The sequence below is a fragment of the Sphingomonas melonis DAPP-PG 224 genome, assembly GCF_000379045.1.
GTDB lineage: Bacteria > Pseudomonadota > Alphaproteobacteria > Sphingomonadales > Sphingomonadaceae > Sphingomonas > Sphingomonas aquatilis.
In genome coordinates this window covers 618,742-700,000 of sequence record NZ_KB900605.1, presented here as the reverse complement: position 1 = coordinate 700,000, position 81,259 = coordinate 618,742, and the positions used below count along the sequence as shown (strand labels likewise).

Sequence of the window (81,259 nt, the reverse complement as noted above, 5' to 3'; positions counted from 1 at the left end):
TAGCAAAAACACAGGGCTCTGCTAAGTCGGCTTCAAGACGACGTATAGGGCCTGACGCCTGCCCGGTGCCTGAAGGTTAAGTGGAGGGGTGCAAGCTCTGAAATGAAGCCCAGGTAAACGGCGGCCGTAACTATAACGGTCCTAAGGTAGCGAAATTCCTTGTCGGGTAAGTTCCGACCTGCACGAATGGCGTAACGACTTCCCCACTGTCTCCAGGACATGCTCAGCGAAATTGAATTCTCCGTGAAGATGCGGAGTACCCGCGGTTAGACGGAAAGACCCCGTGCACCTTTACTGCAGCTTCAGAGTGGCATTAGGAAAGAACTGTGTAGCATAGGTGGGAGGCTTTGAAGCATTGGCGCCAGCCGGTGTGGAGCCATAGGTGAAATACCACCCTGTTGTTTTCTGATGTCTAACCTCGCACCGTTAGCCGGTGCAGGGACCCTCTGTGGCGGGTAGTTTGACTGGGGCGGTCGCCTCCTAAAGAGTAACGGAGGCGCGCGATGGTGGGCTCAGGCCGGTTGGAAACCGGCTGTTAGAGTGCAATGGCATAAGCCCGCCTGACTGCGAGACTGACAAGTCGAGCAGAGACGAAAGTCGGTCATAGTGATCCGGTGGTCCCTCGTGGAAGGGCCATCGCTCAACGGATAAAAGGTACGCCGGGGATAACAGGCTGATAACCCCCAAGAGCTCATATCGACGGGGTTGTTTGGCACCTCGATGTCGGCTCATCACATCCTGGGGCTGGAGCAGGTCCCAAGGGTTTGGCTGTTCGCCAATTAAAGTGGTACGTGAGCTGGGTTCAGAACGTCGCGAGACAGTTTGGTCCCTATCTGCCGTGGGCGTCGAAATTTGAGAGGAGTTGACCCTAGTACGAGAGGACCGGGTTGAACGTACCTCTGGTGTACCTGTCGTCGTGCCAACGGCGCAGCAGGGTAGCTATGTACGGACGGGATAACCGCTGAAAGCATCTAAGCGGGAAGCCTCCCTCGAGATAAGATTTCATAGGACGGTCGGAGACCACGACCTTGATAGATCGGATGTGGAAGTGCGGTAACGCATGGAGCTAACCGATACTAATTGTCCTATTCGCGCTTGAGAGGACACACCATCAATGACAACCCTGGGTTGTCGACGATAGGCGTGGATGTCAGCGTCGAACGCCAGATACATATTCCAGTAACAGTGCACGCATCGATTTGAACCATAGCTAAGCCGCACGGCCAGCACGCATGAAGCGTGCCGACCGAGCGGCTCAGCTCTCCCGCACACGCTTCATTGCCTGGTGGCTATAGCGTCGGTGTCCCACCCGATCCCATCCCGAACTCGGCCGTGAAACCCGACTGCGCCAATGGTACTACTGCCTAAGCAGTGGAAGAGTAGGTCGTCGCCAGGCATTGAAGCCTGTGCGGGAAACAAGAACCCATTCATGATTTCGTCCCAACGGGACACGCAACCCTCGCCACAAGCGGGGGTTCTCGCGTCTCCAACGGACATTCCATCAAAGTCCACTTTGATGGTCCTTGGCGCGGGGTGGAGCAGCCCGGTAGCTCGTCAGGCTCATAACCTGAAGGTCACAGGTTCAAATCCTGTCCCCGCAACCAATCCTCACAAAAGCCCCTGACCACCCGGTCCGGGGCTTTCGTGCGTTTGGGCCCACACCCATCCCCAGCGCAACCGCACAACAGAACCGCTCGAACTTGCGCGGCAATGTCCGCGGAGCGGGCCTGCGGCCTTGCTGACGTTGCATATCCGCTCACGTCGCCTCAAGACGCTACGCCACCGAATGACGGCCAGCACCATCGCCGAACGTCACGGCCGACACCCAACGGCCGGTTGAAAACTAAAAGATCTGCTGATTTCGACTGCATATGGCTGGGCTGCGACGGCCTCGTCCAAGCATCTCAGCCCATTGGTCGCCACCAAGCCGTGCGCCCAGCAATTGGCGCAAATCGGGTGGAGCGAGGTGTCGGCCCTCATTCGCGCCATCCAGGGCTACGAGGGCGAAAAAGGCCCATCACCCGCTCCGTTTTGATCGTTGCGTGCGCTGACCCGGACCAACGCGCCGAGGCCGCCGCTGACGGGGGCAGGAGATCGATAGCGCAGAGTCGCTATGGCGCGGGCATGCTGTCCAGATCAGAACGAAGCTGGAGCGTTTCGTGCCGGTGTTCCCTCCAAGCACCCTAGGGTTGCAGAGGGGGCTATTGATAGGCGACGATAACCCCGCCGATCGAACCGGGCGATGGAACGCTGCCACAAGCATCGGCGCTGTAGCATGCGCTGAGAGGCGGTGCGGCGTCGACACATACGCATGCACGATCGAAGCTCCCTGCGCGCTGGCGGCCGCCTTAGATGCCGTTAAAGGCGGCATGTCCTTGTGCCGAAGGCCTATCCCCGAAGCCTAGCGTAACATCCCCGCAACACCGTCAAACAGGTCCTGACCGGCGGCCCCCGGCGCCGCCATCATCTGGCTTCGCCATCGGCGCATCGCTCCCTCGCCAGGCGAAGTACGTGGTTGCGTGGGTTTGATGGCTGAAAGGTCAGGCCCGCGCGCATCGCGACGGACAGGTCCTGCTGGGACTGGCGGGCTGTCCTCCGAACCTGAGCGCCTCGTGGGCAACGGATCGCCGTGGTTTGGGGAAAGACGACCTCGGACCGTCCGCAGCCGATCGACTGCGGATCGCCGTCGGGTGACATCCGAGTCGGCGTGATAATGCTGTTGCGCCTCCGGCAACCCGATACGCGGGCCATCGCCGGATGGCCTCAGAGGATTATAATGAAAGCGACACCGCCTGCCAATGTTCGACATCGGGTCAGCGCAACATGTGAAAACAAGCAAGAGCAGCCCAGCGGCATGCTCCTCGTCACATCTCGCTCTCAACTGCATATCGCAGGAGAAAATGGTGCCCAGAAGAGGACTCGAACCTCCACGACCTTGCGATCGCCAGCACCTGAAGCTGGTGCGTCTACCAATTCCGCCATCTGGGCACGGGGTAGGTGGCGGCCTTTAGGGGGCGGCCATGTGCCTTGTCAACACGCCTTTTGGGGGGCAAGGGGGCGATTGTCAGGACAGCGACGAAAAAAAGGCCCGAGGCGCATGCAGGACAAGCTGGTTACGATCTTCGGCGGCGGCGGTTTCGTCGGTCGCTATGTGGTGCAGGCGCTGTTGCGCGGCGGCGCCCGGGTGCGCATCGCCGAGCGGGATCCGCGTCATGCCTGGTTCCTGCGCCCCCTGGGTGGCCTTGGCCAGACGCAGTTCGTTGCGGCGGACGTGACCAAGCCGGACACGGTCGTGCGCGCCGTCGCGGGCGCGGACGCGGTCATCAACATGGTCGGCATCCTGTCCGGCAATTTCGAAGCGCTGCACGTCGGTGGCGCGCGCAACGTCGCCGAGGCGGCGACTGCGGCGGGCGTCGAGACCCTGGTCCATATGTCCGCGATCGGCGCCGACCCCGACGCGCCATCGGGCTATGGCAGCAGCAAGGGGCGCGGCGAGGCGGCGGTGCGCGCGGCCTTCCCGGGTGCGGCGATCATCCGCCCCTCGATCGTCTTCGGGCGCGAAGACCAGTTCATCAACCGCTTCGCCGGCATGGTCGCCAAGGCGCCGGTGGTGCCGGTGCTGCGTGCGCCGGTGAAGTTCCAGCCGGTCTTCGCCGCCGACGTCGGCGATGCGATGGCGAACGCGACCGGCGCGGCCTATGCGGGCCGCACGTTCGAGCTCGGCGGGCCGGACGTGATGACGATGGGCGAGATCATCCGCTGGATCGCCGCGACACTCGGCCGCAACCCCTCGATCGTCGAACTGCCCGACGCCGCGGGCGCCTTGCTCGCCGCGCTGCCGCTGGCGCCGATCACCAAGGATCAGTGGCTCATGCTCCAGCACGACAACGTCGTCGCAGCGGGGGCGGAGGGGCTGTCCGCGCTGGGCGTCGACCCGACGCCGCTGCAGGCGGTCGCGCCCGACTGGCTCGTCCGCTTCCGGCGCACCGGTCGCTTCGGTCGCCGCGCAGCCACCCTCGCCGCATAACGCGGACGGCCCGACCGCATCCCCGTTCGCCCCGAGCCGGTCGCCACCCCGCCCCACAGGCGCGCGGGTGGCATCGACCGGACCGGGTGAGCGGACATCCCATTACCGCCCCCCGCCTTAAGGACCGTGCATGGACCTCCTCACCGTCATCCTCCTCGGCATCGTCGAGGGGGTCACCGAATTCCTGCCCGTCTCCTCCACCGGGCATTTGATCCTCGCCGGCACGCTGCTCGGCGTTCAGGACAAGGCGACCGCGACCTTTGACATCGTCATCCAGCTCGGCGCGATCCTGGCGGTCGTCGTCCTCTACTGGCGGCGGTTCTGGGATGTCGCGGTCGGCCTGTTCGCGAAGAAGCCCGGCGCCTTCGCCTTCGTGCGCAACATCGTGCTCGGCTTCCTGCCGGCGATGGTCATCGGCCTCGTTGTCTACAAGGCGGTGAAGGCGCTGCTGGAAAGCCCGACGGTCGTCGCGGTCGCGCTGATCGTCGGCGGCATCGCGATCCTCGTCATCGAACGGCTGGTGAAGCAGGCGCGGATCGAATCGGTCGAGGCGATGCCCTGGTCGACCGCACTGGGCGTCGGCGTCGTCCAGTGTCTGGCGATGATCCCGGGCGTCAGCCGCTCGGGCGCGACGATCATGGGCGCGCTGAGCATGGGGGTCGATCGGCGCGCGGCGGCGGAATTTTCCTTCTTCCTCGCCATTCCGACGATGCTCGCCGCCTCCGCCTACGATCTGCTGAAGTCGGGCGCGACGTTGGGGCAGGGCGAGTGGCTGAGCATCGCGATCGGCTTCGTCGTGTCGTTCGTCGTCGCGATCGTGGTGATCCGCTGGTTCGTCGGCATCGTCAGCCGGCACGGCTTCGCCCCCTTCGCCTGGTATCGCATCATCGTCGGCGCGGTGGCGCTCGTCGCGCTCCAGTTACGTTAGGAGTTAAGGCGGACCTAATTTGGCGCGCTACGACCTTGATGAGAGTCAATCGCAAAGATAATTGCCGATATTAGGTCAGCAAATAAGCCATATCGGTCATTTTGCGCATGACATGGACCTCTTCGCTTCCTATTGCGGTCGTGAGGAGGCCTTATGGCGCACGATTCCATGCTGAAGTTCGTAGGCAGGCCGCAGGCCTATCCCGCCAAGCGCGACGCTGCCGCGCGGGCGGAGGATTTCGCCGAAATCGCCGCACGCTACGCGCCTCCGGCGGCGGAGGATCAGGCCGGGCGCTGCTCGCAATGCGGCGTGCCCTATTGCTCGGTCCATTGCCCGCTGCACAACCATATCCCTGACTGGCTGCGCCTGACCGCCGAGGGGCGGCTGCGCGAAGCCTATGAGCTCAGCAACTCCACCTCGACCATGCCCGAGATCTGCGGCCGCATCTGCCCGCAGGATCGGCTGTGCGAGGGCAATTGCGTCGTCGAATTCACCGGCCATGGCGCGGTGACGATCGGATCGGTCGAGAAGTTCATCACCGATACTGCGTGGGAAGAAGGCTGGGTCGAGCCGCTGGTGCCGGGGCCCGCGCGCGGCCAGTCGGTCGCAGTGATTGGCGCGGGGCCGGCGGGCCTGACGGCGGCGGAATCTCTGCGCGGCCATGGTTATGAGGTCCACGTCTACGACCGGCACGACCGCGCCGGCGGGCTGCTGACCTATGGCATCCCCGGCTTCAAGCTGGAAAAGCCCGTCGTCATGCGCCGCGTTGAGCGGCTGAAGGCAGGCGGCATCGTCTTCCACGAAGGCTTCCGCGTCGGCGAGGATGCGAGCCTGGACGCATTGCGCCAGCGTCACGACGCGGTGCTGATCGCGACCGGCGTCTACAAGGCCCGCGCGCTCGATGTCGCAGGCGGCGACGACAGCCGCGTCGTCGCGGCGCTCGACTATCTGATCGCGTCGAATCGCAAGGGCTTCGGCGATGCGGTGCCGGCGTTCGATGGCGGCGCGCTGAACGCCGAGGGCAAGCATGTCGTCGTGATCGGCGGCGGCGACACCGCGATGGACTGCGTGCGCACCGCGATCCGCCAGGGCGCGGCTAGCGTGAAGTGCCTCTATCGCCGCGATCGCACCAACATGCCTGGCAGCCAGCGCGAGGTCGCCAATGCCGAGGAGGAGGGCGCCGAATTCGTCTGGCTGTCTGCCCCCGCCGCCTTCGACGCCGACGGCACGGTCCGTGCGCGGAAAATGCGCCTGGGCGCCGCCGACGCCAGCGGCCGCCGCGCGCCCGAACCCGATCCCAGCGGAGACTTCACGCTGCAGGCCAATCTGGTCGTGAAGGCGTTGGGCTTCGATGCCGAAGACCTGCCGACGCTGTTCGGCGCGCCCGAACTGGGCGTCAGCCGTTGGGGCACGGTGCTGGTCGACGGCAAGTCGCTGATGACCAGCCTCGACGGCGTGTTCGCCGCCGGCGACATCGTCCGCGGTGCGAGCCTGGTCGTCTGGGCCATCCGCGACGGCCGCGACGTCGCCGCGACGATGCACAAGTGGCTGAAGGCCAAGGCGAAGGCCGGGAGGGTCGCGGCGTGAAGACCATGAGGATCGCGGCGGCGCTGTGCGCCCTGATGCCGGGCGTGGCACTGGCACAGACCGCGCCATCGGCGCCGGTCGTCGCCACCGAAACGGCCCCGCCTTCGCAAGAGGCGCTTGTCGAGGCGCGCAAGGTTGCCGCGCGATTGTTGCCACCGGGCGTCTACAAAACCGTCATGTCGGGGTCGATGCAGGCGATCACGGGCAGCATGGGCGACGCGCTGAAAGCGATGCCGCTCCGCCAGATCGCGGAACTGGGTGGCCTGACACCGGCAGAGGCCAAGGCGCTCGACAAGGTCAACATCGAAGAGGTGATGGCGATCTACGATCCGTATTGGCAGCGGCGTCAGCAATTGACGATGCAGGCCATGTTCGGCGCGATGGGCGATTTCTTCACGACGATGGAGCCGACGCTGCGGGAGGCGATGGCACACGCCTACGCCGATCACTTCACCGTTGCCGAACTGACCGACCTCGACCGGTACTTCTCGACCCCGACCGGCGCCAAATACGCCGCCCGCGCGACGACGATCATGACCGATCCAGCGGTGATGGCGTCGATGAAGGATCTCATGCCCAAGATGATGCAGCAGATGCCGCATTTCATCGAAGCGGCGCAGAAAGCCACCGCCGGCCTGCCGCCGGTTCGTAAACTCGACACCATGACCCCCGCCGAACGCGCCAAGCTTGCCAAGGCGCTGGGTGTCGATCCGAGCAAACTCCACGATCCCAAGGTGACGTCATGATGACCGACGCCATGAAGACCGACCCCATGAAGATCGATCAGCGCGCCTATCTCGCCGAGCACGGCATGTATCGTCCCGATACCGAAGGCGACGCCTGCGGCGTCGGCCTCGTCGCCGCGACCGATGGCCGCGCCTCGCGGCGCGTCGTGCAGTCGGCGGTCGATGCGCTGAAGGCGGTGTGGCATCGCGGCGCGGTGGACGCCGACGGCAAGACCGGCGACGGCGCGGGCATCCACATCGACCTGCCGCACCGCTTCTTCGACGATGCCGTCGTCGCCAGCGGCCACAAGGTGCTGCCCAACCGGCTGGCAGTCGGCATGATCTTCCTGCCGCGCACCGACCTTGGCGCGCAGGAGACGTGCCGCACGATCGTCGAGAGCGCGATCATCGAGGCCGGCTACACGATCTACGGCTGGCGCCAGGTGCCCGTCGACGTGTCGGTCATCGGCATGAAGGCGCAGGCGACGCGGCCCGAGATCGAGCAGATCATGATCGCCGGTCCGATGCCGGACGACGTCGATGCCGCCGAATTCGAAAAGAACCTGTATCTGGTCCGTCGCCGGATCGAAAAGCGCGTCATCGCCGCGCAGATCCAGGGCTTCTACATCTGTTCGCTGTCGTGCCGCTCGATCGTCTACAAGGGCCTGTTCCTCGCCGAGAGCCTGTCGGTCTTCTACCCCGATTTGCAGGACCAGCGGTTCGAATCGCGCGTCGCGATCTTCCACCAGCGCTATTCCACCAACACCTTCCCGCAATGGTGGCTGGCGCAGCCGTTCCGCTGCCTGGCGCATAACGGCGAGATCAACACGGTTCGCGGCAACAAGAACTGGATGCTCAGCCACGAAATCCGCATGGCGAGCCTGGCGTTCGGCGAGCATTCGGAAGACATCAAGCCGGTGATCCCGGCGGGCGCCAGCGACACCGCGGCGCTCGACGCGGTGTTCGAGACGATCTGCCGCTCCGGCCGCGACGCCCCGACCGCGAAGATCATGCTGGTGCCCGAAGCGTGGCAGAAGGACACCGACGTCCCCGCCGATCACGCCGCCATGTATCAGTATCTCGCGTCCGTCATGGAGCCGTGGGACGGCCCCGCTGCGCTGGCGATGACCGACGGCCGCTGGGCGGTGGCGGGCGTCGACCGCAACGCGCTGCGCCCGCTGCGGTATACGCGCACGTCGGACGGTCTGCTGATCGTCGGATCGGAAACCGGCATGGTCGTCGTCCCCGAATCGACGATCGTCGCCAAGGGCCGGCTGGGGCCGGGCCAGATGATCGCGGTCGACCTCGACGAAGGCCGGGTGATGAACGATCGCGAGGTCAAGGACCGCATCGCCGGCGAGCATGACTATGCCGCGATGATCGGCGAATTCCACACGCTCGACGATCTGCCCGACGTGCCCGACGCGCTGGTCCGCTACGATCGCGCGGGCCTCACGCGCCGCCAGGTCGCCGCCGGCCAGACGCTGGAGGATATGGAGCTGATCCTCGCGCCGATGGTCGAGACGGGCAAGGAAGCCGTCGGCTCGATGGGCGACGACACGCCGCTCGCCGTCATCAGCGACAAGCCGCGCCTGATCAGCCAGTTCTTCCGCCAGAACTTCAGCCAGGTGACGAACCCGCCGATCGATTCCTTGCGCGAACGCTATGTCATGTCGCTCAAGACGCGCTTCGGCAATCTCGCCAACATCCTCGATACCGAGGATCAGCGCGACCGCGTGCTCGTGCTCGATTCGCCGGTGCTGACCGGCCAGCATTGGGCGCGGCTGCGCGCGCATTTTGCACGCACTGCGACCGAAATCGACTGCACCTTCGACGCCGATGGCGGCCCCGAAAAGCTGCGCGCCGCGATCCAGCGCATCCGCAACGAAGCCGAACAGGCGGTGCGCCAGGGCAAGAGCGAGCTGTTCCTGACCGACGAGCACGTCTCCGAAGACCGGATCGCGATCGCCGGCGTGCTCGCGGCGGCGGCGGTGCACACGCATCTCGTTCGCCGGGGGCTGCGCTCCTACGCCTCGATCAACGTCCGCTCAGCCGAATGCCTCGACACGCATTATTATGCCGTGCTGATCGGCGTCGGCGCGACGACGGTGAACGCCTATCTCGCCGAAGCCGCGATCGTCGACCGCCACACCCGCGGCCTGTTCGGCGACCTGTCCTTGGACGAATGCCTCAAGCGCCACCGCACCGCGATCGAGGAGGGCCTGCTCAAGATCATGAGCAAGATGGGGATCGCGGTGATCTCCTCGTACCGCGGCGGCTATAATTTCGAAGCGGTCGGCCTCAGCCGCAGCCTGGTCAACGACCTGTTCCCCGGCATGCCGGCGAAGATTTCGGGCGAGGGTTATAACTCGCTGCACTACAGCGCGATCGTCCGCCACGAACAGGCGTGGGACGAAGGCGTCGCGAAGCTGCCGATCGGCGGCTTCTACCGTCAGCGTCACACCGGGGAGACGCACGCCTATTCGGCGCAGCTGATGCACCTGTTGCAGACCGCGGTGTCGACAGACAGCTACACGCAGTACCTGCAATTCAGCCGCGGCGTCGCCGATCTGCCGCCGGTCTATCTGCGTGACCTGCTCCAGTTCAACTTCCCCGCCGAAGGCGTGCCGGTCGATCAGGTCGAGGCGATCACGGAAATCCGCAAGCGCTTCGTCACCCCCGGCATGTCGCTGGGCGCGCTGTCGCCGGAGGCACACGAGACGCTGGCGATCGCCATGAACCGCATCGGCGCCAAGGCGGTGTCGGGCGAGGGCGGCGAGGACGTCAAGCGCTTCAGCCCGTACGAAAACGGCGACAATGCCAATTCGACGATCAAGCAGATCGCGTCGGGCCGCTTCGGCGTGACGGCGGAATATCTCAACGCCTGCGAAGAGATCGAGATCAAGGTCGCGCAAGGGGCGAAGCCCGGTGAGGGCGGGCAGCTGCCCGGCTTCAAGGTGACGGAGTTCATCGCCAAGCTGCGCCATGCGACGCCGGGCGTGACGCTGATCAGCCCGCCGCCGCACCACGACATCTATTCGATCGAAGACCTCGCGCAGCTGATCTACGACCTCAAGCAGATCAACCCGCGCGCGCGCGTCTGCGTGAAGCTGGTGAGTTCCTCGGGCATCGGCACCGTCGCGGCGGGCGTCGCCAAGGCACATGCCGACGTTATCCTCGTCGCCGGCCATGTCGGCGGCACGGGTGCGAGCCCGCAGACCAGCGTCAAATACGCCGGCACGCCATGGGAAATGGGCCTTTCCGAGGTCAACCAGGTCCTCACCCTCAACGGCCTGCGCGGCCGGGTGCGCCTGCGCACCGATGGCGGCCTCAAGACCGGTCGCGACATTGTCATCGCCGCGATCCTCGGCGCGGAAGAGTTCGGCATCGGAACGCTGTCGCTGGTCGCGATGGGCTGCATCATGGTGCGCCAGTGCCATTCGAACACCTGCCCGGTCGGCGTCTGTACGCAGGACGAAGCGCTGCGCAGCAAGTTCGTCGGTACGCCCGAAAAGGTCATCAACCTGATGACCTTCATCGCCGAAGAGGTGCGCGACATCCTCGCCCGCCTGGGCGTGCGCAGCCTCGACGAGGTGATCGGCCGCACCGAATTGCTCCGCCAGGTCAGCCGCGGCGCCGAGCATCTCGACGACCTCGATTTGAACCCGATCCTCGCCAAGGTCGATGCGAGCGACGCCGAGCGCCGCTTCAGCCTGTCGACCTTCCGCAACGATGTGCCCGACAGCCTCGATGCGCAGATCATCAAGGATGCCGCCGCCGTGTTCAGCCGCGGCGAGAAGATGCAGCTGACCTATTCGGTGCGCAACACGCATCGCGCGGTCGGCACGCGCCTGTCGAGCGAGATCACGCGCCGCTTCGGGATGAGCAAGCTCGCCGACGGCCACGTCACGATCCGGCTGCGCGGCTCCGCCGGCCAGTCGCTCGGCGCCTTCATGTGTAAGGGCATCACGCTGGAGGTGTTCGGCGACGCCAACGATTATGTCGGCAAGGGCCTGTCGGGCGGCACGATCATCCTGCGGCCGGCGGTGTCGTCACCGCTCGCCAGTCAGGACAATACGATCGCCGGCAATACCTGCCTCTATGGCGCGACGAGCGGCACGCTGCTTGCGGCGGGGCAGGCGGGCGAGCGCTTCGCGGTGCGCAATTCGGGCGCGACCGTGGTGGTCGAGGGCTGCGGCGCCAATGGCTGCGAATATATGACCGGCGGCGTCGCGGTGCTGCTGGGCACGGTCGGCCAGAATTTCGGCGCCGGCATGACCGGCGGCATGGCTTTCGTCTACGATCCGCACGCGACCTTCGAACGCCGCGCCAACCCCGACAGCATCGTCTGGCAGCGCCTCGCCTCGGCGCATTGGGAAGGCGTGCTCAAGGACTTGGTCGAACGCCACGCCAAGGCCACCGACAGCAAATGGTCGAAGAGCCTGCTCGCCGACTGGGACCGGATCGCCGGCGATTTCTGGCAGGTGATCCCGAAGGAAATGCTCTCCCGCCAGACGCACCCGCTCGACGACACGATCGAAGCGGTGGCGGCGGAATAGGGATAGACAACAGTTCGTCATCCCGGCGTACGCCGGGATCCATGGAAGGCAGTGCAGTCGCTGAAGCGCGTATCCTCAGCCGCGCACATCCATGGATTCCGGCGTGCGCCGGAATGACGAATAGGCGGGAAGCGTCCTTATTCCACCACCGTCGGCTGGCCCGGCATATCGAGTCCCTGCTCGGCCAAGGCGTTGCGCAGCACGATCCCCAACGCCTCCTCAACGGTGACCTGCCAACGCGCGGCCAATGCGCGTAGCCCAGCTTCGATCTCCGCATGGTCGATGTGGATTACGCCATCGATGATGCGAACCCCTTTATCTGGGGCCATCACTGCTTCCCTCCATCCGCCCATGCTTCTAACACCGCAGGCATGTGGCAGCTCTACCAATTCCCCCTGTGCCCGTTCAGCCGCAAGGTGCGGCTGCTGCTCGGTGAAAAGGGCATCGGCTATCAGCTGGTGCGCGAATCGCCGTGGGAGCGGCGCGACGAGTTCATGGACATGAACCCCGCGGGCGAAACGCCGGTGATGGTCGACGCCAGCCGCCCGGGCGCGCCGCTGATCGATTCGATGGCGATCTGCGAATATTTCGAGGAAACGGTCGACAAGGCGGCGACGATCAACGGCACCGCCGCCAACCGCGCCGAAATTCGCCGGCTGGTGACGTGGTTCGACACGCATTTCTATCGTGACGTCACCGGGCCGCTGCTCCACGAGCGCGTCGTCAAGCGCCTCGCCCACCGCGCCTCGCCCGATGCCAAGGGCCTACGCGAGGCGATGAAGGCGGCGGTCAGCCATCTCGATTACACCGATTACCTGCTCGATCACCGCAACTGGCTGGGCGGCGCGACGATGAGCCTCGCCGACCTTGCCGCCGCCGCGCAGATCTCGGTGGCGGACTATCTCGGCGGCATCGACTGGAAGGGGCATGATCAGACCGCGCGCTGGTATCGCGGCTTCAAGAGCCGCCCCAGCTTCCGCCCGTTGCTGTCCGAGCGGATGGAATTGATCGGCCCTCCGGCGCATTACGACAATGTCGACTTCTGAGCTCGCCGCCTCCGATCCCCTGACGTTCGACGAGTTCGAGCGCGTCGACATCCGAGTCGGCACGATCGTCGCCGCCGAACCCTTTCCCGAAGCGCGCAAGCCCGCGATCAAGCTGCGCATCGATTTCGGCGAGGGCATCGGCATCAAACGATCGTCGGCGCAGATCACCACGCACTACACGCCCGAAGATTTGGTCGGGCGTCAGGTCGCCGCGGTGGTCAACTTCCCGCCGCGCCAGATCGGGCCGGTCATGTCCGAAGTGCTGACGCTCGGCTTCCCCGATGCGGACGGGAAGGTGGTACTGATCGCCCCCGATCAGCCGGTGCCGAACGGCGGTCGCCTCTTCTAACATCGCGCCCCTTCAAGTCCTCCCCCGCCAGTGGGAGGTGGCATGCCGAAGGCATGACGGAGGGGGAGGTCAGGGTAAGGCTTCGTTGCTGGGAACGAGAATGCCCGCCCCGTCACCGCGTTAGATAGCACCCCGTATCGCGTCGCTCCGGCCAAGCCCTCACGTACCCGCCGTCACCCCAGCGCAGGCCGGGGTCTCCCGGTGAAGGCGTCCGCCAGAAGCCGCTACAGCCCCCCAGCCCGCGCCGCGGCGACGCATACGGGCAGGTCGCGTCGCCCGCCCGTGCCAACACAGGTGCCGCGGATCAGCTCCGCAGCACCGCACCCTGTTTCGCCGCCGCCGCGACGATCTTGTCGGCGATGGCCTTCAGCGCCTCATCGGTGAAACTCTTGTCGGCGGGTTGCAGCACCGCCTCCACCGCGACCGACTTGAACCCCTCGTCGACGCCGGCGCCGGTAAACACGTCGAACACGCGTGCCCCCGTGATCGCCGCCTTGTCCGCCGATCGCACCGCGCGCACCAGCGCGTCGGCGCTGACGCCCTGCGGCACCAGGAAGGCGAAGTCGCGGCGCACCGATTGCAGCGCCGGCGGCGCGAAGGCCGAGCGCATGAAGCCGCCGCTGCGCTTGGCGGGCAGCGCATCGAGATATACTTCCACCGCCGCGACCGTGCCGTCCAGGTCGAACGCCTTGAGCAGGCTGGGGTGCAGCATGCCGAAGCGCGCCAGTACCGTCTTCGGCCCCAGCCGCAGCGTGCCCGACTGGCCGGGGTGCCACGCGCCGCCTGCCTCGCCCATCACCTGCAGATTGTCGACCGGCGCCCCCGCCGCGGCGAGCAGCGCCAGCGCCTCCGCCTTGGCGTCATAGGCGTCGAAGCCCGCCGCCTTGCCTGCACGCCAGCCGCGCTCGCGCGCATGGCCCGCCAGCACGACACCGACGGTCGGATGCTCGCCACCGGCCAGGTAACGGCGGCCGATCTCGAACAGCCGCACGGTCGCGATGCCGCGCTTCAGGTTGCGCGCGCTCGCCGACAGCAGGCCGGGCAGCAGCGACGGCCGCATGACCTTCAGGTCTTCGCTGATCGGGTTGGCGAGGCTCCACGTGCCCCCGCCGAACGGCGCGGCTTGTGCTTCGCTGAGGAAGCTCCACGTCACCGCCTCGTCCAGCCCGCGCGCGGCGGCGGCGCGGCGGACGCGGCGTTCCAGCTTCTGTTCGGGCGTGGCGGTCGGGCGCGCGACGCCGGGCGTGCGCGGCAGCGCGACGGGCGCGACCTTATCGATCCCCTCGATGCGGATCACTTCCTCGACCAGATCGGCAGGGCCGTCGATATCCCGGCGCCACGTCGGCACGGTGACGGTCCAGTCGCCGTCGACCGTGAAGCCGAGCCGTTCGAGGATCGCGCGCTGCCGCTCCGGCGCCACGGCAAGGCCCCCCAACGTCTCGGCGCGTGCCGGATCGTAGCCAATCGTCCGCGGCGCCACCGGCGGTTCGCCCGCCCGCGTCACGGCACTCGCCGTGCCACCGCAATAGTGCTGGACGAGGAAGGTCGCGATGGCCAGGCCGTCGTCGAGGAACGCCGGGTCGACGCCGCGCTCGAACCGCTGGCGCGCATCGCTGGTGAGCGTGAGCGCCTGGCCCGTCCGCGCGATCGCGTCGGGCGCGAAATAGGCGCATTCGATGACGACGTCGGTCGTCTCGGCTGTGACGCTGGAATGCTCGCCGCCCATGATGCCGCCGATGTCGTGAACGCCCGTCTCGTCGGCGATGACGGTCATGCCCTCACGCAACGTATAGGTCTTGCCGTTCAGCGCCTCAATCGTCTCCCCGTCGCGGGCGGATCGCGCGACGAGGCCGCCGGTCAGCTTCGCGCGATCATAGACGTGTAGCGGGCGCCCGAGGTCGACAGTCATGTAATTGGTGATGTCGACCAAGGTCGAGATCGGCTTCTGCCCGATCGCGGTCAGCCGCTGGCGCATCCATTCCGGCGCCTCGCCATTGGTGAGGCCGGTGACCGCCTGTGCGTAAAAGGCCGGGCAGCCGGCGGCGTCCTCGATCGCCACGTCCGGACCGGGGCCTTGCGCATCGATCGCGGGCACGGTCGGCGGCACCAACGTGCCGAGGCCGGCGGCGGCGAGGTCGCGCGCGATGCCGTGCACGCCCATGCAATCCTGCCGGTTGGGCGTGATCGATACGTCGATGACCGGATCGTTCAGCCCGGCATAGTCGGGGTAGGGGGTGCCGACCGGCGCGTCCTCGGGCAGTTCGATGATGCCGTCATGGCCCTCGCCGATCTCCAGCTCGCGCGCCGAACACATCATGCCGTTCGATTCGACGCCGCGGATCGCCGCGACCTTCAGCGTCACGTCGAGGCCGGGAACATAGGCACCCGGCGCGCCGAACACGCCGACCAGGCCGGCGCGTGCGTTGGGCGCGCCGCAGACGACCTGCATCGGACCGTCACCGGCATCGACGCTCAGCACCTGCAGCTTGTCGGCCTGCGGGTGACGCTCGGCGGACAGGATACGCGCGACGCGGAACGCCTGCAGCGCCTCGCCGGGGTTGTGGACGCCCTCCACCTCCAGCCCGATGCGCGTCAGGCCGTCGACGATATCGTCGAGGCTCGCGTCGGTGGTCAGGTGGTCCTTGAGCCAGGAGAGGGTGAATTTCATCGGTCGTTCCGTTCTGATCGTCATCCCGGCGAAAGCCGGGATCCATGGACGCGGTCGGCCTTGGGGCGGGCGGGCCGTATCCTTATGTCCTGCGCCGTATCCATGGATCCCGGCGTGCGCCGGGATGACGGATACGAGCGCGGAGCTTTACGCCGCCCCGACGCCGCCCGACAGCGTCGGCACGTCCAGGCTCGAAAAGCCGTAATGCTTCAGCCAGCGGATATCGCCGTCGAAGAAGGGGCGAAGGTCGTCCATGCCGTATTTCAGCATGGCGAGCCGGTCGATCCCGCAGCCGAACGCAAAGCCCTGCCATTCGTTGGGGTCCAGCCCGCACGCTTCGATGACCTTGGGGTGGACCATGCCGCTGCCCAGCACCTCCATCCAGCCGCCGCCCGACCCACCGATCACGCGCTTGCCCTTCTCGATCGTATAGCCGACGTCGACTTCCGCCGACGGTTCGGTGAACGGGAAATAGCTCGGGCGCAGGCGCAGCACGATGTCGTCGCGCTCGAAGAACGCCTTCAGGAACGTCTCCAGCGTCCATTTCAGGTGGCCGAGCGTGATGCCCTTGTCGATCACCAGCCCTTCGACCTGATGGAACATCGGCGTGTGCGTCGCATCCGAATCAGAGCGATAGGTGCGGCCCGGCGCGATGATGCGGATCGGCGGCTGCTGGTCCAGCATCGTGCGGATCTGCACCGGCGACGTATGCGTGCGCAGCAGCGAGAAGGTTGTGCGCTCGTCGAAGCTGCCGTCCGCCTTCGCGTCGATCCCCTGTTGCAGGTAGAAGGTGTCGTGCATCGCGCGCGCCGGATGCGTCTCCGGAATGTTGAGCGCGCTGAAATTGTGCCAGTCGGTCTCGATCTCCGGCCCCGTCGCGACCGCGAATCCCAGGTCGGCGAAGATCTCGGCCAGTTCGTCCATCACCTGGCTGACCGGGTGGACGGTGCCGGCGAGCGGCGCCTCGGCGGGCAGCGTCATGTCGAGCGTTTCGCTCGCCAGCCGCGCATCCAGCGCCGCGCGCTCCAGCGCCTCTTTGCGCGTGGCGATGCCGGTCGCGACCGCCTCGCGCAAGCCGTTGATCCGCGGCCCTTCGACCTGGCGCTCCTCGGGGCTCATCTTGCCCAGCGTCTTCAGCAGTGTGGTGACGCTGCCCTGCTTGCCGAGCGCCTCGACCCGCACCGCCTCGAGCGCATCGAGGCTTGCGGCGGATTCGATCGCGGCGATCAGTTGGCCGCGCAGGGTGTCGAGGTCTTGCGTCACGTCATGCTCTCTTTCGTCGGGACCGGCGGCAGGGGGGCAAGCCCCAATCCGACGCCGAGATCGCCCCAGTCTTCGTTCTGCGCTTCGATCAGCTCGATCTTCCACGCGCGCCGCCATTCTTTCAGCCGCTTCTCGCGCACGATGGCGGCTTCCATCGTGGCGTGTACCTCATACCAGATGAGGACGTGGACGCCGTATGCCTTGGTGAAGCCGGGGATCAAGCCCTCGCGATGCTGGACGAGGCGTGCGAGCAGGTTTGAGGTGACGCCGATATAGAGCGTGCCATGTCGACGGCTGGCGAGAATGTAGACGCAAGGCTGGAAGACGTCGCGCATGAATGGGTTGCCCCTTCCCGCCCCCACCTTCGTCATCCCGACGAAAGTCGGGATCCATGGAGGGGGTGTGGCCGATGGTAGCATGCAAACGCCAGCGGCCCCAATCCATGGATCCCGGCGTGCGCCGGGATGACGAAAAGGGGGAGGCGGCCGCCGATCACCACCCCCAAACCAAAAAGGGCGCCGGTGTTGCCACCGACGCCCCTTCGCATTCCGTCCGTCAGGCGCGTTACGCGGCCTGGGGCAGAGCCGCCTTCGCCTGCGCGACGATCGCGGCAAAGGCCGCCGTCTCGTGCATCGCGATGTCGGCCAGGACCTTCCGGTCCAGGTCGATGTTGGCGAGCTTCAGGCCGTGCATGAACTGCGAATAGGTCAGGCCTTCCGCGCGGACGCCGGCGTTGATGCGCTGGATCCACAGACCACGGAAGGTCCGCTTCTTCACCTTGCGGTCGCGATACGCATACTGGCCGGCCTTTTCGACGGCCTGGCGAGCGATACGGATCGTGTTCTTGCGACGGCCGTAATAGCCCTTCGCCTGGGACAGGATGTTCTTGTGCTTGGCGCGAGTGGTTACGCCCCGCTTGACGCGTGCCATGTCCTGATCTCCTTACTTGAGGCCGTACGGCGCCCAGGCCTTCACCGTCGCGGTGTCGGCCTTCGACAGCACCTTGGTGCCGCGGTTCTGGCGGATGTACTTGCTGTTGTGCGAAATCAGGCGGTGGCGCTTGCCGGCGACGCCGTGCTTCAGCAGGCCGCTGGCGGTCAGCTTGAAGCGCTTCTTGACGCCGCTCTTGGTCTTGAGCTTGGGCATTTTGGTCCTTTCGCTATGAGCAGGCATGGACAGCCGCGGCAGCCCTTGATGGCCGGGCAGTCCTGTAGCGCCTCGCTCGGGAAGCGGGCCCCATACCGCCGCCGCACGCAAAACGCAAGGACGGGGGACCGATGCGGAACCGGAACGAGGGCGCACGCGCTTGGCCACTCGATGGAGACGCCCGCTTCCGCCCCGTCCCAGACGATCCTGCCCGCGCGCCGCCGCCGTGCGTGGCGAATCGCGCGCAACATCGTGCTCGCGGTCATCGCGCTGATCGTCGCGATCTGGCTGGTGCTCTATATCACCAAGGGCCGCTTCCTGCGCGCGCCCTTCGAACGATTCGTCGGCGGCCAGACGCATCGCGCAGTGCGGATCGACGGCGACTTCCAGCTCTATTTCGCGCCGTTCAAGATCAAGTTCGTCGCCGAGCGGATGACGATCGCCAACCCCGCCTGGGCCAGCCGCCCCTATCTGTTCGACGCGGCGCGGATCGACACGCGGATCGCGCCACTGTCGCTCCTGTGGGGCAAGCGCCGGCTCTATTGGCTCGATCTCGTCGACGGCAAGGTCGACCTCGAATGGAAGCCGGACCACAGCACCAACACCTGGACATTCAGCGACAAGAAGGGCGGCAAGCCGCTCGATTTCCCGCGCATCGATGTCGCCAACGTGCGCGGCACGACCGTGCGCTACGTCGACCCGCGCATGCAGGTGACGGCCGACCTCGCCATCGCCGACATCCGGTCGACCGATGCGCGCATCGGCAAGTCGGTCGGCGTCACCGGCACCGGCCGTATCCGCACCGCGCCCTTCACGCTGACCGCGCGGCTGCTCACCCCCGATGCGACGGTGAACCGCGGCCAGAACCAGCTCGTCGCGCGGATGCGTGCGGCGGGGAACGTCATCGACGTCGCGGGCACCTTGCCCTCGCTCGCCGAGATCGAGGGCGTGCCGCTGTCGGTCGCCGCGCGCGGGCGCAACATGGCCGATCTGCTCGGCATCATCGGCGTCGCCATCCCCAACACGCGCACCTATCGCGTCCGCGGCCAAATGGTGAAGGACGGCGCGGACTATCGCTTCACCCGCCTTACCGGCGTGGCGGGGGCGACCGACCTTGCCGGCACGCTCACCGTGACGACGGGCGAGCGGCTCCACCTCGACTCCACGCTCGCGACCAAGCGCCTCGACATCATCGATGCCGCGCCCTTCATCGGCTACAATCCCGATATCGTCGCAACCAAGGGCGCGGAGGCAGCGGCGGCGGCGGCCGGCGCGGCAAGCGGCCGGCTGCTGCCTGATGCGGCGCTGCCGATCGCGACGATGCAGCGCTTCGATGCCGACCTGAAGTGGACGGTCGGCGTCGTGCGATCGCGCAACGTACCGATCAGCAACGTCGACCTGACGCTGGCGCTGAAGAACGGCCGGCTGGCCCTCTCGCCACTCACCTTCGCAATGGCGCGCGGCAATGTGGCGAGCGACGTGGTGTTCGACACGCGCGCCCGGCCATCGGCGGTCCGCTACGACATCCGCCTGACGCCGACGCCGCTCGGCCGGCTTCTGAAGGGCTATGGCGTGGCAGAGGCGGGGACGACCGGCACGATCCACGGCCGCATCCGGCTCGACGGGCGCGGCGATACGATCCACGATTCGCTCAGCACCGCGCGCGGACGCATCGCCTTCGTCATTCCGCAGGGCGATCTGACGACCGGCAATGCGCAATTGTCCGAACTCGATATCGGCACCTTCGTACAGAAGATGTTCGAGGATAAATTGAAGGAGCCGGTGCGCATCAACTGCGGGCTGGTCGGCTTCACCGTACGCGGCGGCGTCGCGGCGGCGGACCCGATCCTGATCGATACGTCGAAGAACGTGATCCTCGGCCGCGGCGGCTTCAGCTTCCGGACCGAGGGCGTCGACCTCGCCATCCGGGCGGACGGCAAGAAGTTCAGCCTGTTCTCAGGGCAGTCGCCCGTCGGCATCGGCGGCACCTTCGCGCATCCCAAGCTCGACGTGATCAGCAACCAGCTGCTCGGCCGCGCCGGCGCCGGCCTGGGGCTGGCGGTGGTCGCGACGCCGGTGGCGGGCATCCTCGCCTTCGTCGACGTCGGCGACGCCAAGGCCGCCGCCTGCGGCCCGGTCCTCGCCGGCGCCACCGCCGCGGCGCAACGCACCACCAAGGGCGCCCCCCGCGACGACGTCGGCCACGGCACGACCGCCAAGGAGGAAAACGGCAAGGCCTCCGGCGGCGAACGCAAGACCCAGCGCAAGAAGTTCCTGGGGATCTTCTGAGGGGGAGAGGGGGGCTTCTACCAATCCGTCATTCCCGCTCAGGCGGGAATCCAGACACGCTACCCTCGCGCATCCAGCCGCAACGTCAGAGGGTACGGATTCCCGCCTGCGCGGGAATGACGGACCGTGTGAGGCGCGCGTCCCGCACACCGACGGCCAAGGCGCGCGCTCTCCCACTTCCGTCATCCCGGCGAAAGCCGGGATCCATGGACAGCGCGCCATACGCGTCGGCGCGCAAACACTGCCGTCACCGCCACCATGGATCCCGGCCTCCGCCGGGATGACGGGTGGGGAGGGCGCGCGCCTCCAACTCCCCGTCAAACCTCAGTGATCATGCCCATGCGCCGCGCGCAGCGCCTCCAGCACGTCGTCCGTCCGCGCCGGGTCGCCGATCGCCAGCACATGGCCCGCGCTCGCCGCGGTCAGCGGGTCGCCGTTCCAGTCGCACATTCGTCCGCCCGCGCCCTCGACCACCGGCACCAGCGCCGCAAAGTCATACAGCTGCAGCCCGGATTCCGCGACCACGTCGAGATGCCCGCTCGCCAGCAGCCCGTAATTGTAGCAATCGCCGCCATAGACCGGCCCCTGCCGCGCATGCCCGCCCGAGGCGGCGGCGACGAGCGCCATATAGTGCGGCACGTCGCCATCCGCGAACAGGTGCGGGCTGGTGGTGGCGACGATCGCGCCCTCAAGCTGCGCGCAGCGCCGGGTGCGGGCGGGCGTGCCGTTGAAGGTCGTCGGCCGGCCGGCGACACCCAGCCAGCGTTCGCGCTGTACCGGCTGGTCGATGATGCCGAGCAGCGGCCAGCCATCCTCGACCAGCGCGATCAGCGTCCCGAAGATCGCGCGCCCCACCGTGAAGCTGCGCGTGCCGTCGATGGGGTCGAGCACCCATTGCCGCCCGGTCACGCCGTCCTTGGTGCCATATTCCTCGCCGACCACGCCGTCGCCCGGCGCCTCGGCATCCAGCAGCCGCCGCATCGCCGCCTCCGCCTCGCGATCGGCGCGGGTGACGGGGGAGCGGTCGTCCTTCAGCTCGACGCCGTGGTCGGCGCGGAAATAGGGGCGGATCGCCGCGCCGGCGGCGTCGGCGAGGCGCTGGGCAAGCTGGATATCGGCGGCGGTAATCGGCATGATCGCAGCCCTATCGCGGGGCAGGGCCAGGCGCTAGGGTCCGGTCACGTCTTTGCGAGAGGATCCCTTCCATGCGCCTGTTTTCCGCCGCTATTGCCACGATCGCGCTTGTCGCCACTCCTGCTATCGCCGGCCTGCCGGTGGGTGCGAAGGCGCCGACCTTCGCCACGCGCGGCGCGGTCGCCGGCCAGGTCGTCGGCATCGATCTCGCCCAGCAGCTCAAGAAGGGCCCGGTCGTCCTCTATTTCTTCCCCGCGGCCTTCACCGGCGGCTGCAACGCCGAGGCGCATGCCTTTGCCGAAGCGATTCCCGAATTCCAGAAGGCCGGCGCGACCGTGATCGGCATGTCGGCCGACGACGTGCCGACGCTGCAGCGCTTCTCGGCGGAAAAGTGCGCGGGCAAGTTCGCGGTGGCGAGCGCGGGGCCCGCGGTCATCAAAAATTACGACGTCGCGCTCAATGCTGGCGGCCGCGCGCTGACCAAGCGGACTAGCTATGTCATCGGCCGCGACGGCAAAATCGCGTTCGTTCACGACGATATGAACCCGGCGCAGCATGTGGCGTTGACGCTCGCCGCGGTTCGTCGCCTCGCAGCGAAGTGAAGCCACGGAAACTTCCTGATAACATTTCGCGGGTACACATCGCGGAACACCGGAAAGGGCGTAGATGAACGGGCCGTTGGCAGCGCGAAAGGACGGCAAGGGTGATCTATTCACCCGAATCGGCGACTTTCTCGCGTCTCAGGGCCTCAGCCCCGAGCCGGCCCATTACACCTTCGCCTATGATGTCATCACCAATCCGGACGGCGCGATCGCCCAGGCGGTGATGCGGCTGACCGATGGTGGTTTCCGCCTCAGCCGCTCCGACATCGAAAAGCTCGGCGGGCGCGTGATGCTGGGGGCCGCGGTTCAGCCCGAAGCGGAACCGCCGCGCCCCAGCTATCGCGATCACCAGTCGGAGGTCGAGGACGAGGCGGTTCGCCTGGTCGAAGCGACCCAGGCGCAGGTCGACGATTTTGCGACGATGATGCGCGCGATGCAGGACCAGACGCGTGATTTCGGCGCGGACCTCGCCGAAAGCGCGGCGGCGATCGATACGGCGGGGCCGGCCGGCCTCGACGCGATCGCGCGCATCGCCGGCACGATGCTGGCCCGCGTGCGCGATGCCGAGGTGCGGCTCGACCAGGCGACGCGCGAGGCGGAAACGCTCCGTGCCAAGCTCGCCGAAGCGAACGACACCGCGCGCCGCGATGCGCTCACCGGCCTGCCCAACCGCCGCGCGTTCGGCGAGGCGTTCGACCATCGCCGCGAACTCGAAGGGCCCTTCTGCCTCGCGGTCTGCGACATCGACCGGTTCAAGCGGATCAACGATGCGCATGGCCACCAGATCGGCGACCGCGTCCTGTCCGCCGTCGCGCGAACGCTCAGCGAGGAATGCCAGAAATATCTCGTCGTCCGCCACGGCGGCGAGGAATTCGCGATCCTGATCCACGGCCTGACCCTCGCCGATGCCGCCGCGCACCTCGACGGGGCGCGCAGTGTCATCGCCGGCAAACGATTCCGCCTGCGCGAAACCGACAAGCCGCTGGGGCAGGTGACGCTGTCGATCGGCGTCACCGCCGTACAGACTGGCGAGACGATCGATGCCGCGTTCGAACGCGCCGACCGCCTGCTGTACACCGCGAAGAGCGATGGCCGCGACCGGGTGTGTGCCGCCTGATATTGGCGTAAACCGCGCCACTGTCGTGGCGGAAATTCCCAATTCAGTTTGAGCTGCCGAAGAAAACCGCGCAAATCCGCGGTTTTTCGCATTTGGCACGATGGCTGCAAAGTCCCTGGCATGCGGCGACGAACGGTTCGCCCGCCGCAGCAAAAGGGAAACAGACCATGTCCATCCGCTTCGATATCGCTCAGCGCGCCGCCGTCTCGGTCATTGCCGCGCTCGCCTTCGCCGGCCTCGCGATCAGCGCCGCCGTCCCCGTCCTGCCGATCGCCTGATCCCCACAAGCCTGAGGAGACGCATCATGTATCGCAGCTTCGCACTCGCGCTGTCGGCCTTCTGCACCACCGTCCTGGTCCTCGCCAGCCAGAGCACCGGCACGATCGGCTGACGACCTACCCGGCGGTTGCGACCGCCCCGATCGGCCCGACCGGCGCATCCTCGCCCCGGCTATAGGTGCCGATCAACACCCCGGCGGCGAGCACATGCCCCGCCATCGCCTCCAGCATCGCGGCACGGCCGGGCGTCTCGCCCGGATCGCCGACGCCTGCATCAAGCGCGAACAGCTGGAAGGCATAGCGATGGCTGCCATGACCGGTCGGCGGGTCAGGCGGCAGCCAGCCTTCGCGAAGATAGGAATTGCGGCCGACGTCGCGCTCGGGCGTTCCCGCGCCATCGCTGCGGATTGCGCCTTCCTCCAGCCGGCCCGTGTCGGCAGGCATGCCCCAGACGACGGCGTGGACCAACGGTTGCGGCGCCGGTGCGTCGGCATCCTCGACCAGTAAGGCGAGATGCGCCGTGCCGTCGGGTAGCGGCCCCCAAACCAGCGGCGGCGACACGCCATCGCCGTCCGCGGTAAAGCGTTCGGGCAGCCGCGCACCATCGGCGAAGGCGGGGCTCATCAGCTCGATCCGCGGGATCGCGGTGCCCAGCGTCCCGCGCGCGATCGCCAGCTTTTCGGCGCCCGCGCGCACGTCGGACAGCGCCTTGCCCAGCCAGGCGGGGATATGTTCCAGCATCAGCCTTGCTCCTGCGGGCAATCGCCGGCGCGCATCGCCGGCGCTTTGTTTGCGGCGAACCAGCGGCTGCGGTCGCCCATCGTGTCGGCATCGTGGTAACATGCTTCCGCGCGCGATCCGTCGGCGCCCAGCATCAGCGTCCAATCGTTGTCGCCGCAATCGTGCGGCATGCAGCCGTGCGCGGCGATGCGGCCATCGGCGGTGCGGAAGATCGGCACGGTCACCGCATCGCGGTTCACGAATCGGCGGCGGATGCGTTCGTCGCCCACCGCATCGTTCAGCGCGCGCGCCACTTCGGTACGATCATAGAAGCCGACCCCATCGACGGCATCGGTCGGATATTTGCCGACATAGGCGGTCAGCGCATCGGCATGCGCTTGGCCGGGCAAAGGCTTGGGCATCTGCGTCGGCGGCGGGACGAAGCCTGCGGCGGCGGCATTGTCGGGGGCCTCTGCCTTGCGCGCGCCGCCACAGGCCGCGAGGCAGAGGATCGGGGCGAGGCCCATGGCGAGAAGGATCGGACGCATCGTCATGGAACGCAAGACAGGCCCCGGCGGTTGCCTGTCGCATGACCGGGTCCGACGCCACCGATCTCGATCGCTTCGTCCGTGCGCAGGAGGGCGTTTGGAATCAGGCGCTTGCCGAGCTGCATGCCGGCCGCAAGACCAGCCATTGGATGTGGTTCGTCTTCCCGCAGATCGCCGGTCTGGGCAGCAGCGCGATGGCGCAAACCTATGCGATTCGCGACGCCGACGAAGCGCGTGCGTATCTGGCGCACCAATTGCTCGGCGGGCGGCTGATCGCGATGACGCAGGCGGCCATCGCGGCGCCCGGCAGTGCGGAGGCGATGTTCGGCAGCATCGATGCGATGAAGCTGCGGTCGTCGATGACGCTGTTCGCCGCGGTCGCCGACGATCCGACACCGTTCGAAGCGGCGCTGGAGCGCTTCTACGATGGGCAGCGCGATCCCAAAACGCTGGCGCTGCTCAGCGAACGCTGACCAGCGTCACACCTTCGCCGAAAAGATCATCCGGCCCTGGCCCAGTTGCGCGAACACCTGCGACAGGTCGCTTTCGCCGACCGCGAAACAGCCCTGGCTGCGGCCGAGCATGCCGTGCGTGCGCAGCATGTCCTTGTTCGCATACCAGGCCGAATGCACCACGATCGCGCGCGCCAGCGCATTGTCGTTGGTGGCGTCGAGCCCGATCAGTCGCTGCGAGCGGCCATGCTTGCCGACGTAGTAATCGTCGGTGACGAACGCGCCCTGCGAGGTCGCGTTGGAATTGGGCTCGTTCGAAAAGCGCTTCAGATAGCCGGTGTGCGCCGGGTCCGATCCGCTGCCGTGCGCGACCAGGAACGACTGGCTCTTGCCCGACACCAGGTCGACGAGGTGGAAGCGCGGCTCGGACGAAGACGCCGCCATGTCGGCGATCGCGATCCGGTCGCGCCGCGGGATGCGGCGGCCATGCTGGTTCAGCGCGGCCATCGCCTGGCGCATCAGATCGGGGCGCACGACGCGCGGCGAGGTGATGGCTTGCGCGAACATGCGCGGGCGCGGGGCCGGCAACGGCGGTTCGCTGACCGGCCGCAAATCGGCCTGGCTCAGGCGGCGGGTCGCGGCAGAGACCGTGCCCGGCATCGCCAGCGTCGTCGCCAGCACCAATCCGTTCTTCAGCAGCGCACGACGATCGCGCGCGCCATCATTCTGATTTTGCATCGAATTTCCGTAATGCCCCGGTTCTTGCCCGCGAGACATCATATAGCAGCTTCGGACTTAATATTCTGCGGGTCCCAGCCCCAAGTCGGCGTTGCGGTTGCACGCTTCGGCGCGGGTTGGGCTCGATTGATCCGATTTGGCCATGGCACCAGCCGCGATATCGCGCGTTGAGACCCGCGAAAGGCAAACGAAAGTCAAGGGCGAATCGATATGGCACAGCGATCGACACGATGGTTTTCGGCGATGACCGCGGCGGCGCTGGTAATGGCGCTTCCGGCCCCCGCATTCGCGGCGGCGGCCAGCGATGCCCTGGCCCCGGAAGTCACGTCGCTCGCCCCCAATCGCTTCCTGTGGAACGACAGCGGCAGCAGCGAACCGGTCAGCATTGTCGTCTCGATCCCGGATCAGAAGGCCTATGTCTATCGCGGCACGATGCTGATCGGCGCGTCCACCGTCTCGACGGGCAAGGACGGCAAGGAGACGCCGGTCGGCGTCTTCCCGATCCTGCAGAAGTCGGAAAAGCATAAGAGCAACCTGTACGACAGCGCGCCGATGCCGTTCATGCAGCGCCTGACCTGGGACGGCGTCGCGATCCACGCCGGCATGAACCCGGGCTTCCCCGCCTCGCACGGGTGCATCCGCGTGCCGACCGATTTCGCCAGGAAGCTGTTCGCGATCACCAGCCGCGGCACGCCGGTGCTGGTGACGGATGCGTCGGCCGCAGAGGGCTGGACGCTGCCCACCGACGCCGACGCCGCCGCGATGCAAAGCGAGACGGCGACCGCCAACGAGGCGTGGTTGCAAACCGCGTCGCGGTGAGCAGAGGCTGCCAACCTGGAATCCGTCATTGCGAGCGCAGCGAAGCAATCCAGAGCCGGACCAGGACGCCCTGGATTGCGTCGCTGCGCTCGCAATGACGCACTACCAGGAATGTCCACGACCCTTGCCGCCGCCCCACACCTGACGCACAGCTGGAGCCCATGACCGACCTCGTCACCATCCGCTCCGGCGCATTGACCGCCGCGATCAACCCCGTCGGCGCCGAGCTGACGCATCTGCGCGACGCCGACGGCCGCGAGCTGATGACCAACGCGGACCCGACCTTCTGGACCGGTCACGCGCCGATCCTGTTCCCGGTGATCGGCATGACGTACGAAAAGGCGATCCGGCTCGACGGCACATCCTATCCGATGGCCAAGCATGGCTTCGCTCGCCATAGCCTGTTCGACACGGTCGCGCAGTCCGACGCCAGCGTCACCTTCGCGCTGACCGACAGTGCCGAGACGCGCGCCTCCTACCCCTTCGCCTTCCGGCTCGAGATCACGTTCACGCTTCGGGATGCGACGCTCCACGTCGAGGCGCGCATCCACAACCCCGCGACCGAGCCCATGCCGGCGAGCTTCGGCTTCCACCCCGCCTTCGCCTGGCCGCTGCCCTATGGGCAGGATCGCGCCGCCCACCGCATCGTCTTCGACGCCGACGAGCCCGACGCGCTGCGCGTCATCGCCGCCGACGGCACGATCGCCGCGGGCACGCGCCCGTCACCGCTCGACGGCCGCACGCTGACGTTGCGCGACGACCTGTTCACCAACGACGCGCTGGTGTGGGATCATGTCCGCTCCGACGCGGTGACCTATGGCGCTCCGCAAGGCCCGCAATTGCGCATCGCCTTCCCCGACACGCCGATGCTCGGCATCTGGACCAAGCCCGGCGCCGCCTATGTCTGCGTCGAGCCGTGGCACGGCATCGCCGATCCCGAAGGCTTCACCGGCGACTTCCGCGACAAGCCGGGCGTGTTCGACGTGCCGGCCGGGGGCGACAAGCGGATCGCGATGCAGGTGACGCTGCTCGCCTGAGGCGAGTGACGTCGCAGGTCATCTTCGCTCGCAATGACCGACGACGACGATGGCGTAACGTCCTGTGCGCCCCTACACCGTTACCTGTTCGCCCAGCTCCAGCACCTTGCCCGGCGGAATCTTCAGGAAGTCGGTCGGATCGCTCGCGTTGCGCTGCATGAACATGAAGATGCGATCCTGCCACAGCGGCATGCCGACGTCCGCTTCGGGCTTCAGCGTGTTGCGGCCGATAAAGAAGCTGGTCTTCATCGCGTCGAGGCTGCGCATCTCGGTCTTGCCGCCGACGCCCAAATCGGCGGGCACGTTCGGCGATTCCATGAAGCCGTAATTGAGCACGACGATCTCGAAATTGTCGTCCAGCCGCTCGACGGTCGCGCGCAACTCCGGCTCCACCACCGGGCGGTCCGTCGTGCGGATGCTGACGACGAGGTTGCGCTCGTGCAGCACCTTGTTGTGCTTGAGGTTGTGGAGCAGCGCGCCCGGCGCGGATCGCGGATTGGCAGTCAGGAACACCGCGGTGCCCGGCACGCGTTCAGGCGGGCGCTTGGCGAGCGCGGCGGCGAGGTCGGCGAGCGGGATGCTCTGCCGCGCCTCGAACGCGCGCACGATGCCCTTGCCGCGCACCCAGGTGTAGATCAGCAGGCCGATCGATGCCGCGATGACCAGCGGCACCCAGCCGCCCTCGATCACGCGCAGGATGTTCGCGCCGAAGAAGATGAGGTCCAGGCACAGGAACGGCAGCACCGCCGCCAAGGCCCACACCCGGTTCCAGTGCCACACGTGCCGCGCGACGAGGTAGCCGAGCAGCGTCGTCACCACCATCGTCCCCGTCACCGCGATGCCGTATGCTGCCGCCATCGCCGAGGACGTCTTGAACTGGATGATCAGCACCAGCACGCCGATCATCAGCAGCCAGTTGATCGCGGGGACGTAGATCTGCCCGACGAACGACGCCGACGTCTGCCGCAGCTTCATCCGCGGCAACAGCCCCAGCTGCACCGCCTGCTGCGTCAGTGAAAAGGCGCCGGTGATCACCGCCTGGCTCGCGATCACCGTGGCGAAGCCCGCCAGCACGATCAGCGGCCCGCGCATCGATTCGGGCGCCATCAGGAAGAACCAGTCCTGATTGGTGAACGGCTTGCCCGCAGCGGCGGCGGCCTCGAGGCGGGAAAGCGCAAAGGCGCCTTGGCCCAGATAGTTGAGCGTCAGCGCCGGGAACACGAGCAGCAGCCAGGCGATACGGATCGGCTTCTTGCCGAAATGCCCCATGTCCGCGGTCAGCGCTTCGGCGCCCGTCACCGTCAGGAACACCGCGCCCAGCACGAACAGTCCCACCGTGCCGTGGGTGCTGAGGAACTGGATGCCATAGGTCGGCAGCAGCACGCGAAAAATCGACAGCTCGTCGGCGATATGCCACGCGCCCAGCCCGCCGATCGTCAGGAACCAGACGATGCACACCGGCCCGAACAGCGACGCGACCCGCGCCGTGCCCTTCGATTGCAGGAAGAACAGTGCGATCAAGATCACGATCGTCAGTGCGCGGATCGTGCCTTCGTCGAAGAATGTGGCGGCGCTGGGGATGGTGCGCAGCCCCTCCATCGCCGACAGCACCGACAGCGACGGCGTGATGATCGCATCGCCGTAGAACAGCGACGCGCCCGCCGCGCCCAGCACCAGCGCGATGCGGCTGCGCACGCCGATCGACTTGCGCGCCAGCGCCGCCAGCGCCAGCACGCCGCCTTCGCCGTGATTGTCGGCGCGCATCAGGAACAAGACGTATTTGACCGTGACGATCAGCGTCAGCGTCCACAGCGCCAGGCTGAGCACGCCGAGGATTTCGGACGGGTCGATCCCGTCGCCCGCCGATTGCTGCAACGCCTCGCGGAAGGCGTAGAGCGGGCTGGTGCCGATATCGCCGAACACGACGCCCAGCGCACCGACGGTCAGGCCGATCAGCGCGGGATGGGCCGACGCGGAATGCGCGCCCGTGGATTCGGAAGCGGGTGCTTCGACGGCAGCCGACATGGCGCGCTTTTACCCCTGTTCAATCCCCCAGCGCGGGAGGACGGCGCGCTTTACGCCGATTTGCCTGCCGCGCAAGAGGCTTTGGGTAAGGGCAGGGTAACGGCTTGATCGGGTAGGGGTTTGCAGGCATGGGCGGGCCATGGTTCCCTTTTCGTTCGGCGGTCAGACCCTGTGCGCGTTGCCGGATGGCGCCTTATGGTGGCCGGCACGTTCCGCGCTGCTGGTTGCGGACCTCCATTTCGAAAAGGCGAGCTGGTTCGCCGCCCGCGGCCAGATGCTGCCACCCTATGATTCGCTCGCGACGCTGGCCGATCTCGCGCGGATCGTGACGGCGACGGGGGCGAAGGAACTCTGGTGCCTGGGTGACAGCTTCCACGACAGCGACGGCTGCGACCGGCTCCCCGCCGAGGCGCAGTTACGCCTGCGCGCGCTGACCGAGGGGCTGCGCTGGACGTGGATCACCGGCAATCACGATTCCGGGCTGAAGGATCGCTGCGGCGGCACGGTGCTGGACGAATCGACGGTCGACGGCCTGGTCCTGCGCCACGAAGCCGATCCGCACGACAGTCGCCCGGAACTGTCGGGCCATTTCCACCCCAAGCTGCGCCTCCACGTCCGCGGCAAGCAGGTCGCGCGCCGCTGCTTCGTCGCGACGCCGCGCAAGATCGTGCTCCCCGCCTTCGGCGCGCTGACCGGCGGCCTCGACGTCGACCACCCTGCGCTAGTCAAGGCCGTGGGGCAGGGCGCCGAGGCACTGGTGCCCGTCGAACAACGCCTCCTCCGCTTCCCCATCGCGGCCTGACGCACACCCCCCGTCATCCCGGCGAACGCCGGGATCCACGGACACGATGCAGCCAGCGCGGCGCGCATCACCAGCCACGCCGAAACCATGGATCCCGGCCTCCGCCGGGATGACGAGTGTAGGGCATCCCAAACCACCCACCCCCCGTCATTCCCGCGAAGGCGGGAATCCAGACTGGCTAACCGCGCGGCTCAACCACCGGCGTTCGGAGGTTATGGATTCCCGCCTACGCGGGAATGACGAAGGGGTGAGGGGCAGGCGGGAATATCCCGGCGCTGGACGACGCAACGGTCGGTAGCACGGTCTTGCGCAACGAAGCCGACCAGCACCAAAACCTCCGTCATTCCCGCGAAGGCGGGAATCCAGACTGGCTAACCGTGCGGCTCTATCACCGGCGTTCGGAGGTTATGGATTCCCGCCTACGCGGGAATGACGGGGAAGGGGAGGCACGAACGCCCCAACCAACAAACACGTCCTTATCGCGCCAGCGCCGGAAACCCCGCCTTGAACGCCGCGACCTTGGGCTTGTCCCAGCGCACGATATACGGATGCATCGGGTTCCGGTCGTAGAAGCGCTGGTGATAGTCCTCCGCCGGGAAGAAGCCGCCCTGTTCGATCCGCGTCACGATCGGCTTGGGAAAGCTCTTCGCCGCCCCCAGCTGCGCGATATAGGCGCGCGCCACCGCGGCCTGCCGCGCATCCTGCGGGAAGATGGCGGAGCGATAGCTCGGCCCGCTGTCCGGACCCTGCCGGTTCAACTCGGTCGGATCGTGCGCGATCGAAAAATAGACGCGAAGCAGCGTCGCATAGCTGACGACACGCGGATCGTAGGTCACGCGAATCGCCTCGGCATGGCCGGTGCGCTCGGTCGAAACCTGATCGTAAGTGGCGGTCGCGCGGCTGCCGCCCGCATAGCCGGCGGTGACGGTCTTGACGCCCTTCACCCGCTCGAACACCGCCTCCATGCCCCAGAAACAGCCGCCCGCGAACACCGCGGTCTGCGTGGCCGTGGTGGCGGGGACATCAATCTTGGCGGCGGGCAGCGGCACCGCGCGTTCGGCGGCGGCAAAGCCGGTGGAGGCGAACAGGGCGCCCGCCAGAGCGGCGCCGGGCAGGAGAACTTTCAGCATGGTGCTGATATGGTGAGGAAACCGCGTCCGTCCAGAGCCAGTGGCCGGAGCGGTCCGGCGCATTCGTATCCCCCGGTAAGGCTTACTGCGCCTGCACGATCGGCGAGGCGGCCGGGATCGGCTGCGCATGCTGCGCGCTCGCCGGCTGCAGCGTCACGACGCCGATCGCGCCGATCGCAAACCCGCCGAGGAACTTCCAGAAGAAGCGGCTGTTGAACATGTTGCGCATAACGCACCTTTGTCTTGTCGTTCGTTGGGGCGACGACGTGCGTCGTCTTGCCCGGTTTCAGCGGCCCAGATGGTCGTCCGGACCGCCACTCTCAAGCGCGTTTATAGAAACGCTGGATTAACGCGGCGTGGCCGCTCCGTTCATCACCCGTCAGGATTTGCGGCCGATACGGATGGAGTTATCCGCCAAAAGCCACCCGTCACCCCGGACTTGATCCGGGGTCCCGCTTCTTACTTGCCACAGCCAATGAAGCGGGACCCCGGCTCAAGGCCGGGGTGACGGTGAATGTTGGAACGAGCCGCCCCTCAGCGCAAATCCGCGCACGCCTGCTGGATGCGCGTGCAGGCCTCGCGCAGCAGGTCGTCCGACGTCGCGTAGCTGATCCGCATCGCCGGCGACAGACCGAACGCCGCGCCCTGCACCGCCGCGACCTTGGCATCGTCGAGCAGATAGCCGACGAAATCCTCGTCCGTTTCGATCTTGCGCCCGTTCGGCGTCGTCTTGCCGATCAGCGGCGCGAACGACGGATAGACGTAGAAGGCGCCTTCCGGCGTCGGGCAGGTCATGCCGTCGATCTGGTTGAGCATGCCGACCACCAGGTCGCGCCGCGTCTGGAACGCCGCCGCACGCTCCTTGAGGAAATCCTGCGGGCCGGTCAGTGCCGCCACCGCCGCCGCCTGCGCGATTGAGCACGGATTGCTGGTCGACTGCGACTGCAGCTTCGCCATCGCCTTGATCAGCCACGGCGCACCGGCTGCAAAGCCGATCCGCCAGCCGGTCATCGCATAGGCCTTCGAACAGCCGTTGACGGTCAGCGTCCGCTCGTACAGCTCCGGGCACACTTCGGCGATCGTCGCGAAGCGGAAGCCGTCATAGACGATATGCTCGTACATATCGTCGGCGAAGATCCACACATGCGGGTGCCGCGCCAGCACCGCGCCCAGCGCCTTCAGTTCGTCGACGGTATACGCCGCGCCCGTCGGGTTGGACGGCGAATTGAGGATGACCCACTTGGTCCGGGGCGTGATCGCCGCTTCCAGCGCCTCCGGCGACAGCTTGTAATCCTGCTCCGGCCCGGCGACCGCGAACACCGGCGTGCCGCCCGCGAACTGGACGACATCGGGATAGCTCACCCAATACGGCGCGGGGATCACCACCTCGTCGCCCGGATCGACGCTGGCGACGATCGCGTTGAACAGCGTGTGCTTGCCGCCGACGTTCACCGTCACCTGATCGGGCGTGTAGGTGAGGTTATTGTCGCGCGCGAACTTGGCGACGATCGCCTGCTTCAGCTCGATCGTGCCGTCGACATTGGTGTATTTGGTCTTGCCGTCGCGGATCGCCTGGATCGCCGCGTCCTTGACGAACTCCGGCGTGTCGAAATCGGGCTCGCCCGCGCCCAGGCCGATCACGTCGACGCCCGCGCGCTTCAGCTCGAGCACGCGGCTGGTGATCGCGAGCGTGGGCGAGGGGCTGATGCGGCCGAGTGCGGCGGAGGGCTTCATGGGACGGGCCTTGGATGGCGGAAGGACTGCGCGCGCCTATAGACGCAAGGCCTCGCTTTTCGCAATCGCAACAACCGCCGGCATCAGCCCGCGCAGCGCGTTTCCGACGAAAAATTGCCCGCTGAGGTCCTCTGGCGACACATTCGCCTCCACCGCCCGCCCCGAATCGATCAATCCTGACCGCAGCACGCCGGGCAGCAGGCCGAGCGCTAGCGGCGGCGTGCGCAGCGGTCCGTCGCCGTCGCCGACGAACAGCGAGGTAAAGCTGCCTTCGGTCAGCAGCCCGTCGGGGCGCACGAATACGACCTCGTCCGTCCCCGCCGCGGTCCGCGCCGCATCGTAGAAGCCGCGATCGCTCGTCTTGTAGCGCAAGCGGAAATCGCTCGGGTCGACCGGCAGCGGCACCACCGCCACGCACAGCGGCGCGGCGAAGGGCGCGGGCATCGCCGCCACCTCGATCGCGGTCGCACCGCTCTGCGCCAGCAGCAGCCGCACCCGCGCAGGGGTCCGCAACCGAAAGGTCGCCGCCTGCAGATCATTGCGCGTCCCGTGCCGATCGAAGCGGAAGCCCAGCGCCCTGGCGCTCGCGGTCAGCCGGGCGAGATGCGCTTCCAGCAGCGGCAACCCCTCGTCGGGATCGAACGCCATCGTCTCGATCAGGTCGAGCGGCGCCTGTCCGCGCGTCACGAACGCGCCCTTGGCGAGGCACTCCGCATATTCCTCGTCGACCCGGCTGTCGGCGACCACGCCCGATCCCAGCCCCAGCGTCGCCATATCGGCCCCCGCCGGCACCGCCAACGTACGGATCGCCACGTTGAACGCCGCATCGCCGTGCGGATCGATCCGCCCGATCGCGCCGGTATAGATGCCGCGCGCTTCGGGCTCGACCGCGGCGATCACCTCCATACTGCGCTGCTTGGGTGCGCCGGTGATCGACCCGCAGGGGAACAGCGCCGTCAGCACGTCCACCGCATCCGCCCCCTCGGCCAGCGTCGCGGTGACGGTCGACGTCATCTGGTGGACGGTCGGGTAACGCTCCACCCGGAACAGTTCCGGCACCGCGACGCTGCCCGCCTGCGCCACGCGCGACAGGTCGTTGCGCATCAGGTCGACGATCATCAGATTTTCGGCGCGCTGCTTGGGATCGCCGGCCAGCGCATCCGCCAGCGCCGCATCCTCGCCCAGCGTCTCCCCCCGCACCGCCGTCCCCTTCATCGGCCGGCACGTGAGCGCATCGCCCTCCAGCGTGAAGAACAATTCGGGCGACAGCGACAGCATATGCGCCGTGCCGGTCGCCACCAGCGCACCATGGCCCGCCGCCGCCTCGCGCCGCAGCCACGCGTACAGCGCCGCCGGATCGCCCGCGATCGCCACGTCGGTGCGGATCGTCAGGTTCGCCTGATAGATATCGCCCGCCCGGATCAGCGCCGTCACCGCGGCAAAGGCGGCATCATAGGCCTCGCGCTCGCCCCGCGGCTGCGGCGCGCTCGCCCAGGCGCCAGCCGGATCGGGCAGCCATTCCGCGACCGCATCCGCGTCGAGCGCACGATACCCCTCGAACAGCCCGAACCACAGCAACGGCCCGTCGCCCTCGCGCACCGGCACCGCGCGCGCCGCCAGCGCCGCCCCCGCTTCATAGGTCAGATAGCCCGCCGCATGCAGCCCCCGCCGCCGCGCGCCACGCAGCCGCGCCAGCGCCGGCAGCACCGCCTCGCGCGTCTCGGCGACGACGATCTCGACCGGATCGGTATAGAGCCGCGCACCTGCCCCCCCGTCCCGGGCATCATCCAGCAATACAAAGGGCGCAGATATCATCCCGGTCCAAATGCACAGGCGATGCCGCCGGGTGCAAGCGACGATTGCCGCCCCAGCCCCACGCGCCTATCTCTTTGGGCATGACCGATACGCCCCCCTTACGCGCCGCGATCATTCAGGTGACGCCCTTCCAGCAGAATTGCACGCTGATCTGGTGCACCCAGACGATGAAGGCAGCGATCGTCGATCCGGGCGGCGACCTGCCCCGTATCAAGGCCGCGGTCGCGCAGGCGGGCGTCACGGTCGAAAAGATCCTGCTCACCCACGGCCATATCGACCACGCGGGAGAGGCCAAGCCGCTCGCTGACGAGCTGAACGTGCCGATCGAAGGCCCGCACGAGGCCGACCGCTTCTGGCTCGCCCGCCTCGACGATGACGGCAAGAATTACGGCATGGCCGGCGTCACCTTCGAACCCGACCGCTGGCTGGTCGAAGGCGACACGGTGAGCGTCGGCAACTTGCAGCTGGACGTCTACGAAACCCCCGGCCACACCCAGGGCCATGTGATCTTCCACCACGCGCCCTCGAAATTCGCGCAGGTCGGCGACGTGCTGTTCCAGGGCTCGGTCGGTCGCAGCGACATGCCCGGCGGCAATCACAAGCAGCTGATCGAAACGATCGTTACCAAGCTCTGGCCCCTGGGCGACGACACCACCTTCATTCCCGGCCACGGCAACCCGAGTACGTTCGCCCACGAACGCGCCAACAACATGTTCGTCAGCGACCGGGCACTGGCGGCGTAGGCGTTCAACGGCGAGCCGGCTCCCGGATGACGCTGAATTGCGTAACCAACTGAACGCGGAAGGTCGCAACGCCTTTGACTGCCGCCCCGGCGGGGTCGCGTGCCGGTGTGAACAACGTCTTGTTCAGCACCGGGCCGCATGCGGTCTTAACGACGGTTGACGCCGTCCTATCTGTGACCGCCCGGCAGTCCGTAATCGATCCGTCGGGCGATACGGCCACGCGGAATGTTGCGTCGATGTCGGCTTTTCCGGATGTTGCGGCGAGCGTGACGAGATCGCGGTTCGGAATCCATTCGTCCCGGCTTTTGACGGCGATCGGGGGCCGGCCGCCCGGAGCGAATTGCGCAGCGTCCGCGCCCCAGGCGATCAACTGATCCGCGCTGCAGGCACGAAGGGCCGCAATGGCCTTGGCGGCGTTCGGAATGGATACCGTCCCTGCCACCTTCGACCCGATCGTCAGCGCTATCGTATCTGCGCCTGCCATATCGTCGAGCACAGCCGGCTCTACACCCTCCATGCGCGCCACGGTCCGTCCGTCCGGCAAGACCGACGCGCGGGTAAGGCCCGCCAGCGACGCCTGCGAGGGCGCGAATAGCAGCGAACCAGGCCCAAGCGGTGCCGCACCCTGCCGCTCGCCATTCAGGATGAAGACCCGATAGCTATCGCTGCCCGGTATGGTGTCCACGATCAAAGACGCCGCCGCCGGGTCGCCGCTTCGCTCCAACTGGCAATGGGCCGGATCGATCTTTACGGCCCAGCGGGGGACAGGCTGTGTTTGGGGCGCGCCCGTCTGTAAGGTGAGAAACGCGCTCACCAACACTGTTGCCATCATTCCACAGTCCTCCCCGAACTTCGTCGAGAATGGCATAGCGATCTCGCGACCGGCAAGCCGAACGAAGCCGGACGAACCGACGGAGTTTCAGACTGATATCACCCCTCCACCGGCAACAGCTTCCCCGTCTCGCGATCCAGCCCACGCGCGGTGAACACATCCAGCGCCGTCGCCGCCATCACGAACAACGCCGCTCCCCATACCGCCGCGTTGCGTGGGTGCGCCGCGGCCGCGAAGCCCAGTGCGGTCAGGTCCATCGCGTCGCCTGCCACCCGGTTCCAGACATTGGTCGACACCGCCGGCGCGGCCAGCAGCGTGGCGCCCGCCAGCACTTCGCGCGCGCCGAACCCCTTGACCAGCCCCTCATGCCCCTCGCTCTCGAGTGCGCGCGCGATGCGCTTCGGCGCGAGCAGCTCGGCGGCTCCCAACGCAATCGAAAACAGGCCGAGGCAGAAACCTAATGCTTTGTAATTCATGATGAATCTCCCGTCGATTCCAACGGGAGGCGTAGCAGCCGGTTCCTGTCCTTGCCGATAAGGTGACTAACCTGAATCGTGCCGGCGCTGTCCTACACGCCCCGGCTCGTGTATACCCACGCCATGCGCAATCTTCGCCCGCTCGCCACCCGGACCTCCGGGCGGTTCGCGGGGGTGCGTTCCGGACGATTACGTACCGTCCACTTCGTCCACTTCCGCGGCCCCGAATCGCCCCGGCGCCGTCGCGAATCAGACGGTCGGCGCGCCGTCGATCGGCACGACCTCCATCACCGGCGCGGCTTCGTAGCTGTATGCGATCGTCATGCCCCACAGCGCGAGGCCGACCAGGATCACCCACGTCAGCACCGCGCCGCCCGCGCGCCACGGGTTGGGGGCGGGGCGGTCCATGCCGAGGGCATGGGCGATCCGGCCCGCGACGAACAGGCCGCCGGTGATCGCCAGCCAGCGCGGCGATCCGCCCGCCGCCTCGATCAGCGCCATCAGGATCAGCACGAACGGCGTATATTCGACGAAATTGGCCTGGGCGCGGGTGCGGGCGAGCAGGCGCTCGTCGCCGCCATCGCCGATCAGCACCTTGCCCTTCAGTCGCAGCTGCACGATTCGCATCGCCAGCACGACATTGCCGATTCCGGCGGCGGCGGCGACGGTGAGCGTGACGGGCAACAGCATCGGCGTAAGACTCCACGGACGGGCCGTGCCGTGATGCCTTGCGCCCGCCAAGCTTGCAACAGCGCGGAAATTCGCTATAGGCCCGCGCTTCGCGATGCGTCCGGTTCTCGGTGGCGTCCGGCGGTCGGCGCCTTGCCGATGGCTGGATCGTGCCGTACGGGGCATCTGATTTCGTACGTCGATTTTAGAACAAGGTGCCGAAATGGCCGTCCCCAAGCGAAAGACCTCTCCCTCGAAGCGCGGCATGCGCCGTGGCCACGACTCGCTCAGCGTCGCGGCGTTCCAGGAGTGCCCGAACTGCGGCGAACTGAAGCGTCCGCACAATCTGTGCACCGCCTGCGGCCATTATAACGGTCGCGAGATCGTCTCGGTCGAGGGCTAACGCCCTCTTTACCCACTGGATACACGCGCAACCATGCCCGACACTTCCTGGATCGCCGTCGATGCGATGGGCGGCGACGAGGGGCTGGCGGTCATGCTGGCTGGCGTCGCCGCGGCACGCCGCCGGTTCGAGGGCATGCGCTTCTTCCTGGTGGGTGACGAGGCGAAGGTGGCGGAGGGGCTGAAGGCCCATCCCAACCTCGCCCATGCCAGCGAGATCGTCCACGCCCCCGAAACCGTGGGGTCGAGCGACAAGCCGAGCCAGGCGATCCGCCGGTCCAAGACCACGTCGATGGGCATCGCCATCGATCTGGTGAAACAGGGTCGCGCCGGCGCCGCCGTGTCGTCGGGCAACACCGGCGCGCTGATGGCGATGGCGAAGCTGGCGCTGCGCACGCTGCCGGGCATCGATCGCCCCGCGCTCGCCGCGCCGCTGCCGACGCTGGGCGACAATGATGTCGTGATGCTCGATCTCGGGGCGAATACCGAGGTGGATGCGCGCAATCTCGTCCAGTTCGCGGTGATGGGTGCCGCCTATGCGCGCACCATCCTCGATCTCGACAGCCCCCGCGTCGCGCTGCTCAACATCGGCAGCGAAGACCAGAAGGGCACCGACGAGATTCGCGACGCCGCCGCCGTGTTGCGCGGCCAGACGCATTTGCCGCTGACCTTCACCGGCTTCGTCGAGGGCAATCAGCTCGCCCGTGGCAACCACGACGTCATCGTCTGCGACGGCTTCGCCGGCAATATCGCGCTGAAGACCGCCGAGGGGACGGCGCGCTTCGTCGCCGATCTGCTCAAGCGCGCGTTCCGCAGCTCGGTCCGCTCGAAGGTCGGCTTCCTGATCTCGCGTCCGGCGACCGAGCTGCTGCGCGACCACCTCGATCCCAACAATCACAATGGCGCGGTCTTCCTGGGCCTCAACGGCATCGTCGTGAAGAGCCACGGCAGCGCCAACGAACGCGGCGTCGCCACCGCGATCGGCAATGCCGCCAAGATGGTGCGCGCCGACCTCACGCGCCGCATCGCCGACGACCTCGGCAATTTCGAGAAAAAGGCAGTCCACGCATGATCCGCTCGGTCGTTCTCGGTACGGGTTCGGCCCTTCCGGAACAGCGTGTGTCGAACGCCGATCTGGCGGAGCGACTCGACACCAGCGACGAATGGATCGTCGAGCGGACCGGCATCCGCTTCCGTCACATCGCCGGCCCGCATGAAACGACCTCGACACTCGCCGCAGCGGCCTGCCGCGCCGCGCTCGAATCGGCGGGCATCGCCGCGCAGGATATCGACCTGATCGTCCTCGCCACCGCGACCCCCGACCAGACCTTCCCGGCGACCGCGACCAAGGTGCAGGCGATGCTCGGCATCGACGATTGCGTCGCCTTCGACGTCGCGGCGGTGTGTTCGGGCTTCCTCTATGCGGTGCAGGTCGCCGATTCGATGCTGCGCACCGGCGTCCATCGCCGCGCGCTGGTGATCGGTGCCGAAACGTTCAGCCGCATCCTCGATTGGGAAGACCGCACCACCGCCGTGCTGTTCGGCGACGGCGCCGGCGCGATCGTGCTGGAAGGGCAGGAGAGCGAGGCCGAGGGCGGTCGCGGCATTCTCGCCACGCGCCTGCACGCCGACGGGCGGCACAACGAATTGCTCTATGTCGATGGCGGTCCGTCGACCACTGGCACCGTCGGCAAGCTGCGCATGAAGGGCCGCGAGGTGTTCCGCCACGCCGTCGTCAATCTGGCGTCGGTGCTGCAGGAATCGCTGGATATCGCCGGCCTGACGCCGTCGGCGGTCGATTGGGTCGTGCCGCATCAGGCCAATGCCCGCATTCTCGAGGCGACCAGCCGCAAGCTCGGCCTGCCGGCGGAGAAGGTCGTCGTGACCGTCGATCGCCACGCCAACACCTCCGCCGCGTCGGTGCCGCTCGCGCTGGATACGGCGACGCGCGATGGGCGCATCCAACCGGGCCAGATTGTGGTATTGGAGGCCATGGGCGGCGGCTTCACGTGGGGAGCTGCGGTCCTGCGGATGTAATCCGCCATTTTGAGTAGTTTTTCGTGCAAGCGTTTCCACGCCGTGTAACAAAGTCACTTTCGGACATGTCTGTGCTGGTGTAGCTCCCTCCAAGGGGCTGTTTTGACAGAGTGGAGTGGGAAACGTGTTGATGACACCGGTGGGCACGTTGACGCGAGCGGATCTGGCCGAAGCCCTGCATCGTCAGGTGGGACTGGCGCGATCGGACTCGGCGCGCTTGGTGGAACAGGTTCTCGGCGAGATGTGCGAGGCACTGTCGCGCGGCGAGAACGTCAAGATTTCGGGGTTCGGCACCTTCGTGCTGCGTGACAAGGGCGAACGGATCGGCCGCAATCCCAAGACCGGGGTCGAGGTGCCGATCGCACCGCGGCGGGTCCTCACCTTCCGCGCCAGCCAGATGATGCGCGACCGCATCGTCGCGGCCAGCTGACCCGGATGGTCTCCCGCACCGACAAGGCGCGCGGAGCGTTTCGAACAATCGGCGAGGTGTCGGCGGAAACCGGCCTCGCCCACCATATCTTGCGCTATTGGGAAACGCGCTTTCCCCAGCTCAGGCCCGTCACACGCGCGGGCAACCGGCGCTATTACCGGCCGGAGGACGTCGCGCTGGTCCGCCGCATCGATACGCTGCTCAACCGGCAGGGCTATACGATTCGCGGCGTCCAGCAACTCCTCGCCGATGCGGATCGCGCGCCGCCGCCAGCGCCCGCCGACGAACAGGCGGACCTGACCGCCATGCTGCTCGCGATCCGCAACCGCATCGCCGATGCGTTGCGGCAGGACGATGAGCTCAAACCTCGGTGATGGCTGGGCGTTTGGGGAACAGGCCATCGCGCAGCAGCGATGCGGCCTGGTCCGCCACCGCGGCAATGTCGCGATCCTCGCTCCACACGCCGTACCGCAGGCCCAAAAACACGTTCATTCCCATGATCGCCCAGGCGTGAACATCATCCACATCCCCCCGCACCTCCCCCCGCGCTGCCGCGGCGCGTAACCGCGCTTCGATTCGCTCCGCCGTGGAGGCGTAGTGGGCGCGGAAACTGTCCGAATCGACGAATTCGGCCTCGTCGATGATGCGATAGATTTCCTTGTGGTCGCGGACGAAGCCGATGAATTCGGCAAGACCTGCCCGCTCCGCCGCCAGTCCATCCGGCGCCGCCCGAACCGCGGGGGCAACATGATCGCGGACCTGCGCCGACATGTCGGTGACGAGCGCGCGGAACACCGCGTCCTTCGAATCGAAATAGGTGTAGAAGCTGCCGAGTGCGATGCCGGCGCGACGCGTAATGCCGCTGATCGACGCATCGTGAAACCCGCGCTCGCCGAACTCCACCGCCGCCGCATCGAGCAGCGCGCGCAGCGTCCGCCGTCCGCGCGCCGTCCGCGGCGTCTTGGCCGTGGAGGGTGAGTCGGCACTGTCGGCCGCGTCTGCCGCTGCTTCGATCATAATCGTTCCTCCCCCAAAGACCGAAGTTGAAACCCGGTTCAGGTTTCAGTATAGCGGGTGCAAGAGGGCGTACAAGCCGGGTCTACCGGGCAGGCGCCGATCAGGAGGGGAAAGCTATGAACCGGCGTGCATCCACGATCCTCAAGCTCGGCGCGAGTGCCGCGGCGTTGCTGGCGACGCCCGCGATGGCGCAAACGGCCCCGGCCGACGCCCCGCAGAGCGCCGCCGCCGAAACGGCGCCCGATACCAGTGCGACGCCTCCGCAAGACAATGGGGACATCGTTGTCACCGCGCGCCGCCGGTCCGAAACGCTGCAAAGCGTGCCGATCGCCGTCACCGCGTTCAGCGCGGACAAGCTCGACAAGCTCGGCGCGGTCGACCTGACCGACATCCAGAACGTCACCCCCAACACCACGCTGAAGACCGCCCGTGGCTCCAACTCGACGCTCGCGGCCTTCATCCGCGGTGTCGGCCAGCAGGATCCGGTGCCGGGGTTCGAGGCGGGCATCGGCATCTATCTGGACGACGTCTATCTCAACCGGCCGCAGGCGGCGGTGCTCGACATCTACGACGTCGACCGGATCGAGGTGCTGCGCGGGCCGCAGGGGACGCTCTATGGCCGCAACACGATCGGTGGCGCGGTGAAATATGTCACCAAGCGGCTGCCGAACGAGACCGAGCTGCGCGTGAAGGCGAATTACGGGTCGTTCGATCAGGCGGATGGCATCGTCGCGCTGTCGACGCCGATTGGCGACATGTTCAAGGTCGGCGTGGCGGGTGCGCGACTGAGCCGGGGGGGCTTCGGGCGCAACACCAACCTCAATATCGACAATTACAATAAGGACATCTGGGCGGGTCGCGGTACGATCGAGTTCGAAAGCCCGGATACGCGGCTGTTCGTGCGGATCACCGGCGACTACACCCACGACCTCAGCAATCCGCGCAACGGCCACCGGTTGATCCCGGGCCTTCTGTCGGGTGCGCCGGTGTTGGCCAACGTGTTCGACACGCGCGCCGGGCTGAACTTCCCCAAGCAGGACATTCAGGCGGGCGGCCTGTCGATGACCGCGAATGCGCAGCTGACCGATCACCTGACGCTGCGCAGCATCAGCGCATGGCGCAAGGACACGAGCTTCACGCCGATCGACTTCGATTCGCTGCCCGCGACCGACGTCGATGTGCCCGCGGTCTATCGCAACGAGCAGACCAGCCAGGAATTCCAGCTGCTCTATGCGTCCGAAAAGCTCAACGGCCTGATCGGCTATTATTACCTCGGCGCGAAAGCGGCGACCGGGTTCGGGGTGCTACTGTCGACGACGCTGCCGGGGTTCGACGCCTATACCGCGGGCGACGTGCGGACTGAGACGTCGTCGATCTATGGCGACTTCACCTATGATTTCACGCCGCAGTTCAGCCTGTCGGTCGGCGGCCGCTATACGTGGGATCAGCGCAACGCCTTCGTCTTCAAGGCGAATTACATCGGCCTGACCAGCGAGTTCGGCGGCACGCCGACCCCGTTCGGCGCTCCGGCGACGAATTTCCGCGGTATCGCGAACTTCAAGCGCTTCACGCCGCGCGTGTCGCTGAGCTTCAAGCCGGCGCCCGATCACCTGCTGTATGCGTCCTATTCGGAAGGCTTCAAGGGCGGCGGTTTCGATCCGCGCGGGTCGGGGACGTCGGCGCCGATCAGCAATCCGGCGGCGGGACGGACGTATCAGGACATCTACAACTACCTGCTGTTCAAGCCGGAAAGCGTCACGAGTTACGAGGCGGGATACAAGGGATCGGCATTCGACCGGCGGCTGACCTGGGCGCTGGCGGGCTTCTATGCCGATTACACCGATGTGCAGGTGCCCGGTTCGGTCGGCTGTTTGCAGAACGGGGTGCAGAGCTTCTGCGGCATCACCACCAACGCGGCCAAGGCGCGGATCAAGGGCATCGAGCTGGAAAGCACCGCGGTGCTGGCGCGCGATTTCGCCGGGATCGGGTCGTCGGTCGCGCTCAACGGGGCGGTGGGGTATATCCATGCCCGCTACCGCACCTTCATCGGCCCGACCGGAGTCGATGTCGCCAATGTCCGCGTGTTTCAGAACACGCCCGACTGGACGGCGAGCGGCACGCTGACCGGCAATGTGCCGCTGGGCGATGGCCTCGTCACCGCGAATTCGACCGTGTCGTATCGCAGCCTGACGCACCAGTTCGAGACGGCGAGCCCGTTCCTCGACCAGCCAGGCTATACGTTGCTGGATGCGGGCCTGACCTATGCGTTCGGCGAGGGGCGGCGGTACACGATCGGCGTGTACGGCAAGAACCTGACCGACGTGCGCTATAAGACCAGCGGGTATCAGTATATCCGGTCGGACATTGCGGGGACGCCGATCCCGGATGCGGCCGGCAAGCCCTTCCCGACGCTGGGCAAGGAGGGCGTCGCGACGGCCTTCTACGGCAATCCGCGGCAGGTGTTCGTGAGCGTCGGGGCGAAGTTCTAAGGTTTGCCCTGTCCCTCCGTCACCCCGGACTTGTTCCGGGGTCCACCGGGCCGCATGGGGACGGCAAGAGGCTCCGGCCTCCCCCCTCGCCGCAGAGTGGGCCCCGGAACGAGTCCGGGGTGACGGCTGGGCGGGGCTAGCGCGCGGGAATACCTATGCATGCCATGACACCCACCCCCCGCTACCGTGCGCTCGTGCTGGCGATGCTGCTGGTCGTCTACACGTTCAACTTCCTCGACCGGCAGATCCTCGGCATCTTGGCGGCGCCGATCAAGGCGGACCTGAAGCTGACCGACACGCAGCTGGGGCTGCTGGGCGGGGCGGCGTTCGCGCTGCTCTATTCGACGCTCGCCATTCCGCTGGCGCTGGTCGCCGACCGGACGAGCCGCAGCTGGGTGATCACGATCAGCCTGGCGGTGTGGAGCGGCTTCACCGCGCTGTGCGGGTTCGCGACCGGTTTCTGGCAGTTCTTCGCGTTCCGCCTGGGCGTCGGCGTGGGGGAGGCGGGGGGCGTCGCGCCGTCCTATGCGATGATTTCGGACTACTTCCCGCCGCACCAGCGCGGGCGGGCGCTGTCGATCTATTCGCTGGGCATCCCGATCGGGCTGGCCGCGGGGGCGCTGCTGGGCGGGATATTGGCGGCGCATGTCGATTGGCGGTGGGCGTTCATCGTCGTCGGACTGGCGGGCGTCGTCATCGCCCCGATCTTCCGATTGGTGGTGCGCGAGCCGGCGCGCGGGGCGTTCGATCCGGTCGCGGCGACCGAGCGCACGTCGGTGTGGACGGTATTCGGCATCCTGGCCGCCAAGCCGAGTTTCTGGCTGCTGAGCTTTGCCGCGGCGTTCAGTTCGCTGTGCGGCTATGGCCTCGCCTTCTGGGTGCCATCCGTCCTGATCCGCTCGTTCGGGTTCAGCTTGCTGACCGCGTCGCAATATATCGGGTCGCTGCTGCTGATCGGCGGCACGATCGGCGTGTTCGCGGGCGGGTGGCTGGCCGATCGGATGGGCGGGCGCGATCGCGGCGTCTATGCCAAGCTGCCCGCGGTGGCTTGGGCGATCACCGTGCCGCTCTATGCCGCAGGGCTGATGAGCGGATCGCCGGCGCTGTCCTGGTTCCTGTTCCTGATCCCCAATGGGCTCAACATCCTGTGGCTGGGGCCGGTGACGACCGCGGTCCAGCATCTGGTGCCGCCGCCGATGCGCGCGACTGCCTCGGCGAGCTTCCTGCTGGTCAACAATCTGATCGGGCTGGGGCTGGGATCGACGATCATGGGGCGCGTGTCGGATGCGATGACCGCGGCTTATGGTGTGGACGCGCTACGCTATGCGACGGTCTATGCGCTGGGGTTTTATGTCGTCGCGGCGGGGCTGATGCTGAGCGCGGTGAAGCCGCTGCGGCGCGACTGGGTGGGGTGAGAAAAAGCCATGTCCGTCATTCCCGCGAGGGCGGGAATCCAGACGCGCTGACGGCGGCGATGGAGCCGCAACGTCAGAGGTTATGGATTCCCGCCTTCGCGGGAATGACTGGGTGGGGTGTGGCACCCTTGCTCGCCGTAGGACAGGCCCTTGCGAATCGTCCTGCTGTGCCGGTCGGTTAGTGCGACGGCGGTCCAACACCCCTTTCGTCATCCCGGCGTTGGGCCCCATCGAAGTATTACTTCGATGGGAACCCTTTCGCCGGGATGACGGAGAGAGGGTTAGCGTTCGCGGGTCGCGGCGAATTTCACTTTGTTGTAGCGGTCGGCGATATAGCCGACTTCCCAGGCGCTTTTGGCGAGGAAGACGGGGTTGCCGTCGCGGTCCTTGGCCATCGCCGAGCGGTTGAGGTCGGTGAACGCCTTGAGGTCGGCGGGGTCCTGCGCCGAGACCCAGCGCGCGGTTTCGAAGGGGGCGGGTTCCAGGCCCGCGGCGACCTTATATTCCACCTCCAAGCGGCTGAGCAGCACTTCCAGCTGGAGCTGGCCGACGACGCCGATGATCCAGTTGCTGCCGATTTCGGGGTAGAAGACCTGCGTCACGCCCTCTTCGGCCATGTCGTCGAGCGCCTTACGCAACTGCTTGGTCTTGGTCGGGTCCTTCAGCTGGACGCGGCGCAGGATTTCGGGCGCGAAGTTGGGCAGGCCGGTGAAGCGGACGTCGGCGCGCTCCGATAAGGTATCGCCCACGCGCAGCGTGCCGTGGTTGGGGATGCCGATGATGTCGCCGGGGAAGGCCTCGTCGGCGACTTCGCGATTCTGCGCGAAGAACAGGATCGGCGAATGGACCGCGATCGGCTTGCCGTGGCCGGTGGGGGTGAGCTTCATGCCGCGTTTGAAGGTGCCCGAACACAGCCGCATGAAGGCGATGCGGTCGCGGTGGTTGGGGTCCATGTTCGCCTGCACCTTGAAGACGAAGCCGGTGACTTCGTCGTTGTCGGGTGCGACGGGCGCGGGTTCGGCAGGCTGTGCGCGCGGCGGGGGCGCGTGTTCGGCGAGCGCGCCGATCAGTTCGGCGACGCCGAAGTCCTTCAATGCCGAGCCGAAATAGACCGGGGTCAGGTCGCCGTTGCGATACGCCTCGCCGTCGAATTCGGCATAGCCGGCCTGGGCCAGTTCGATCTCCTCCGCCCAGCGGTCGGACAGCGTGGGGTCGGCCTCGGTTTTGCCGAGGAAGGCGCGGCTGTCGCCTTCGGGGCGGCTGATCGTGTTGGTGGTGAGGTCGAGCACGCCCTCGAACTCGCCGCCCATGCCGACAGGCCAGCTCATCGGGCACACGTCCAATGCCAGCATGTCGGCGATCTCGTCGAGCAGTTCGAAGACCGGGCGGCCTTCGCGATCGACCTTGTTGACGAAGGTGATGATCGGGACGGAGCGCAGGCGACAGACCTCGAACAATTTGCGCGTCTGCGGCTCGATGCCCTTGGCGGCGTCGATGACCATGACGGCGGAATCGACCGCGGTGAGGGTGCGATAGGTGTCTTCGCTGAAGTCCTCGTGGCCCGGCGTGTCGAGCAAGTTGAAGGTGATGCCGTCACGCTCGAATGTCATCACCGACGAGGTGACGGAGATGCCGCGCTGCTGCTCGATCTTCATCCAGTCCGATCGGGCGCGGCGGTTTTGCCCGCGCGCCTTCACCTCGCCGGCGAGATGGATCGCGCCGCCGAAATAGAGCAGTTTTTCGGTGAGCGTCGTCTTGCCCGCGTCGGGGTGGGAGATGATCGCGAAGGTGCGGCGGGGGGAGGTCACAGGCAGTCTCGGGCGGCTGCGCGGGCCGATTCGGCACCGCGGAAGTGGACGAAGTGGACGGTACGTAATGCTCGAAAACGCCCTCCGCGACGGGCCCGCCGGGTGAGGGGCGGGGTGCGGCGGGCATGGGTCATGCGGGCCCTTTGCCAGATTTGTGGCGTGTAGGACAGAGGGGGAGTCGCCGCCGTCATTCCCGCGAAGGCGAGACCTCTGCGAAAGTCATTTATTGCATCATTTGGCCCGTCACTTTGAACGCGTTCGGGTTTCGCTGTTCGGCAAAATCAACGTCTTATACCCTTGCGGCGCGGTGGATGCCGGACCGCGTCCGGCATGACGAAGGGACTATCGCAGGGGCCTCGCTATTTGGAGAAAGCGGACGCTACAACCTGGCAAGAAGCGCAGGCACCAACACGCTGTAGGGGCCTTGAAGCACGGGATTAGCAAGCTCGAAAACTGCATCGGCAGCGACAGGTTGAGCATCTATGTCCTCGCGACACTCAAGGAGGTTCGCCCATCCCTCTAGTTCTTCGGCTGTTAGCTCTCCGCCGACATATCGCCGCAGCACGGAGGACACGTTGTCCGTGGAGAGTTGGACGACGGGATCACCGCTCCGATCCCAAGTAAATTGGCGAAGAGCATCTGCAATTGCGGTCAGCGGCTGGTCGAACTGAACAAGGGCTCGAAGGGCTTCTTCTCGGCTCACGGTAGCACAATAGCCAACGGTAGAGGGTTCGCAACTGGGCGGACGGAGACATTCCCGTGTCCCCGCCCCCCTCAATCGATCCGCATCGCTTCTGCCGCCAAGGCTTCCGCCTCGATCAGCAGCGCGTCGTCTGCGGAGCCGGTCGAGACCTTCTCGCGGCCGATCAGGGTGAGGACGGGGACGGCGAGCGGGGTGATGCGGTCGAGGTCGACGTGGAGCATCGTGTCGGCGGCGCGGTCGAGCAGATGGGCGAGGCGGCCGACGTCGGTCATGCGGGCGCGGGCGTCGTCCCAGGCGGCTTGCAGCAGCAGGTGCGTGGGTTCGTATTTACGCAGCACGTCGTAGATGAGGTCGGTGGAGAAGGTCACCTGCCGGCCGGTCTTGCGCTTGCCGGGGTGCTGGCGTTCGACGAGGCCGCCGATGACCGCGACCTCGCGGAAGGCGCGTTTGAGCAGGTGGCTCTGCTGCACCCAGTCGACGAATTCGTGTTCGAGGATGTCGGGGCTGAACAGTGCGGCGGGGTCGGTGATCTTTTCCAGGCCGTAGCAGGCCAGGGCATAATCGTTGGCGACGAAGCCCAAGGGTTTCAGCCCCACCGCCTCCATGCGGCGGGTGACGAGCATGCCCAAGGATTGGTGCGCGTTCCAGCCTTCGAAGCTGTAGGCGACCATGTAATGCCGGCCTTCGCGCGGGAAGGTTTCGACCAGCAGCTGGCCGGGGCGGGGGAGGGCGGAGCGTTTCGCCTGGAATTCCAGCCAGTCGCGCACGTCGGGCGGGAAGCGGTGCCATTGCTCCGGTTCGGCAAGGAAGTGGCGGACGCGGGTGGCGAGGTTGGTCGACAGCGGCATGCGGCTGCCGCCGTAGGTGGGGATGCGCGCGGGCTTGCTCGAGGCGCGGACGATCAGGTCTTCGGTGTCGATGCTCTGCACTTCGCAGCTGAGGCCGGCGAAGAAGAAGGTGTCGCCGGGGCTGAGCTGTGCGGCGAAGCCTTCCTCGACCTTGCCGAGATGGCGGCCGTTCTTGAAGCGGACGTTGAGCATCGTCGCCTCGACGATGATGCCGGCGTTGAGGCGGTGCTGCGTCACGAACCTGGGGTGGCTGACGCGCCACAGGCCATCGGGGTCCTGCGTCAGCCGCTTGAACCGGTCGTAGGCCTTCAGGCTGTAGCCGCCGTCGCTGATGAAGTGGAGCACGCGGTCGAACGTCGCGTCGTCGAGCGCCGAATAGGGCAAAGCGGAGCGGATTTCGTCGAGCAGCGCGGCCTGATCGAACGGCGCGGCGCAGGCGAGCGCCATGACGTGCTGGGCGAGCACGTCGAGAGCGCCGGGGCGGAAGATGTCGGGGTCGAGTTCGCCCGCCTCCACCGCGTCGAGGGCGGCGCGGGCTTCGAGATATTCGAAGCGGTTGCCGGGGACGAGGATGCCTTGCGAGGCTTCGTCGAGGCGGTGGTTGGAGCGGCCGAGGCGCTGGAGCAGGCGCGACGATCCCTTGGGCGCGCCCATCTGGATGACGCAATCGACATTGCCCCAGTCAACGCCGAGGTCGAGGCTGGCGGTGGCGACGAGCGCACGCAACCGGCCCGACGCCATCGCGCCTTCGACCTTGCGGCGCGCTTCCAACGCAAGGCTGCCGTGGTGGACGCCGATCGGCAGGCTGTCGGTATTCACCTTCCACAGATCCTGGAAGATCAGTTCGGCGAGGCTGCGCGTGTTGCAGAAGATGATCGAGGTGTCGTGCGCCTCGATCTCCGCCATCACCTGTTGCGCGGCATAGCGGCCCGAATGGCCGGACCAGGGCACGCGGTCTTCGGGGAGCAGGATGGTGATGTCGGGGTCGGCGCCGGCTTCGCCCTGTACCAGCGCAACCTCACCGATGTCGCCGTCGGGGGCGAGCCAGGCGCGATAGCCGTCGGGGTCGGCGATCGTGGCGGAGAGGGCGACACGGCGTAAGGCAGGGCTGATCCTTTGCAGGCGCGCCATGCAGAGTGAGAGGAGGTCGCCGCGCTTGCCCGTCGCGAAGGCGTGGACTTCGTCGACGACGATCGTCTTAAGGCCGGCGAACATCGTGACGCTGTCGGGGTAGCTCAAAAGCAGCGACAGCGATTCGGGTGTGGTGAGCAGGATCTGCGGCGGCTTGACCCGCTGCCGCGCCTTGCGGTCGCTGGGGGTGTCGCCGGTGCGGGTCTCGACGCGGATGTCGACGCCCATTTCGTCGAGGGGGGTGACGAGGTTGCGCTGGATGTCGACGGCGAGCGCCTTCAGCGGCGAGACGTAGAGGGTGTGGAGGCCTTCCGTCGGCGCCTCGATCAGCTCGGCGAGCGTGGGGAGGAAGCCGGCGAGCGTCTTGCCCGCGCCGGTGGTGGCGACGAGCAAGGCGTGGCGGCCGGCGCGGGCCTCGCGCAGCATGTCGAGCTGATGGCGGCGGGGGTGCCAGCCGCGGGAGGCGAACCAGTCGGTCAGCGGCTGGGGGAGGTCCATCATGGTGTATGTAGGGTGGCGTCGGGCCGCTTCCATCCTTTCGTCACCCCGGACTGGTTCCGGGGTCCACTCCGCGGCGAGGGGGATGGCTAGAGCCTCTTGCCTTCCCCCCGTGGCCCGGTGGACCCCGGAACAAGTCCGGGGTGACGGTGTGGGTGGGGCGGCCGGGCACTCCACGCCATCTGGCGCGTAGTAGCGGAATGGCACGATTGGGCGACTGGCTGGAACCGCACCCGCACGGGATCTACGTGAAGCCCGCCGATGCGTGGATCGATCCGTCGGAGCCCGTGGCCAAGGCGCTGGTGACGCATGGCCATGCCGATCACGCGCGCGGCGGGCATCAGGCGGTGTGGGCGACGCCGGAGACGCTGGCGATCATGGATGCGCGCTATGGGCCGCAGGCGGGGCATGCGGTCGCCTATGGCGAGAGCATCCGGATGGGGGAGGTCGCCGTCGGCTATGTCCCCGCGGGTCATGTGCTGGGATCGGCGCAGATCGTGCTCGATTATCGCGGCGAGCGGGTGGTGGTGTCGGGGGATTACAAGCGGCGACCCGATCCGACCTGCGCGGCGTTCGAGCCGGTGCAGTGCGACGTGTTCGTGACCGAGGCGACGTTCGCGCTGCCGGTGTTCCGCCATCCCGATACCGGTGACGAGATCGACAAGCTGATCGCGCGGCTGCACGCGAACCCCGATCGCTGCGTGCTGGTGGGGGCCTATGCGCTGGGCAAGGCGCAGCGGGTGATCGCCGAATTGCGCGAGCGTGGGCACGACGCGCCGATCTACATCCACGGCGCGCTGCAGCGCTTGTGCGACCTGTATGCCGAACATGGCGTGCGGCTGGGCGAGCTGCTGCCGGTTGCCGACGCGAAGAAGGCGGATATGGCGGGGCATGTCGTGATGTGCCCGCCGGGTGCGCTCAACGACCGCTGGTCGCGGCGGCTGCCCGATCCGATCACCGCGATGGCGAGCGGCTGGATGCGGGTGCGCCAGCGCGCCCGGCAGAAGAATGTCGAGCTGCCGCTGATCCTGTCCGACCATGCCGATTGGGACGAGCTGACGACCACGCTGACCGAAATCGCCCCGCGCCAAGTGTGGGTGACGCATGGCCGCGAGGAGGCGCTGGTCCATTGGTGCGAGCAACGCCAGATGAAGGCGCGCGCGCTGGCGCTGGTGGGGTTCGAGGACGAGGACGATTGATCTACTTGCGATCTACATGCATGGTAATATAACTGTGCATATAGATTGGGGAGGCGGAGAATGTCGGGTGACGTCATCAGCGAACGCGGGCTGCTGTTCCTAGGCAGCCGCATGCGGCGATTGGGCGAACGGATGCAGGCGGACGTCGCCCGCGTGATCGAACAAGCCGGGTTGCCGCTCCAGCCCAGCCATTATCCGCTGCTCGCGACGCTGGACTGCGAAGGGCCGATGACCATCGGTACGATGGCCCAGTCGCTGGGCCTCAGCCAGCCGGCGGTGACCCGCAGCGTCGCGCGACTTGCTGAGCTGGGTTTAGTCGCAACTACGAAGGTCCATCGCGATCAACGCCACAAGACGGTCGCGCTCACCGAGCAGGCACAGGCCGTGCTGGCGCAGTCGGCGGCGACCGTCTGGCCGCGCGTCGAGGCAGCGGTGGCGGAGGTGTGCGGCGATGGCGCACGGCCGTTGCTCGCCCTGCTGGCGAGGCTGGAGCGGGGACTCGATGACGCATCGCTCGACCGACGCGCGCCGATGCTGACGGTGCTGCCGTTTTCCGACGACCTCGCCCCGGCGTTCCACGACATCAACGCACAGTGGATCGAGACGATGTTCACGCTCGAACCGACCGATCGCGAGGTGCTGGAACAGCCGCGGGCGCGCATCATCGCGCCAGGTGGCGATATCCGCTTCGTCGCCGCGGAGGGGCTGGGTGTCGTGGGGGCGTGTGCGTTGCAGAAGACCGGGGAGCGCCGCTTCGAATTGACCAAGATGGGCGTCCTGCCTGAAGCGCGCGGACGCAAGGCGGGCGAGTTCCTGTTACGCGCGATGATCGCGCGTGCGGCCGAGTTGGGCGCGGAAACGCTGTACCTGCTGACCAACGCGCGCTGTGCGCCGGCGATACATTTGTATGAGAAGGTCGGCTTCGTGCATGATGCCGAAATCATGCGCGATTATGGTGGCCGCTATGCCCGCTGCGATGTGGCGATGCGGTATCGGTTCCCGGAATAGGGCCGTCGATCCAGACCGGAAGAGGGCCTGCCGGCGGCGCAATTGCCTACCCCGTCATGCCGGACTTGATCCGGCATCCCGCTTTTCTCTTGGCGACGACGTAAGAAGCGGAACCCCGGCTCACGGCCGGGGTGACGGAAGAGGGGTGGCGCCGGCTGCGTGATGGGGGTGGGTGGATCAGGCGAGCTGGTCGGACAGGTCGTGCCAGTCTGGGTTGCCCCGTTCGATTAGGGCGATCTTCCAGTCGCGGTGCCAGCGTTTGAGGCGCTTTTCGTGGGCGATGCAGTCGGCGATCGCGGTGCTGCGTTCGGCCCAGACGAGGCGGTGCAATCCGTAGCGGCGGCAGAAGTCCGATCCGTCGCCGGTGCGATGCTGGTGGATACGGGCGGCAAGATGCGCGGTGACGCCGACGTAGAGCGTGCCGCGGTAGCGGTCGCTCATGATGTAGACCCAGCCGCCGCGGTCGTTTGCCATGCGGGGATGGTGCGAACGGGCCGGTGATGAGTCAAGATCGGATGGTTTGGTTTCTGGCTAGCGGCGTTTGTTCGACTGAAGAAGGGGAAGAAGCGGGACCCCGGGTCGAGCCCGGGGTGACGAAGGGGTGAGATGTTGCGCGGCGCTGCCCCAAAACTATTCCCGTCACCCCGGCCTTGAGCCGGGGTCCCGCTTCTTTTTGACCAAGCCTAGCAGCGCGAGGGGCCGCAGGTCAGGTGCGGGACAACGGGAGGCAGATCAGCCCCCCAACGCCCGCGCGCGGCGGCGTTGTACCGAGCTGCCGATGCCCATCGCTTCGCGGTATTTGGCGACGGTGCGGCGGGCGATGTCGAAGCCTTTGGCTTGGAGCAGTTCGACCAACGTGTCGTCGGACAGGATCTTGGCGCCCTCGCCGGCGATGAGCGCGCGGATCGCGCTCTTCACCGCCTCCGCCGACACCGCGTCGCCGCCATCCGCCGCCTGAATCGCGCTGGTGAAGAAGTATTTCAGCTCGAAGACGCCGCGCGCGCAGCTTAAGTATTTGTTGCTCGTCACGCGGCTGACGGTCGATTCGTGCATCTCGATCGCCTCGGCGACCTTGGCGAGCGTCATCGGCTTGAGGTGCGCGACGCCTTGCAGGAAAAAGGCTTCCTGTTGCTTCACGATCTCGGTCGCGACCTTGATGATCGTGCGCTGACGCTGGTCCAGCGCCTTGATGAGCCAGTTGGCGGAGGCGAGCGCGTCGGACAGCCAGGCCTTGGCGCTCTTGTCCTGCGGGCCGTGGCTGAGTTCGTGATAATAGCGGCGGTTGACGAGGACGCGCGGTAGCGTCGCGGCGTTGAGTTCGATGCCCCAGCCCGCCTTGGTCTTCATCACGAACAGGTCGGGGGTGACGGCGGGTGCGGGTTCGCCGCCGTAGCGGCAGCCGGGCTTGGGATCGTAGCTGCGCAGCTCGCGGATCATGTCCGCCATGTCCTCGTCGTCGACGCCGCACATGCGCTTGAGGCGGGCGAGCTCGCCGCGGGCGAGGAGATCGAGATTGTCGATCAGCCGCGCCATACAGGGATCGTAGCGGTCCGCCTCCTTCGCCTGGAGCGCGATGCATTCGGCGAGGTCGCGCGCGCCGACGCCGGTGGGGTCGAGTGTCTGGATTTGCGAAAGGACGCGTTCGACGCGGGCGAGCGCAGTGCCGAGGCGATTGGCGATGTCGAGCAGGGGGACGGTGAGGTAGCCCGCCTCGTCGATCTGATCGATCAGATGCTGGGCAATGAACCAGTCGGGGCCGTCGATGACCGCACCGGCCTGGGCGAGCAGATGGTCGGCGAGGCTCTTGTCGCCCTCCGCAAACGAATCGAAATCGATGCCGTCTTCGCCACCGACGCCACCGCCACCCGACCCGCCGTTGAGGCCCAATGCGCCGTCGAAGCCGCCGCCGCCGTCGGCGACGCTGTCCTGCTGGTGGCTTTCGGTGGCATAGTCGACGTCGAGCGGATCGGCCTTGGCGGCACCGGTGACGAGGTCGTCGGCACCGGCCGGCTCGTCCCGCTCGATGCGTTCGGGGCGGACGACCTCTTCGGTCTGTGCGGCTTCGAGCAGCGGGTTCTTCTCGATCTCTTCGGCGATGAAGCCTTCGATTTCGAGGTTGGACAGCGCGAGCAGCTTGATCGCCTGCTGCAGCTGCGGCGTCATCACCAGCGATTGCGACTGGCGGATGTCGAGGCGCGGGGCGAGGCTCATGACACGCCCATATTCCTCCCCCGCCAGGGGGAGGTGGCGCGCGCAGCGCGACGGAGGGGGAGGATAGGCCGCATCCGTTTCGGGTCCTCCCCCTCCGTCAGCCTGACGGCTGCCACCTCCCCCTGGCGGGAGAGGACTGATGGGGAGGCCGTCTCCATAACCCTACAGAGAGAAGCCCTCGCCGAGGTACAGGCGGCGGACGTTGGCGTCGGCGACCAGTTCTTCCGGGCTGCCGGCGAACAGCACGCGGCCGTCGTAGATGATGTAGGCGCGGTCGACGATGTCGAGCGTTTCGCGGACGTTGTGGTCGGTGATCAGCACGCCGATGTCGCGGCGCTTCAGGTCCTTCACCAGATCGCGGATGTCGGCGATCGAGATGGGGTCGATGCCGGCGAAGGGTTCGTCGAGCAGCATGATCGACGGATCGGCGGCAAGCGCGCGGGCGATTTCGGCGCGGCGGCGCTCGCCGCCCGACAGCGCCATCGCCGGGCTGGCTCGCAGGCGGGTGAGGCCGAATTCGTCGAGCAGTTTGTCGAGCTTGGCGGGGCGCTTGGACTTGTCGGGTTCGGAGAGTTCGAGGACCGCGCCGATGTTCTTTTCGATCGACAGGCCGCGGAAGATGCTGGTTTCCTGCGGCAGATAGCCCAGGCCCAGGATCGCGCGGCGGTACATCGGCAGGCGGGTGATATCCTCGCCATCGAGCATGATGCGGCCTGAATCGGGCTTCACCAGCCCCATCACCGAATAGAAGCAAGTCGTCTTGCCCGCGCCATTGGGGCCGAGCAGGCCGACCACCTCGCCGCGGTCGACCGAGACGGAGACGTCGGTGAGGACGACGCGCTTGTCGTAGGATTTGGCGATCGAGATCGCCTGCAGGCCGCGGTTGGCGGGCGCTTCGTGGATCGCTTCGGCGGTCTGAAGGTCGGTCACGGCGTCCATCGGCTGATGCCTCGCATCAAAGGGTTAGTAGAGCGTTGCGCGTTGGCAAGCTTCGTGCATGCGGGGCCCGTCATGGCGCGGGGAGCGCGCGGAGGGAAGCCCCCTTGCGATGGGTGGGGGCGGGTCGGTGCCAAGTCCTCCCTCGCGTAGCGGGGGAGGGGGACCGCTCGGCGCGAGCCGAGTGGTGGAGGGGGTGTTGCCGCATACGGGACGTTCGCCGTTGACCTCCCCCTCCGTCACCGCCTTCGGCGGCGCCACCTCCCCCTGGCGGGGGAGGACTTTGGGGGGTCAGTTGCGCTTCGGGACCGAGAAGGTGCCCGTCACGCGGCCGTTGGGGGCGGCGCTGGTCGTCGCGCCGGGGGCGCCGGCGGAGCCGCGGACCGAGGAGCCGTCGATCACCGCGCGGCCGGTGTCGAGGTTGATCGTCAGGCGACCGCCGTTCACGGTGTTGCCGCCCTGCGTCAGCGTGACCGCGCCGAGCATCGTGATGACGCGGCGGTTGAGATCGTAGATGGCATATTGCGCCTTGGCGGTCTGGTCCGGGCGCTTGACCGTGACGCCGCCGCTCGCGTCGAGACGCGAGACCTGCGGGTTCCCGCCGATCACCTGGCCCGTATAGAACACCGTCATGCGCGCCGCGGTGAGCGTCATTTCCGCCTGGCGGACATTGACGTTGCCCGACAGGACCGCGCGATTCGCCTTGTCCTGCAATTCGATCGTGTCCGCGCCGAAATCGATCGGCGCGTTCGAATTGTGCGCGGTCTGCGCGGCCAGAGGGGCGGCCACAGCGAGGACGGCAGGGATGAGGAAGGGGAGCGCGCGCATGGGCGGCTATTTCGTCCTTCCCGGCACGATCCGCAAGCGGGCATTGCCGGTGAGCCGCACGGTGCGATCGTCGAGGTTTGCGTTCAGGCGATCGGCGCTGAAATTCCCCTGCGTGACGGTGCCGGTGACCTTGCCGTCGCTCTGCATCGTCTTGGATTTCAGATCGATCGTCGCGTCGCTTGTATCGAGGCGATAGTTGTTGGGGCCGCGCACGGCGATCGGCCCGTCGACCTTCATCTGTTCGGTCTTGAGGTCGTAGCGCCCCTGATCGGCGCGCAGCGTTGCCGGGCCGTCCTGCAATTGCAGGTCTGCGGCCATGCGGTTGATCTCGACGATCGGCACGCTGCTGCTCTGCTGCACCGCCGAACCGGCGTTGAGCGTGAACGCCTGCCCCTTGTCGTCCTGCCCGCGATAGGTCGCGGCCTGCAGCTTCATGCGTTCCTTGGCGACCTCGACCTTGTTCTTGTCGAGCACGAAGGAGACTTCGTTGCTGGCGGTGAGCGGGGCCATGACGAGGAAGGCGGCGAGCACGCCGATCGCGATCGGCAGCCCGCTGTTGAGCAAGGTGATCAGCCGGTCGTGGCGGCTGCCGGGCGCGGCCCAGCGCTGGCGTGCCGTCCGCACGCGCGCGAAGCCGTCGACGGTCGCCGCCATCGACTCAGGCATGCGCGAAGATGTCGATTTCGGGCCAGCCGGCGAGATCGAGCGCGGCGCGAGTCGGCAGGAAGTCGAAACACTGCTGCGCCAGCTCCATGCGGCCTTCGCGGATCAGGCGGCGGTCCAGCTCGGCCTTCAGGCGGTGGAGGAAGCGCACGTCGCTGGCCGCATAATCCTTTTGCGCGTCGCTGAGCTCGGGCGATCCCCAGTCGGACGATTGCTGCTGTTTGCTGAGTTCCTGCCCCAGCAGTTCGCGGACCAGTTCCTTCAGGCCATGGCGATCGGTGTAGGTGCGGATCAAGCGCGAGGCGATCTTGGTGTCGTATGCGGGCGCGGCGACCACGCCGAGATAATGCTGGACCGCGGCGATATCGAAGCGGCCGAAGTGATAGAGCTTCAGGCGCGCGGGATCGGCGAGCACCGCCTTCAGGTTCGGTGCGGCATAATCGCTGTCGGGGCCGAAGCGCACGAGATGTTCGTCTGGGCCGCCATCGGACAGCTGCACGACGCACAGGCGATCGCGGGGCGTGATGAGGCCCATGGTTTCGGTGTCGACGGCGATCGATGCGCCGGGAGCGAAGACGTCGGCGGGGAGGTCTTCCTCGTGGAAGTGAACGGTCATGCCGCAGCCCTACGCGGCTCCGCGGCGCGGCTCAACGATTAACATTGTGTCACCGAAACATCGCGATAGGCGCGCACCGCAGCGATAAACGTGCTGTGGCGGCCACAACGGGCAAGTATCGGCACGACTTGCCCCCAAGATACGACGAATTTGTTCGCGGGGACTTGTAATGTGCGCTATGGCAGGTCCCAAGGCGCAATAGGTTTGGCGCCCGGAGGCTCGCGTTCGTCGTCCGGCGCACGGGTTCTTCGACGGATTGGATGCGGGCGAACCGGGAAGACGAATAGGGTTATGAGTTACGACAAAGGTGGCCGCGGCAATCGTGGCGGACGTGGTCGCGACAAGCGCGACGGTTTCGGCGGCGACGATTTCGGTGGCGGCAGCAGCTACGGCGGCGGCGGCTTCGGTGGCGGCGGCTTTGGCGGCGGTGATCGTGGCGGCTTCGGCGGTGGTGGCTTCGGTGGCGGCGGCTTCGGCGGCGGCGACCGTGGCGGCTTCGGCGGCGGCGGCGGTGGTTTCCGCGGCGGCGGCGGTGGTGGCGGCTTCAGCGGCGGTGGCCGCGGCATGCCCCCGCAGGTCGTCGGCGAAGGCACCGGCGTGGTCAAGTTCTTCAACGCGCAGAAGGGCTTCGGCTTCGTCGTCCGTGATGACGGCGGCGAAGACGTGTTCGTCCACATCTCGGCGGTCGAGCAGGCGGGCCTTAGCGCGCTTGCCGAAGGCCAGCCGCTCGGCTTCACGCTGGTCGACCGCGGTGGTCGCATCTCGGCGACCGAGCTGAAGATCGACGGCGAGCCGATGGCGGTGACCGAGCGCGCGCCCCGCGAGCCGCGTGAAGGCGGCTTCGGCGATCGTGGTCCTCGCGCCGGCGGCGCCGGTGGCCCGCAGCGCCAGCTGACCGGTGAGAAGGCGACCGGTACGGTCAAGTTCTTCAACGCGATGAAGGGCTTCGGCTTCATCCAGCGCGACGACGGCCAGCCCGACGCGTTCGTGCACATTTCGGCCGTCGAGCGCGCCGGCATGGGCACGCTGAACGAAGGCGACAAGCTGCAGTTCGAACTCGAGGTCGACCGTCGTGGCAAGTATGCCGCGGTGAACCTGTCGCCGGCTTCGTAATCGTCCCGATTCGCTAATGTGAAAAGCCCGGCCCTGCGATCCGCAGGTGCCGGGCTTTTTGCGTTTCGGGGGCGGAGCGTGGGCAATGTGGCGGCCGATCTGGTGTTCGGCGCGACTGCCGTCACGGCCAGGGCCCACGGCTGATTCCATTCGGCCCATTGGCTTGATCATCCCCTCGCGAGGACGTTCGCATGCCACAGGCATGACGAAGGCGGAGTGGGGTAGCGTCCTGTTATTCGGACGTTCCTGTCCTCCCCCTCCGTCACCGCCTCGGGTCGATCATGCCCCCGGCATGATCTTGAACGGCCGGGGGCCGTTCATCCCGATGCGCCCTGGCGGGGGAGGACTGCCGGTCTGTTGGCAATGTCGATCGACTGGTGTTCAGCGCATCAGAAAGCTGCCCGGCAGAGCAAGGCCTTTGCCTGCGCCTCGTCTTTCATGACCGACGGCCTGCATGCGGTAGGCAGCGCGGTCTTCGCCGGAGCGTAGCGGCGAGCACCGCCCGCCTTTTGCGTTTTTCGGGCGGGCGTGCGACGGCATGTGCCGATGATGGCACGATCTTCTCTGGCGGCGATCGCCGCGGCGGTGGCGGTTCTGGGCGCGGCGGGGGCGGCCGTGTCGCGCCAGGCGGCGACGGCTCCGCAGGCCACGCGCACCAACGCGCCGCGCACGCCTGCCGCACCTCCGGCGAGGCAGGCGGTGCCCGCGAGTGCGGTGCCCGACGCCGAATCGGGCGTGCCCGTCTATGCCGCCGATGTGGTGGCGCGCTTCCCGCATGATTCGGGGGCGTTTACCGAGGGGCTGCTGTTCTGCGGCGACGCGCTGTACGAAAGCACGGGCAAGGAAGGCGCGTCGGATATCCGGCGGGTGACGCTGGACGACGGCAAGGTCGTGGCGCGCGCGCGGCTGTCGCCGGACCTGTTCGGTGAAGGAATCGCCTGCTGGCAGAAGAGCCTGGCCAGCGTGACGTGGAAGACGGGGATCGGATTCCGCTGGGCGCTGCCGGCGCTGACGCAGACGGGCAAGCCGTTGCGCTACACGGGTGAGGGCTGGGGCATGACCAGCGACGCGACGTCGATCCTGCTGTCCGACGGCACGCCGGTGCTGCGGCGGATGGACCCGGCGCGCTTTGCCGAGCGGGGGCGGATCGCCGTGACGCTCAACGGGCGGCCGCTGAAGAATCTGAACGAGCTGGAATATGTTGGCGGCAAGATCCTGGCCAATGTGTGGATGAGCGGGTTCATCGCGCGGATCGATCCGGCGAGCGGCAAGGTGGAGGCGCTGATCGACCTCAGGCCGCTGATCGCGGAGATCAACAATCCCGATCCCGACGCGGTGGCGAACGGCATCGCGTACGACGCGGCGCACGACCGGCTGTTCGTGACGGGGAAATATTGGCCGACGCTGTTCGAGATCAAGCTGGGCGACGAGGTCGGCCGGGCGCGGTAAGAGCGCGCGCCTTCTTCCGTCATCCCGGCCTTGAGCCGGGATCCCGCTTCTTCTGCGGCGGCGGTGGAAAGCGGGACCCCGGATCAAGTCCGGGGTGACGAAAGGGTGCTGATCACCGGCCGGCGAGATAGCGGGCGAGCGGGTCGATCATCTCGTCGGGAATGCGGCGGGCGATGACGGGCATGGTCGCGTGGCTCTTGCGCGCGTCGACCACAGTGTCGTCGCCGCGCCACTGGCGCAGGCGTTGGGCGATGTAGCTCGCACGCTGGCCCGCGAGGACGGGATAGGGTTTGCCGGGGGCATGGCAGCTGGCGCAGGCGGGCAGTTGCTTCGCGGGCAGGCCCTGTTCGACGATACGCGCGGCGGCGGCATCGGCGTTAGGGATGGGGCCGGGCGCGGCGCCTAGGCCGGGCATGGCGGCATAGGCGTCGGCGGCGGCGCGCATCTGTTCGGGCGTCATGCGCATCGCGACCTGCTGCATCACCGCGCTGGAGCGGGTGCCGTTGGCATAGCCTTGCAGCGCGGCGAGCAACGCCGCCTGCGACTGGCCGCCGAGGATCGGCATGTCGGGCGCATTGCGACCGCGTCCGTCGCTGCCATGGCAGCCGGCGCATTGGGACAGCGGCGCGGCGGGGTCCGATTCGCCGACCAGCGCCGCGTACTGCGCGGGCGTCATGCCGGGCAGGCGGCGGACAAAGGCGACCATGCGGCGCACTTCGTCGGGGCGGTCCTGCACCGCCCAGGCGGGCATGCCGGTGTATTTGACGCCGTGCTGGAGGATCCAGAACAGCTGTTTGTCGGTCCATTCCTTGGCGTTGACGGCGAGATTCGGCGCGGGCGGGGTGGCGGCCTGCATGACGGGCGAGGGCTTCACGCCCGGCGCGCCGTGGCAGACCGCGCAGGAATTGGCGAAATGGCCCGCCGCGCTGACGAGGCTGCGCGCGTCGGCCGGGTCGTCCGGCGACGTGAAGGCAGCATGCGTGCGCACCGAGCTGCGCATCGCCCAGTGGAGGAACCAGTCGGTGATCTTCCAATGGCCGGACGAGGCGGCGAGGTTCATCACGCCCGACCAGGCGAACAGCATGCCCGCCGCACCGAGCAGGACCAAAGTCAGGATGGCGCGCAGCCAAGTGATGCGGATCGTCATGCGGGCGCTCCCTCGCGCGGCTGGAGCAGGCGGCCGAGCATCGCCAGCCCGCCGATCAGATAGGCGATGCCGCCGACGAGCAGCATGACGACACCGGCGAGCTGCTGGTCGGCGAGCGCGTCGGGGCCATGATGCATATACAGCGGTCGCGGTGCGAGGCCGATCAGCGCGCCGAGCAACGTCATGTGCATCGACGTGACGAGCAACGCCGCGACGCCGGCCGCGCGGTGGCGGGGGGCGAGGACGGCGGACCAGAGCAGCAGGCCGGCAGCGAGGAACATCGCCTGTTCGATTGCGAGCCACGCCGGCGCGTGCGCGACGAGGCGGCGCAGCGCGGGGACGTGCCAGCCCCATACCACCACCGCCTCGACCAGCGCGGCGGCGAGTGGGGTGGCGAGGCGGGGGACCAGCGTTGCGGGATCGTATCGGCTGCCCTGTAGCCCGAGCGCGATCAGCGGCGCGGCGATGGCGACGGCGATCATATGCGCCGCCATGTGGCCGGTCATGCCGAACGGGCTGAGCGCCCAGCCGACCGGCACGAGGGCAAGGCCGGCGAACAGGGGCGCGCGGCTCATCGGCAATCGCTCAGCACGATGACGGGGGCGGCGGTGAAGATCACCGCGACGAAGCTCAGGCCTGCGAGCAGCATCGTCGCGTACGCGAGGAAGCGCAGGCGGTCGATGTCGGTGCCTTCATTGTGCGGCGGCGGATCGCCGGGCGTGCGCGACTGCTGCCAGGCGATCAGGCCCGACGCGACGATGACCATGAGCGCCGCCACCGTGCCGATCGCGAAGGCGGTGGGGAAGCGCGCCCATTGCCCGAGCTTCGCACAGGACACGGCGGCCCACAGGTAGGAAAAGAGGAAGTGCACCGCCCAGGTGGTCGGGGGGACGATCAGCGTCCATAGCGTGACGCGCAGGCTGCGCGCGCGGGTGAGGAAGCGCTTCACAGCCCCGCCTCCGGGAACAGGCCGACCGTCAGATAGGTGACGAGCGCGGTGAGCGCGAAGAAATGCTGGTAGACGGTGATGTTGCGCAGGTCGGCGTCATGCGTGGGGGTCATGCGGCCGGCAAGGCTGCGCGCGAGCGTGTAGAGCTGCATGACGATGCCGACGCCGGCGTGGACGGCGGTCCAGATGATCAACACCCAGACGATCGCGGGATAGACGTTCGCCTTGGGATCGAGGCCGTCGAGCGATCCCAGCGCCGCGACGATGCTGGCGAGCGCGGCGGCAGCGCCCGCGACGAGCGCCACGCGGGCAAGCGTCACGGCGCTGCGGTGGTTGAACTCGCGGGCGGCGACGGTGGCGGCCCAACTGGCGAGGCTCAGGCCCAGCGCCAACAACGGCCCACCGGCGCCCGGCCCGGCGAAACCCGCGCCGAAATCGGGGTGGATCGTCCAGTAGAAATAATAGCCGAAGACGAGGCCGGAAAAGGCGGTGGCATCGGCCATCATCGTGATGAACATCGCCCACCAGCCGGGCGCGGCGGGGCCGGAAATGTAGAGCGGCATCGTCATGCCGTGGCCGATCGGCTTTTCGGGCTTTTCGGGGATTTCGGCGGTGTCCCACAGCCACCACAGCACGCAGGCGAGCGTGACGACGCCGCTGGCCGCTGCCGCCAGGTAGAGGTGATAGGTGGTGAGGATGAACACCGCGCCCAGCGCGACGGCGGTGATCATCGGCTTCACGCTGGGCGTGCCGAGGCGGATGACCGAGACAGGCCGCGCATCGAGGACGGAGGTGATGATCGTTTCGCGACGGCCTTCCTCGGCATCGGGCAGGAAGAAGCGGCCTTCGTCGACCTTCTGCACGAAGTTCTTCTGGTCCCAGATCGGATAGCGGCTTTCGATCAGGGGGACCGAGCGGATACCCCAATCCTCGTCGTCCGGGTGCGCCAGCCATTCGAGCGTGCCGGCGTTCCACGGGTTGCGGGGGGCCTTCCTACGCGTCGGCGAGAGGGCGAGATCAAGCACCAGCACCAGCACGCCGGTCGCGAATAGGTACGAGCCCGCGGTCGAGGCGAGGTTGAGCCAGCCGATGTTGAGGTCGGCGGGGTAGGTGAAGACGCGGCGTGGCATGCCTTCCAGGCCCGACAGGTGCATGGGCATGAAGGTGAGGTTCACGCCGACGAACATGATCCAGAAGGCGATGCGACCGAGGCGGTCGCTGAGCTTTTTACCGGTGATGAGCGGCCAGTAATAATAGAGGCCCCCGAACAGCGGCAGCAACGTCCCGCCGATCAGCACGTAATGGAGGTGCGCGACGACGAAATAGGTGTCGTGCGCCTGCCAGTCGAACGGCGCGATCGCGACCATCACGCCGGTGAGGCCGCCGATGACGAAGATCGCGAGGCTGCCGCTGGCGTAGAGCAACGGTGTCGACCATTTGACCTTGCCCGCCCATAGCGTTGCGATGAAGGCGAAGATCTGCACGCCGGTAGGGATCGCCACGGCTTCGGAGGCGGCGGAGAAGAAGGCGAGGCTGATCTTGGGCAGGCCGGTCGCGAACATGTGGTGGACCCACAGGCCGAACGACAGGAAGGCGGTGCCGACCGCCGCCAGCACGATCCACGGATAGCCGAGCAGGTGGCGCTGCGCGAAGGTGGGGATCAACATCGCGAACAGGGCGATGCTGGGCAGGAAGACGATATAGACTTCGGGGTGGCCGAAGATCCAGAACAGGTGCTGCCATAGGAGCGGGTCGCCGCCCTTGGCCGCATCGAAGAACGGCCAGCCGAGCAGGCGCTCCATCTCGAACAAGAGGTCGCCTGCAATGAGCGGCGGGAAGGCGAACAGGATCATCACCGCCACGACCAGGATGTACCAGGCGTAGAGGGGCATCAGGTTCAGCCGCATGCCCGGAGGACGGCATTTGAGCACGCCGACAATCAGCTCGACTGCGGCGGCGACCGACGAGACTTCGATGAAGCTGAGGCCCAGCATCCAGATGTCGGCGCCGAGGCCGCTGAGGTCGGTGCGCGTCGTCAGCGGCGGGTACATGAACCAGCCGCCATCGGGCGCGGCGTTGAAGAAGATCGACCCACCGACGAAGACGCCGCCGAGCAGGAAGCTCCAATAGCCGAACGCCGACAGCCGCGGGAACGGCAGGTCGCGCGCGCCCAGCAGCTGGGGCAGGAGGATGATCGACACCGCCTCGAACATCGGGACGGCGAACAGGAACATCATCATCGAGCCGTGCAGCGTGAACAGCTGGTTGAAGGTATTCGCCGAGACGAGATCGTTGTCGGGCACCGCCAGCTGCGTGCGCATGATGAGCGCGAGCACCCCGGCGAACAGCATGAAGCCGAAGGCGGTCAGCGTGTACCACACGCCGATGCGGTTGTTGTTGACGTCGGTCCAGCGGAAGAACCAGCCGGTGGGCGCCTTCCATACCGCGCGCAGGCGCTCTTCCTGCGCGGTGCGGAGCTGCGGGTCGTCTTGCGCGTGGAGGCTCATTTCAGGCCCTCGAGATAGCGGGCGATGGCGGTGGCCTCGGCTGGGGTGAGTTGCGGGAAGGCCGGCATGCGGACGCCGGGTTTGGTCTTTTCGGGGTGCCGGATGAAGGCGGCGACGTTGGCGGTCGCCATCGGCAGGATGCCGGCGGCGAGCGTTTGGCGGCTGCCGAAATGGGTGAGGTCGGGCCCGATGCGGCCTGCGGGGCCGGCGCCGCGGACGGTGTGGCAGGCGTTACAGCCGTTCTGCGCGAACAAGCGGGCGCCGTCGCCCTGGGAAGTGGACGGGCGGCGCTGGTCGGCGAGCCAGGCGTCGAACGCCGCAGGCTCCATTGCGATGACATCGAGCGCCATCAGCGCGTGGCTGAGGCCGCAGAATTCGGCGCATTGGCCGCGGTAACGCCCGGCCTTGTCGGCGCGGACGACCAATGTGTTGGTGCGGCCGGGGATCATGTCCATCTTGCCGGCGAGGCCGGGGATCCAGAAGCTGTGGACGACATCGGCCGCGGTCAGGCGGAAGGCGACCGTGCGGCCGACGGGAATGCGGATTTCGTTGGCGGTTTCGACCGGGGCGGCGCCGGCCGGGCGATAGGTGACGCGCCACCAGAATTGCTCGCCATCGACCGCGATCTGCAGATCGGCGGGCGCGATGGGGCGGGGGCGCATGAAGGGCAATGAATAGACGAGCAGGCCGAGCAGCAGAATCGTGGGGATGATGCCGCCGAGCCACAGGACGAGGCGCATGCCGCCGCGCAGGCCCAACTCGCCTTCGGGCGCGCGCACGGCGTGGCGCATCAGCAGCGCGAGCGCGACCGCGATGACGACTGCGCCGGCGAGCATCAGCAGGAACAGGTGGCGGATGTCGGCGGCGTCGGCACCGAAGGGCGCGAGCGTCGACTGGTGCGTGTTGCAGCCTGTCAGCAGGATGCAGCCGCCGGTGATGATGGTGCCCCTGATCCCCCGCATCGACGCCGAACGCTTCGGGGCCGAAACGGTTCGAGTTCAATCGTGTAAGGAAAGATTGCTGGCGTGTGATTGCCTCTTCTTCGTCAGTCTCGCACTTTCTTCGTCATTCCCGCGCAGGCAGGAATCCAGAACCTCTGACGGTACGGCTCCATCGAAGACCTGCGCGTCTGGATTCCCGCCTGCGCGGGAATGACGGTGTGGGTGTGGCGAGGTTCCGCATATCGCGCGGGCTGAGTCCGCGGACGACGTCGTCGGAGCCGAGACGCAACGGCTTGACCCCTGCCGCCGCGCGGACGATGCGCCCGCGGCATGACTGCACATACGCTCGGCCTCGATTTCGGCACCACCAATTCCGTCGCCGCAGTGGCGCGCCAGGGGCAGGCGGAGCTGGTGACGCTCGACGCGCCCGATGGTGCCGACGCGGTGTTTCGGTCGGCACTGTGCTTTTGGGAGGACGAGCGCGGGCGCGGCGGCGTGTTGTCGGAGGCGGGGCCGTGGGCGATCCGCGAATATCTCGACTTTCCGCAAGGAAGCCGCTTCCTCCAGTCGTTCAAATCGGTGGCGGCGAATGCGAGTTTTGATACCGCGCCGGTGTTCGATCGGCGGATGCGCTTCGAGGAACTGGGCCAGCTGTTCGTCGCCAAGATGGCGGCGCGCGCGAAGGGCGCGATGGCACGCGCGGATCGGGTCGTGGTCGGCCGGCCGGTGACGTTCGCGGGCGCCAAGCCCGACGAGGCGCTGGCGAAGGCGCGCTACGATGCGGTGTTCGCGCAATTGGGCGCGGAGGTGCATTACGTCTACGAGCCGATGGGCGCGGCGTTCAGCTACGCCGAGCGGCTGGCGGACCCGGCGACGATCCTGGTCGCGGACTTCGGCGGCGGCACCAGCGACTTTTCGGTGGTGCGGATCGCGGCGCCGGGCGCAGGGCGGCGGTGCGAGCCGCTGGGCCATGCCGGCGTCGGCATCGCGGGCGACCGCTTCGACCGGCGCATCGTCGAACATCTGGTGATGCCGATGCTGGGCAAGGGCGGCACCTATCGCTCGTTCGACAAGGTGCTGGAGATTCCGGGCGGCTATTTCGCCGATTTCGCGGACTGGTCGCGCCTCGCGCTGATGCGCAACCGCAAGACGCTGGCCGAGCTGGAGAAGCTGCGCCGCACCGCGACCGATCCGGAGGCGATCGGGCGGATGATCGCGGTGATCGAGGAGGAAGAAGGATACCACCTCTACGACGCGGTCGGGCGGCTGAAGCGCGCGCTGTCGGTGGAGGAGGTGGCGGAGTTCCGCTTCGAGGGCGCGGGGCTCAACATCGCGGCAGAGGTGCGGCGGGCGGATTTCGAGGCGTGGATCGCGCCCGATGTCGCGCGGATCGATGCGGCAGTGGATCAGGCGCTGGTCGCGGCGGGCGTTGCGGCGGAGGGGATCGACCGGGTGTTCCTGACCGGCGGTACGTCGCTGACGCCGCGTATCCGGCGGTTGTTCGCCGAGCGGTTCGGCGAGGCGCGGCTGGCGACGGGCGGCGAGCTGACGTCGATCGCGCATGGCCTGGCGCTGATCGGGCAGCAGGCGGATGTGGGGGTGTGGGCGGTGTAATCCTCCCCAAGTCCTCCCCCGCCAGGGGGAGGTGGCGCCGGCGAAGCCGGTGACGGAGGGGGAGTTTAGCGGCGTACCTCGTAACAGCGTCCACCGCCGTCCTCCCCCTCCACCATTCGGCTGGCGCCGAACGGTCCCCCTCCCCCTGGCGGGGGAGGAATTGGGTGGCCGGGGTTGCCGCCCGCCTCATCCACGTTAGCATGCGGCAACATCCCTGCCGGAGATCCCCGATGCGTCGTTCCGTTCTGCTGCTGTCCTCGATCGCGCTTCTGTCGGTGGGGGTGCAGGCCCAGACGCAGACGAACCCGAACCTGCCGCCGCCGGGCGGCGATATCCCGGCGAAGTTCGTGCTGCCGACCGCGGATCACGATTACATCAAGCGCGACGTGATGATCCCGATGCGCGACGGGGTGAAGCTGCACACCGTCATCGTCATCCCCAAGAATGCGACCAATGCGCCGATCGTGCTGACGCGCACGCCGTACAATGCCTCGGGCCGTGCCAACCGCAGCGATTCGCCGTCGATGGTCAATGCGCTGCCGCTGTCGGACGAGATCTTTTCGAAGAACGGCTATATCCGCGTCTATCAGGACATCCGCGGCAAATACGGGTCGGAGGGCGACTATGTCGTGACGCGGCCGGTGATCGGCCCGCTGAACCCCACCAAGGTCGATCACACCACCGACGCCTATGACACGATCGATTGGCTGGTGAACAAGGCGAACCTGCCGCAGTCCAACGGACGCGTCGGGATGATCGGGTCGAGCTATGAAGGCTTTACCGTCGTCATGGCGCTGCTCCATCCGCATCCGGCGCTGAAGGTCGCGGCGCCGGAAAGCCCGATGATCGACGGCTGGATGGGCGACGACTGGTTCCATTATGGCGCGTTCCGTCTCGCCAATATCGCCTGGATCGGCGGGCAGACTGGCTACAAGTCGGGCGGGCCGCTGCCGCCGACCGGCGGCTGGGACGATTACGACAATTTCCGGACCGGTTCGGCGGGGGATTGGGCGAAGAAGTCGGGCTACGACCAGCTGCCCTATTGGAAGCGGATGTCGGACCATCCGGCCTATGACGCCTTCTGGCAGGGACAGGCGCTCGACAAATTGCTCGCCGCCAACCCCTCCAATGTGCCGACGATCTGGGAACAGGGCCTGTGGGACCAGGAGGATATGTATGGCGCGATCACCAGCTGGGAAGCGCTGAAGGCGAAGGGGAAGACCGGCAACAACTTCCTGGTCATGGGGCCGTGGCGGCACAGCCAGATCAACCGCGAAGGGCGCAGCCTGGGGCCGTTCCAGTGGGATGGCGACACCGCGGCGCAGTTCCGCGAGCAGATGGTGCTGCCGCTGTTCGACCAGTATCTGAAAGACGGGCCGGCGGCGAACCTGCCGACCGCGGCGATCTACAACACCGGTGAGAATCACTGGGACCGGTTCGCCAACTGGCCGCTCGCCTGCGACAGCGGTTGCGCGTCGCCGCTGAAGCCGATGTACCTGCAGGCGAATGGCGGGCTGGGCTTCGACACCGCGGCGGCCGGGGGTGACAGCTATGTCTCCGATCCGTCCAAGCCCGTGCCGCACCTGCCGCGGCCGGTGAATTTCGACGATGGGCGCTGGGGCGACTGGCTGGTCAGCGACCAGCGCCATGCCGATGGGCGGCCCGACGTGATGACCTACATGACGCCGGTGCTGACCGAACCGATGCGCGTGTCGGGCGCGCCGATCGCCGACCTGTATGCGACGACGACGGGGACGGACGGCGATTTCGTCGTGAAGGTGATCGACGTGTTGCCCGCGCAAAATGCGACCGATCCGAAGATGGGCGGGTATCAGCTGCCGATCAGCCTCGACATCTTCCGCGGGCGCTATCGCGACAGCTTCGCCAAGCCCTCGGCGATCCCGGCGGGCAAGGTGCAGCATTACCGGTTCCGCCTGCCGACGGTGAACCATGTGTTCCAGCCGGGGCACCGCGTGATGGTGCAGGTGCAGTCGAGCCTGTTCCCGCTCTACGACCGCAACCCGCAGACGTACGTGCCGAACATCTTCTTCGCCAAGCCGGGGGACTACAAGAAGGCGACGGTGACGATCGAGCGCGGTGGCAAGACGCCAAGCGCGGTGTTGCTGCCGGTGGTGCCAGTGGAGCAGGCGCAGGCGAAAGCGCAGTAATCCCTTGTCACCCCGGACGTGATCCGGGGTCCCGCTTTTGCCGCCGCTGAAAGACGAAGCGGGACCCCGGCTCTTCGGCCGGGGTGACGGCGTGGGTTAGGTGAGGGGCAGCGTCACGCGGAATGTCGTCGGCTGCGAATCGACCAGCGTGATCGTGCCGCCGCCGGCTTCGAGCAGCGAGCGCGCGATGGGGAGGCCGAGACCGGTGCCGCCCTGCCCGCGGCGGGTGGTGAAGAAGGGTTCGAACAGGCGCGCGGCGTCGGCGGGCGCGATGCCGGGGCCGTCGTCGTGGATGGTGAGGACGACCTGTGTCGCGTCGACAGAGGCCTCGATGTGTACGGCATGGGCGCCTGCCTGACGGGCGTTGTCGAACAGCGTCGCCAGCGCCGTTTCGATCGTCGTGGCGGGCAGCGCAACCGGTGGGATTGGGTCGGGTGCGACCTCGACCGCAAAGCTCGCCCCCCGCACCGCATCCGCCGCGCGGGCGATCACCCCGGCGGGATCGGCGCAGGGCTCCCCCGGCCCGGTCATGTCGGCGCGGGCGAGGTCGAGCAGGCGCGTCGTCAGCAGCGTCAGCCGCTGCGCATCGGCATCGACATTGGCGAGGAAGCGCGTGCGGTCGGCCGCGGCCATGTCGGGATGGTCGTGGAGCAGTTCGATCGCGCCGCGGATGCCGGCGAGCGGTGTCTTGAATTCGTGGCTGACCGCATAGGCGAAGTCGCGCAGGTAGCGCGAGCGATGCTCGATCGCGGCGGTCATCGCGGCGAAATCGGCGTAAAGGCCCTGGATCTCGATCGCGGCGGTGGGCGGCACCTCCGGCACGCTGCCGCGGCCGCTGGCGACGGCGCGGGTCGCCTGGCCCAGGCGCTCGATCGGGCGGGTGACGCCGCGGGAGATGAACCCGCTGATGACGATCAGCAGGCCGAAGATGGCAGCGATGCCGATCGCGATCTTGCCGCGATCCTCGTACAGGCCGCGGAACAGCGCGCGTGCGGTGCGCGACAGCAGCAGCACGCCGACGACGCGGCCGTTCACGACGATGGGACGGGCGTGGTGGATGCGGATCGCGGCGGCGCGGCTGAGCCATTCGAAGCGATAGACCGCACGATAGGCGCCGTTGCGGCGGAGCGTGGTGGCGGGCCGGCCGTGCAGCGCGGCGGCGACTTCGGGCAGCGCGGCAAGGCTGCCGCCCCCATTGACGAGGCGGCCATTGCGGTCGAGCAGCAGGATCGAGGCGAGCGTCGTCATCTGCGTCGCGCGCAGCACGGGGGCGAGGGTGTGCGCGGCGGCGACCGCATCCGGGGCGGGCGCGGGCGCGGGCGTCGGATCGGGACGTTCGGGCAGGATCGGGGTGAGGCTGAGGTCGACACCATATCCGGGCACGACGATGCGGGCCGGATAGAGCGGCGTGCCCGGTGTCGCGCCTGGCCAGTCGGCGGCGGCGGCGGCAGCGAGCGCGGCGCCTTGCGCGACCAGCTCCGCTTCGGTCTGGCGGACGAGCGTGTTTTCGTAGACGCGCAGGAACACCGCGCCGAAGCCGGGCAGCGCCGCGACGACGAACAACGTCGCGAACAGGATCGTGCGCAGCCGCAGGCGCGGCCAGTGGCGCTTCGCCCAGGTCTTCAGCGCGATGATCACGCGCCCGTGCAGGGGCCGAGGCGGTAACCGATGCCGGCGCGTGTCTCGATCAGGTCGGCGGCGCCTATCCCCGCGAACTTGTGGCGCAGGTTGCGGATGTGGCTGTCGATCGTGCGATCGGTGATTGCGAAGCCGGGGCCATGGAGCCGGTCGATGATCGCGTCGCGGCTGAAGACCTTGGCGGGCATCGACGCGAGCAGGCGCAGGATCGAAAATTCGGTGACGGTCAGCGCGACCTCCGCGCCGTCCCAGGCGGCGCACCAGCCGTCGAGGTCGAGGGTCAGGCGGCCGTGGCCGAGCATGCGCCTCTCCTCGACCTGCGGCGGGCGGGCGGCGGTTCGGCGCAGGATCGCCATGACGCGCGCCACCACCTCGCGCGGGGAGAAGGGCTTCACGACATAATCGTCGGCGCCGAGTTCGATGCCGAGCACGCGGTCGATTTCGTCGTCGCGGCTGGACAGGAACAGGATCGGCGTGTCGCCGCCACCATCCTTGGCGCCGCGCAGGCGGCGGCAGACCTCCAGCCCGTCCATCCGCGGCATGTTGATGTCGAGGATGACGAGGTCGGGCTTGTGCGCCTGCGCCATCGCAAGGCCCGCCTCGCCGTCCGCCGCCTCGACCGGTGACAGGCCGGCCTTGTCGAGCGCGAAGGCGAGCAGCTGGCGGATATGGGGATCGTCGTCGACGATCAGCACGGTGCGGGGCATCGGGCACAGGATCATCGTTGCGGGGCCTTCGTCAATGGGGCGGGTGCCGGCGCTGGCTCGGGCGGCGGCGCGATGATGCCGCACCGGCGGCCGTCGGGCGCGGGGCGGAGGCGCGGCGGCGTGGCGCCCATCATCGCCTCGACGCGGGCGAGGCGGCGGGCGCCGCGCCATGTCCAGCCGCGTGAACTGCTCTGTTGCGCGGTGAGCGTCTGCTGCGCCTCCCAGCGGATCGAGGTGATGGCGTCGCGCGCGGCGGGATCGCGGGTCGCCTGCTCTAGCCGGGCAAGCGGCAGGATCGCGGATGGGCCGAGCGTGTCGAGGTAGCACAGGTCGAGGTCGGCGAGCGGCGTATGGCGCCGGATCGCGGTGTCGACATTCCAGGCTGCGGCGGTGGCGCGCAGATCGACGAGGGTGCAGCCCGTCAGCACGACCGCGGCGGCGAGCGCGTTGGCGTTGATCAGCCATGCGCTGGATCGGCCGGCGAGCAGCCTCCACAGGATCAGCATGAGGCCGGTCGCGACCAGCGCCATCCAGATCAGCGCGGACAGGCGCAGTACCGTCATCGAATAGGCATCGACATAATCGAGCGTGCGCAATGCGCTGGACGCGACCAGCAGCACATTCTGGACGATCCACAATGTCACCAGCCGGCGTATCGCAGGGCTCGCCGCACCGGGGCTGCCCGGGCGGAGCGTCACCAGCACGAACAGCCCGGCGAGCAGCGCGGTGACGATCAGCGCATAGGCCCCGCGATGCGCATAGTCCGCCATCGTCACGCCCGCGGGCAGGGGCGCGCCGCTCCACAGGAAGGCGAGGTCGAGCGCGTTCTGGATCGCGAAGATCGTGTTGAAGGTGGCGAGCGACAGGATCAGCGTCGCGCTACCCACTTGCGGCAGGGCCAAGGTGGGCCGCGTCCCGTCCCAGCCGGTGCCGCGCGGATCGGGGCGCAGCGTCGCCCACACCGGCAGCAGCACGACGATCGCGATCACGCCGCGGAACAAGACGACGCCGATATCGGGCAGGACCATGCCGGCGAAGGCGGATTCGATCAGTGGATTGGCCTGGGCGAACAGCGTCAGGAACAGCGCGCCGCCGGCGATCGGCAGGGCCAGCATGGCGGCGACGGCGCCAAGGCGAAGGCCGGGGCCGGCACGCCGTCCCCGCGCGCGGGCGGTAAGGCCGAGATCGCGGATGGGCAGCAGCAGCGCGCTCAGCCCGGTCCAGGCAAGGCGCAGGCCCCAGGCGATCGCGGTGTCGAAGCGTCGCCGCGGCAACAATGCGGCGAGCACGATCGCGACCAGGAACAGCAGCACGGCGAGCGCGCTGGGATCGTCGATCAGTGCCGCCACGAACAGCGCGGCGGCGGCGAGTGCGACCAGAGCGGTACGGCTGCGGCGGACGGACGGCCGGGTCGCGGCCAGTGCGACTATCCAGGCGAGTGCGGCGGTCCACAGGAAGGCAGGCGCTTGGTCGATCAGCACTTCGACGAGGCAGATCACGGCGGCGGTCGCCGCGATCTTGGCGGACAGGGTGGAGAGGCGGTGCGGCATGCAAGCATCCTGTGCGAGGGGCGCGGCAGGGATGACGGGCAGGCGTCGAGACGCGATGGCGCGGATGGTGCTGAGGTGGTGTTCGGGCCGTGCAGATCCGGTGCAGGCGTCGATCGACCGCCCTAAGGCCGTTCGCGCTCAGCCTGTCGAAGCGCTGCTGTCTGCAAGCGCGTCGCCCATCGCGTCCCACCCTTCGACAGGTTCAGGGCGAACGAGCTGAAATGGATTGCGTCAGGCCTGATCCCTGGCCCGCTTCGCCGAGCCGTCGCGCAAGGCCCAGCGCAGTACCGATCCGACGCCCGCCATGCCGGCGCGGACCATCGGGCGTCGGCCGGGTGGCGGCGTGAGGTCGTGGAGCGTCACGGCCCAGCGCGGCAGCAGGTCGATACCTGCGGCCATCAACAGCTTTTGCGCGGAGGCGAGCGCGGGCATCGCGACAGGCTGGTCGAGCAGGGCGCGGGCAACCTCGCGCGTGCGATGATCGGCGCGCAGGCACGGGCGGATCGCGGTAAAATACGCGTCCACCTCGGCGCGGCTGCGCGGGACGTCGCGCGCGCCGAGCGCTACGGCGACGCGGGCATATTCGGCGAGATAGCGGTCCTGCTCCGCCGCGGGATAGTCCGGGTCGCGGTAGCGGCGGTGCGCGGCGACGAAGCTCGCCACCTCGGCGACATGGACGAAGGTGAGCAGTTCGGGATCGTTCGCGCTGTACGGCGTGCCGTCGGGCAGCGTGCCCGCGACGGAATCGTGGATCCGACGGACGCGGGCGATCATCCGCTCCGCCGTCTCGGTCGAGCCATAGGTCGTAGCCGAGATGAACTGCGCGGTGCGGCGCAGCCGGCCGAGCATGTCGGCGCGGAAGTTGGAATGGTCCCACACGCCCGCCAGTGCGCCGGGGTGCAGCATCTGGAGCAGTAGCGCAGCGACGCCGCCCGCCATCATCGCGGTGAAGTCGCCGTGCACCACCCAGGCGGCCGAGCCGGGGCCGAACAGGCCGTCGTCGCCAGGCTGACGGGTGAGATCGACGGTGCCGTCGTCGAAGCCGACGAGCCGATGCACTTCGCGCTGGATCGCGCCGCGCAGATCGCTCATGCTGCTGTCCGTCAATCTCATGCACGTCCAACCGGTTGAGGGGTACAAAAGATGCGGCTGATCGTATCGATGATCGCAGGCCTCGCGATGACCACCGCTGTCGTGGCGCAGGAAAAGGCTGCGCCCGCCGGCAGCGCGATCGGCCGGGCGCTCGCCGATCCCGCGCGCGCCGACCAGTCGGGGGACGATGCGCGGCGCCAGGCGGCGGCGGTGCTCGCCTTTTCGGGTGTGAAGCCGGGCGACGTCGTCATCGATTATCTGCCGGGTGCCGGATATTGGACGCGCATCTTTTCCGGCATCGTCGGGCCGAAGGGCAAGGTCTATGCGCTGTGGCCGGCGGCGGGGGCGAAATATGCCGCGAAGACGCTGCCTGCCTTGCAGGCGCGGGGCCTGCCCAACGTGACCGCCGAGGTGCAGCCGACCAACCTGCCGACCGTGCCGCAGCCCGTCGACCTGTTCTGGACGGTGCAGAATTATCACGACATTCCAAACAATGGCGCCGGCGAACCCGCGCTGCGCGCATTCGACGCGGCGGTGTTCAAGCTGCTGAAAAAGGGCGGCACCTATGTCGTCATCGACCATGCCGATGCGCCCGGCACAGGCCTGTCGGGCACCGCGACGCGGCACCGCATCGATCCCGCGGTGGTGCGCCAGCAGATCGAATCGACGGGCTTCCGCTATGTCGGGTCGAGCAGTGTGCTCGCCAATCCCGCGGACGATCACACGAAGAACGTCTTCGATCCGGCGATCCGGGGCAAGACCGACCAGTTCGTGATGAAGTTCCGCAAGCCCTGAGGGGCGACGCGTCTATCGATCCGTTCGTGCTGGGCCTGTCGGAGCACGGCCATCCACGTGCGGTGCGGGTGTGGTGACGCGCCCTTCGACAGGCTCAGCACGGACGGTGGGCGGATAGGCGGCGATATGTCGTCGCGCCCACGAACCTCTCGGTCGCATGCGGCGTTGGGCGCTGCATCTGACCGGGAGAATGCGTGTGTCGTCACTTGCCAACAGCCTGCCCAAGACCCTGCTCGCCGGCGTCGCCGGGGGGATCGTCGCCAGCCTGGCGATGGATCTGTTCCAAAAGGGTGTCGCCGCGGTGGTCGACATGGGCGGCAGCAACGACGATCCCGCGACGGTGAAGGCGGCGGACAGCGTCAGCGAGGCGGTGACGGGCGAGCCGGTGACGCAGAAGCGCCGCGAGAGCGCGGGGGTGCTGGTGCATTACGTGACCGGCGCGGCGCTGGGCGCGGGCTATGCGCTGGCGGCGCGGGTGTGGCCGGAAACGACGGCGGGGTTCGGCACCGCGTTCGGCGTCGGCGTCGCGACGCTGCTCGATGATGTGGCGGTGCCCGCGTTCGGCTGGGGACCGTCGGCCACCGAGACGCCGCCGGCGATCCATGCGTACGGGCTGGCGAGCCATGTCGTGTTCGGCGCGGCGCTGGAGGGAATGCGGCGGTTCGTCGAGGCGGTGGATTGAGGCGGGACTATCGCCTCTGACTCAGCGTCACCTTGGACGCCGGGCTCCCCTCTGCGGCGACTGAAAACGCGGGAGCCTCTGGCCAGCCCCCTGAGGCGCGGTGGACCCCGGACCGAGTCCGGGGTGACGTGGTGGATGGGGTAGGCGCCGCGCTTATGCCATCGCCGCGCGCAGCGTTGCCCTGACGCCCGGTGTGCGGGGTTCGTATTCCACGGCGGAATGCAGGCTTTGCGCCATGGCGCGGATCAGCTTGGTGCCGAGGCCGGTGCCCTTGGGCGTCGCCTCGGCGGGCATGCCGCAGCCGTCATCCTCCACCGCGAGCAGGAAGATGTCGTCGCCGTCGCGGCGCAACAGCACGCGAATCTCACCGCCGACGCCGTCCGGATAGGCATATTTGCACGCGTTGGTGACGAGTTCGGTGACGATCACGCCCAGCGACACCGCCTTGTCGGTCGGCAGGCGGATCGATTCGGCGACAAGGTGCAGCGTGTTTGCGCCGTCGTCACACGACAAAGTTTCGTTGAGTTCGTCGATCAGCGACTTCAGATAATCGTGCATGTCGACGCTTTCGACGTCGTTCGCCGAATACAGCCGGCGGTGGACCTGCGCGATCGCACCGATGCGGCGCTGCGTATCGTCCAGCGCGGCGCGCGCGGCGGGGTCGCTGAGCGCGCCTGCCTGCAACCGCACCATCGCTGAGACGAGCTGCAGCGAATTGGCGACGCGGTGGTTCACTTCGGACAGCAAGGTCTCGAGCCGCGCGTTGCTGGCGCGCAGATCCTCTTCGGCGCGCGCCTTTTCCCGCGTCAGGCGGCTACGCTCCAAGACCTGTTCGAAGCTGGCGGTAAGCAGATCGAAGAAGTCTTCGCCCACCGTCTTGACGACATAGTCCGCGGCGCCCGCCTTCAACGCGGCGATCGCGATCCGTCCCTCGTCCGATCCGGTGACGTAGACCACCGGTGGCGGCTCGGGCAGCGCCTTCAGCTGCTCGAGCGTTTCCAGCCCGTCCATTTCCGGCATGTAATGGTCGACCGCGACGAGATCGAACGGCTGGCCCGCCGCCAGCATCACGCCCTCCGCGCCGCTGTCGGCGACCGTCACGCTATAGCCGCGCCGTTCGAGCGTGCGCGCCGCGAGCCGGCGCAGACCGGCGTCGTCGTCGATATACAGGACGCTGGCGGGCGCGCTGGGCGGAACCTGGGTCAGGATCAGTGTTCCTCGACCTCGGGGACCTGGATCACCGACAGGAACAGGCCGAGCTGGCGGATAGCCTGCGCGAAGCTTTCGTAATTCACCGGCTTGGTGATGTAGACGTTGCAGCCCAGGTCGTAGCAGCGTTGGATCTCGACCTTGTCGTCGGTCGTGGTCAGCACGACGACGGGGGTGCGCTTCAAGGGGCTGTCCTCTGCCTTGATGCGGGCGAGGATGTCGGTGCCGCTCATGTCGGGCAGGTTGAGGTCGAGCAGCACCAGCGCCGGGCCGTTCCTGGCGGGGCCGTCGGGCGCCTCGAACAGGAAGTGCAGCGCCTGGTTGCCGTCGGTGAAATGCTTGATGTCGTTGTTGATGCCGGCGCGACGGATGTTCTTTTCGATCAGGCGCGCGTGGCCTTCGTCATCCTCGATCATGACGATGCCGACGGATTGATGGGCGTTCATGACGCAATGTCCTGACTGGAAAAGGTGGCGGGAAGGTTGAGGCGGAAGGTCGACCCTTCGCCCAGCGCGCTGTCGACGTCGATCGTGCCGCCGAGGCGATAGGCCAGCGCGCGGACATGCGCCAGCCCGATCCCCTCGCCGGGCTGGTCCTGCTGGCCCGATCGGCGAAACAGATCGAAGATGCGCTGGTGATCGCGGGCATCGATGCCGCGGCCATTGTCGGCGACCGACACGATCACGCGATCGCGGCGCTGCTCCGCCGATACGCTGATCGCGCCGGGGCGACCGGGCTGGAGGTATTTGCTCGCATTCTCGATCAGGTTCGACAGGATCTGTTCGATCGCGACGCGGTCGGTCACGACGCGCGGCATCGGGCGGATGACGGTGAGCGTGACGCCGCGATCGTCGAGGACGTGGCGGATCGACCCTTCGATCGTGTCGACCACGGCGGCGAGGTCGATCGCTTCGGGGGTGATGACGCGGCGGCCTTCGCGCGACAGCTTCAGGATGGCATTGATCAGCCGGTCCATCTTCTGCGTCGAGGTGCGGATGAAGCCGATCGCTTCGGGCAGGTCCTCGCGCACCGCCAGCCGCGCATCCTCAGTAACGATGTCGGGGCATTGCGCCTCCGCCCGCTCGACCAATGTGGTGAGCGGCGGAATGACCGCGGCGAGTTCGGCGGTGAAGCCCATCACGTTGACCAGCGACGAACGCAGGTCGTGGCTGACGATATAGGCGAAGCGCTGGATTTCCTCGTTCGCACGGCTGAGGTCGGCGGTGCGCTCGGTCACCGTCTCTTCGAGCCGCTCGTTGAACGAGCGCAGCGAATCGCGCGAGGCGGCAAGGTCGCGCGTGTAGCGCAGTACGGTGAGCAGCGAGGCGAGTACGACGAACGCGAGGATCACCGCAGCGGTGGCAAGGATGCCGTAGAACAGGCGGACGCTGGCGCGCTGCGCGGCGTTGCGCAGCTCGAGCAACCGGCGTTCTTCGCCGCTCATCCGTTCGAACAGCGTGCGGATCATCGTCAGCCGCCGGATGCTGGTTTCCTGTTCGAATGCGGTCACCGCGTCCGCGCGGCGACCGGCATCGACCAGCGCGATCGTGCGACTGCGCTGGTCGAGCAGGGCAGCGACCTCGCGTTGCAGCAGCGTGAAGCTCGTGACCTGGCGCGGATTGTCGTGGGTCAGCGATTCCAGCCGGTCGAGCGCAGGCGCCAGCGCCGCGCCCCATTCGCGGTAGGCGTCGCGATAGCGCACGTCGCCGGTCAGCAGATAGCCGCGACGCGAGGCTTCGCTCTGTTCGATCAGGCGCCGCGCGGTGCCGATCGCCAGTTCCACCTCATAGGTGTGGCCGACCGTTTCGGTGTGCTGTTCGCCGCGCGCGGTGGCGAGGCCGGCGGCGATGCCCGCCACGATCAGCGCGGCGAAACCCATCACCATGAAGGCGATCAGCACGCGGCCGAAGCGGCCTTCCCTGACGACGAAACGGTTGCGGATGGTGGCGATCACGGGCGCTGCCTTACGCCAGCGTTACGAACCATTCCAGAGGGGTGAGATTATACTACAGCAAGAGGTCCTGCGCGCTGGCACGTCCCACGGCGCCGCCACCGCTGCGGCGATCCATTTCGGCATTGGCGGTGAAGCGGATGTCGGGATCGCGATCGGTCAGGAAGGCCATCAGGCTTTCGTGGTCGAGCTCGCTCCACGCCTTGCCGCGATAGGGGCCGTAGCGGACGCGCGGGATCAGGCCGGGGGTCCGCGACCAGTCGAGGCATTGCGCGAGGCCCGCCTCGTTGAGCTGATCCCGCAAATGGTGCGCGGTGACATAGGCGTCGGGGAAGGCGCGGTGGACGGGCAGGCCACGCTGCTGGTCCAGCCCCTCGGGGCGGCGGTAATAGCGCAGCACCTGGTTGGAAAAGCTGGGGCTGTCCGGCCACAGGCGCAGCGCGCACTTCCAGGTGCAGATCCACTCCTGCCCGTGGGTCAGGCTGGGCGTGCAGAATTGCTGTTCGAAGTCCGCCCGATGCGCGGCGAGCGCGACGCGGCGCGGGTAGGGATCGAGCACGCGGCGCGCGACATCGTGCCACCAGGGCGCGTCAGCGACATCCTCGTCGAGGATATGGTGGATCGCCTGCGTGATCGGCGGGATGGCGCGGCCGGGATTGACCAGAATCGAGCCGCCCTCGCCCTGTAGCTCCCAGCGGCCATCGGCGCCGAGCGCGACGTCCTGCCAGCCGATTTCGCATACACCATGCGCCGGCGGCGCGCTGCCGGTGGTTTCGAGGTCGATGACGCGGACGATCTGGGGCTGGGGACGCATTGCTGGGGTAGATGGGGGATGTGGACGGATTCCGCCAGCATTTGGTGAGGGGGTGGTGAGCGGGGCTTACTTTGCAGAGACTATTGCTGTCCGCCCCCTCCGTCACGCCTTCGGCGCGCCACCTCCCCCTGGCGGGGGAGGACTTTCGTTGTTGGCGTTGACGAGGGTGTGGGGTGTGTGGAGATGCATGAGATGGTTCGTCTCTCCACCCGTCACCCCGGACTTGGTCCGGGGTCCACCGGGCCGCAAGGGGATGGCAAGAGGCTCAAGCCACCCCCTCGCGGCGGAGTGGACCCCGGACCAAGTCCGGGGTGACGGTGTGGGCGGGGCGGCCGGTGACAACCCAATCCGTTGCAGATCAGCGATAGTCGTCTTCGTCGATGTCCAGCTCGCGCACCCCGCGCTGCCGCCGGGCGCGGTCGACGAGTTTGCGGAT

71 protein-coding genes, 2 tRNA genes and 2 rRNA genes (2 of these 75 running past the window's edge) are annotated in these 81,259 nt (G+C 67.5%); 33 read left to right on the top strand and 42 right to left on the bottom strand.

Annotation, left to right across the window (positions count from 1 at the left end; genetic code table 11):
* The 3 genes from SPHME3_RS0103445 to SPHME3_RS0103435 form a co-directional block, all read left to right on the top strand.
* Window positions 1-1,100: ribosomal RNA gene (locus SPHME3_RS0103445) — 23S ribosomal RNA — on the top strand (it extends 1,698 nt beyond the left edge of the window).
* 181 nt (window positions 1,101-1,281) lie between these two features.
* Window positions 1,282-1,396, top strand: a 5S ribosomal RNA gene (rrf, locus tag SPHME3_RS0103440).
* Between the two features lie 131 nt (window positions 1,397-1,527).
* Window positions 1,528-1,604 (top strand) — tRNA-Met (locus tag SPHME3_RS0103435).
* A gap of 1,297 nt (window positions 1,605-2,901) precedes the next feature.
* On the opposite strand, the gene SPHME3_RS0103430 is transcribed toward SPHME3_RS0103435, so the two are convergent.
* A tRNA-Leu gene (locus SPHME3_RS0103430) sits at window positions 2,902-2,988 on the bottom strand.
* 109 nt (window positions 2,989-3,097) lie between these two features.
* On the opposite strand from SPHME3_RS0103430, the gene SPHME3_RS0103425 reads away from it, so the two are divergent.
* The 5 genes from SPHME3_RS0103425 (at window position 3,098) to gltB (ending at window position 11,826) form a co-directional block, all read left to right on the top strand.
* On the top strand, window positions 3,098-4,027 hold the full coding sequence (locus SPHME3_RS0103425; RefSeq protein WP_017977247.1) for a complex I NDUFA9 subunit family protein: 930 nt from the start codon (window positions 3,098-3,100) through the stop codon (window positions 4,025-4,027).
* A gap of 130 nt (window positions 4,028-4,157) precedes the next feature.
* Window positions 4,158-4,955, top strand: a complete 798-nt coding sequence (locus SPHME3_RS0103420) for an undecaprenyl-diphosphate phosphatase (RefSeq protein ID WP_017977248.1) — start codon at window positions 4,158-4,160, stop codon at window positions 4,953-4,955.
* 153 nt (window positions 4,956-5,108) lie between these two features.
* Entirely contained in the window at window positions 5,109-6,542 is a 1,434-nt protein-coding gene (locus tag SPHME3_RS0103415; RefSeq protein ID WP_017977249.1) for an NAD(P)-dependent oxidoreductase, read from the top strand.
* A gap of 5 nt (window positions 6,543-6,547) precedes the next feature.
* Complete coding sequence (locus tag SPHME3_RS0103410) at window positions 6,548-7,288, top strand: DUF2059 domain-containing protein (protein WP_231292075.1); 741 nt, start codon at window positions 6,548-6,550, stop codon at window positions 7,286-7,288.
* The gene (gltB, locus tag SPHME3_RS0103405; protein WP_017977251.1) at window positions 7,285-11,826 is read left to right on the top strand and encodes a glutamate synthase large subunit; all 4,542 of its coding nucleotides are present in this window, start codon (window positions 7,285-7,287) and stop codon (window positions 11,824-11,826) included. The genes SPHME3_RS0103410 and gltB overlap by 4 nt, the downstream gene beginning before the upstream one ends.
* Window positions 11,827-11,963: 137 nt before the next feature.
* Here gltB and SPHME3_RS0103400 read toward each other — a convergent pair whose 3' ends face one another.
* The gene (locus tag SPHME3_RS0103400; RefSeq protein ID WP_017977252.1) at window positions 11,964-12,155 is read right to left on the bottom strand and encodes a hypothetical protein; all 192 of its coding nucleotides are present in this window, start codon (window positions 12,153-12,155) and stop codon (window positions 11,964-11,966) included.
* Between the two features lie 42 nt (window positions 12,156-12,197).
* On the opposite strand from SPHME3_RS0103400, the gene SPHME3_RS0103395 reads away from it, so the two are divergent.
* Window positions 12,198-12,872 (top strand): glutathione S-transferase family protein, encoded by a 675-nt coding sequence (locus SPHME3_RS0103395; RefSeq protein ID WP_017977253.1) that lies wholly within the window; start codon window positions 12,198-12,200, stop codon window positions 12,870-12,872.
* Complete coding sequence (locus tag SPHME3_RS0103390; RefSeq protein WP_017977254.1) at window positions 12,859-13,221, top strand: tRNA-binding protein; 363 nt, start codon at window positions 12,859-12,861, stop codon at window positions 13,219-13,221. The genes SPHME3_RS0103395 and SPHME3_RS0103390 overlap by 14 nt, the downstream gene beginning before the upstream one ends.
* A 304-nt stretch (window positions 13,222-13,525) precedes the next feature.
* Here SPHME3_RS0103390 and pheT read toward each other — a convergent pair whose 3' ends face one another.
* From pheT to rpmI, 5 genes are all read right to left on the bottom strand, one after another.
* A complete protein-coding gene (gene pheT, locus SPHME3_RS0103385; RefSeq protein WP_017977255.1) occupies window positions 13,526-15,889 on the bottom strand; it encodes a phenylalanine--tRNA ligase subunit beta in 2,364 nt (787 codons plus the stop codon).
* A 147-nt stretch (window positions 15,890-16,036) separates the two neighbouring features.
* Window positions 16,037-17,152 carry a phenylalanine--tRNA ligase subunit alpha gene (gene pheS, locus SPHME3_RS0103380; protein ID WP_017977256.1) on the bottom strand — a complete coding sequence of 372 codons (1,116 nt, stop codon included), beginning with the start codon at window positions 17,150-17,152 and terminating at the stop codon, window positions 16,037-16,039.
* Entirely contained in the window at window positions 17,149-17,487 is a 339-nt protein-coding gene (locus SPHME3_RS0103375; protein WP_017977257.1) for a GIY-YIG nuclease family protein, read from the bottom strand. The genes pheS and SPHME3_RS0103375 overlap by 4 nt, the downstream gene beginning before the upstream one ends.
* Before the next feature lie 229 nt (window positions 17,488-17,716).
* Complete coding sequence (rplT, locus tag SPHME3_RS0103370) at window positions 17,717-18,082, bottom strand: 50S ribosomal protein L20 (protein ID WP_017977258.1); 366 nt, start codon at window positions 18,080-18,082, stop codon at window positions 17,717-17,719.
* A gap of 12 nt (window positions 18,083-18,094) precedes the next feature.
* Window positions 18,095-18,298, bottom strand: a complete 204-nt coding sequence (gene rpmI / locus SPHME3_RS0103365; RefSeq protein ID WP_017977259.1) for a 50S ribosomal protein L35 — start codon at window positions 18,296-18,298, stop codon at window positions 18,095-18,097.
* A gap of 171 nt (window positions 18,299-18,469) precedes the next feature.
* Here rpmI and SPHME3_RS0103360 point away from each other — a divergent pair, with 171 nt between their 5' ends.
* On the top strand, window positions 18,470-20,587 hold the full coding sequence (locus SPHME3_RS0103360) for an AsmA family protein (RefSeq protein WP_017977260.1): 2,118 nt from the start codon (window positions 18,470-18,472) through the stop codon (window positions 20,585-20,587).
* Window positions 20,588-20,911: 324 nt separating this feature from the next.
* Here SPHME3_RS0103360 and SPHME3_RS0103355 read toward each other — a convergent pair whose 3' ends face one another.
* Window positions 20,912-21,721, bottom strand: a complete 810-nt coding sequence (locus tag SPHME3_RS0103355) for an inositol monophosphatase family protein (protein WP_017977261.1) — start codon at window positions 21,719-21,721, stop codon at window positions 20,912-20,914.
* Window positions 21,722-21,792: 71 nt separating this feature from the next.
* Between SPHME3_RS0103355 and SPHME3_RS0103350 the strand changes: the two genes are divergently transcribed.
* Complete coding sequence (locus SPHME3_RS0103350; RefSeq protein WP_017977262.1) at window positions 21,793-22,323, top strand: peroxiredoxin; 531 nt, start codon at window positions 21,793-21,795, stop codon at window positions 22,321-22,323.
* A gap of 64 nt (window positions 22,324-22,387) precedes the next feature.
* Window positions 22,388-23,440 (top strand): GGDEF domain-containing protein, encoded by a 1,053-nt coding sequence (locus SPHME3_RS0103345; RefSeq protein WP_017977263.1) that lies wholly within the window; start codon window positions 22,388-22,390, stop codon window positions 23,438-23,440.
* A gap of 395 nt (window positions 23,441-23,835) precedes the next feature.
* Here the strand turns inward: SPHME3_RS0103345 and SPHME3_RS0103330 are convergent, their stop codons facing one another.
* A complete protein-coding gene (locus tag SPHME3_RS0103330) occupies window positions 23,836-24,459 on the bottom strand; it encodes a YbhB/YbcL family Raf kinase inhibitor-like protein (protein ID WP_017977265.1) in 624 nt (207 codons plus the stop codon).
* Window positions 24,459-24,986: a hypothetical protein gene (locus SPHME3_RS0103325; protein ID WP_145957890.1), complete on the bottom strand. Its 528-nt coding sequence runs from the start codon at window positions 24,984-24,986 to the stop codon at window positions 24,459-24,461. The genes SPHME3_RS0103330 and SPHME3_RS0103325 overlap by 1 nt, the downstream gene beginning before the upstream one ends.
* 41 nt (window positions 24,987-25,027) lie before the next feature.
* Here SPHME3_RS0103325 and SPHME3_RS0103320 point away from each other — a divergent pair, with 41 nt between their 5' ends.
* On the top strand, window positions 25,028-25,459 hold the full coding sequence (locus SPHME3_RS0103320) for a DUF1810 domain-containing protein (RefSeq protein WP_017977267.1): 432 nt from the start codon (window positions 25,028-25,030) through the stop codon (window positions 25,457-25,459).
* A 6-nt stretch (window positions 25,460-25,465) separates the two neighbouring features.
* Here the strand turns inward: SPHME3_RS0103320 and SPHME3_RS0103315 are convergent, their stop codons facing one another.
* A complete protein-coding gene (locus tag SPHME3_RS0103315; protein WP_017977268.1) occupies window positions 25,466-26,176 on the bottom strand; it encodes a murein L,D-transpeptidase catalytic domain family protein in 711 nt (236 codons plus the stop codon).
* A gap of 210 nt (window positions 26,177-26,386) precedes the next feature.
* On the opposite strand from SPHME3_RS0103315, the gene SPHME3_RS0103310 reads away from it, so the two are divergent.
* Window positions 26,387-26,995 (top strand): L,D-transpeptidase family protein, encoded by a 609-nt coding sequence (locus tag SPHME3_RS0103310; protein WP_020486333.1) that lies wholly within the window; start codon window positions 26,387-26,389, stop codon window positions 26,993-26,995.
* 161 nt (window positions 26,996-27,156) lie between these two features.
* Window positions 27,157-28,032, top strand: a complete 876-nt coding sequence (locus SPHME3_RS0103305; RefSeq protein WP_017977270.1) for an aldose 1-epimerase family protein — start codon at window positions 27,157-27,159, stop codon at window positions 28,030-28,032.
* 72 nt (window positions 28,033-28,104) lie between these two features.
* Here the strand turns inward: SPHME3_RS0103305 and SPHME3_RS0103300 are convergent, their stop codons facing one another.
* A complete protein-coding gene (locus SPHME3_RS0103300) occupies window positions 28,105-30,057 on the bottom strand; it encodes a potassium transporter Kup (RefSeq protein ID WP_017977271.1) in 1,953 nt (650 codons plus the stop codon).
* 139 nt (window positions 30,058-30,196) lie between these two features.
* On the opposite strand from SPHME3_RS0103300, the gene pdeM reads away from it, so the two are divergent.
* Window positions 30,197-30,859, top strand: coding sequence for a ligase-associated DNA damage response endonuclease PdeM (gene pdeM, locus SPHME3_RS0103295; RefSeq protein ID WP_017977272.1), 663 nt, complete (start codon window positions 30,197-30,199; stop codon window positions 30,857-30,859).
* A gap of 476 nt (window positions 30,860-31,335) precedes the next feature.
* Here the strand turns inward: pdeM and msrA are convergent, their stop codons facing one another.
* The 4 genes from msrA to pabB all read right to left on the bottom strand — a co-directional run bounded on the left by msrA (window position 31,336) and on the right by pabB (window position 35,538).
* Window positions 31,336-31,989 (bottom strand): peptide-methionine (S)-S-oxide reductase MsrA, encoded by a 654-nt coding sequence (msrA, locus tag SPHME3_RS0103290; protein ID WP_017977273.1) that lies wholly within the window; start codon window positions 31,987-31,989, stop codon window positions 31,336-31,338.
* An 82-nt stretch (window positions 31,990-32,071) separates the two neighbouring features.
* The gene (locus tag SPHME3_RS21270) at window positions 32,072-32,218 is read right to left on the bottom strand and encodes a hypothetical protein (RefSeq protein WP_017977274.1); all 147 of its coding nucleotides are present in this window, start codon (window positions 32,216-32,218) and stop codon (window positions 32,072-32,074) included.
* A 305-nt stretch (window positions 32,219-32,523) separates the two neighbouring features.
* Window positions 32,524-33,723 (bottom strand): pyridoxal phosphate-dependent aminotransferase, encoded by a 1,200-nt coding sequence (locus tag SPHME3_RS0103280; RefSeq protein WP_017977275.1) that lies wholly within the window; start codon window positions 33,721-33,723, stop codon window positions 32,524-32,526.
* A 36-nt stretch (window positions 33,724-33,759) separates the two neighbouring features.
* A complete protein-coding gene (gene pabB / locus SPHME3_RS0103275) occupies window positions 33,760-35,538 on the bottom strand; it encodes an aminodeoxychorismate synthase component I (RefSeq protein WP_029720747.1) in 1,779 nt (592 codons plus the stop codon).
* A gap of 80 nt (window positions 35,539-35,618) precedes the next feature.
* Here pabB and SPHME3_RS0103270 point away from each other — a divergent pair, with 80 nt between their 5' ends.
* Window positions 35,619-36,281: an MBL fold metallo-hydrolase gene (locus tag SPHME3_RS0103270; RefSeq protein ID WP_017977277.1), complete on the top strand. Its 663-nt coding sequence runs from the start codon at window positions 35,619-35,621 to the stop codon at window positions 36,279-36,281.
* A gap of 4 nt (window positions 36,282-36,285) precedes the next feature.
* Here the strand turns inward: SPHME3_RS0103270 and SPHME3_RS0103265 are convergent, their stop codons facing one another.
* The 3 genes from SPHME3_RS0103265 to SPHME3_RS0103255 all read right to left on the bottom strand — a co-directional run bounded on the left by SPHME3_RS0103265 (window position 36,286) and on the right by SPHME3_RS0103255 (window position 38,279).
* Window positions 36,286-37,113, bottom strand: a complete 828-nt coding sequence (locus SPHME3_RS0103265) for a hypothetical protein (RefSeq protein WP_020486334.1) — start codon at window positions 37,111-37,113, stop codon at window positions 36,286-36,288.
* A 98-nt stretch (window positions 37,114-37,211) separates the two neighbouring features.
* Complete coding sequence (locus SPHME3_RS0103260) at window positions 37,212-37,589, bottom strand: hypothetical protein (RefSeq protein WP_017977279.1); 378 nt, start codon at window positions 37,587-37,589, stop codon at window positions 37,212-37,214.
* A gap of 249 nt (window positions 37,590-37,838) precedes the next feature.
* Window positions 37,839-38,279 (bottom strand): MAPEG family protein, encoded by a 441-nt coding sequence (locus SPHME3_RS0103255; protein WP_017977280.1) that lies wholly within the window; start codon window positions 38,277-38,279, stop codon window positions 37,839-37,841.
* A 202-nt stretch (window positions 38,280-38,481) separates the two neighbouring features.
* On the opposite strand from SPHME3_RS0103255, the gene rpmF reads away from it, so the two are divergent.
* The 5 genes from rpmF to SPHME3_RS0103230 all read left to right on the top strand — a co-directional run bounded on the left by rpmF (window position 38,482) and on the right by SPHME3_RS0103230 (window position 41,501).
* A complete protein-coding gene (gene rpmF, locus SPHME3_RS0103250; RefSeq protein ID WP_017977281.1) occupies window positions 38,482-38,661 on the top strand; it encodes a 50S ribosomal protein L32 in 180 nt (59 codons plus the stop codon).
* 33 nt (window positions 38,662-38,694) lie between these two features.
* Window positions 38,695-39,732, top strand: a complete 1,038-nt coding sequence (gene plsX / locus SPHME3_RS0103245; protein WP_017977282.1) for a phosphate acyltransferase PlsX — start codon at window positions 38,695-38,697, stop codon at window positions 39,730-39,732.
* On the top strand, window positions 39,729-40,697 hold the full coding sequence (locus SPHME3_RS0103240) for a beta-ketoacyl-ACP synthase III (RefSeq protein WP_017977283.1): 969 nt from the start codon (window positions 39,729-39,731) through the stop codon (window positions 40,695-40,697). The genes plsX and SPHME3_RS0103240 overlap by 4 nt, the downstream gene beginning before the upstream one ends.
* A gap of 130 nt (window positions 40,698-40,827) precedes the next feature.
* Window positions 40,828-41,127 carry an integration host factor subunit alpha gene (locus tag SPHME3_RS0103235; protein WP_017977284.1) on the top strand — a complete coding sequence of 100 codons (300 nt, stop codon included), beginning with the start codon at window positions 40,828-40,830 and terminating at the stop codon, window positions 41,125-41,127.
* A 5-nt stretch (window positions 41,128-41,132) separates the two neighbouring features.
* Window positions 41,133-41,501, top strand: coding sequence for a MerR family transcriptional regulator (locus tag SPHME3_RS0103230; RefSeq protein ID WP_017977285.1), 369 nt, complete (start codon window positions 41,133-41,135; stop codon window positions 41,499-41,501).
* On the opposite strand, the gene SPHME3_RS0103225 is transcribed toward SPHME3_RS0103230, so the two are convergent.
* A complete protein-coding gene (locus SPHME3_RS0103225) occupies window positions 41,488-42,144 on the bottom strand; it encodes a TetR/AcrR family transcriptional regulator (RefSeq protein ID WP_017977286.1) in 657 nt (218 codons plus the stop codon). The two genes, SPHME3_RS0103230 and SPHME3_RS0103225, sit on opposite strands and share 14 nt — an antisense overlap.
* Before the next feature lie 116 nt (window positions 42,145-42,260).
* On the opposite strand from SPHME3_RS0103225, the gene SPHME3_RS0103220 reads away from it, so the two are divergent.
* Both SPHME3_RS0103220 and SPHME3_RS0103215 read left to right on the top strand, forming a co-directional pair.
* Complete coding sequence (locus SPHME3_RS0103220) at window positions 42,261-44,633, top strand: TonB-dependent receptor (RefSeq protein WP_017977287.1); 2,373 nt, start codon at window positions 42,261-42,263, stop codon at window positions 44,631-44,633.
* 155 nt (window positions 44,634-44,788) lie between these two features.
* On the top strand, window positions 44,789-46,048 hold the full coding sequence (locus tag SPHME3_RS0103215) for a spinster family MFS transporter (protein ID WP_018250554.1): 1,260 nt from the start codon (window positions 44,789-44,791) through the stop codon (window positions 46,046-46,048).
* Window positions 46,049-46,329: 281 nt separating this feature from the next.
* On the opposite strand, the gene SPHME3_RS0103210 is transcribed toward SPHME3_RS0103215, so the two are convergent.
* A complete protein-coding gene (locus tag SPHME3_RS0103210) occupies window positions 46,330-47,856 on the bottom strand; it encodes a peptide chain release factor 3 (protein ID WP_017977289.1) in 1,527 nt (508 codons plus the stop codon).
* A 774-nt stretch (window positions 47,857-48,630) separates the two neighbouring features.
* Window positions 48,631-51,039 carry a ligase-associated DNA damage response DEXH box helicase gene (locus SPHME3_RS0103205; RefSeq protein WP_020486337.1) on the bottom strand — a complete coding sequence of 803 codons (2,409 nt, stop codon included), beginning with the start codon at window positions 51,037-51,039 and terminating at the stop codon, window positions 48,631-48,633.
* Between the two features lie 197 nt (window positions 51,040-51,236).
* On the opposite strand from SPHME3_RS0103205, the gene SPHME3_RS0103200 reads away from it, so the two are divergent.
* Both SPHME3_RS0103200 and SPHME3_RS0103195 read left to right on the top strand, forming a co-directional pair.
* A complete protein-coding gene (locus SPHME3_RS0103200; RefSeq protein WP_017977291.1) occupies window positions 51,237-52,235 on the top strand; it encodes a ligase-associated DNA damage response exonuclease in 999 nt (332 codons plus the stop codon).
* Window positions 52,236-52,295: 60 nt separating this feature from the next.
* Entirely contained in the window at window positions 52,296-53,243 is a 948-nt protein-coding gene (locus SPHME3_RS0103195) for a bifunctional helix-turn-helix transcriptional regulator/GNAT family N-acetyltransferase (RefSeq protein WP_017977292.1), read from the top strand.
* A gap of 177 nt (window positions 53,244-53,420) precedes the next feature.
* Here SPHME3_RS0103195 and SPHME3_RS0103190 read toward each other — a convergent pair whose 3' ends face one another.
* The 6 genes from SPHME3_RS0103190 to SPHME3_RS0103165 all read right to left on the bottom strand — a co-directional run bounded on the left by SPHME3_RS0103190 (window position 53,421) and on the right by SPHME3_RS0103165 (window position 58,497).
* A complete protein-coding gene (locus SPHME3_RS0103190) occupies window positions 53,421-53,717 on the bottom strand; it encodes a GIY-YIG nuclease family protein (RefSeq protein ID WP_017977293.1) in 297 nt (98 codons plus the stop codon).
* A 258-nt stretch (window positions 53,718-53,975) separates the two neighbouring features.
* Window positions 53,976-55,454 carry an RNA polymerase factor sigma-54 gene (gene rpoN, locus SPHME3_RS0103185; protein WP_017977294.1) on the bottom strand — a complete coding sequence of 493 codons (1,479 nt, stop codon included), beginning with the start codon at window positions 55,452-55,454 and terminating at the stop codon, window positions 53,976-53,978.
* A gap of 162 nt (window positions 55,455-55,616) precedes the next feature.
* Window positions 55,617-56,393, bottom strand: a complete 777-nt coding sequence (gene lptB / locus SPHME3_RS0103180) for an LPS export ABC transporter ATP-binding protein (protein WP_017977295.1) — start codon at window positions 56,391-56,393, stop codon at window positions 55,617-55,619.
* A 288-nt stretch (window positions 56,394-56,681) separates the two neighbouring features.
* Window positions 56,682-57,218: an LptA/OstA family protein gene (locus SPHME3_RS0103175; RefSeq protein ID WP_017977296.1), complete on the bottom strand. Its 537-nt coding sequence runs from the start codon at window positions 57,216-57,218 to the stop codon at window positions 56,682-56,684.
* 6 nt (window positions 57,219-57,224) lie between these two features.
* Window positions 57,225-57,884 carry an LPS export ABC transporter periplasmic protein LptC gene (gene lptC / locus SPHME3_RS0103170; RefSeq protein ID WP_020493470.1) on the bottom strand — a complete coding sequence of 220 codons (660 nt, stop codon included), beginning with the start codon at window positions 57,882-57,884 and terminating at the stop codon, window positions 57,225-57,227.
* Window positions 57,877-58,497: a ribonuclease D gene (locus SPHME3_RS0103165; protein ID WP_017977298.1), complete on the bottom strand. Its 621-nt coding sequence runs from the start codon at window positions 58,495-58,497 to the stop codon at window positions 57,877-57,879. The genes lptC and SPHME3_RS0103165 overlap by 8 nt, the downstream gene beginning before the upstream one ends.
* A 291-nt stretch (window positions 58,498-58,788) precedes the next feature.
* Between SPHME3_RS0103165 and SPHME3_RS21670 the strand changes: the two genes are divergently transcribed.
* Together SPHME3_RS21670 and SPHME3_RS0103150 are read left to right on the top strand one after the other, a co-directional pair.
* Complete coding sequence (locus tag SPHME3_RS21670; RefSeq protein WP_024310419.1) at window positions 58,789-59,610, top strand: cold-shock protein; 822 nt, start codon at window positions 58,789-58,791, stop codon at window positions 59,608-59,610.
* A 549-nt stretch (window positions 59,611-60,159) separates the two neighbouring features.
* The gene (locus tag SPHME3_RS0103150; protein ID WP_018250553.1) at window positions 60,160-61,059 is read left to right on the top strand and encodes a glutaminyl-peptide cyclotransferase; all 900 of its coding nucleotides are present in this window, start codon (window positions 60,160-60,162) and stop codon (window positions 61,057-61,059) included.
* A gap of 112 nt (window positions 61,060-61,171) precedes the next feature.
* On the opposite strand, the gene SPHME3_RS0103145 is transcribed toward SPHME3_RS0103150, so the two are convergent.
* The 5 genes from SPHME3_RS0103145 to coxB are packed head-to-tail and all read right to left on the bottom strand — an operon-like array spanning window position 61,172 to window position 66,624.
* Window positions 61,172-62,206 (bottom strand): c-type cytochrome, encoded by a 1,035-nt coding sequence (locus SPHME3_RS0103145; RefSeq protein WP_017977300.1) that lies wholly within the window; start codon window positions 62,204-62,206, stop codon window positions 61,172-61,174.
* Window positions 62,203-62,781 (bottom strand): cytochrome c oxidase assembly protein, encoded by a 579-nt coding sequence (locus SPHME3_RS0103140; RefSeq protein ID WP_017977301.1) that lies wholly within the window; start codon window positions 62,779-62,781, stop codon window positions 62,203-62,205. The genes SPHME3_RS0103145 and SPHME3_RS0103140 overlap by 4 nt, the downstream gene beginning before the upstream one ends.
* On the bottom strand, window positions 62,778-63,155 hold the full coding sequence (locus SPHME3_RS0103135) for a hypothetical protein (RefSeq protein ID WP_017977302.1): 378 nt from the start codon (window positions 63,153-63,155) through the stop codon (window positions 62,778-62,780). Before SPHME3_RS0103135 ends, SPHME3_RS0103140 begins: the two co-directional genes overlap by 4 nt.
* Complete coding sequence (gene ctaD / locus SPHME3_RS0103130; RefSeq protein ID WP_017977303.1) at window positions 63,152-65,662, bottom strand: cytochrome c oxidase subunit I; 2,511 nt, start codon at window positions 65,660-65,662, stop codon at window positions 63,152-63,154. The genes SPHME3_RS0103135 and ctaD overlap by 4 nt, the downstream gene beginning before the upstream one ends.
* Window positions 65,659-66,624 carry a cytochrome c oxidase subunit II gene (gene coxB, locus SPHME3_RS0103125; protein WP_017977304.1) on the bottom strand — a complete coding sequence of 322 codons (966 nt, stop codon included), beginning with the start codon at window positions 66,622-66,624 and terminating at the stop codon, window positions 65,659-65,661. The genes ctaD and coxB overlap by 4 nt, the downstream gene beginning before the upstream one ends.
* A gap of 309 nt (window positions 66,625-66,933) precedes the next feature.
* Here coxB and SPHME3_RS0103120 point away from each other — a divergent pair, with 309 nt between their 5' ends.
* The gene (locus tag SPHME3_RS0103120) at window positions 66,934-68,217 is read left to right on the top strand and encodes an Hsp70 family protein (protein WP_017977305.1); all 1,284 of its coding nucleotides are present in this window, start codon (window positions 66,934-66,936) and stop codon (window positions 68,215-68,217) included.
* Between the two features lie 230 nt (window positions 68,218-68,447).
* Window positions 68,448-70,385 (top strand): CocE/NonD family hydrolase, encoded by a 1,938-nt coding sequence (locus tag SPHME3_RS0103115; protein ID WP_017977306.1) that lies wholly within the window; start codon window positions 68,448-68,450, stop codon window positions 70,383-70,385.
* Window positions 70,386-70,481: 96 nt separating this feature from the next.
* On the opposite strand, the gene SPHME3_RS0103110 is transcribed toward SPHME3_RS0103115, so the two are convergent.
* The 4 genes from SPHME3_RS0103110 to SPHME3_RS0103095 all read right to left on the bottom strand — a co-directional run bounded on the left by SPHME3_RS0103110 (window position 70,482) and on the right by SPHME3_RS0103095 (window position 75,372).
* Entirely contained in the window at window positions 70,482-72,023 is a 1,542-nt protein-coding gene (locus SPHME3_RS0103110) for a sensor histidine kinase (protein WP_017977307.1), read from the bottom strand.
* Complete coding sequence (locus SPHME3_RS0103105) at window positions 72,020-72,745, bottom strand: response regulator transcription factor (protein WP_017977308.1); 726 nt, start codon at window positions 72,743-72,745, stop codon at window positions 72,020-72,022. The genes SPHME3_RS0103110 and SPHME3_RS0103105 overlap by 4 nt, the downstream gene beginning before the upstream one ends.
* Entirely contained in the window at window positions 72,742-74,280 is a 1,539-nt protein-coding gene (locus SPHME3_RS0103100) for a DUF4153 domain-containing protein (protein WP_017977309.1), read from the bottom strand. Before SPHME3_RS0103100 ends, SPHME3_RS0103105 begins: the two co-directional genes overlap by 4 nt.
* 231 nt (window positions 74,281-74,511) lie before the next feature.
* Window positions 74,512-75,372: an oxygenase MpaB family protein gene (locus SPHME3_RS0103095; RefSeq protein WP_017977310.1), complete on the bottom strand. Its 861-nt coding sequence runs from the start codon at window positions 75,370-75,372 to the stop codon at window positions 74,512-74,514.
* 51 nt (window positions 75,373-75,423) lie between these two features.
* Between SPHME3_RS0103095 and SPHME3_RS0103090 the strand changes: the two genes are divergently transcribed.
* Together SPHME3_RS0103090 and SPHME3_RS0103085 are read left to right on the top strand one after the other, a co-directional pair.
* Window positions 75,424-76,167 carry a class I SAM-dependent methyltransferase gene (locus SPHME3_RS0103090; RefSeq protein ID WP_017977311.1) on the top strand — a complete coding sequence of 248 codons (744 nt, stop codon included), beginning with the start codon at window positions 75,424-75,426 and terminating at the stop codon, window positions 76,165-76,167.
* A gap of 190 nt (window positions 76,168-76,357) precedes the next feature.
* Entirely contained in the window at window positions 76,358-76,849 is a 492-nt protein-coding gene (locus SPHME3_RS0103085) for a DUF1440 domain-containing protein (protein ID WP_018250552.1), read from the top strand.
* 153 nt (window positions 76,850-77,002) lie between these two features.
* On the opposite strand, the gene SPHME3_RS0103080 is transcribed toward SPHME3_RS0103085, so the two are convergent.
* The 5 genes from SPHME3_RS0103080 to SPHME3_RS0103060 all read right to left on the bottom strand — a co-directional run.
* Entirely contained in the window at window positions 77,003-78,055 is a 1,053-nt protein-coding gene (locus SPHME3_RS0103080; protein ID WP_167509749.1) for a sensor histidine kinase, read from the bottom strand.
* 2 nt (window positions 78,056-78,057) lie between these two features.
* On the bottom strand, window positions 78,058-78,504 hold the full coding sequence (locus SPHME3_RS0103075; protein ID WP_017977314.1) for a response regulator: 447 nt from the start codon (window positions 78,502-78,504) through the stop codon (window positions 78,058-78,060).
* Complete coding sequence (locus SPHME3_RS0103070) at window positions 78,501-80,012, bottom strand: sensor histidine kinase (protein WP_018250551.1); 1,512 nt, start codon at window positions 80,010-80,012, stop codon at window positions 78,501-78,503. Before SPHME3_RS0103070 ends, SPHME3_RS0103075 begins: the two co-directional genes overlap by 4 nt.
* A 52-nt stretch (window positions 80,013-80,064) precedes the next feature.
* The gene (locus SPHME3_RS0103065; RefSeq protein ID WP_017977316.1) at window positions 80,065-80,823 is read right to left on the bottom strand and encodes an exonuclease domain-containing protein; all 759 of its coding nucleotides are present in this window, start codon (window positions 80,821-80,823) and stop codon (window positions 80,065-80,067) included.
* Between the two features lie 358 nt (window positions 80,824-81,181).
* Window positions 81,182-81,259, bottom strand: the 3' portion of a protein-coding gene (locus SPHME3_RS0103060; protein WP_017977317.1) for a PH domain-containing protein. It continues 387 nt past the right edge of the window; 78 of the gene's 465 nt are visible here — the last part of the coding sequence; the start codon falls outside the window, past its right edge; it ends in the stop codon at window positions 81,182-81,184.

Coding starts and splice junctions, on each gene's coding strand:
- SPHME3_RS0103255 (WP_017977280.1), bottom strand. CDS start 38,279: ATGCTGTTGCCCGTCACGCTCACCGTCGCCGCCGCCGCCGGAATCGGC.
- ctaD (WP_017977303.1), bottom strand. CDS start 65,662: ATGAGCCTCCACGCGCAAGACGACCCGCAGCTCCGCACCGCGCAGGAA.
- SPHME3_RS0103140 (WP_017977301.1), bottom strand. CDS start 62,781: ATGAGCCGCGCGCCCCTGTTCGCCGGCCTTGCCCTCGTGCCGGTCGGC.
- SPHME3_RS0103390 (WP_017977254.1), top strand. CDS start 12,859: ATGTCGACTTCTGAGCTCGCCGCCTCCGATCCCCTGACGTTCGACGAG.
- pdeM (WP_017977272.1), top strand. CDS start 30,197: ATGGTTCCCTTTTCGTTCGGCGGTCAGACCCTGTGCGCGTTGCCGGAT.
- pabB (WP_029720747.1), bottom strand. CDS start 35,538: ATGATATCTGCGCCCTTTGTATTGCTGGATGATGCCCGGGACGGGGGG.
- SPHME3_RS0103200 (WP_017977291.1), top strand. CDS start 51,237: ATGGCACGATTGGGCGACTGGCTGGAACCGCACCCGCACGGGATCTAC.
- SPHME3_RS0103420 (WP_017977248.1), top strand. CDS start 4,158: ATGGACCTCCTCACCGTCATCCTCCTCGGCATCGTCGAGGGGGTCACC.
- SPHME3_RS0103350 (WP_017977262.1), top strand. CDS start 21,793: ATGCGCCTGTTTTCCGCCGCTATTGCCACGATCGCGCTTGTCGCCACT.
- SPHME3_RS0103425 (WP_017977247.1), top strand. CDS start 3,098: ATGCAGGACAAGCTGGTTACGATCTTCGGCGGCGGCGGTTTCGTCGGT.
- SPHME3_RS0103225 (WP_017977286.1), bottom strand. CDS start 42,144: ATGATCGAAGCAGCGGCAGACGCGGCCGACAGTGCCGACTCACCCTCC.
- rpmI (WP_017977259.1), bottom strand. CDS start 18,298: ATGCCCAAGCTCAAGACCAAGAGCGGCGTCAAGAAGCGCTTCAAGCTG.
- lptB (WP_017977295.1), bottom strand. CDS start 56,393: ATGGACGCCGTGACCGACCTTCAGACCGCCGAAGCGATCCACGAAGCG.
- SPHME3_RS0103115 (WP_017977306.1), top strand. CDS start 68,448: ATGCGTCGTTCCGTTCTGCTGCTGTCCTCGATCGCGCTTCTGTCGGTG.
- SPHME3_RS0103345 (WP_017977263.1), top strand. CDS start 22,388: ATGAACGGGCCGTTGGCAGCGCGAAAGGACGGCAAGGGTGATCTATTC.
- SPHME3_RS0103360 (WP_017977260.1), top strand. CDS start 18,470: ATGGAGACGCCCGCTTCCGCCCCGTCCCAGACGATCCTGCCCGCGCGC.
- SPHME3_RS0103230 (WP_017977285.1), top strand. CDS start 41,133: ATGGTCTCCCGCACCGACAAGGCGCGCGGAGCGTTTCGAACAATCGGC.
- SPHME3_RS0103215 (WP_018250554.1), top strand. CDS start 44,789: ATGCATGCCATGACACCCACCCCCCGCTACCGTGCGCTCGTGCTGGCG.
- SPHME3_RS0103220 (WP_017977287.1), top strand. CDS start 42,261: ATGAACCGGCGTGCATCCACGATCCTCAAGCTCGGCGCGAGTGCCGCG.
- SPHME3_RS0103300 (WP_017977271.1), bottom strand. CDS start 30,057: ATGTCGGCTGCCGTCGAAGCACCCGCTTCCGAATCCACGGGCGCGCAT.
- SPHME3_RS0103120 (WP_017977305.1), top strand. CDS start 66,934: ATGACTGCACATACGCTCGGCCTCGATTTCGGCACCACCAATTCCGTC.
- SPHME3_RS0103235 (WP_017977284.1), top strand. CDS start 40,828: ATGACACCGGTGGGCACGTTGACGCGAGCGGATCTGGCCGAAGCCCTG.
- SPHME3_RS0103265 (WP_020486334.1), bottom strand. CDS start 37,113: ATGATGGCAACAGTGTTGGTGAGCGCGTTTCTCACCTTACAGACGGGC.
- gltB (WP_017977251.1), top strand. CDS start 7,285: ATGATGACCGACGCCATGAAGACCGACCCCATGAAGATCGATCAGCGC.
- pheT (WP_017977255.1), bottom strand. CDS start 15,889: ATGAAATTCACCCTCTCCTGGCTCAAGGACCACCTGACCACCGACGCG.
- SPHME3_RS0103270 (WP_017977277.1), top strand. CDS start 35,619: ATGACCGATACGCCCCCCTTACGCGCCGCGATCATTCAGGTGACGCCC.
- rplT (WP_017977258.1), bottom strand. CDS start 18,082: ATGGCACGCGTCAAGCGGGGCGTAACCACTCGCGCCAAGCACAAGAAC.
- SPHME3_RS0103085 (WP_018250552.1), top strand. CDS start 76,358: ATGCGTGTGTCGTCACTTGCCAACAGCCTGCCCAAGACCCTGCTCGCC.
- SPHME3_RS0103175 (WP_017977296.1), bottom strand. CDS start 57,218: ATGCGCGCGCTCCCCTTCCTCATCCCTGCCGTCCTCGCTGTGGCCGCC.
- lptC (WP_020493470.1), bottom strand. CDS start 57,884: ATGCCTGAGTCGATGGCGGCGACCGTCGACGGCTTCGCGCGCGTGCGG.
- SPHME3_RS0103375 (WP_017977257.1), bottom strand. CDS start 17,487: ATGCGCGACGTCTTCCAGCCTTGCGTCTACATTCTCGCCAGCCGTCGA.
- plsX (WP_017977282.1), top strand. CDS start 38,695: ATGCCCGACACTTCCTGGATCGCCGTCGATGCGATGGGCGGCGACGAG.
- SPHME3_RS0103415 (WP_017977249.1), top strand. CDS start 5,109: ATGGCGCACGATTCCATGCTGAAGTTCGTAGGCAGGCCGCAGGCCTAT.
- SPHME3_RS0103400 (WP_017977252.1), bottom strand. CDS start 12,155: ATGGCCCCAGATAAAGGGGTTCGCATCATCGATGGCGTAATCCACATC.
- SPHME3_RS0103260 (WP_017977279.1), bottom strand. CDS start 37,589: ATGAATTACAAAGCATTAGGTTTCTGCCTCGGCCTGTTTTCGATTGCG.
- SPHME3_RS0103100 (WP_017977309.1), bottom strand. CDS start 74,280: ATGCCGCACCGCCTCTCCACCCTGTCCGCCAAGATCGCGGCGACCGCC.
- SPHME3_RS21270 (WP_017977274.1), bottom strand. CDS start 32,218: ATGCGCAACATGTTCAACAGCCGCTTCTTCTGGAAGTTCCTCGGCGGG.
- SPHME3_RS0103315 (WP_017977268.1), bottom strand. CDS start 26,176: ATGCAAAATCAGAATGATGGCGCGCGCGATCGTCGTGCGCTGCTGAAG.
- SPHME3_RS0103355 (WP_017977261.1), bottom strand. CDS start 21,721: ATGCCGATTACCGCCGCCGATATCCAGCTTGCCCAGCGCCTCGCCGAC.
- SPHME3_RS0103395 (WP_017977253.1), top strand. CDS start 12,198: ATGTGGCAGCTCTACCAATTCCCCCTGTGCCCGTTCAGCCGCAAGGTG.
- SPHME3_RS0103205 (WP_020486337.1), bottom strand. CDS start 51,039: ATGATGGACCTCCCCCAGCCGCTGACCGACTGGTTCGCCTCCCGCGGC.
- SPHME3_RS0103240 (WP_017977283.1), top strand. CDS start 39,729: ATGATCCGCTCGGTCGTTCTCGGTACGGGTTCGGCCCTTCCGGAACAG.
- SPHME3_RS0103075 (WP_017977314.1), bottom strand. CDS start 78,504: ATGAACGCCCATCAATCCGTCGGCATCGTCATGATCGAGGATGACGAA.
- SPHME3_RS0103310 (WP_020486333.1), top strand. CDS start 26,387: ATGGCACAGCGATCGACACGATGGTTTTCGGCGATGACCGCGGCGGCG.
- SPHME3_RS0103165 (WP_017977298.1), bottom strand. CDS start 58,497: ATGACCGTTCACTTCCACGAGGAAGACCTCCCCGCCGACGTCTTCGCT.
- SPHME3_RS0103065 (WP_017977316.1), bottom strand. CDS start 80,823: ATGCGTCCCCAGCCCCAGATCGTCCGCGTCATCGACCTCGAAACCACC.
- SPHME3_RS0103305 (WP_017977270.1), top strand. CDS start 27,157: ATGACCGACCTCGTCACCATCCGCTCCGGCGCATTGACCGCCGCGATC.
- rpmF (WP_017977281.1), top strand. CDS start 38,482: ATGGCCGTCCCCAAGCGAAAGACCTCTCCCTCGAAGCGCGGCATGCGC.
- coxB (WP_017977304.1), bottom strand. CDS start 66,624: ATGCGGGGGATCAGGGGCACCATCATCACCGGCGGCTGCATCCTGCTG.
- SPHME3_RS21670 (WP_024310419.1), top strand. CDS start 58,789: ATGAGTTACGACAAAGGTGGCCGCGGCAATCGTGGCGGACGTGGTCGC.
- SPHME3_RS0103320 (WP_017977267.1), top strand. CDS start 25,028: ATGACCGGGTCCGACGCCACCGATCTCGATCGCTTCGTCCGTGCGCAG.
- msrA (WP_017977273.1), bottom strand. CDS start 31,989: ATGCTGAAAGTTCTCCTGCCCGGCGCCGCTCTGGCGGGCGCCCTGTTC.
- SPHME3_RS0103150 (WP_018250553.1), top strand. CDS start 60,160: ATGGCACGATCTTCTCTGGCGGCGATCGCCGCGGCGGTGGCGGTTCTG.
- SPHME3_RS0103145 (WP_017977300.1), bottom strand. CDS start 62,206: ATGACGATCCGCATCACTTGGCTGCGCGCCATCCTGACTTTGGTCCTG.
- SPHME3_RS0103410 (WP_231292075.1), top strand. CDS start 6,548: ATGAGGATCGCGGCGGCGCTGTGCGCCCTGATGCCGGGCGTGGCACTG.
- SPHME3_RS0103325 (WP_145957890.1), bottom strand. CDS start 24,986: ATGCGTCCGATCCTTCTCGCCATGGGCCTCGCCCCGATCCTCTGCCTC.
- SPHME3_RS0103105 (WP_017977308.1), bottom strand. CDS start 72,745: ATGATCCTGTGCCCGATGCCCCGCACCGTGCTGATCGTCGACGACGAT.
- SPHME3_RS0103330 (WP_017977265.1), bottom strand. CDS start 24,459: ATGCTGGAACATATCCCCGCCTGGCTGGGCAAGGCGCTGTCCGACGTG.
- SPHME3_RS0103280 (WP_017977275.1), bottom strand. CDS start 33,723: ATGAAGCCCTCCGCCGCACTCGGCCGCATCAGCCCCTCGCCCACGCTC.
- SPHME3_RS0103095 (WP_017977310.1), bottom strand. CDS start 75,372: ATGAGCGATCTGCGCGGCGCGATCCAGCGCGAAGTGCATCGGCTCGTC.
- SPHME3_RS0103190 (WP_017977293.1), bottom strand. CDS start 53,717: ATGGCAAACGACCGCGGCGGCTGGGTCTACATCATGAGCGACCGCTAC.
- SPHME3_RS0103090 (WP_017977311.1), top strand. CDS start 75,424: ATGCGGCTGATCGTATCGATGATCGCAGGCCTCGCGATGACCACCGCT.
- SPHME3_RS0103195 (WP_017977292.1), top strand. CDS start 52,296: ATGTCGGGTGACGTCATCAGCGAACGCGGGCTGCTGTTCCTAGGCAGC.
- rpoN (WP_017977294.1), bottom strand. CDS start 55,454: ATGAGCCTCGCCCCGCGCCTCGACATCCGCCAGTCGCAATCGCTGGTG.